The 113,312-nt window shown below is 69.0% G+C and carries 107 protein-coding genes (1 of these 107 running past the window's edge); 52 read left to right on the top strand and 55 right to left on the bottom strand.

All coding sequences use genetic code 11. The features are described 5' to 3' along the window. Positions 1-195: 195 nt before the first annotated feature. From AB8M46_RS19535 to AB8M46_RS19495, 9 genes are all read right to left on the bottom strand, one after another. The gene (locus AB8M46_RS19535) at positions 196-1,737 is read right to left on the bottom strand and encodes an amino acid adenylation domain-containing protein (protein WP_394361058.1); all 1,542 of its coding nucleotides are present in this window, start codon (positions 1,735-1,737) and stop codon (positions 196-198) included. Then, the gene (locus AB8M46_RS19530; protein ID WP_394361057.1) at positions 1,734-3,023 is read right to left on the bottom strand and encodes an MFS transporter; all 1,290 of its coding nucleotides are present in this window, start codon (positions 3,021-3,023) and stop codon (positions 1,734-1,736) included. Before AB8M46_RS19530 ends, AB8M46_RS19535 begins: the two co-directional genes overlap by 4 nt. A gap of 13 nt (positions 3,024-3,036) precedes the next feature. Beyond that, positions 3,037-5,454: a condensation domain-containing protein gene (locus tag AB8M46_RS19525; protein WP_394361056.1), complete on the bottom strand. Its 2,418-nt coding sequence runs from the start codon at positions 5,452-5,454 to the stop codon at positions 3,037-3,039. Between the two features lie 16 nt (positions 5,455-5,470). Then, the gene (locus tag AB8M46_RS19520) at positions 5,471-7,030 is read right to left on the bottom strand and encodes an amino acid adenylation domain-containing protein (protein ID WP_394361055.1); all 1,560 of its coding nucleotides are present in this window, start codon (positions 7,028-7,030) and stop codon (positions 5,471-5,473) included. Further along, positions 7,027-7,275, bottom strand: coding sequence for a phosphopantetheine-binding protein (locus AB8M46_RS19515; protein ID WP_037339943.1), 249 nt, complete (start codon positions 7,273-7,275; stop codon positions 7,027-7,029). Before AB8M46_RS19515 ends, AB8M46_RS19520 begins: the two co-directional genes overlap by 4 nt. Before the next feature lie 78 nt (positions 7,276-7,353). Beyond that, entirely contained in the window at positions 7,354-8,610 is a 1,257-nt protein-coding gene (locus tag AB8M46_RS19510) for an amidohydrolase family protein (RefSeq protein WP_394361054.1), read from the bottom strand. 85 nt (positions 8,611-8,695) lie between these two features. Beyond that, positions 8,696-9,142 (bottom strand): hypothetical protein, encoded by a 447-nt coding sequence (locus tag AB8M46_RS19505; RefSeq protein WP_394361053.1) that lies wholly within the window; start codon positions 9,140-9,142, stop codon positions 8,696-8,698. A 66-nt stretch (positions 9,143-9,208) separates the two neighbouring features. Further along, the gene (locus AB8M46_RS19500) at positions 9,209-10,435 is read right to left on the bottom strand and encodes a cytochrome P450 (RefSeq protein WP_394361052.1); all 1,227 of its coding nucleotides are present in this window, start codon (positions 10,433-10,435) and stop codon (positions 9,209-9,211) included. A 54-nt stretch (positions 10,436-10,489) separates the two neighbouring features. Further along, a complete protein-coding gene (locus AB8M46_RS19495; protein WP_037337791.1) occupies positions 10,490-10,726 on the bottom strand; it encodes a ferredoxin in 237 nt (78 codons plus the stop codon). Between the two features lie 228 nt (positions 10,727-10,954). Here AB8M46_RS19495 and AB8M46_RS19490 point away from each other — a divergent pair, with 228 nt between their 5' ends. Then, complete coding sequence (locus tag AB8M46_RS19490) at positions 10,955-13,285, top strand: immune inhibitor A domain-containing protein (RefSeq protein ID WP_394361051.1); 2,331 nt, start codon at positions 10,955-10,957, stop codon at positions 13,283-13,285. A gap of 573 nt (positions 13,286-13,858) precedes the next feature. Here AB8M46_RS19490 and AB8M46_RS19485 read toward each other — a convergent pair. Then, the gene (locus AB8M46_RS19485; protein ID WP_394361050.1) at positions 13,859-14,107 is read right to left on the bottom strand and encodes a DUF1272 domain-containing protein; all 249 of its coding nucleotides are present in this window, start codon (positions 14,105-14,107) and stop codon (positions 13,859-13,861) included. Positions 14,108-14,212: 105 nt separating this feature from the next. On the opposite strand from AB8M46_RS19485, the gene AB8M46_RS19480 reads away from it, so the two are divergent. The 4 genes from AB8M46_RS19480 to AB8M46_RS19465 are packed head-to-tail and all read left to right on the top strand — an operon-like array spanning position 14,213 to position 18,710. Beyond that, positions 14,213-14,809 carry a (2Fe-2S)-binding protein gene (locus tag AB8M46_RS19480; protein WP_394361049.1) on the top strand — a complete coding sequence of 199 codons (597 nt, stop codon included), beginning with the start codon at positions 14,213-14,215 and terminating at the stop codon, positions 14,807-14,809. After that, on the top strand, positions 14,809-15,786 hold the full coding sequence (locus AB8M46_RS19475; RefSeq protein ID WP_394361048.1) for an FAD binding domain-containing protein: 978 nt from the start codon (positions 14,809-14,811) through the stop codon (positions 15,784-15,786). Before AB8M46_RS19480 ends, AB8M46_RS19475 begins: the two co-directional genes overlap by 1 nt. After that, positions 15,783-17,987 carry a xanthine dehydrogenase family protein molybdopterin-binding subunit gene (locus tag AB8M46_RS19470; RefSeq protein ID WP_394361047.1) on the top strand — a complete coding sequence of 735 codons (2,205 nt, stop codon included), beginning with the start codon at positions 15,783-15,785 and terminating at the stop codon, positions 17,985-17,987. Before AB8M46_RS19475 ends, AB8M46_RS19470 begins: the two co-directional genes overlap by 4 nt. Before the next feature lie 27 nt (positions 17,988-18,014). Beyond that, positions 18,015-18,710, top strand: coding sequence for an NIPSNAP family protein (locus AB8M46_RS19465; RefSeq protein ID WP_394361046.1), 696 nt, complete (start codon positions 18,015-18,017; stop codon positions 18,708-18,710). Here the strand turns inward: AB8M46_RS19465 and AB8M46_RS19460 are convergent. Continuing rightward, positions 18,679-20,631 carry a BTAD domain-containing putative transcriptional regulator gene (locus tag AB8M46_RS19460; RefSeq protein ID WP_394361728.1) on the bottom strand — a complete coding sequence of 651 codons (1,953 nt, stop codon included), beginning with the start codon at positions 20,629-20,631 and terminating at the stop codon, positions 18,679-18,681. The two genes, AB8M46_RS19465 and AB8M46_RS19460, sit on opposite strands and share 32 nt — an antisense overlap. 153 nt (positions 20,632-20,784) lie before the next feature. Between AB8M46_RS19460 and AB8M46_RS19455 the strand changes: the two genes are divergently transcribed. After that, positions 20,785-21,123 (top strand): hypothetical protein, encoded by a 339-nt coding sequence (locus tag AB8M46_RS19455; RefSeq protein WP_394361045.1) that lies wholly within the window; start codon positions 20,785-20,787, stop codon positions 21,121-21,123. Here AB8M46_RS19455 and AB8M46_RS19450 read toward each other — a convergent pair. Continuing rightward, complete coding sequence (locus AB8M46_RS19450) at positions 21,113-22,471, bottom strand: dipeptidase (RefSeq protein WP_394361044.1); 1,359 nt, start codon at positions 22,469-22,471, stop codon at positions 21,113-21,115. The two genes, AB8M46_RS19455 and AB8M46_RS19450, sit on opposite strands and share 11 nt — an antisense overlap. Before the next feature lie 351 nt (positions 22,472-22,822). Here AB8M46_RS19450 and AB8M46_RS19445 point away from each other — a divergent pair, with 351 nt between their 5' ends. Next, positions 22,823-23,350, top strand: coding sequence for a VOC family protein (locus AB8M46_RS19445; protein ID WP_394361043.1), 528 nt, complete (start codon positions 22,823-22,825; stop codon positions 23,348-23,350). Here the strand turns inward: AB8M46_RS19445 and AB8M46_RS19440 are convergent. Both AB8M46_RS19440 and pepN read right to left on the bottom strand, forming a co-directional pair. Then, positions 23,243-24,274, bottom strand: a complete 1,032-nt coding sequence (locus AB8M46_RS19440) for an NAD(P)/FAD-dependent oxidoreductase (RefSeq protein ID WP_394361042.1) — start codon at positions 24,272-24,274, stop codon at positions 23,243-23,245. The genes AB8M46_RS19445 and AB8M46_RS19440 overlap by 108 nt on opposite strands. A 20-nt stretch (positions 24,275-24,294) precedes the next feature. Continuing rightward, positions 24,295-26,775: an aminopeptidase N gene (gene pepN / locus AB8M46_RS19435; protein WP_394361041.1), complete on the bottom strand. Its 2,481-nt coding sequence runs from the start codon at positions 26,773-26,775 to the stop codon at positions 24,295-24,297. A gap of 470 nt (positions 26,776-27,245) precedes the next feature. Here pepN and AB8M46_RS19430 point away from each other — a divergent pair, with 470 nt between their 5' ends. The 14 genes from AB8M46_RS19430 to AB8M46_RS19365 all read left to right on the top strand — a co-directional run bounded on the left by AB8M46_RS19430 (position 27,246) and on the right by AB8M46_RS19365 (position 42,124). After that, positions 27,246-28,289 carry a ParB N-terminal domain-containing protein gene (locus tag AB8M46_RS19430; RefSeq protein WP_081975783.1) on the top strand — a complete coding sequence of 348 codons (1,044 nt, stop codon included), beginning with the start codon at positions 27,246-27,248 and terminating at the stop codon, positions 28,287-28,289. A 287-nt stretch (positions 28,290-28,576) separates the two neighbouring features. Next, positions 28,577-29,605 (top strand): 3-oxoacyl-[acyl-carrier-protein] synthase III C-terminal domain-containing protein, encoded by a 1,029-nt coding sequence (locus AB8M46_RS19425; RefSeq protein ID WP_394361040.1) that lies wholly within the window; start codon positions 28,577-28,579, stop codon positions 29,603-29,605. A gap of 10 nt (positions 29,606-29,615) precedes the next feature. Next, entirely contained in the window at positions 29,616-31,454 is a 1,839-nt protein-coding gene (locus AB8M46_RS19420; protein WP_394361039.1) for an HAD-IIIC family phosphatase, read from the top strand. After that, positions 31,454-31,723, top strand: coding sequence for an acyl carrier protein (locus AB8M46_RS19415; protein WP_394361038.1), 270 nt, complete (start codon positions 31,454-31,456; stop codon positions 31,721-31,723). Before AB8M46_RS19420 ends, AB8M46_RS19415 begins: the two co-directional genes overlap by 1 nt. A gap of 15 nt (positions 31,724-31,738) precedes the next feature. Next, positions 31,739-33,061: a lysine N(6)-hydroxylase/L-ornithine N(5)-oxygenase family protein gene (locus tag AB8M46_RS19410; RefSeq protein WP_394361037.1), complete on the top strand. Its 1,323-nt coding sequence runs from the start codon at positions 31,739-31,741 to the stop codon at positions 33,059-33,061. Positions 33,062-33,063: 2 nt separating this feature from the next. Next, positions 33,064-33,432, top strand: coding sequence for a cupin domain-containing protein (locus tag AB8M46_RS19405; protein WP_394361727.1), 369 nt, complete (start codon positions 33,064-33,066; stop codon positions 33,430-33,432). Beyond that, positions 33,433-35,079 carry a class I tRNA ligase family protein gene (locus AB8M46_RS19400; RefSeq protein WP_394361036.1) on the top strand — a complete coding sequence of 549 codons (1,647 nt, stop codon included), beginning with the start codon at positions 33,433-33,435 and terminating at the stop codon, positions 35,077-35,079. Continuing rightward, positions 34,976-36,226: an ATP-grasp domain-containing protein gene (locus tag AB8M46_RS19395; RefSeq protein ID WP_394361035.1), complete on the top strand. Its 1,251-nt coding sequence runs from the start codon at positions 34,976-34,978 to the stop codon at positions 36,224-36,226. The genes AB8M46_RS19400 and AB8M46_RS19395 overlap by 104 nt, the downstream gene beginning before the upstream one ends. A 26-nt stretch (positions 36,227-36,252) precedes the next feature. Further along, complete coding sequence (gene ddaH / locus AB8M46_RS19390; protein ID WP_394361726.1) at positions 36,253-37,062, top strand: dimethylargininase; 810 nt, start codon at positions 36,253-36,255, stop codon at positions 37,060-37,062. Beyond that, the gene (locus AB8M46_RS19385) at positions 37,059-37,400 is read left to right on the top strand and encodes a hypothetical protein (protein ID WP_037337764.1); all 342 of its coding nucleotides are present in this window, start codon (positions 37,059-37,061) and stop codon (positions 37,398-37,400) included. Before ddaH ends, AB8M46_RS19385 begins: the two co-directional genes overlap by 4 nt. A gap of 5 nt (positions 37,401-37,405) precedes the next feature. Next, on the top strand, positions 37,406-39,199 hold the full coding sequence (locus AB8M46_RS19380) for an ABC transporter substrate-binding protein (protein WP_394361034.1): 1,794 nt from the start codon (positions 37,406-37,408) through the stop codon (positions 39,197-39,199). Then, positions 39,192-40,490 (top strand): cation:proton antiporter, encoded by a 1,299-nt coding sequence (locus tag AB8M46_RS19375; protein ID WP_394361033.1) that lies wholly within the window; start codon positions 39,192-39,194, stop codon positions 40,488-40,490. The genes AB8M46_RS19380 and AB8M46_RS19375 overlap by 8 nt, the downstream gene beginning before the upstream one ends. Further along, complete coding sequence (locus tag AB8M46_RS19370; RefSeq protein WP_394361032.1) at positions 40,480-41,754, top strand: ATP-grasp domain-containing protein; 1,275 nt, start codon at positions 40,480-40,482, stop codon at positions 41,752-41,754. Before AB8M46_RS19375 ends, AB8M46_RS19370 begins: the two co-directional genes overlap by 11 nt. 181 nt (positions 41,755-41,935) lie before the next feature. After that, on the top strand, positions 41,936-42,124 hold the full coding sequence (locus AB8M46_RS19365) for a hypothetical protein (RefSeq protein WP_394361031.1): 189 nt from the start codon (positions 41,936-41,938) through the stop codon (positions 42,122-42,124). 71 nt (positions 42,125-42,195) lie between these two features. Here the strand turns inward: AB8M46_RS19365 and AB8M46_RS19360 are convergent, their stop codons facing one another. Then, positions 42,196-42,597, bottom strand: coding sequence for a peptidase inhibitor family I36 protein (locus tag AB8M46_RS19360; RefSeq protein WP_394361030.1), 402 nt, complete (start codon positions 42,595-42,597; stop codon positions 42,196-42,198). Between the two features lie 58 nt (positions 42,598-42,655). After that, the gene (locus AB8M46_RS19355; protein ID WP_394361029.1) at positions 42,656-43,693 is read right to left on the bottom strand and encodes a hypothetical protein; all 1,038 of its coding nucleotides are present in this window, start codon (positions 43,691-43,693) and stop codon (positions 42,656-42,658) included. A gap of 299 nt (positions 43,694-43,992) precedes the next feature. Here AB8M46_RS19355 and AB8M46_RS19350 point away from each other — a divergent pair, with 299 nt between their 5' ends. Further along, a complete protein-coding gene (locus tag AB8M46_RS19350) occupies positions 43,993-45,399 on the top strand; it encodes a helix-turn-helix domain-containing protein (RefSeq protein ID WP_394361028.1) in 1,407 nt (468 codons plus the stop codon). A 563-nt stretch (positions 45,400-45,962) separates the two neighbouring features. Here the strand turns inward: AB8M46_RS19350 and AB8M46_RS19345 are convergent. Continuing rightward, entirely contained in the window at positions 45,963-46,568 is a 606-nt protein-coding gene (locus AB8M46_RS19345) for a hypothetical protein (RefSeq protein ID WP_394361027.1), read from the bottom strand. 231 nt (positions 46,569-46,799) lie between these two features. On the opposite strand from AB8M46_RS19345, the gene AB8M46_RS19340 reads away from it, so the two are divergent. Continuing rightward, a complete protein-coding gene (locus AB8M46_RS19340) occupies positions 46,800-47,387 on the top strand; it encodes an exonuclease domain-containing protein (protein ID WP_394361026.1) in 588 nt (195 codons plus the stop codon). A gap of 374 nt (positions 47,388-47,761) precedes the next feature. On the opposite strand, the gene AB8M46_RS19335 is transcribed toward AB8M46_RS19340, so the two are convergent. Beyond that, positions 47,762-48,697 (bottom strand): zinc-binding dehydrogenase, encoded by a 936-nt coding sequence (locus AB8M46_RS19335; protein WP_394361025.1) that lies wholly within the window; start codon positions 48,695-48,697, stop codon positions 47,762-47,764. Between the two features lie 92 nt (positions 48,698-48,789). Here AB8M46_RS19335 and AB8M46_RS19330 point away from each other — a divergent pair, with 92 nt between their 5' ends. Next, positions 48,790-49,386 carry a TetR family transcriptional regulator gene (locus tag AB8M46_RS19330; protein WP_394361024.1) on the top strand — a complete coding sequence of 199 codons (597 nt, stop codon included), beginning with the start codon at positions 48,790-48,792 and terminating at the stop codon, positions 49,384-49,386. Between the two features lie 9 nt (positions 49,387-49,395). On the opposite strand, the gene AB8M46_RS19325 is transcribed toward AB8M46_RS19330, so the two are convergent. From AB8M46_RS19325 to AB8M46_RS19305, 5 genes are all read right to left on the bottom strand, one after another. Further along, positions 49,396-50,049, bottom strand: coding sequence for a response regulator transcription factor (locus AB8M46_RS19325; protein WP_037337741.1), 654 nt, complete (start codon positions 50,047-50,049; stop codon positions 49,396-49,398). Further along, a complete protein-coding gene (locus AB8M46_RS19320) occupies positions 50,046-51,239 on the bottom strand; it encodes a sensor histidine kinase (RefSeq protein WP_394361023.1) in 1,194 nt (397 codons plus the stop codon). The genes AB8M46_RS19325 and AB8M46_RS19320 overlap by 4 nt, the downstream gene beginning before the upstream one ends. Positions 51,240-51,326: 87 nt before the next feature. Then, on the bottom strand, positions 51,327-52,790 hold the full coding sequence (locus tag AB8M46_RS19315) for an alpha/beta hydrolase (RefSeq protein ID WP_394361022.1): 1,464 nt from the start codon (positions 52,788-52,790) through the stop codon (positions 51,327-51,329). 510 nt (positions 52,791-53,300) lie between these two features. Then, a complete protein-coding gene (locus AB8M46_RS19310; RefSeq protein ID WP_394361021.1) occupies positions 53,301-53,975 on the bottom strand; it encodes a hypothetical protein in 675 nt (224 codons plus the stop codon). After that, positions 53,972-54,688: a MerR family transcriptional regulator gene (locus AB8M46_RS19305; RefSeq protein WP_394361020.1), complete on the bottom strand. Its 717-nt coding sequence runs from the start codon at positions 54,686-54,688 to the stop codon at positions 53,972-53,974. The genes AB8M46_RS19310 and AB8M46_RS19305 overlap by 4 nt, the downstream gene beginning before the upstream one ends. Positions 54,689-54,836: 148 nt before the next feature. Between AB8M46_RS19305 and AB8M46_RS19300 the strand changes: the two genes are divergently transcribed. The 3 genes from AB8M46_RS19300 (at position 54,837) to AB8M46_RS19290 (ending at position 58,018) form a co-directional block, all read left to right on the top strand. Further along, complete coding sequence (locus AB8M46_RS19300) at positions 54,837-56,360, top strand: alpha/beta hydrolase (RefSeq protein ID WP_394361019.1); 1,524 nt, start codon at positions 54,837-54,839, stop codon at positions 56,358-56,360. Between the two features lie 53 nt (positions 56,361-56,413). After that, a complete protein-coding gene (locus AB8M46_RS19295; protein WP_037337707.1) occupies positions 56,414-57,097 on the top strand; it encodes a GPP34 family phosphoprotein in 684 nt (227 codons plus the stop codon). 150 nt (positions 57,098-57,247) lie between these two features. Further along, complete coding sequence (locus AB8M46_RS19290; RefSeq protein ID WP_394361018.1) at positions 57,248-58,018, top strand: SGNH/GDSL hydrolase family protein; 771 nt, start codon at positions 57,248-57,250, stop codon at positions 58,016-58,018. On the opposite strand, the gene AB8M46_RS19285 is transcribed toward AB8M46_RS19290, so the two are convergent. The 4 genes from AB8M46_RS19285 to AB8M46_RS19270 are packed head-to-tail and all read right to left on the bottom strand — an operon-like array spanning position 58,009 to position 59,749. Then, positions 58,009-58,581 carry a TetR/AcrR family transcriptional regulator gene (locus AB8M46_RS19285; protein WP_350597319.1) on the bottom strand — a complete coding sequence of 191 codons (573 nt, stop codon included), beginning with the start codon at positions 58,579-58,581 and terminating at the stop codon, positions 58,009-58,011. The genes AB8M46_RS19290 and AB8M46_RS19285 overlap by 10 nt on opposite strands. A 30-nt stretch (positions 58,582-58,611) precedes the next feature. Beyond that, the gene (locus tag AB8M46_RS19280) at positions 58,612-59,049 is read right to left on the bottom strand and encodes an SRPBCC domain-containing protein (protein WP_378428945.1); all 438 of its coding nucleotides are present in this window, start codon (positions 59,047-59,049) and stop codon (positions 58,612-58,614) included. Then, entirely contained in the window at positions 59,046-59,363 is a 318-nt protein-coding gene (locus tag AB8M46_RS19275; protein ID WP_378428937.1) for a metalloregulator ArsR/SmtB family transcription factor, read from the bottom strand. The genes AB8M46_RS19280 and AB8M46_RS19275 overlap by 4 nt, the downstream gene beginning before the upstream one ends. Further along, positions 59,363-59,749 (bottom strand): VOC family protein, encoded by a 387-nt coding sequence (locus AB8M46_RS19270; RefSeq protein WP_378428936.1) that lies wholly within the window; start codon positions 59,747-59,749, stop codon positions 59,363-59,365. Before AB8M46_RS19270 ends, AB8M46_RS19275 begins: the two co-directional genes overlap by 1 nt. Positions 59,750-59,889: 140 nt before the next feature. Here AB8M46_RS19270 and AB8M46_RS19265 point away from each other — a divergent pair, with 140 nt between their 5' ends. The 3 genes from AB8M46_RS19265 to AB8M46_RS19255 are packed head-to-tail and all read left to right on the top strand — an operon-like array spanning position 59,890 to position 62,275. Further along, positions 59,890-60,474 carry an NADPH-dependent FMN reductase gene (locus tag AB8M46_RS19265; RefSeq protein ID WP_394361017.1) on the top strand — a complete coding sequence of 195 codons (585 nt, stop codon included), beginning with the start codon at positions 59,890-59,892 and terminating at the stop codon, positions 60,472-60,474. Continuing rightward, complete coding sequence (locus AB8M46_RS19260) at positions 60,471-61,913, top strand: DHA2 family efflux MFS transporter permease subunit (RefSeq protein WP_394361016.1); 1,443 nt, start codon at positions 60,471-60,473, stop codon at positions 61,911-61,913. The genes AB8M46_RS19265 and AB8M46_RS19260 overlap by 4 nt, the downstream gene beginning before the upstream one ends. Beyond that, positions 61,910-62,275: a MerR family transcriptional regulator gene (locus AB8M46_RS19255; protein ID WP_125734100.1), complete on the top strand. Its 366-nt coding sequence runs from the start codon at positions 61,910-61,912 to the stop codon at positions 62,273-62,275. Before AB8M46_RS19260 ends, AB8M46_RS19255 begins: the two co-directional genes overlap by 4 nt. Here the strand turns inward: AB8M46_RS19255 and AB8M46_RS19250 are convergent. From AB8M46_RS19250 to AB8M46_RS19220, 7 genes are all read right to left on the bottom strand, one after another. Beyond that, entirely contained in the window at positions 62,265-62,747 is a 483-nt protein-coding gene (locus AB8M46_RS19250) for a pyridoxamine 5'-phosphate oxidase family protein (RefSeq protein WP_394361015.1), read from the bottom strand. The two genes, AB8M46_RS19255 and AB8M46_RS19250, sit on opposite strands and share 11 nt — an antisense overlap. Before the next feature lie 127 nt (positions 62,748-62,874). Continuing rightward, entirely contained in the window at positions 62,875-64,221 is a 1,347-nt protein-coding gene (locus AB8M46_RS19245; RefSeq protein WP_016334240.1) for an SPFH domain-containing protein, read from the bottom strand. Between the two features lie 58 nt (positions 64,222-64,279). After that, positions 64,280-64,711: an NfeD family protein gene (locus AB8M46_RS19240; RefSeq protein ID WP_037337679.1), complete on the bottom strand. Its 432-nt coding sequence runs from the start codon at positions 64,709-64,711 to the stop codon at positions 64,280-64,282. Positions 64,712-64,806: 95 nt separating this feature from the next. Then, entirely contained in the window at positions 64,807-65,622 is an 816-nt protein-coding gene (locus AB8M46_RS19235) for a DUF3097 domain-containing protein (RefSeq protein ID WP_037337677.1), read from the bottom strand. A gap of 50 nt (positions 65,623-65,672) precedes the next feature. Beyond that, entirely contained in the window at positions 65,673-66,566 is an 894-nt protein-coding gene (locus tag AB8M46_RS19230) for an aminoglycoside phosphotransferase family protein (protein WP_394361014.1), read from the bottom strand. After that, positions 66,551-67,333, bottom strand: a complete 783-nt coding sequence (locus AB8M46_RS19225; protein ID WP_037337671.1) for an SCO1664 family protein — start codon at positions 67,331-67,333, stop codon at positions 66,551-66,553. Before AB8M46_RS19225 ends, AB8M46_RS19230 begins: the two co-directional genes overlap by 16 nt. A 4-nt stretch (positions 67,334-67,337) precedes the next feature. Beyond that, entirely contained in the window at positions 67,338-67,913 is a 576-nt protein-coding gene (locus AB8M46_RS19220) for a DUF3090 domain-containing protein (RefSeq protein ID WP_037312366.1), read from the bottom strand. A gap of 121 nt (positions 67,914-68,034) precedes the next feature. Here AB8M46_RS19220 and AB8M46_RS19215 point away from each other — a divergent pair, with 121 nt between their 5' ends. The 4 genes from AB8M46_RS19215 to AB8M46_RS19200 are packed head-to-tail and all read left to right on the top strand — an operon-like array spanning position 68,035 to position 71,964. Then, positions 68,035-69,975, top strand: a complete 1,941-nt coding sequence (locus AB8M46_RS19215; RefSeq protein ID WP_394361013.1) for a S9 family peptidase — start codon at positions 68,035-68,037, stop codon at positions 69,973-69,975. Next, positions 69,972-70,859, top strand: a complete 888-nt coding sequence (locus tag AB8M46_RS19210) for an LD-carboxypeptidase (protein ID WP_394361012.1) — start codon at positions 69,972-69,974, stop codon at positions 70,857-70,859. Before AB8M46_RS19215 ends, AB8M46_RS19210 begins: the two co-directional genes overlap by 4 nt. Positions 70,860-70,907: 48 nt before the next feature. Further along, positions 70,908-71,534, top strand: a complete 627-nt coding sequence (locus AB8M46_RS19205; RefSeq protein WP_394361011.1) for a class I SAM-dependent methyltransferase — start codon at positions 70,908-70,910, stop codon at positions 71,532-71,534. A gap of 13 nt (positions 71,535-71,547) precedes the next feature. Further along, on the top strand, positions 71,548-71,964 hold the full coding sequence (locus AB8M46_RS19200) for a TIGR03668 family PPOX class F420-dependent oxidoreductase (RefSeq protein WP_394361010.1): 417 nt from the start codon (positions 71,548-71,550) through the stop codon (positions 71,962-71,964). Positions 71,965-72,141: 177 nt separating this feature from the next. Here AB8M46_RS19200 and mptB read toward each other — a convergent pair whose 3' ends face one another. The 6 genes from mptB to AB8M46_RS19170 form a co-directional block, all read right to left on the bottom strand. Further along, entirely contained in the window at positions 72,142-73,704 is a 1,563-nt protein-coding gene (mptB, locus tag AB8M46_RS19195) for a polyprenol phosphomannose-dependent alpha 1,6 mannosyltransferase MptB (RefSeq protein ID WP_394361009.1), read from the bottom strand. A 14-nt stretch (positions 73,705-73,718) separates the two neighbouring features. Continuing rightward, a complete protein-coding gene (gene nikE / locus AB8M46_RS19190) occupies positions 73,719-75,389 on the bottom strand; it encodes a nickel ABC transporter ATP-binding protein NikE (protein WP_394361008.1) in 1,671 nt (556 codons plus the stop codon). After that, positions 75,386-76,291 (bottom strand): ABC transporter permease, encoded by a 906-nt coding sequence (locus AB8M46_RS19185; RefSeq protein ID WP_037337650.1) that lies wholly within the window; start codon positions 76,289-76,291, stop codon positions 75,386-75,388. Before AB8M46_RS19185 ends, nikE begins: the two co-directional genes overlap by 4 nt. Continuing rightward, positions 76,288-77,319, bottom strand: a complete 1,032-nt coding sequence (locus tag AB8M46_RS19180; protein WP_037337648.1) for an ABC transporter permease — start codon at positions 77,317-77,319, stop codon at positions 76,288-76,290. Before AB8M46_RS19180 ends, AB8M46_RS19185 begins: the two co-directional genes overlap by 4 nt. A gap of 8 nt (positions 77,320-77,327) precedes the next feature. Then, positions 77,328-79,112, bottom strand: coding sequence for an ABC transporter substrate-binding protein (locus AB8M46_RS19175; protein ID WP_394361725.1), 1,785 nt, complete (start codon positions 79,110-79,112; stop codon positions 77,328-77,330). Between the two features lie 393 nt (positions 79,113-79,505). Next, a complete protein-coding gene (locus AB8M46_RS19170; protein WP_394361007.1) occupies positions 79,506-81,296 on the bottom strand; it encodes a hypothetical protein in 1,791 nt (596 codons plus the stop codon). Between the two features lie 111 nt (positions 81,297-81,407). Between AB8M46_RS19170 and AB8M46_RS19165 the strand changes: the two genes are divergently transcribed. From AB8M46_RS19165 to AB8M46_RS19155, 3 genes are read left to right on the top strand one after another with little or no spacing between them, the layout of a single operon-like run. Continuing rightward, positions 81,408-81,758 carry a hypothetical protein gene (locus AB8M46_RS19165; RefSeq protein WP_037337640.1) on the top strand — a complete coding sequence of 117 codons (351 nt, stop codon included), beginning with the start codon at positions 81,408-81,410 and terminating at the stop codon, positions 81,756-81,758. Further along, positions 81,755-82,978 (top strand): hypothetical protein, encoded by a 1,224-nt coding sequence (locus AB8M46_RS19160; RefSeq protein ID WP_394361006.1) that lies wholly within the window; start codon positions 81,755-81,757, stop codon positions 82,976-82,978. The genes AB8M46_RS19165 and AB8M46_RS19160 overlap by 4 nt, the downstream gene beginning before the upstream one ends. Next, positions 82,975-83,121, top strand: a complete 147-nt coding sequence (locus tag AB8M46_RS19155; protein ID WP_350597341.1) for a hypothetical protein — start codon at positions 82,975-82,977, stop codon at positions 83,119-83,121. The genes AB8M46_RS19160 and AB8M46_RS19155 overlap by 4 nt, the downstream gene beginning before the upstream one ends. Before the next feature lie 262 nt (positions 83,122-83,383). Here the strand turns inward: AB8M46_RS19155 and AB8M46_RS19150 are convergent, their stop codons facing one another. Both AB8M46_RS19150 and AB8M46_RS19145 read right to left on the bottom strand, forming a co-directional pair. Then, complete coding sequence (locus tag AB8M46_RS19150; RefSeq protein ID WP_394361005.1) at positions 83,384-84,313, bottom strand: TIR domain-containing protein; 930 nt, start codon at positions 84,311-84,313, stop codon at positions 83,384-83,386. Between the two features lie 147 nt (positions 84,314-84,460). Next, positions 84,461-85,027, bottom strand: a complete 567-nt coding sequence (locus AB8M46_RS19145; RefSeq protein ID WP_394361004.1) for a TetR/AcrR family transcriptional regulator — start codon at positions 85,025-85,027, stop codon at positions 84,461-84,463. A 117-nt stretch (positions 85,028-85,144) separates the two neighbouring features. On the opposite strand from AB8M46_RS19145, the gene AB8M46_RS19140 reads away from it, so the two are divergent. Further along, positions 85,145-85,723, top strand: coding sequence for a DUF2867 domain-containing protein (locus AB8M46_RS19140; RefSeq protein WP_394361003.1), 579 nt, complete (start codon positions 85,145-85,147; stop codon positions 85,721-85,723). Positions 85,724-85,845: 122 nt separating this feature from the next. Here the strand turns inward: AB8M46_RS19140 and AB8M46_RS19135 are convergent, their stop codons facing one another. Beyond that, a complete protein-coding gene (locus tag AB8M46_RS19135; protein ID WP_037337628.1) occupies positions 85,846-86,283 on the bottom strand; it encodes a helix-turn-helix domain-containing protein in 438 nt (145 codons plus the stop codon). 89 nt (positions 86,284-86,372) lie between these two features. On the opposite strand from AB8M46_RS19135, the gene AB8M46_RS19130 reads away from it, so the two are divergent. From AB8M46_RS19130 to sigJ, 4 genes are all read left to right on the top strand, one after another. Continuing rightward, positions 86,373-87,554, top strand: a complete 1,182-nt coding sequence (locus tag AB8M46_RS19130; protein ID WP_037337626.1) for a thiolase family protein — start codon at positions 86,373-86,375, stop codon at positions 87,552-87,554. After that, positions 87,551-88,585 carry a 4Fe-4S binding protein gene (locus AB8M46_RS19125; RefSeq protein WP_394361002.1) on the top strand — a complete coding sequence of 345 codons (1,035 nt, stop codon included), beginning with the start codon at positions 87,551-87,553 and terminating at the stop codon, positions 88,583-88,585. The genes AB8M46_RS19130 and AB8M46_RS19125 overlap by 4 nt, the downstream gene beginning before the upstream one ends. A gap of 91 nt (positions 88,586-88,676) precedes the next feature. Further along, positions 88,677-90,023 carry an FtsX-like permease family protein gene (locus AB8M46_RS19120; protein ID WP_394361001.1) on the top strand — a complete coding sequence of 449 codons (1,347 nt, stop codon included), beginning with the start codon at positions 88,677-88,679 and terminating at the stop codon, positions 90,021-90,023. Between the two features lie 65 nt (positions 90,024-90,088). Then, positions 90,089-90,976, top strand: coding sequence for an RNA polymerase sigma factor SigJ (sigJ, locus tag AB8M46_RS19115; protein WP_394361000.1), 888 nt, complete (start codon positions 90,089-90,091; stop codon positions 90,974-90,976). 72 nt (positions 90,977-91,048) lie between these two features. On the opposite strand, the gene AB8M46_RS19110 is transcribed toward sigJ, so the two are convergent. Next, positions 91,049-92,128 carry a glycoside hydrolase family 5 protein gene (locus AB8M46_RS19110; protein WP_037337618.1) on the bottom strand — a complete coding sequence of 360 codons (1,080 nt, stop codon included), beginning with the start codon at positions 92,126-92,128 and terminating at the stop codon, positions 91,049-91,051. A gap of 177 nt (positions 92,129-92,305) precedes the next feature. Here AB8M46_RS19110 and AB8M46_RS19105 point away from each other — a divergent pair, with 177 nt between their 5' ends. Next, positions 92,306-93,058 (top strand): PIG-L deacetylase family protein, encoded by a 753-nt coding sequence (locus tag AB8M46_RS19105; RefSeq protein WP_394360999.1) that lies wholly within the window; start codon positions 92,306-92,308, stop codon positions 93,056-93,058. Here the strand turns inward: AB8M46_RS19105 and AB8M46_RS19100 are convergent. Both AB8M46_RS19100 and AB8M46_RS19095 read right to left on the bottom strand, forming a co-directional pair. Next, positions 93,047-93,613: a CGNR zinc finger domain-containing protein gene (locus AB8M46_RS19100; RefSeq protein WP_394360998.1), complete on the bottom strand. Its 567-nt coding sequence runs from the start codon at positions 93,611-93,613 to the stop codon at positions 93,047-93,049. The genes AB8M46_RS19105 and AB8M46_RS19100 overlap by 12 nt on opposite strands. Before the next feature lie 217 nt (positions 93,614-93,830). Continuing rightward, a complete protein-coding gene (locus tag AB8M46_RS19095; RefSeq protein ID WP_037337610.1) occupies positions 93,831-94,676 on the bottom strand; it encodes an LLM class flavin-dependent oxidoreductase in 846 nt (281 codons plus the stop codon). Positions 94,677-94,857: 181 nt separating this feature from the next. On the opposite strand from AB8M46_RS19095, the gene AB8M46_RS19090 reads away from it, so the two are divergent. After that, positions 94,858-96,123: a family 1 glycosylhydrolase gene (locus AB8M46_RS19090; RefSeq protein WP_394360997.1), complete on the top strand. Its 1,266-nt coding sequence runs from the start codon at positions 94,858-94,860 to the stop codon at positions 96,121-96,123. Here the strand turns inward: AB8M46_RS19090 and abc-f are convergent. Next, complete coding sequence (abc-f, locus tag AB8M46_RS19085) at positions 96,107-97,729, bottom strand: ribosomal protection-like ABC-F family protein (protein ID WP_394360996.1); 1,623 nt, start codon at positions 97,727-97,729, stop codon at positions 96,107-96,109. The two genes, AB8M46_RS19090 and abc-f, sit on opposite strands and share 17 nt — an antisense overlap. A gap of 284 nt (positions 97,730-98,013) precedes the next feature. On the opposite strand from abc-f, the gene AB8M46_RS19080 reads away from it, so the two are divergent. From AB8M46_RS19080 to AB8M46_RS19060, 5 genes are all read left to right on the top strand, one after another. Beyond that, positions 98,014-98,610: a hypothetical protein gene (locus AB8M46_RS19080; protein WP_394360995.1), complete on the top strand. Its 597-nt coding sequence runs from the start codon at positions 98,014-98,016 to the stop codon at positions 98,608-98,610. Between the two features lie 42 nt (positions 98,611-98,652). Next, complete coding sequence (locus tag AB8M46_RS19075; protein ID WP_037337603.1) at positions 98,653-99,480, top strand: M55 family metallopeptidase; 828 nt, start codon at positions 98,653-98,655, stop codon at positions 99,478-99,480. Continuing rightward, positions 99,473-100,768, top strand: coding sequence for a M20/M25/M40 family metallo-hydrolase (locus tag AB8M46_RS19070; RefSeq protein ID WP_125734126.1), 1,296 nt, complete (start codon positions 99,473-99,475; stop codon positions 100,766-100,768). Before AB8M46_RS19075 ends, AB8M46_RS19070 begins: the two co-directional genes overlap by 8 nt. A gap of 249 nt (positions 100,769-101,017) precedes the next feature. Then, positions 101,018-101,536, top strand: coding sequence for a hypothetical protein (locus tag AB8M46_RS19065; RefSeq protein ID WP_394360994.1), 519 nt, complete (start codon positions 101,018-101,020; stop codon positions 101,534-101,536). A 16-nt stretch (positions 101,537-101,552) separates the two neighbouring features. Continuing rightward, positions 101,553-102,179, top strand: coding sequence for a maleylpyruvate isomerase family mycothiol-dependent enzyme (locus AB8M46_RS19060; RefSeq protein WP_394360993.1), 627 nt, complete (start codon positions 101,553-101,555; stop codon positions 102,177-102,179). Positions 102,180-102,186: 7 nt separating this feature from the next. Here the strand turns inward: AB8M46_RS19060 and AB8M46_RS19055 are convergent, their stop codons facing one another. Together AB8M46_RS19055 and AB8M46_RS19050 are read right to left on the bottom strand one after the other, a co-directional pair. Beyond that, complete coding sequence (locus AB8M46_RS19055) at positions 102,187-103,401, bottom strand: MDR family MFS transporter (protein ID WP_394360992.1); 1,215 nt, start codon at positions 103,399-103,401, stop codon at positions 102,187-102,189. Then, the gene (locus AB8M46_RS19050) at positions 103,398-104,684 is read right to left on the bottom strand and encodes an ATP-grasp domain-containing protein (RefSeq protein ID WP_394360991.1); all 1,287 of its coding nucleotides are present in this window, start codon (positions 104,682-104,684) and stop codon (positions 103,398-103,400) included. Before AB8M46_RS19050 ends, AB8M46_RS19055 begins: the two co-directional genes overlap by 4 nt. A 190-nt stretch (positions 104,685-104,874) precedes the next feature. Between AB8M46_RS19050 and ovoA the strand changes: the two genes are divergently transcribed. Further along, positions 104,875-107,145: a 5-histidylcysteine sulfoxide synthase gene (gene ovoA, locus AB8M46_RS19045; RefSeq protein ID WP_394360990.1), complete on the top strand. Its 2,271-nt coding sequence runs from the start codon at positions 104,875-104,877 to the stop codon at positions 107,143-107,145. Position 107,146: 1 nt separating this feature from the next. On the opposite strand, the gene AB8M46_RS19040 is transcribed toward ovoA, so the two are convergent. Continuing rightward, a complete protein-coding gene (locus tag AB8M46_RS19040) occupies positions 107,147-107,986 on the bottom strand; it encodes an oxidoreductase (protein WP_394360989.1) in 840 nt (279 codons plus the stop codon). Between the two features lie 96 nt (positions 107,987-108,082). Between AB8M46_RS19040 and AB8M46_RS19035 the strand changes: the two genes are divergently transcribed. Next, positions 108,083-108,985, top strand: coding sequence for a LysR substrate-binding domain-containing protein (locus AB8M46_RS19035; protein ID WP_394360988.1), 903 nt, complete (start codon positions 108,083-108,085; stop codon positions 108,983-108,985). Between the two features lie 70 nt (positions 108,986-109,055). Beyond that, on the top strand, positions 109,056-110,129 hold the full coding sequence (locus AB8M46_RS19030; protein ID WP_051972825.1) for a GDSL-type esterase/lipase family protein: 1,074 nt from the start codon (positions 109,056-109,058) through the stop codon (positions 110,127-110,129). Here AB8M46_RS19030 and AB8M46_RS19025 read toward each other — a convergent pair. The 5 genes in view from AB8M46_RS19025 to AB8M46_RS19005 are tightly spaced (at most 46 nt apart) and all read right to left on the bottom strand, a layout consistent with a single transcriptional unit that may run on beyond the window. Beyond that, a complete protein-coding gene (locus AB8M46_RS19025) occupies positions 110,126-110,425 on the bottom strand; it encodes a hypothetical protein (protein ID WP_005150941.1) in 300 nt (99 codons plus the stop codon). The genes AB8M46_RS19030 and AB8M46_RS19025 overlap by 4 nt on opposite strands. Then, complete coding sequence (locus AB8M46_RS19020; protein WP_007035425.1) at positions 110,412-110,639, bottom strand: hypothetical protein; 228 nt, start codon at positions 110,637-110,639, stop codon at positions 110,412-110,414. The genes AB8M46_RS19025 and AB8M46_RS19020 overlap by 14 nt, the downstream gene beginning before the upstream one ends. Before the next feature lie 46 nt (positions 110,640-110,685). Continuing rightward, on the bottom strand, positions 110,686-111,138 hold the full coding sequence (locus AB8M46_RS19015; RefSeq protein ID WP_016334198.1) for an Lrp/AsnC family transcriptional regulator: 453 nt from the start codon (positions 111,136-111,138) through the stop codon (positions 110,686-110,688). Next, positions 111,135-112,277, bottom strand: a complete 1,143-nt coding sequence (locus tag AB8M46_RS19010) for a Xaa-Pro peptidase family protein (protein WP_016334197.1) — start codon at positions 112,275-112,277, stop codon at positions 111,135-111,137. The genes AB8M46_RS19015 and AB8M46_RS19010 overlap by 4 nt, the downstream gene beginning before the upstream one ends. Before the next feature lie 10 nt (positions 112,278-112,287). Continuing rightward, positions 112,288-113,312: the 3' portion of an MFS transporter gene (locus tag AB8M46_RS19005; protein WP_394360987.1), read on the bottom strand. The gene runs 226 nt beyond the window's last position; the window shows 1,025 of its 1,251 coding nt (coding positions 227-1,251); the start codon falls outside the window, past its right edge — the gene reads right to left on this strand; its stop codon occupies positions 112,288-112,290.

Here is a 113,312-nt window from a genome sequence, read left to right as displayed (position 1 = left end):
CTCCGCAACCCACTCGTTACCGCGGCACTCGCCCTGCGAATGGCGCGTGAAGGCCTAGCTGGGGACGTTGGACGTCTCAATGGTGGCCTTCAGGACATCAGTGCCCCACAGGATTCGCGCGTGAAGGGCCCCTTCCCTCGACTGAGCCGAGGGAAGGGGCCCTTCACGCGCGATCTGCGACCGCAGCGCTCCCCGTCACCGACCGGCCTCCCCCGCTTCGGCGGCCAACCGCCGCCGGTCGATCTTCCCACTCGCGTTGACGGGAAAAGTGTCCACGTGGTGCACGAAAGCCGGAACCATGTACTCGGGAAGGCGCCGGGCGACGGCAGCGATCAACTCATCGGCATCGACCGGCTCACCGGTGTGCAGGGCGTGCAGCACGGTCGCCCCACCCCGCGACGGCACGGCGAGCACCACCGCGTCGCGTACACCCGGATGTGTCCGCAGCACGGCTTCGATCTCGCCGAGTTCGATGCGGTAGCCGCGGATCTTGACCTGATCGTCCAACCGTCCGATGTGGACGAGTTCGCCGTGTTCCCGCCGGACCCGGTCTCCGGTGCGGTACCAGTCACCCGCCCGCGGCGCGCCGTCGGCCACGGCGAACGACGTTTCGCCGCGGAAGAACCGGCCTCGGTCGTCCGCCGGGTCGAGGTAGCCGTCGAAACGCTGGCCGCCGCGGACGCACAGCTCGCCGTCTTCGCCCGCGCGCCCGTCTTCGGTGACCAGCACCGCGTCGAGCGCGTCGTGCACCTGGCCGATCGGCACGGTGCCGTTGGACGTCTCGGGCCACGACGCGGGATCGGCGGGCAGCCGGTACGCGGTGACCGTGACGGTCAGTTCGGTGGGACCGTACGCGTTCTCCACCACGCTGTTCGGCGCGGCCGCGGCCCAGGCCCTGGCCTGATCCATGGTCAGCTGCTCGCCGGCGAAGACGCTCCAGCGCAGATCGGGCATCGCCCCGGGACGCAGCCCGCGCAGCCGCCCGGCGAGGGACACCACGGACGGGACCGAGTACCAGTGGGTGATCCGCTTCCCCGTGACGAACCGGGCCGGGGTGAGCACCTCCGCTTCGGAGGGCACCACGAGGGTCGCGCCGGTGCTCCACGAGACGAACAGATCGAACACCGACGGGTCGAAGGTCAGGTCGAACGTCTGGGACAGCCGGCAACCGGGCTCGACCTCGTATCGCTCGACGCAGTGCGCCAAGTATCCGGCCACGTTCCGGTGCCGGATCGGCACGCCCTTGGGTGTCCCGGTCGACCCGGAGGTGAACAGCAGATACGCCACCGCGTCAGGATCGCCTTCGTAGGGCGGGCTCCACGATTCGGGCAGCCGCTCGGGCCAGTCGCCGAGCAGGGGCAGCGCGACGGCACCGGTGCCGTCCGCCACTTCCGCCCCGCTGACGTCATCGGCCACCACGACGTCGACTCCGGCCGCCACGCACATGGCCCGGTTGCGCTCAGGCGGGAACTTCGGGTTGAGCGGGACGACGATCGAGCCGAGCCGCAGCGCCGCGAGGTAACCGGCGTACGTGGCCAGGCCGCGCGTGGCGGGCAGGCCGACCGCGTGCGGACGCCCACCCGCCACCCGCACCAGCCCGGCCGCCAGCCTTTCGGCGAGCAGCCGGAGTTCGCGGTAGCTCAGGGCGTGCTCCTGGACTTCGATCGCCGTCGCATCGGGGAATCTCCCTACGGTGTCGAGGAACCAGCCGTACATCGTCCCTTGTGGATCGATCACTTCCCGCTGCCTTCCGCGGCGGGGGCGTCGGCCTCGGCGACCGCGTCCGCGGTGATCACCCGCAGGAACGGGTAGACCATGAGCAGGCAGACCACCGCGAAGACCCCGAACGCGATCTGGAACCCGAACAGTTCGGCCAGACCGCCCGCCACGGCCGCGGACACCGGGAGCATTCCCCAGGAGAGCAGTCTGCTCGCGGCACCGAACCGGCCCAGCAGTTCGTTGGGTACCAGCGATTGGCTGATCACCCGCGAGTTCACCGTCCACATCGTCCCGCCGACGCCGGCGAGGAACGCGGCGACCCCGACCGGCCAGACAGCGGCCGGACCGGCGGGGATCACCGCGGGGACCCCGACCATCAGCACCGTGCCGACGATGTCGACGAACATCGCCCAGCGCCTGCCGATCAGCCGGTTGACCGGGCCGACCAGCACCGTGCCGAGCACACCGCCGGCGCCGAGGCTGGTCAGCAGGAACCCGTACTGCGCCGGGGTGAGACCGAGCGGACCGCCGACCGCGTACGCCGGGATCAGCGCGTACCAGGCGGCCCAACAGCCGGCCATGCCCGTGATCAGCGCCGCCATCGTCCGCAGCAACCGGTGCCGCCACAGGAAGACCAGGCCCTCACGGATCTCCGCCCTGGCCGGACGGCGCTCCTTCTGCTGCTTCACCGCGAAGTCGCCGACCAGCAGCGTCAACAGCAACGCGCCGAACAGGTACACCGCGCCGCTCGTCCCCAGCGCGACGGCGAACCCGGCGGCCACCAGGAATCCGCCGATCGGCGCGCCCAGGAAGCTGAACGTGACGTACTCGGTCGCGGTGAGCCGCGCGTTCAGCGCCTGCCATCGGCTCTTCGGGGTCACCGACGGAATGATCGACATCGCGGACAGCTGCGCGACGACCTCTGCGACGCCCAGCACCAGTGCCACGGCGAGGATCAGCGGCAGGTTCACGACGTCCAGCGCGACCGCGGCCAGCATCACCGCCATCGCGGCCATCCTGGCGAATTCGGCGCCCACCATCAGCGACCGCCGGTTCTTGCGGTCCACCAGCACACCGATATGCAGCGCGGTGATCAGCCACGGCAGGGTCAGCATCATCGCCACGGCGGCGATCGACGCCGGTGAATCAGTCACCGTGGTGGCCAGCAACGGAAGCGCCACCCGCATCACCGCGTCGGCGGTGTTGGTCGTGCCGGTGAACGAGATCAGCAGCCACTCGTTGCGCCGCGGCGACGGCCCAGCCCCGGTCGTGGGGGCGGGCACGGTCGAAGGTCGCTCGGACACAGCTCCTCCAAGATCACGCTGACGGTGTGGTGGTGGTCCGGAGCCCCACGATCGCGCGGGCGATCTCCGCGATCGCCGGGGCTCGGAGCATCCCGTAGTGGTCGGCCTCGACCTGGATCAGCCGTGGTGGCGTGGAGAACTGGCCAGACCACTGATCCACCTGATGGTCGGCCAGCTCCGCCCGGACGAGCAGCGCGGGCGCTTCGAGCGGGCGTTCGCTGACGTACGAACCGACCGCGTCGGTGTGCCGGTTGAACGTCGTCCAGCGCTCGAGGAGCATCGCCACCGAAACCGGCTGACCGCTCGCCGTGGCCAGCCGGGCGGCCAGTACCCGCATCGCCAGTTCGGGATCCCCCGGCGTGGTCTTGGCGGGCGTGCCGTCGAGGGTCGCGCCGAAGGTCACGGCCATGTTCTCGCTGAAGACCTCGTACACCACCGCGTCCCGCACCTCGCGAGGAATGTCGTGCTCGACCGGCGGTGTCGAGTCGAGCAGCACCACCGGTGGCGGGGTCCCGTGGCCGGTGGCCGCCATCTCGAACGCGATCTGCCCGCCCATCGACCAGCCGCCGAGCAGATCGGGGCGCAGGTCCTCGGCGTCGAGATCGGCGCGGAATCTCGCGGCCATGGCCGGGATCGAGTCCAGCGGAGCGCGTTCCTGCGACGCCGTGACCCGCCAGTCCGACGGCAGTTCGGCCACCAGCTCGCGGTAGTCCCGCACGGTGCCGCCCGCGCCGGGCAGCAGGTGCAGATGCGGGCCTTCGCCGTCCTGGAGGACGACCAGCGTGCTCCCGTCGCCGACGCCGGCGCCACCGTCGAGCTGCTCGGCCGCCTTGCGTGGGGTCGGCTCGGTGAGCCATCCGGTGATGTCCAGCGTCACGCCGCTTTCGGCTTCGAGGGCCGACGCGAACTGGACGACCTTCAGCGACCGGCCGCCGGTGGCGAAGAAGTCCTCGTCGGCTCCGGTCGGTGGAGTGCCGAGCACTTCGGTCCAAACGTGGCGGACCTGGTCGAGCGACGCGGATTCCGGCATCTCCGTGGTGTCCAGATCCGCCGTCGTGATGGTGTGCTCCAGATAGGCGGGCGCCGTCCTGGACCCGACCTCGATGGTGCCCACCGGCAGCTCCGGGTCGAGGCCGCCCTCGGCGAGGACCCGGTCGATGTCCTGGAACAGCCGACGCGCGGTCGAATGGTCGAACCGGCCGACGTTGTACTCCGACTCGACGATGTATTCGCCGTCGAAGTCGAACACCCCGAACCCGAGATCGGTGCGGGCGGCCCGGTTCGGCGCGCGTTGCAGCGTCAGTTCGACGTCGCCGAGCCGCAACCCGACCCCGATCGACCCGTACCAGGTGACCAGGATCGGGATCGCGTCCCGCAGCCGCGCCTGCGCCGATTCGGTGAGCGCGCCGTACACCAGGGAGAAGGGCACCGTCTGGTGGGCGAGGCTGTCCCACATACCGTCGCGGACCCGCTCGACCACCGTGCCGAACGAATCGCCGTCCTCGACGACGGTCCTGGTCACCAGGACGTTGGCCAGATATCCGACCAGCGCCTGGTCCTGTGGTGTCATCCGGTTGGCGCTGACCAGGCCCGTGCAGACCTCCGGGCCGGCGCCGCCCCGGGCGAGCACCGTCTGCAGCGCGGCGAACAGCACGCTGAACGGCGTGGTGAAGTACCGCTTCGCCAGGGTTCCGATGCCGTCGACGGCCTCCTTGCTGAAGACGAACCGCACCATCCCGCCCTTGTTGCCGGTGCCGGTGTAAGTGTGCCGGTCCGCGACCAGGGTCGTGGTCACCGCGCCGTCGAGCTTCTCGCGCCAGTACTTCAGGCTCGCGTCCCAGCGGCCGTCGGTGCGGGCGGCGTTCGAGGCCAGGATGTGCTCGCGGAACGACACCTGGGGCTCGCCGCCGAAATCCGGCTCCTCGCCCGCCACCGCGGCCGCGTAGGCCTTGACGAAGTCGTCCATCAGCAACTGCATTCCCCAGCCGTCGACGAGGGCGTGGTGGACGGTGACCAGCAACTCGTGCTGGTCACCGACGGTCACCGCCACCAGCCGCGCCGCCGGGGCCACGTCCAGCGCGAGCGGACGCTCCTGGATCTCCCCCGCGATCGACCGGAGCAGGGGCTCCACCGGCACGGAACCGGGGTCTTCGATCTCGATCCGCTGCGGCTCGACCTCGACATGGTCCACAATGGACACCATGATCGCGCCGTCACGGTGGTGCAGGCTCGCGCGCATCGCCTCGTAGCGGTCCACCACGGCCTGCCAGGCGACCCGCAGGGCGTCGAAGTCCAGCGGCCGGTCGGCCTTCAGCGGCCAGGTCTGGTTGTAGACGGACTTGTTCTTGGCCCTCTGGTGGATCCACCAGAGCATCTCCATGAGGGCACTGGCCGGGAACATGCCGGTGTCCGTCGCGACGGGAGCGTTCAACGGAATTCCTTTCCGGTTATCGGCGGACGATCGGCAGGATCTCTTCGGTCAGGCCCTTGCGGTCGACCTTTCCGTTGGCGGCCAACGGAATGCTGTCGCGCTGGTGGTAGCCCCTCGGGCGCATGTAGACCGGGAGCTCTTCGAGCAGCCGGACGAACTCGCTCTCGTCCACGGGATCGCCCGCGTAGACCGCGTGCAGGTCCACCTCGCCGTCGGCCGCGGTGAGCGCCACCACGACCACTTCGGCGATCGACGGATGCCGCCGCAGCGCCGATTCGATCTCGCCCAGTTCGACCCGGTTGCCCCGGACCTTGATCTGGTCGTCGACGCGGCCGAGGTGGACCAGCTCGCCGCTTTCCCGGCGCACCCGGTCTCCGGTGCGGTACCAGTGGGCCGGGGTCAGCGGCTCGGTGCCGTCGTAGACCGCGCCCCGCTCGCCGTCGAAGGACAGGAAGCGCCCAGCGTTGTCGCCGGAGTCCAGGTAGCCGGGGAAACGCTGCGGGCCGCGCACGCACAGCTCGCCGTCCGAGCATTCCCGCAGGTCTTCGTCGAGCAGGACGTAGTCCAGATGCGGGAAGATCTCGCCGATCGGCATGGACCGGTTCGAGGTGACCGGCCAGTCCGCGCGCTCGGCGGGCACTTCGTAGCCGGTGCAGATGACCGTCAGCTCCGTGGGCCCGTAACAGTTGTGGATCTTCGCGTTGGGGGCGGCCGCGCGCCACACCTCGACCTGTTCGAGGTTCAGCGGCTCGCCGCCGAACATGCCGCGGCGGAGATTCGGCATGCTGCCCGGAGCGAGTGCGCGCAGCCTGCGGGCGAAGGAGATGATCGACGGCACGGAAAGCCAGTGGGTAAGCCGTTTTTCGTTCACGAAACGCACCGGTGTGAACACCTCGCTGTGCTGCGGGACGCACAGGGTCGCGCCGGTCCCCCAGGTGGCGAAGAGCTCGACGATCGAACCGTCGAAGAAGAGCTCGAAGGTCTGCGAAACCCGGCAGTCGTCGGCGAACCCGAACCGCTGGATGTTGTCCTCCAGCAACGAGGAGACGCATTCATGCGTGACCGGCACGCCCTTGGGGCTCCCCGTCGAGCCGGAGGTGTAGATGATGTACGCGACGTCGCCGTCGCCGGAACCGATCTCGGGCAGCGGCTCGCCACCGTCGAGCAGGGCCCGCCACCGGTCACCGGTCAGGTCGACGATCGGGATCCCCGACTGCCGCGGGTACTCCGGCAACTGCTTGGCCGAGGTGTCGTCGACGATCGTCACGTCCAGGCCGGCATCCTTGGTGATCACCAGGTTCCTGGCGACCGGCGCGCCCTGGTTGAGCGGCACCACGGCGGCGCCGAGCCGCTGGATCGCCAGGTAACCGACGTAGCTCGCGAGGCTGCGTGACGTCAGCAGGCCGACGCGGTCCGGCCGCCTGCCCGCCGCCGAAACCAGGCGTACCGCCATCCGCTCGACGGCGGCCCGCAATTCGTCGTAGCTCAAGGTGAGCCCGGCGACCTCGATCGCCGTCGAGGAACCGGAACCCGCCACCGTGTCGCCGAACCAGTCGAAGAGCCTCCGTGTCGTCATCGCGCACCCCCGTCCTGGCCGGCGGTGGCCAGATCGGCCAGCCAGCGTTTCAAGTCGGCGACCGTGTGCAGATCGACCAGCCGGGTGGCGTCGATCTCGGCGTCGTCGTCGCCCGCCACGTCGACCGCGAGACGCAGCAACGCCAGTGATTCCAGCCCCGCGTCGAGCAAGGGCGTCGAGTCGTCGAAGGTGAAGGTCGCGTACCGCGTGATGATCGCGTCGAAATCGACAATCGTGTCACTCATGGGCATTTTCTCCATGGGGCCGGGGCTTCGTCACCGAGACCATCGCCGTCGCGGCTGTTCTCTCGATGTACTCGGGTTCTAAAGCCGTTGTTGTTGCCCGGATTCGCCGCCTTTCACCTGGCGGCCGGCTTTCCAGACGTCGGTCACGTGCGCCGGATCGGCGAGGACACCGATGTCCAGCACCGGATCCGCGTCCAGCAGGAGCACGTCGGCGTCGTAGCCGGCCAGCAGCTGCCCCGAGCGCGGCGCCTGCGGGCCGAGCGTGTCGGGCGCGACGGCCGTGGCCATCTCGATCGCTTCCAGCGGGGTGGCGCCGCCCTTGACCATCAGCGACAACTCGATGCCGCCCTTCCCCCACTGCGTGGGCCGGTCGGGGCCGGTCATCGCGAGGTCGGTGCCCAACGCGATGGTGACGCCCGCCTCGCGGGCCAGCGCGATCGCGTCGAGATGCCGCCCGGCGACCTCTTCCAACTTTCGCTTGGCATACGGCGGAACCAGGTCGCTGGTGAGGAGTAGATGCATGATGGCGCGGGTCGGCACCAGGATCGCGCCGGTCTCGCGCATCGCCGCGGCGGCTTCCTCGTCCAGGTAGGTACCGTGCTCGATGGTGCGTACCCCCGCCTTCAACGCGGCCATGATGCCCGGCTTGCCGTGGCAGTGCGCCGCGACGACCCGCTCGGCCTGGCCGGCCACCTCGACGATCGCCGCCAGTTCGGCGTCGGTGAACTGCTGGTGATGCGGATGGTCCACTTCGGACAGAACCCCGCCGGAGGCGAAGACCTTGATGAGCCTGGCGTTGTTGCGCAACTGCTCGCGAGCGGCCCGCGCGCATTCGGCCGGGCCGTCGGCGAGCCGCAGTTCGCCGCCGAGATGCCCGAAGTCGTTGATCCACGGGACGGGGAAACCGTGCACGTCGCCGTGCCCGCCGGTGGTCGACAACGCCGTGCCCGCGCTGTAGATCGTCGGTCCTTCGATGGTGCCCTCGGCGACCGCGCGGGCCAGGTGGATGCCGAGACCGCCGACCTCGCGAATGGAGGTGAAGCCCGAGTCGAGGCAGGCCCGCAGGTCCGACACGCACCGCGCCGACCGCAACGCGATCGGCTCGTGCATCAGATCGTGCAGGTCCGCGCTGCGCAGGCCCATGAAATGCCCGTGACAGTCCCACATTCCGGGCATCACGGTATGCCCGCGGGTGACGTCGGCGCCGGGAGTGGACGGCGCCTCGTCACGCGGACCGGCGTAGCGGATCCTGTCGCCCTCGACGATCACGACACCGTCGACGATCGGTGCGCCGCGTCCGGGAATCAGTTGAGAGGCTTCGATGCGTTGCTGCATGCGGGCCAGAGAAGCAGACCGCGGCCGCTCCGGTCACGCGGCGACGATTGCACACCGCGAATCGCCGCTCACGGAAATATGATCGTCAGGCCCGCCGGAAATCCATGATCCAGTTGAGTTCCCACGTCTCGCCGTCGTCGGCCGAGAAGGCTTGTTCCCAGCGGGCCGAATCCTCGGTGATGTCCGACCAGACGAACCGGACCCGCACGGGGGTGCCGCCCTCGTTGTCGTCGCCGTGGAAGACCCCGCGGCCGTCGCTGAAACTGCCGACGACAGGCGGGAAGAGCCTCCCGGTGTCGCTGCTCGACCAGTTCAGCGACCACTTCTCGGTCGCGGGGTCGAACAGGCGCAGGGTCAGGCCTCGCACGCCGTCCGGGAAAACGATCTCGTCGACATTCGCCTTTCCTTCGAAAAGGCTCCAACACTTCGCGGGTGCGGTGAATTCGACCCAGTCGTCGCTGCCGGCCAATCGCTTGGCGAGGCGGCGGTTGTGGACATTCCACGAGCCTACGAGGAAATCGAAATCGCCCATGCGGAAACGGTAGCACGCCCCGCGGCGAAGGCCTTGGGCTTTCGCGGCGGGGCGTGCGGACGCGGTCTAGCCGTGGAGCGACACCGGTAGCGAGACGAGGCCGTGCATGATGGTGCTGGTCTTCCAGCGAAGCTGGTCCGGTTCCACGGCCAGCGCCAGGTCCGGAAACCGTTCCAGGAGCCTGCCGATGCCGATCTCCACCTGCAATCGGCCCAGCGGCGCGCCGGCGCAGTAGTGGATGCCGTGTCCGAAGGCGAGATGGCTGCCGAGCCCGCGGGTGATGTCCAGGCTGTCGGCGTTCACGAACTTCTCCGTGTCGCGGTTCGCCGACCCCAGCGCCACCACCACGATCTCCCCGGCGGGAATGGTCACGCCGTCCAGGGCGATGTCGTCGGTGGTGAAGCGGAACGTCGCCAGGCTGACCGAACCCTCGTAGCGCAGCAGTTCCTCGACCGCGGCGGGCAGCAACGACGGATCCGCCCGCAACCGGGCGAGCTGGTCCGGATGGCGGAGCAGGGCGTACACCCCGTTGCCGACCATGCTCAACGTGGTGTCGTGCCCGGCCACCACGAGCAGGAAGACCATCGCCACCAGTTCGTCTTTGCTGAGCCTGTCCCCTGATTCGGTGGCCTGGACCAGCGCGCTGAACATGTCTTCGCCCGGGTCGGCGAGCTTCGCGTCGATCAGGTCTTCGGTGAACTTGGCGACCGCGGCCGAAGCCGTGGCCACTTCCTCCGGCGTGTGGTTGGCGCCGACGAGCGTGTTCGTCCAGGTACGGAACACTTTGCGGTTCTCGGGTGGAACGCCGAGCAGTTCGGCGAGCACGGTGATGGTCAGCGGGGCGGCGAGATCCTCGATCAGTTCCGCCTCCCGTGAACCGGCCATCTTGTCGAGCAGTTCCCCGGTGATCTCCTCGATCCGCGGCCGCAGGAGCTTCACCCGGCGTTCGGTGAAGGCCTTGCCGACCAGTCTCCGCAATCTGACGTGATTCGGCGGATCGCTGTTGAGCATATGCGCGGCGAGTTCGTCGTCGACCGACGCGGGCGCCTTGTCGGGCGACTCGGCGTGCCGGGCGAACAACTCGTTGACCCGCCGCCCGTCCTTGCTGATCCGCGGGTCCGCCAGCAGGGCGCGGGCGTCGTGGTAGCGGGTCACCATCCACACCTTGATGCCGTGCGGCATCATCACTTGCCGGGGCGGGCCCGCTTCCCGCAACCGCGCGTACAACGTGTAGGAATCCTGGACGAAGTCGGCCGAGAGCCTTTCGACGTTCGTCGTTCGACGGCTTTGCATCAACGTCCTCCACGCGTCCGGCGGGCCGGACACGGTGTCTTGTTCGAGGCAGGGTCATTCGAGGGGCGCCAGCACCTCGCCGGTCGCCACGTCCACGACGCGGATCGCCTCCCGTGGGCAGGAATCGGCCGCGGCGAGCACTTCCTCGTCGGCACCGATCTCGGCGTCGACCGGCTGCGAGCGATCGCCGACGATCCGGAACCGATGCGGAAGATCTCCCACGCACACCCCGGAACCCATGCACGAGTCCTGGTCCACGACGATCCGCCAGCGGCGACCGCTCTCGGTCATGTCAGTCTCCTTGGATTCGACCGTTCAACTGCCGCTCCGGGTCCAGTTGAACGAAGGAGCCCGATGGTTCACGGGAACGGCTTGTGGCGCAAGGTGTTCTCTCCCTTGAACGCTGCCGGTCCGCGGTTGGCCGGGTTGGTCGTGAGTGGCGATTCGGGTTAGAACACGAATCGCCACTCACGACCAACCCGGCCGAATCGAGACCGGAACCTCCAGAGGTGATTTTCCTTGCTACGAAGACTTTGTGCCGGCCTGTGCGCCGTCGTCCTCGTCTCCGGCTTGACAGCCGACATCCCGGCCGCCACCGCGGCACCCGCGGCCCCGGTGACCGCCGAGCCCCTCGGCGGGGACGACCTGCCCGGCCCAGGCGACGTCCAGCGCCGGAAACTGCGGCAGCAGGCCCTCGCGGAGGTGTTGAAGGGCAAGGAAGTCGCCGAACGACGCGGCGCGAGCACCGTCGCGAAGACGCGCCGCGGCGATGTCGACGAGTACGTCGAGCTGGCACGGGAATCGACCGACCGGATCTTCGTGGTGCTCGCCGAGTTCGGCGACCGGCGGCATCCGTCCTATCCCGACGTCGACACCGACCCGGCCATTCCCGGCCCGGTGCGCTTCGACGGCCCGCGTCGCGACCAGATCCCCGAGCCCGACCGGCGCGTCGACAACACCACCATCTGGCAACCGTCCTATGACCGCCGCCATTACCAGGACCTGTACTTCTCCACCGCTCCCGGCGCCGACTCGGTCGCCAACTACTACCGGAAGCAGTCATCCGGCCGGTTTTCGGTCGAGGGCATGGTCACCGACTGGACCACGGTGCCGTTCAACGAAGCCCGGTACGGACGGTCGAACGGTTTCCCGTGCGCGGGCGTCGTCTGCTCCAACGCCTTCGACCTGGTGACCGACGCCGCCAACGCCTGGTACGAGGGGCAACGCGCGGCCGGCCGGACACCGGAACAGATCCGAGCCCAACTCGCCACCTTCGACGTCTGGGACCGTGACGACTTCGACCAGGACGGCGACTTCAACGAACCGGACGGGTACCTCGACCACTTCCAGATCGTGCACGCCGGGGCCGACCAGGCCGACGGTGACCGGGTCCACGGCGAGGACGCCATCTACAGCCACAGCGCCTACGTGTTCGCCAACACCACCACCGGCCCGCAAGGCAACCGACGGGGCGGAACCCAGATCGGTGACAGCGGAATCTGGGTCGGCAACTACACCATCCAGCCGGAAAACGGCGGTATCAGCGTGTTCTGCCGCGAATTCGCGCACGACCTCGGATTGCCCGACCTGTACGACACCAACGGCGGCGCCAACAACGTCAGCTGGTGGTCGCCGATGGCACAGCAACGCGTCTCCGGGCCAGGCGAGGTCATCGGCACGCGCATCAACGATCTGGACGCGTGGTCGAAACTCCAGCTCGGCTGGCTCGACTACGAGGTCGTGGTGGCGGGCCGGACCCGCACCCTCGAACTCGGCCCGCACGAATACAACTCGGCCAAGGCCCAAGGGGTCGTGGTCGTACTGCCCGACAAGCAGAAGACGTTCCACTATGGACAGCCGTTCGCCGGGCCGAACCAGTGGTGGAGCACCAAGGGCAACAATCTTTCCAGCACCATGACCCGGCAGATCGACCTGGCGGGCAAGACGACGGCGTCGCTGACCCTGAAGGCTCGTTTCGACATTCAGCCGGATTTCGACTTCCTCTACACGCAGGTGTCGACGGACGGCGGCGTCACGTGGACCTCACTGGACGGAATCGTCGGTGGCGCGCCGTTCCAACGGGACTTCGGTGGCCAGCCGGGGTTGTCCAGCAGTTCGGGTGGGAACTGGGTGGATATGACCGTTCCGCTCGATGTCGTGGCGGGCAAGAAGGTACTCGTCCGCTTCCAGTACCGAACCGACGGCGCTTTGGCGCGTAACGGGTTCTTCGCCGACGAGATCTCGATCGTCGCGGACGGCGCGCCGCTGCTGACCGACGGAGCGGAGAACGGCGCGAACGGCTGGCAGCTCGACGGCTTCCGGACCGCGGGCGCCACCGAGACCCGCTCGTACGACAACTTCTACCTCGCGTCGAACCGTACCTACGAGTCTTATGGGCAGTATCTGCGCACGGGTCCCTACAACTTCGGGTTCCCCGACCGGCCCGCGTTTGTCGAGCACTTCCCGTATCAGATCGGGCTCGTGGTGTCCTATTGGGATACGTCCGAAATGGACAACAACACCAGTGAGCATCTCGGCTCCGGCCTGATCCTCCCGATAGACGCGCATCCGGCGCCGATCTACAACATCGAGGGTGTGCCGTGGCGATCCCGGATCGCCGGCTACGACATGCCGTTCTCGCTCCGCAAGGCAGACTCGTTCACGCTTCACGTCAACGGAAAGCCCAGCTACATCCGGGGGCAGAACGCAGTGCCGCTGTTCGATGACACCGGGACGTTCCTGTTCCCCGAGCAGCCGAACGCGGGTGTGCTCCTGCCGGCCACCGGGACCACGATCCGGGTGCTTTCGCAGCACGGTACTTCGATGCGGATCCGGGTGGACCACAAGTAGCGGGCGGCTCGTGGGGCTGGTCCGTGAAGGCCTCCTTGAGGGACTCTGGGTCCCTCAAGGAGGCCTTCACGGACTGGACGATCGCCACGTGCGTCCCATATGCACCAGGGTCACAGCGGTATCGCATGAAGGACCCCTCCCCTCGGCTCAGCCGAGGAAACGCGACCTTCACACCTTCCCAAGTACAACCTCGTGAGGTGCCAGGACCAGAGCTTGCCGGTCGTGAGTGTTTTTGGTCGTTCTAACGACCCAAAACACTCACGAGGCGGCACCTGGACCGAACCGCCGCTCCTCGTAGCCGACCGCGGGCGAAGGCTCCTTTCGCCGCATCAGACTCGGTGAAGGGAGCCTTCAGCCCACACCACTCCGCTAGTGCCCACTGACGCAGGTTGGATCAGCCGCAGCCGCTCTCCGCGGGAGGCAATTTAGACCCCCTTGGCTCTAACCGCCTTTACCACTCACGAGGCGCGCCCCATGCAGTCCGTGAAGGCCTCCTTGCCTACCTTCAGGGTAGGCAAGGAGGCCTTCACGGACCTGCGGCCAGGCCACCCACATTCAGAACGACCGACGCACTCACGAGGCCTGCGTGCAGGAAGCGTGCGCGTTGACCACTCGCCGCTCCGACGCCGGGTGACGTTCGAGCAGAGCGGCCGGCCGGACGGGACGCCGTACGAGTTCGCCCCCGCAGTTGGGGCACACGCCACCGAAGCGGTCTTCCGCGCAGCCAGGGCAAAAGGTGCACTCGAACGTGCAGATCCGCGCGTCCACCGAGGGCGGCAGATCCCGATCGCAGCACTCGCAGTTCGGCCTGATCTCGAGCATGCCGCGGACTCTACCCGAGGCGCCTGTTCACCTGAGCGATATCGGATCGGGAGGCGATCCACGAGACTCCATCCCCTGACCGCCGAGCAGGTTCTGGAGGGTTCAGTGAGCAGTGACGACTCGAACGAGGGCGGAATCTCCCGCCGCGGCTTCCTCGCGCGGACAGCGACCGCGTCCGCCGCGCTGGCCGTCGCCGGACCGGACGCGGCGGGCGCGGAGCCCGACGGCCGGGGAGACGATCTCGTCGACGTGGAGTTGCGGGTCAACGAACGCGTGGAGCGGCTGCGGCTCGATCCGCGGGTGACGTTGCTCGACACGGTACGCGACAGGCTCGGGTTGACCGGGACGAAGAAGGGCTGCGACCGCGGTCAGTGCGGGGCGTGCACGGTGCACGTCGACGGACGGCGGGTGCTGGCCTGCCTGACGCTGGCGGGCTCGGTCAGCGGTCGAAGGGTCACCACCATCGAGGGGTTGGCGCGCGGCTCCGCGTTGCATCCGGTGCAGCAGGCGTTCCTCGACCACGACGGTTTCCAGTGCGGCTTCTGCACTTCCGGGCAGATCATGTCGGCGGTCGCCGTCCTCCGGGAAGGCCAGGCACGTTCGCCGGAGCAGATCCGGGAGCTCATGTCCGGCAACATCTGCCGTTGCGGCGCGTACGGCTCCATCGTCAACGCGATCCGGGCCGTGGGAGCGGCGGACTGATGCGGCCTTACGACTTCACCGTCACCCGCGGGGTGGCCGAGGCGCTCGACCGCGGTGGCGCGCCGGGCGCCGCCTATCTCGCGGGCGGCACGACGCTGGTGGACCTCATGAAGCTCGAAGTGCTGACACCGAGCCGGGTGGTCGACATCAACCGCCTGCCGCTGACCGGGGTGTGGACGGACCGGCACGGGCTGCACATCGCCGCGCTCGAGCGGATGAGCGACGTGGCCGCGCATCCGCTGGTGGGTGCGCGGTATCCCGTGCTCGCCGAGGCGCTGCTGGCCAGTGCCTCACCTCAGCTGCGCAACATGGCCAGCATCGGCGGGAACCTGTTGCAGCGCAGCAGATGCGGCTACTTCCGGGACACCGCGACGCCGTGCAACAAACGAACCCCCGGCTCCGGCTGCCCGGCGATCACGGGCGCCCACCGCTCGCACGCCATCCTGGGCACCAGTGACGCCTGTGTGTCCACGCATCCAAGTGACCTCGCGGTGGCCCTCGTGGCGTTGGACGCCTCGGTGCGGCTTACCGGCCGGGGAGGATCTCGCGACGTCCGGCTCGACGGGTTCTACCGGCTGCCCGGCACCACGCCGCATCTCGAGAACGACCTCCGGCCGGGCGAGCTGGTGACCGAGGTGACCGTGCCCCGGCTCGCCTGGGCCGATCGGTCGGCCTACGTGAAGGTGCGAGACAGGGCTTCCTACGAGTTCGCGCTCGTGTCGGTCGCCGCCGCGGTGCTGGTCCGTGACGGCGTCGTGCGGGACGTGCGGCTCGCGGCGGGCGGGGTCGGCACCCGGCCGTGGCGGTTGACCGCGGTCGAGGACGCGCTGCGCGGCAAGCCGTTACGGCTCGAAGTCGTCGAAAAGGCCGCCGCGGCCACCGAAGGAGCCCGTCCGTTGGCCCACAACGGTTTCAAGGTGCCTCTGCTGAAACGCACGATCACCCGTGCCCTGATGAAGCTGGCGGACCGGCCATGACCTCGATTTCCCGCGTCGAAGGACGGCTCAAGGTCACCGGGGCCGCCCGCTACTCCGCCGACTACCCGGTCGACGGCCTCACCAACGGCTACCTGGTGCTGAGCACGATCGGACGCGGCACCATCCGCGGCATCGACACGACCGCCGCGCGCCGCTCCCCCGGCGTCCTCGCCGTGTACACGCACGCTAACCCGCTGCCGCTGTTCGGCGGGGCCGAATCCGGCATCGGCCACAACTGGCTTCCCCTGCGGGACGACCAGGTTCGCTACCACGGGCAGATCATCGGCCTGGTGGTCGCCGAAACCTTCGAGCAGGCCCGCGACGCCGCCGCGCTGGTCCGGGTGGACTACGCGAGTGTCCGGCCGCGGACGTCGCTGCGTGACGGCATGCCCGGCGCCACCCTGCCGGAGGACGTCAACGGCGAGCCGCCGCTGCTCGATCTCCTCGCCGACGGGATCGAGTCCATCGACCAGGCGCTCGGCGCGAGCGAAGTGGTCGTCACCGCCACCTACACCCAGCCGATCGAGTACCACAGCGCGATGGAACCCCACGCCGCCATCGCGGTCTGGCGCGACGGCTACCTCACCCTCTACTCCGGGGCACAGGCCCCGCAGCTCGCCGCCGGGACGATCGCGGCGACGGTCGGCGTCGACCCTTCTCGTGTGCACCTGCTCAGCCCGCACGTCGGCGGCGGGTTCGGCAACAAGATCCTCACCTGGGGGCATCCCGTCCTCGCCGCCGCGGCGGCCAAGGCTCTCGGCCGTCCGGTCCGGATCGTGCTCACCAGGGAGCAGACCTTCGGCGTCACCGGTCACCGCTCGGCGATGTCCCAGACGGTCTCCCTCGGCGCCGACCGCGGCGGGCGTCTCGTCGCCGTCAAGCACGACGCCTACGCCGGCCTTTCGAGCGGCGGCGACGGGTACCTCTACGAAGCCGCGCCGCACACCACCTCGCGTTACTTCTACGCCTCCCCCAACACCCACGTCGGGCAACGGCTGGTGACCCTGGACGTCCCGCCCCAGACACCGATGCGGGCGCCCGGTCCGGAGGCCGGTTCGTTCGCGCTGGAAACCGCGATGGACGAACTGGCGGTCCGGCTCGGCGTGGACCCGGTCGAGGTACGCCTGCGCAACTACGCCACCACGTACCCGGGACGCGGCGTGCCGTGGTCCGGCAAACATCTCGACGAGTGCTACCGCGTCGGCGCGGAGGCGTTCGGCTGGTCCCGGCGGGCCCCGGTCCCGAGGGCGGTCGTCGACGGCGAATGGTTGCTCGGCACCGGAATGGCGACCGCCGCCTACCCGGCCGCGCGGTACCGCACCACAGGGAAGGTCCGGCTGCAGGCCGACGGCACGGCGGTGGTGTCCACCGCGACCTCGGATCTGGGCACCGGGATGTGGACGGTGCTGGCGATGATCGGCGCCGACGCGCTCGGCATCCCGGTGAGCCGCGTCCGCTCCGCGCTCGGCGACTCCGCGCTGGCCGACAACCCCGGCGCGTTCGCCTCGGCGGGGACGGCGAGCTCGGCCCCGGCCGTCCACGCCGCCGCGCTGTCCGCGACACGCGCGCTGCTCGATCTCGCCGTGACGCACGAACGATCCCCGTTCCACGGCATGGACCGGAATCAGGTGCGCTACGAACGCGGCGAAGTCGTGGGCCCCCAGCGGCGGATCGCTTTCGGCACCCTGCTCGGCATCACGGATCGCGCCGGGATCGACGCCACCGAAACCTCGGCGCTCGGGCCGGAACGCGAGCGGTTCGCCTTCACCTCGTTCGGTGCGCACTTCTGCGAGGTCGCGGTCAATCGCTGGACCGGGGAACCCCGCGTGCGCCGCGTGACGACGGTCATCGACGCCGGCACCATCGTCAACGAGAAGACCGCGCGGAGCCAGATCGTCGGCGGCGTCATCTTCGGCGTCGGCCAGGCATTCCTCGAGAACACCCACGTCGAACCGGATACCGGCCGCATCGCCAACGCGAACCTCGCCGACTACCTCGTCCCGGTCGGCACCGACGTCCCGCCGATCGACGTTCGCTTCCTCGACCATCCCGACACCGTCTTCAACCCCCTCGGTGTCCGCGGGATCGGCGAGCTGGGCACCGTCGGCATCGCCGCCGCCCTCGGCAACGCCGTTCACCACGCCACCGGCCGCCGCGTCCGCGATCTCCCCATCACCCTCGACAAGATCTTCGACGCCTGACCGTCTGGATGCCTTAGGGTTCTTCGGGTGACGGACGTTATCGAGCTGCGGCAGTACACCCTTCGGCCGGGACAGCGCGAGGTGTTGATCGAGCTGTTCGACCGGGAGTTCGTCGAGACCCAGGAAGCCACCGGGATGCGCGTCCTCGGGCAGTTCCGCGACCTCGACCGCCCGGACCATTTCGTATGGCTGCGGGGCTTCCCCGGCATGCCCGCGAGGTTCCAGGCCCTGACGAGCTTCTACACCGGTCCGACCTGGAAGGCCAACTCAGCGGCGGCCAACGCCACTATGATCGACACGGATGACGTGCTGCTGCTGCGGCCGGTCCGCCAGGGCGTGTTGCCCGGCCTCGACCCGGCAGTCCGGGACACGCCCGCTTCGTCGTTGGTCACGGCCACGATCCACTATCTTCCTTCGCCGCCGGACGAAGGGTTCGTCCGGTTCTTCGACGAGACCGTTCTCCCCCTGCTGACGAAGGCCGGCGCGACACCGCTCGCCTTGCTGCGGACGGAGTACGCGGAGAACGACTTCACCGGTCTGCCGGTCCGCACGGGCGAGCATGTGCTCGTCGTGCTCGCGTCGTTCCCCGGGCAGGACGCCTACGCCGAGCACATCGACCGGCTGGCCACACTCCCCGAGTGGCGGGACGACGTCGAGCCTCGCCTCCCGGACCGGGTCGAGCGGCTGCTGCTCACCCCCACCGACCGGTCGATGCTCCGCTGAGCTCCGAGGAGAGCCTGCTGACCAGGCCGGGCAATTCGGTGCCCGATGCGCGGGCCGCGAGCGCCCGCAGGGTCAGGCATTCCTCGCGATACCAAGCGAGGCCGGCCCCGCGGTTCGCCGCGAGGCGGGAAAGCTGGTCGCGCACCGCGCCTTCGTAGTACCCGAGGACGCGGTGCGTCGCGGCCCGTTCCTCGTCCGCCGTGACGTACTCGCCGAGCGCGAAGAGCCGCACGAGCCCCGGCACCCGGTACCGGTCCATCCGCAGCGTCTCGACGAGTCCGGCGTCGACGAGCCGCTCCGCGGCGGATTCGGCCGAGGCGACGGGAATGTCGAGCGCGGCGGCGAGCACGGCCGTCGAGACCACCGGCAGGTCCAGCACCCCGAGTCTGCCGAGGACGCGCGTCGGCAGCGGATCGGCGGAGTACCGCAGCAAACGGACGCCGGCCCGCAGCGCGGCGTGGACGCTGAGCCCGTCGCAGGTCAGCTGTTCCAACCGGCGCCGGGGATCGCTCAGCCGCGAAACGAACTCACCGACCGTCCACTCCGGACGCCGCGCGAGCCGGGTCGCCGCCGCCCGCAAGGCGAGCGGCAGATGGTCGCAGAGCCCGGCGAGCCGGACGGTGGCGGCGAGATCGGCGTCCACCCGGGCGGCGCCGGCATAACGGCGGATCAGCGCCGTCGCGGCCGTCGCCGGGAGCCTGCCGAGGCGAAGCAGCCCCGCCCCGTCCACCGCGGTGGAGGCCGGGCGGCTCGTCAGGATCACCGCGCAGCCCGGCGCGGTGGGCAGCAGATGCCGGATCTGAGCGGAGTCGGCGACGTCGTCGAGGACGAGGACCACCCGTCGATCGGCCAGCACGGTCCGCAGCAGCGCGCCCGCCCTTTCCTCCTCCGGCGGGATGTCCGCGGCCGGTACACCCAGCGCGGCGAGCAGCCGCCCGACCGCGTCCGCCGGTGACGCCGGACCGTGCGCCGCGGACGCTCCGAGCCCCAGATACACCTGACCGTCCGGAAAGGACCCGGTCATCCGGTGCGCGGCGTGCACCGCCAACGCGGTCTTGCCGGCACCCGCCATACCGTGCACCGCGCAGCGCTGCTCCCCGCTCGCCAGCCGGCTGGTGATCCAGGCCAGCTCCTGCTCCCGGCCGATGAACGCGGGCACGTCCGGAGGAAGGGTGCGCGGTACGGCCGGCCGCAAGATCGCGGTCGCCGGGGTGGCGCGCCGCGGCGTCTCCAGCAGCAACGGATCGTCACGCAGAATCCGGCCCTGCAGCTCTCGCAGCGGTTTGCTCGGCTCGACACCGAGCTCCTCGACCAGCAGGCCGCGCAGATCCCGGTACGCGCCAAGGGCTTCGGCCTGCTGGCCCGAGCGATACAGCGCGACCATCAATTGCGCGTGCAGCCGTTCGCGCAACGGGAACTGCGAAACCATCAGCTTCAGTTCGGGCAGCAGCGTCTCGTGTCCGCCGAGCCCGATCTCGGCCTCGATCCGCGCTTCCACCACGGCCAGGCGTGCTTCCTCCAGCCGCGCGGACTCGGCGAGGACGGACGGCACCATCGCCACGTCCGCCATCGGGGTGCCACGCCACATCCCGAGCCCTTCGGTCAGTGTGCCGACCGCGGCGGGCAGATCACCTTCGGCGAGGCTCTTCCGGCCCGCCGTCACGAGCTTCTCGTACTCGTCGACGTCGGTCGCGCCCGCAGGCAGCACGAGCCGATAACCGGGTGCCCTCGTGCTCAGCATCCGGCCTCCCGGATCGCCGAGGCCGTTGCGCAGCCGCCAGACGTAGCCGGCCAGCAGACCGGCCGCGCTCGGCGGCGGCCGCTCGCCCCACAGCTCCGCCATGAGCTGATCCGCCGAAACCACGCGATTGGCGTTGATCAGCAGGACGGCCAGCAGTGCGCGTTGCTTCGGCGCACCGATCGAGGACCACTGCCCGCCGTCGAAGAATTCGAGCGGGCCGAGGTACCGGAACCTGGCCGGTGACGATGACTCGTTCGCTTCGCCGTTAATTGACGACCACCATTCTCCGGTGCTCTACTCGCCCTTCCAGAAACACCGAGGGTGAGGTGCACGATGGATAACGCTGAATCATGGTTGCTGGAGATCCGGCTGTTCAAGGTGAAGCCCGGAACCCGGGCGGAATTCGACCGGATCAGCCGGGAGGGCACCATTCCGCTGATGCGCAGCCTGGGGATAACGGTCCTCGCGCACGGCCCGTCCTTGAACAACGAAAACGGCTATTTCCTGCTTCGCGCCTTTCCGTCCGAGGAAGAGCGGGTCGAACGATCCCAGTCGCTCTACACCACGGACGAATGGCTGGCGAAATACGACGGCCCGGTCTCGGCGATGATCGACGACTACGACACTTCGGTGTTCGCCGCGGGGCACGACTTGGGCCGGCTCATCCGGTAGGGCGGCCCAGCCCGGCCAGCATGAGCGCCTCGGCGAGGCAGACCCGGGCGAACTCGCCGAGGTGCAGGCTCTCGTTCGGACCGTGTGCCCGGGTCTGCGGATCCTCCACACCGGTCACCACGATCGTGGCGTCCGGGAACTCCGCCTGGAACGTCGAAACGGCCGGAATCGAGCCGCCGACACCGATCTCGACCGGCGAAACCCCGTCCCACGCGGTACGCAAAGCGGACCGGACCGTCTCATACCGTGGCCCGGTGGTGTCGATGACGCACGGCGCTCCGCCACCGTCCAGGGAGACCGAGATGGTGGCGCCCCAAGGACAGTAGGCCTCCAGATGGTCCCGGAGCGCGGCGAACGCCTTGGCCGGGTCGTCGCCGGGGGCCAGCCGGGCGCTGATCTTCGCCCTGGCCACCGGGACCAGCGCGTTGCCCGACTCGAGGACCGACGGCGCGTCGACACCCAGGACCGACAGCGAAGGCCTGGTCCACAACCGATCCGCCAGCGAACCGGTGCCGGTGAACCGGACACCTTCAGCCATCCCCGCCTCGACCCGCACTCGCTCGGCAGGAAGCTCCACAGTGGACTCCGGCCCCACGGCGAGACCCTCCACCGCGACGTCGCCGTCGTCCGTGTGCAGTGTCGACAGCAACCGGACGAGCGTGGTCAGCGCGTCCGGCACGGCGCCGCCGAACATTCCACTGTGGACCGGGTCGCGCAGGGTACGCACCTCGACCACGCAGTTGACGATCCCGCGCAGCGAAGTCGTCAGCGCGGGCACCCCGACGTCCCAGTTGGCCGAGTCGGCGATCACGACGACGTCGGCGAGAAGCCTGTCGTGATGCAGCCGGAGCAGCTCGGAGAGCGACGCCGAGCCGTACTCCTCCTCGCCTTCGACGAACACCACCACCCCGACCGGCAGGGCGTCACCGAGCGCCCGCAGCGCCACGACATGCGCCATGAGCCCGGCTTTGTCGTCCGCGGCGCCCCGGCCGTAGAGCCGGCCGTCGCGCTCCACCGGCTCGAACGGGTCGCTGTCCCACAGCGCCTCGTCTCCCGGCGGCTGGACATCGTGATGGGCGTAGAGCAGCACCGTCGGGGCGCCGGGTGGCGCGGGTTTGCGGCCGATGACGGCCGGTTGCCCACCGGCCCGGACGACGCCGGTCTCCAGTCCGCAGCCGCGCAGCACCGTCGCCACCGCCTCCGCGGAACGGTCCACCTGCGCGTGGTCGAATTCGGGAAAGGCTATTCCGGGAATGCGGACCAAGTTCTCAAGATCGGCGCGCGCCGGGGCCATTTCCCGCTCGACGGCCTTTCTCAATTCGGCCTCCGTCGGAAGATTGTTCTTCATGAATCGGATCGTACGGCGCGGCGGCCGGAAAAAGACCCGGTCAGCTGCACGGTGAATCGAACGCCGGGAGGCGGCACTGGGCGGGGAGCAGCCAAGACGTCAACTGTCCACAAGGGACGCCAGCTCTCGTCAGAGTGTCCGTTTTGGGCGCTTCACCCGGGGGTCGTGAGTGGCAATGATCGTTCTAACAGCATTTTTCACTCACGACCCTCGCACAGATTCACCCACACGGGCATAAATCGGACGGAGAGTCGCTGCAAAGTGTCCCTTGTGGACAGTTTGCCATGCTGCAAACGCCACGTTCGCCTTGCCTATCGATAGAACGCCGGGAGGCAGCGTTAATCTCGGGCCATGTTGCTCGGCATCGACCACATCGGACTCGTCACCGAAGAACCCGCGGGACTCGTACCCGCTATGACCGCACTCGGAATGTCCAAACTGGACAGCGGGATCGCCACCGCCTACCGGGTGGCGTGCGAGTTCTGGCAGCCACCCGGACCCGGCGGCCGCCCCCTGATCGAGCTGGTCTCCCCTGCCGGACCCGGTTCGGCTCTCGACGGCCACCTGGCCAGATCCGGCCCTGGCCTGCACCACATCGCCATCGAGGTCGATCACCTCGAACCGGAGCTCGACCGCCTGCGCGGCGCGGGATTCACCCCGGTCGACCGCGAACCCTGCGCCGGCGCGCGGCCGGGCATGCTGGTCGCCTTCACCTACCTGGCCCGACCCGCCGGTCTGCTGGTGGAACTGGTCCAGTACCGGGATAGCAGCTCATCGAAGCAACGCGGTGGCCGCCACCCGGCTCGCCGCGACCACGGTCTTCGCCGCACCGCCCGATCCGCCGGTGAAGGTGAACACCCCTGGCACGACCTCGCGTAGTTCGAGACCGGGCGGATCGTGGTAGCAGTCGGACGAAACTGTCGTCCGATGTGGACAGTGCTCGGCGAGTGGATGCCCGAGCAGGCGGCGGGCCTCGCTCGCGACCCGGTCGACGAGCGCGACGTCCGGCCGCGGACCGGCCGGGTCGACGTCCCACCGGTCACCAGGCAGACCGAGCAGGAATCCCGCGTCGCCCGCCGGGCGGCCCCACATGCCGGTGCCCTCCCACACGAACGTGCCGAGCCCCGCGGGCCCTCCTTCGTAGACGGTGTACTGGATCTGTTTGACGCGCAGCCCTCCGGCAGGCAGCCCGCTCGACGCCAGCAGGGCGGGCGTCCACGGACCGGCGGCCAGCACGACCGCGTCGTAACCCGCGGTCGCGCCGTCGGCCAGCCGCAGCGCCGGGGCCGGGTCCACGGTCCCCACCGGCATCCGCCGGACCGTGGCGCCGCGGTCGGTGAGCCAGCCCAGCACGGCGTCCCGCAGCCCGGCGGGCGACACGAATCCCGCGTGCCGTTCGACCACCGCGGTCACCCCGGAAGGCAGGCCGCGGAACGGATATCGGGCGGCCAGTTCGGGCGCGGTGAGCAGGGTCGCCGAACCGGGCAGTGCTTCCTCGATCACCCGGACCGGATCGGCGAGCCCGTCCCCGGAGAGCGCCAGGTACACCGATCCGACCTCCCGGTAGTCCGACGCCGCCCGCAACGCCGGGTTGGCGCGCAGTTCGGCGAGACCGGTCGCGGCCAACCTGCCCGCGGGCGCCAGCCGCTCGAAGCCGCGGACCAGCCCGCCGGACGCGCTCGTCGCGTCGCCGTCGGTCGACCGGGCGGTGTACACGTCGATCGTGCTCCGCGGCGCCGCCTGACGGAGCCGCCAGGCGAGCAGCGCGCCCGCGACGCCCCCGCCGACGATTCCCACCCGCACGGTGACCTCCCTCCCCCGGCTCAGCCGGTGACGCCGGTCCGGGCGGCCACGGCCCGGCGCAGGTCGCCGGTGAAATCCGCGACCCGTCTGCGCAACGGCAGTTCGACGTCGGGGCGGGCGAGCAGTTCGTCGGCCAGCCGCAAGGTCTCCGTCGAGACGGCGTAGCGCGGGTAGAGGAACCGCACCAGCACGTCCAGCACGAGGTCGCCGCGCGACCGGGCGGCCGCGGGCATCTCGGCGAAGAACCGCGGGACGTAGCCGGCGGTCAGCTCGGCCTGTTCCGGTTGCCAGAATCCTTCGGCCAGCGCCCAGAGCCCGTAGCTGGACATCTCGGTGTCGCCGACGATCGCCTTCCACGCCGCCGCCTTGGCCGCCGGATCCGGCCTGGCCGCACGGCATTTCGCCGCGAACTGCTCGCCGCGGGTGCCGGGATCCGCGGCGTGGGCGGCGGCGATCTCGTCCTCGGAGAACGCGCCGAGCACGGCGAGCCGGTACCTGGTGCGCCAGGCCAGATCCGCGTCGAGGACGAGCCCCGCCGGCAGGCGGGTGCCGTCGAGCCAGCCACGCAGCTCGTCGACGTCGGTACTGAACTCGACGAGTCCCCGGCACAGGCACAGCCAGATCTCGTCGGACGGCTCGACCTCGGCGATCCGGTCACGAAGAGCATCGGCGACGGCGGCGAGCGCGGCGGGCCGCCGCTCCGGGTGCAGGAAGCGGTCGGCGACGTCGATACGAGCCTGCTCCAGCACCTCGACGACGATGGACGGATCCGTTTCGACGGCGAGCATCCCGGTCACCAGTTCGAGGTGATCCGCGGCCGGGTACACGCCGTCCTGCACCGCCATCAGCAGCGCGCACCACACCATCGCGCGGTTGACCGGGGACAGCTCGGGAAGGAACCCGGGCAGCGCGGCGCGGGAACGATCGTCGAAGCGGATCTTCGCGTAGGTCAGGTCGCCGTCGTTGAGCAGCAGGAAGTCCGGCGCCGGACGGCCCACCAGTTGCGGCAGCGCGGTCCGCGGTCCGTCGATCGTGACCCGGATCGTCGTGGACTCCTCGCCGTAGCAACCGATGTCCAGGGTGTGCGGCCGCGGCACCGGATGCTCCTCCGGGACGTCCTGGCGGACGGCGGCCGCCGTGATCACCCCGCCGGACACCGTGATCTCCGGGGTCAGCGTGCCGACGTCGCAGGTGGAGAACCACACCCGCGCCCATTCCGTCAGGTCTGTGCCGGCGGCCTCGCTCAACGCGGTGAGGAAGTCCGTGAACGTCGCCGTGCCGTACGCGTGACGGGTGAAGTAGGTGCTCAGGCCCGCGCGCAGCGCCGGAGTACCGACCCGGGCCGCCAGCTGACGCAGGACCGACGAGCCCTTGAAGTAGGAGATCCGGTCCAGTTCGAGCAGCACCGTCCGCACGTCCGGTCCGGCCAGGCTCACTGGATGGGTCGACGGCCGTTGATCGGCCACGTAGGCCTGGGCCTTGCGCCGGACCGCGAACGTGGTCAGCGGGCCGGAAAACCTCGTCACGTCGCCGGTCACCCGATGGGCCATGTAGTCGGCGAAGGCCTGCCCGAGCCACAGGTCGTCCCACCAGGTGTTGGTGACCAGACCGGCGAGCCACATCAGGGACAGGCCGTGCGCGATCACCACGGCCCTGGTCTCCCGTTCGCTCCGCGGCACCGCGGACCCGAAGAGGTACAGCTCGCGCAGCAGCACACAACCGGGATGGTCGAGGGAGAGCACGCTGAACTCGGGTACGAAGACCTGGTCGAACTTTTCGAACGGGTAGGGCACGCCGAACAGCCGCTGGTACTCGTCGAGACACTGCCCGGTGATCTCGAAGACCTCCTCGACGTCGGCCTTGAGTCCGTCCGCCAGCGACGCACGGCAATGCAGGCCCAGCGGAACTCCGCCGTGCTCGGCGTGGAACGACTCGTACGGGCCGGCGACCAGCGTCGTCAGATAGGTCGCGAGGGGCGCGGTTTCGGCTAGCCGCCAGTGTCCCGGGCCGAGCCGGGTCGACGGCGCGTTGCCGAGCACCTGCCAGTCGTCGTCGGGGACCGTGACGTCGAAGGTGAAGCGCGCCTTGAGATCGGGCTGGTCGAAGCAGGCGAAGATCCGCGGCGCGTTGTCGATGAACACGTAGGCGTAGAGGTAGACGCGGCCGTCGGCAGGGTCTACGTACCGGTGCAGCCCTTCGCATTCCCGCGAGTAGGCCATGTCCGCGACCACGACGAGCTCGTTCTCCCCGGCGAGGCCGTCGAGCGGGAACCGGCCGTCGTCGAGTGCGGCCGGGTCCAGTCCCCGGCCGTTGAGGATCACCGAGCGCAGCTCGCGGGGACGCACGTCGAGGAACGTGGCACCGGGGCTCGCGTCGAAGAGGATTCTCGTGGTCGATCGAAAGGTCTCGTCGCCGGTCGTCAGATCGAGATCCACCCGATACGACCGGATCCGCAGCAATGCGCCGCGCTCTTTCGCTTCGGCCTGCGTCAGACTGGGCATTTCCTCGGCCCTCCAAATAGCTGCATCGCGGCCGCCGAACAGCTCAGGCGGCCGCCGAATAGACAATCACCCGGCCGCCGGACAGCGCATTCCCCGCGCAACCGTGCCGCCCGATCCAGTTGAACACCACACCGCGCTTGGACGCCGATACAGCGGGGCCGGGGACTCAGTTGAGCACCTAGTTCACCGTCGATCGAAGACATACCCTCTGACCAGGAGCGCGGGGAGGGGAAACAGTGATCACGCAGTTCATGAGTTGAACGACGCCGATCCAATGGGGACATTTCAGAGGGGACGCGGCGGTCGTTGATTCGACATCCTCGCACTGCCGTACAAATCGAACTTTCCGGTCCGAGGCGACCTCGCCCGAAAACAGTGAAGAGTCGATATTCGGTAATCGGTTCAGGCGCCCAGGACTCATTGAAGAGTAAGTCGCAGGTTTGCCGTACACAACCCGACGGGGGTGCCCATTGACCGGGCAAGCTGACCACGCCTCGAGCCAGGAACATTCGGCTGATTCGAATGACCAAGACGAACCGTCGACCGGGTATCCGAAGGCGGATCAGGTCACCTACAGCGTCCCGGTGGCCGCGTTGCGGCCCGCGGACTCGCCGCGGCTGATCGGGGAGGACGCCGAGCACATCCGGGTGCTGGCCGAACCGGACCGGGCGCTGCCGCCGATCCTGGTGCACCGGTCGACCATGCGGATCATCGACGGGATGCACCGGCTCGGCGCGGCCCGCCTGCGCGGCCAGAGCACCATCGACGTGGTCTTCTTCGACGGCAGCGAGGAAGACGCGTTCGTGCTGGCGGTCAAGGCCAACGTCGCGCACGGCCTGCCGCTGTCCTACGCGGACCGCGAGGCCGCGGTCGCCCGCATCGTCATCTCCCATCCGGACTGGTCGGATCGCGCCATCGCCGCGGCCGCGGGCCTCGGTCCCCGGACCGTCGCCGCGGTTCGCGGCCGGATCGACGGGTTGCCGCGGACGACGGCGCGGCTCGGTCGCGACGGCAGGGTCCGCCCGCTGGACAGCACCGATGGCCGTCGCGTCGCGAGCCAGCTGATCGCGGCCTTCCCCGACGCGTCGCTGCGCTCGATCGCGCGGGCGGCGGGGATCGCCCCGGCCACCGTCCGTGACGTGCGGGAGCGGATCCAGCGCGGCGAGGACCCAGTGCCGCCACGCCGTCCCCGCGCCGTCCGGGAGACCGTGGCCGACCGCCGCGACGCCGGCCCGCCCGCGCACGACCACACCGAGCGTCTCTCGACGAAGGAGCGCAACGCGGTCCTTCGGAACCTGGAACGCGATCCGTCGCTGCGGTTCGCCCAGTCCGGCACCCGGACCCTGCGCTGGCTCGTCCACCGGGTGATCGCCGAGGAGGAGTGGCGCGAACTCGTCGACACCGTCCCGCCACACAGCGTGTACGTCCTCGCCGCATTGGCCCGCCGGTGTGCCAACGAGTGGATCGAGTTCGCGCGACAACTGGAACAGCGGGTCGGCACGCAGAAGTCATAACCCGGATACCGCGAGTGAATACGACCGGTGTTCAACCGGGCACCGGGGACGCAGTTGAACATCGAGCAGTTGTCGGCGCGCGAAGCGTGCGGCACTATTCCCGGACACCACGCCTTGTGGCCGAAACACTTTCGGAAACCGCGCCGCGCCAGGCCACGAAAAGTGACCACCATTGCCCGAGAACTCCCGTCGTCCTTGAATGGCGTGCGGCGATTTTCGAATACAGCCGCCCGCGACATCGGCTCATGATTTCTCATCGGATGACCGGCTCGGTATGAGGAGAAGAAATGGCAGCACCGCTCGCCGAATTCGGCATCGCCGGCTTCGGTTACGCGTTCGGCGAAGACCAGGACGTCGAACGCACCGCCGGTTCCTACGTCACCGACCCGGAACGCGTCGTCGGCTGGGGTTACCGGACCTTCCACCGTGCCGCGGACGGCGTGACCTCGACCGCGCTGGCGGCGGAGGCGGCAGCCCACGCGCTGGCCAGGGCGTCGGTGGACCCCGAGGACGTCGATCTGGTGGTGGTGGCCAATTCCGAGCTGGCGGAGTACCCGTACTGGGACTCCTCCGCGGCGCTGGCGAGGGAGCTGAAGATCCGGGAGCGGCAGACGATGCTGCTGACCGAAGGCTGCGCCTGCGGGGTCACCGGACTCGGCGCCGTCGCCGGACAGCTGACACTGCAACCGGAACTCGGCACGGTGCTCTTCACCGCCGTCAACCGGGTCAGCGAATTCCACCGCAACCGGATGAACGTCAACAACGCGGTGCACAGCGACGGCGCGGTCTCGGTGGTGCTGCGCCGGGGCCACGACCGCGTCACCTGGCTGGCCACCGAACAGTTCACGGATTCCGACTTCTGCGACTGGTTCCGCACCGACGTCGGCGGCAGTGTCACGCCGGTACCGCCGCCCGGCTGGTCGAGCGCGACGGCGCCGAGCGGGACCGAACGCGTGCAGGCTCATTTCCGGAAGGATCCCCGGCGGCTCGCGCACTTCAGCGAGCAACTCAACGCGCGGGTCGTCGAGGTGATCGACCGGGCCTGCCGCCGGGCGGGCGTGCGGCGCGCGGATCTCGCGCGGTTCGTCTACATCAACGATCCGGACGGCATCGCCGAACTGGCAGGCCTGATCGATATCCCGCTGGCGAAGACGAACCACGATCTCGCCGCCGAACACGGCCATATGGGAGCGGCCGACCAGTTGATCGCGCTCGGGACCTACCTCGACCGCGGGGAACTGAATTCAGGGGATCTCGTCGCGCTCGCCGGAATCTCCATCGGCATGCGCTGGTATTGCACGATTTTCCGAGTCTAGGCAGGGGTCGATGAACGATTTCACGGAATTGCTCGACGGCCTGCGAGCCGCGGTCGACGGCCGGACGGCACCGGCACCGGGGGTGCGCCGGCTCCTGGCGGAGGTCGAGGACCCCGCGACGATGCGCCGCGCGGGCCACGTCCTGGCCGATCTCCCCTCGCTCGAGCCGGATCTCCGCCCGGTCAAGGTGACCGTGCTGGCCACCTGCACGATCGGCCCGTTCGAACACCTGCTGCGTGCCGCGATGGTCGCCGTCGGCGCGCAGCCGACCCTGCTCCTCGGTGACTACGGCACGTTCGATCTCACGCTGGCCGCGGGTGAGATCGACGGCTCCCCCGACCTCGTCACCTGCCTGATGGACGAGCGGTACTTCCTGCCGCGCGAGTGGAGCGCCGTCGACACCGAAGGCCTGGCCGCGCACGTCGAGGCCCGGTTCGCCGAGTTCCGGGGAGCGATCCTGGCCTGCCTGCGGCGTACGCCGGGCACGTTCGTGCTGCACACCGTGCCGGTCCCGGCCGGGCTGCGTGATTCGCTGATCAGCTGGCGGGCGCGCGCCGCGGCCGCACGGGCCTGGCACCGGCTCAACGCGGACCTCCTCGGTCTCGCGGAGGAGGACGGCCGGATCACGGTCGTGGACCTGGCGGGCGAACTCGCCGACGTCGCGGTCGCGGCCAGGGACGACCGGCTGCACCGGTACGCCGACCTGCCGTACACCGACGGCGCGCTGCTCACGCTGGCGCGGCGGGTCGCCAGGGTGGCCGCGGCCCGATCCGGGTTGTCCCGCAAGGTACTCACCGTCGATCTGGACAACACCCTGTGGGGTGGCGTGCTCGGGGAAGCGGGCGAGGCGGGGCTGCAGCTCGGCGGGTTGTACCCGGGGAACTGCTATCAGGACCTTCAGCGAGCCGTGCGCCGTCTGCGCGAACAAGGCGTCATCCTCGTACTGGCCAGCAAGAACGACGCCGGGCCGGTGGACGAGGTGCTGACCCGCCATCCGGAGATGCTGCTGCGGCCAGAGGATTTCGCGGTCCGCGCGGTGAACTGGTCGGCCAAGGCGGACAACCTGCGGCACGCCGCCGAGACGCTCAACCTGGCCACGAACGCGTTCGTCTTCATGGACGACTCCCCGTTCGAACGCGGGCACGTGGCCGCCGAACTTCCCGAGATGGCCGTGGTGGCGGCCGACGGCGACCCCGCCCATCTGGTCCGCTCGCTGCTGCGTCCCGGCTGGTTCGACGTACCGGAGCTGACGGACACCGACCTGAAACGTCCGGCGCTGTACCGCTCGCGGGCGTTGCGCACCGGCTTCTCCACCGGGTTCGCCTCCTCGGAGGACTACCTGCACGCGCTGGGGACGCGGCTGATCGCGCATCCGGTCACCACGTTCGAGATCGGCCGGGTCGCCCAGCTTTCCGCCCGCACCAACCAGTTCAACCTGACCGGGATCCGGTTCGACGAGGGCGCCACGACCGCGATGTGCGCCGACCCGGACCGGCTGGTCGCCTCGTTCGCGGTGTCGGACCGGTTCGGCGACGAGGGAATCGTCGGCGCCGCGTGGATCGAGAGCCGCGGCCGGGTGTGGTGGGTGCTGAACCTGGTGCTGAGCTGCCGGGTGTTCGGCCGGGGCATCGAATTCGCGATCGCGGACTGGATCGTGCGACGGGCCCGCGACGCCGGAGCCACCGCGGTGGCCGGCCGCTACGTGCCGAGCGAGCGCAACAAGGTGGCCGACGGCTTCTGGGAGAAGGCCGGTTTCACCCCGTCCGACGAGGACGGCACGTACACCGTGGTGCCCGCCACCGCGCCGACCTGCCTGCCCACCTGGATCGCCTACCCCGGAGACGAGTGATGACCGAACTGGATGACACGACGTCCGTCGTACTGAACACGCTGAGCGAAGTGCTGGGCAAGCCGATCGGCGAACTGCGGGCCCGTGAGGCGCTCGCTACGCACGGCTGGGACAGCCTCTCGTCGCTGGAAGCCCTCTCCCGGCTGGAAAGCAGGCTGGCGGTGACGCTCGATCTGCGCGCCTACCACGCCGCGCACACGGTAACGGCCTTGATCGACCTCGTCGCGGCCGCCGCGACGACCAACGCGGGCGCCGGACGGCGCGGATAACCGGGGAGGATTGCGGTGCGATTTCAAGAAGTAGAGCTGCTGGCGATCGGGGCGGGACCGTCCGGCCTCGCCCTCGGCGTCGCCGTCGAAGAGCTCGCGAAGGCGGAGCTCGCGAAGGACACGCTCATCGTCGAGCAGCAGGACGACGTCGTCTGGCAGCGCGGCATGCTGATCCCGTGGACGCAGAGCCAGGTCTCCTTCCTCAAGGACCTGGTCACCCAGCGGAATCCGCGCAGCGCCTTCAGTTTCGTCAACTACCTGCACTCGGTGGGACGGCTGGACCAGTTCATCAACCTGGGCAGCTTCACGCCGTACCGGATGGAGATCTCCGGATATCTGGGCTGGGTGGCCAAATCCCTGCCGAACGTGCGGATCGACTACGGGCGGCGGTGTGTCTCGGTCCGGCCGTTCGGTGTCGCGGACGGGGCCGGCGAGTGGCTGGTCCAGATGGCCGACGGCAGTGCGGTGGTGTGCCGTCATCTGGTGGTCGCGGCCGGACGGGATCCCTATGTCCCGGACACCTTCTCGTCCATCCCCCGTGAGCTGATGATCCACAGCACCGAGTTCGCGGCCAGGATTGGCGAACTCGATCCCGAACGGACGCGCCGAATCGTCGTCGTCGGCGGGGCGCAGAGCGCGGCCGAGATGCTCTGGACGGCACACCAGACGTTCCCCGGGGCGCGGTGCACGATGGTGATGCGCTCGATCGGCCTCAACGCCTACGAGGCGAGCAAGTTCACCAACGAGCTGTACTACCCGTCCTTTGTGGACGAATTCCATTCGGCGCTGCCGGAGGCCAGGGCGCAGCTGCTGCGCGAGATGCACCGGACCAACTACGCCGGGCTCGCCCCGGACATGCTCGACACGCTGTACCGCCAGATGTACATCGAGCGGCTCACCGGCACCGAGCGCATCGAGATGATCCCGATGGTCGACGTGGCGGGCGCCGAGATGGACGGCCGCGAGATCGTGCTCACCCTCGTCGACCGCAAATCCGGCCGCCGGTTCACGCAGCGCTGTGACGTGGTGCTGCTCGGCACCGGTTTCACCAAACGGATGCCGGGGATCGTCAAGGATCTCGCGTCCGCGGTCGGGGTGGACGAGATCACCGTCAACCGCAGCTACCGGATGAGCCTGCCGCCGTCGTTCAGCGGGACCTGCCATCTGCAGGGGGTGAACGAGGCCACCCACGGAATCGCCGATTCGCTGCTCAGCGTGCTGGCCGCGCGGGCGGCGGAGATCGTCGCCGATCTGCTCGCCGACCGCCGGATGCCGCCGCTGTCCGCCGTCACCGAAACCGCCGAACGCCCGCTCGCCGCCACGCAAGGAGCGCAGTGACCATGATGGAGATCCGCAAGTTCGACAGCGCGCGGCTCAAGCCGGACAACGGTCTGGCCGCCACGCGGCTGCTGCCGTGGCCGGAACTGAACGCGCCCTTCGAAGGCTCCTGGTGCGTGGTGCCGCCCGGCGCCGAGTCCGGGGCGCACAGCCACCACGAGTACGAGATCTGGGTCGCCATGGCCGGATCCGCGGAGATCGTCTGCGACGGGCGCCGGACGCCGTTCGCCGCCGGGGACATCGTGCATTTCCCGCCCCGCTCGCACCACCAGGTGGTGAACAGCGGATCCGAGGAGTTCCGGATGTACGCGGTCTGGTGGGACAAGGACATGGCCGGGCGGTTCACCACCCGCGACGAGGCCGGCGTGTAGATGTCCACGACCATCGTGGTCGCCGCGACGCCGACGTCCAACGGCGACCTGCACATCGGACATATGGCCGGGCCGTACCTGGCGGGCGACGTTTACGCCCGGTATCTGCGGGCCACCGGCGCCTCGGTGATCTACACGACCTGCACCGACGACAGTCAGAGTTACGTGGTCACCACCGCGCGCCGGTCGGGCACCACCCCGCGGGAACTGTGCGCCGGGTCGACCGAGGCGATCGCCCGTTCGCTCTCCGCGATGGGCATCTCGACGACCGGTCTCCCGCCGATCGACGACGTGTACCGGCGCGCGGTGCTCGAGTTCGTCACCGCGCTGTACGACGCGGGCCGGTTCCGGAAGCGGACGGTGCGGCTGCCGGTCGCGACACGTTCGGGGACCTACCTGTTCGACGGGCTGGTCAGCGGAACCTGCCCGGTGTGCCTGGCCGGCAGCAGCGGCGGGGTGTGCGAGGCCTGCGGACACCCGAACAACTACGACGAGCTGCTCGACCCGCACTCCACAATGGACCCGGACGACCCGGTCGGCTACCGCGACACGGAGATCCTGGTGCTGCCGATGGAGGAGTACCGGGACCGGTTGACCGCCTACTACACCGCGCAGGCGGGACGGTGGCGGCCGCACGCGATGCAGCTCATCGGGGAGTTGCTGGCCAAGCCGCTGCCCGACGTTCCCGTGACGATCCCGGCGGCGTGGGGAATTCCCGCGCCGTTCCCGGAGACCTCCGGGCAGATGCTGTACCCGTGGATCGAGGCGATGCCCGCGGTCATGTACAGCACCTGGTGGTCGGTCGGCGACACCACGCTGCCGCTCGACGAGCACTGGCGCGCCGAACACGAGGCCGAGGTCGTCTACTTCCACGGTTACGACAACGTCTACCACTGGGGTCTGATGGATCTCGTGTTCCTGCTGGCCCACGGCGACCGGTACGTCACGCCGTCGGCCAACGTCTGCAACGAGTTCTACGATCTGGCCGGCGAGAAGTTCTCCACCAGTCGCGACCATCTGATCTGGACCGGCGACCTGCTCGCCGAGGTCCCGCGCGACCTCGTCCGGTTCCATCTGGCGCATACCGCGCCGGAGTTGTCGCGCACCGGCTTCACCCGCGAAGGCCTGCGCGACAACGGGTACCGGCGGCTCAGCACCCCGTGGAACGCGCTGTCGGAGGCGATCTCGGAAACGGCTCGCGGGCTCTCCGGCGCGGTGCCGGTGACTCCGGACGGGCGACGGCGCGCCGCGGCCATGGTGCAACGGTTCCGCGGCTGCTACGAGTTGCCCGGCTACAGCATGAACCGGGCCGCCGAAACGGTGCTCACCCATCTGAACCGGCTGCGCGACCTGGCCGCCGGCTCGGCGATCGCCGCGGGCGACCTGATGCTCGAGGCGCGCACGTTGCTGGCCGGCGCCGCCCCGATCCTGATCGACGCGGCCGGCGCGGCGGCCGCGGCCGGGGCCGACCTGTCCCTCACGGCCGAAACGCCCACTTCCGTTCCCGTGTTCCGACTCCCGCGGCTGCCCGAGGAGGCTGGCCATGAAGCTGCTGACCATCGAGACCCGTCAGTACCTGACCTACTACCACTCCCGCTATCGGCAGGTGCAGGCGTTCGGCGTCGATCTGTACGTGATGAACGGTGAAGGGACGGCGGACTTCTGGCCCGCGGACCACTACCGGCTCGTCGGCTCGAAGAAGATCGACGAGATGGTCGCCTGTGCCGAGGAATGGCACGCCACCGAGCATTTCGACGGGGTGATCACCTTTTCCGAGGCGGCGGTGATCGCGGTCGCCACGGTGGCGGAGGCGCTCGGGCTGCCGGGTATCGGCGTCGAGGCGGCACGCAACAGCCGCAACAAGCTGCTGATGCGCCAGGCCTACGAACGGGCGGGCGTGCCGATCCCCGCCTTCCGGTACGTCACCGAACTCGACGACGCGCTGGCGGCGGGAGCCGAGTTCGGCTATCCGGTCATCCTCAAGCCCACCCTGGGCGCCGGGAGCCATCTGGTCTACCGGGTGGACGGTCCGCAGGAAATGGCGCGGGACTTCGCGACGGCGAGCGAGGGCCTGCGGAACATGTTCTGGATCAACGCCGAGGCGGACGACGTCGACCTCGGTCCGATCGGGTTGCTCGTCGAGTCCTTTCTGGACGGACCCGAGTACCTGATGGAGGCGCTCGCCTGGGACGACGAGGTCTACCTCGGCTCGGTCGTCGACCGGATCACGGCGGAGGGCAGGAGTTTCGACGACGACGTGCATCACGCGCCGACCTCCCTGCCCGCCGAGGAACTGGCCAGGGTGCACCACGCGGTCAAGGCGGCCGCCCGCGCGCAGGGCCTGCGGCGCAGCGTGATGCACGCCGAAGTGCGCTACCACGAGGGCAAACCGCATCTGCTGGAGATCGCGGCCAGGGTGGGCGGCGGCGGGCTGGACACCATCGCCCGGATCACCGCGGACTACGACCCGATCCGGTCCGTGGTCGACGTCGGCCGGGGCGTCAAACCGCCCGTCCGCCACTACTGGCCGACCGGGACGCATATCACCGCGATGTGCCTGATCTGCGACGGCGGCGTGGTCGAGAGCATCGAGGTTCCGCCCGAGGTGACCGAGTCCGATCGGGTCTTCCTTCAGCAAATCACCGCCCGTCCCGGCGACGTCATCCTCCGGCCGCCCGACGGCAACACCATCTTCGGCTTCCTCGGCACCACTGGAACGTCCAAAGAGGACGCTTACGGGCTGATGACCGAGCTCGCCGGGAAGATCACCGTCACCTTGGAAGGTGACCGGTGAGAACAGCCCGTCCGCGGCGGTTCCTGATGTGCCCGCCGGAACATTTCGAGGTCAGCTACTCCATCAATCCGTGGATGGAGCCGGACAAACCGACCGATGCGCCGCTGGCGCTCGTGCAATGGGACCGGTTGCGGGCCCGGCTGGTCTCGCTCGGCCACCGGGTCGAAGTCGTGCCGCCCCGGCCCGGCCTGCCCGACATGGTGTTCGCCGCCAACGCGGCCACCGTGATCGACGGGCGGGTACTGGCGGCCAGGTACCGCCATCCGCAACGGTCCGGCGAGGAACCCGCGTATCAGGCCTGGTTCGCCGAGCACGGCTATCCGGTCCGGCAGGCCGGGTTCGTCAACGAGGGCGAGGGCGACATGCTGCCCACCGGTGCCCGGATCCTCGCGGGCACCGGCTTTCGCACCGACCATCGCGCGCACGCCGAGGCGGCGGACCATTTCGGGCTGCCGGTGGTCACTTTGCACTTGGTCGATCCGTACTTCTACCACCTGGACACGGCTTTGGCGGTGCTCGACCACGAGGAGATCATGTACTACCCCGGCGCCTTCTCGCCGGACAGCCAGGCAGTGCTCCGGGAGCTGTATCCGGACGCGATCCTGGCCGACGAGGCGGACGCCGCCGTCTTCGGCCTCAACGCCATCTCCGACGGCGAGCACGTGCTGCTCCCCCAGTCCGCCGTCCATCTCACCGAAAGCCTGCGGGCGGCCGGTTTCACCCCGATCGCCGTCGACCTGTCCGAACTCCTGAAGGCCGGTGGAGCGGCCAAATGCTGCGCGTTGGAACTCCGCGAACCCCTCCCCTCCACAGAAAGGCGCCGCGAGCCATCATGATCAACTACGAAGGACGGCGGTTCAGCCCGGTCGCCGTCGACGGCACCGACGACGGCAGCGAGGACCGGGTGGCGGTCTACCGGCAGAACGGCGACCTGATCTGGGGCGAGTTCTCCGGCGGCAAGGCCCGCCACGGTTCGCTGACCGGGACCTGCGGCCCCGACGGGAAACTCGACTTCGCGTACTGCATGGTCCTGGAGAGCGGCGAGGTGATCTCCGGCCATTGCACGAGCATCCCGCGGATCCTCGACGACGGCCGGATCCAGCTCGACGAGGTGTGGCAGCGCTACGGCCCGCATCAGTCCGTCGGGGTCTCCCGCCTGCAAGAGATCCGGTGACGGCGATGACCCGCACCAGCGCGATGCCGTCGGTCCGCGAAGGCGAGCCCCGCCGCGGCGGCACGGTCACCTGGGCCTGCGCGCCCGGCTTCCCGCCGGCGGTGATCTTCCCGTTCACCCCGGCGGAACGCATGGGCATGCGCAACGTCCTGGAGTTCCAGGCCCTCATGTACCGCACCCTGTACTTCTTCGGCAGCGACGGCACACCCGAGGTCGACTACGCCTCCAGCATCGGCGAGCCTCCTGTGTGGAGCGAGGACGGGCTGACCGTCACGGTCAAGATCAAACCGTGGAAATGGTCGAACGGCGAGACGTTGTGCGCCGACAACGTGTTGTTCTGGGTGAACCTGCTCAAGGTCAAGGGCGAGCGGTACGGCGAATACACCCCCGGCTATTTCCCCGACAACTGCACGGACTACGGCAAGCTGTCCGAGGACACCTGCTACTTCACCTTCGACAAGGTCTACTCCCGGCGCTGGGTCCTGATGAACCAGCTCAGCCTGATCATCCCGCTGCCGAAGGCGTGGGATCGCACCGCGGCGGGCCCGGCGAACGCCTCCGGCGACCTCGCCGACGTCGAGGCGGTCTACGACTACCTGATGGCCGAGCAGGGCGACATCATCGACGAGGGCAACGAGCACCGCACCCGCTGGGCCGACAGTCCTGTGTGGAGTGTCGTGAGCGGGCCGTGGCGGTTGAAGAGCTACACCCTGGACGGGGTCGTGACGTTCGTGCCCAACGAGCACTACTCCGGTCCGAACAAACCGTATCTCGACGAATTCCGGCAGATCCCGTTCTCCTCCGACGAAGAGGAGTACCGCAGGCTCGAAGACGGGCCGGAAGGCGAGGACGCGGTCCAGGTGGGCTACCTGCCGCTGAGCTTCGCCACCGGGCACACCGACGATCCCACCAAGGGCGGCGTCAACCCGTTGGCGGAGCACTACACGATGGTGCCGCAGGTGGCGTACTGCATCCGGTACACCAGCCTGAACTTCAACAATCCCACCGTGGTCGGGAAGATGTTCGCCCAGACCTACCTCCGCCAGGCACTGCAGTGCACGCTCGACCAGGACGCCGCGGTCCGGGACATCTACCAGGGTTACGCCTACCGCCAGAACGGGCCGATGCCGATGCTCCCGGTGACCGACCTGGTGTCGCCGCCGCAGCGCGGCGGAGCGTGGCCGCTGCCCTTCGATCCCGGGCGGGCCAAGAAACTGCTGACCGAAAACGGCTGGGACACCAGCGTCACGCCCGCGGTGTGCGTCGACCCGGAGCTCGCGGGCGAAGGGATCCCGCTCGGCACCGAGCTGAGCTTCCGGTTGCGTTACGTGGAAGGACGGCCGGCGCTCACCCGGCTGATGACCCAGTACAAACGTGACGCCGCAGCCGCGGGTATCGAGTTACGGCTCGAAGAGGTCTACGGCTCGATCCTGGTCGCGGAGGACGCGCCCTGCTACCCCACCGACGAAACCCCGTGCACCTGGGAGATGTGCTGCTGGAACGGCGGCTGGGTCTACCACCACCCGACCGGCGAGATCCTGTTCAGGACCGACGCGGGCGGCAACTTCGGTCACTACCACGATCCGGTGGCCGACGAGTTGATCGAGCGCACGGTCACCACCGACGATCCGGAAGTCCTCTACGAGTACCAGGACTACATCGCCGAGCAGGTTCCGGTCGTCTTCAACCCCAACTTCCCGATCCGGTTGTTCGAGGTCGCCCGCTCCCTGCGCGGCTTCGAACCGGTCAATCCGTTCGGCATGATCAGCCCGGAGAACTGGTATTACGTCGATGGCTGACCCCGTCGCCCCCATCAGCGCGCACGCCATGCTGCTGTTCCTGCTCCAGCTGGGACTGCTGCTCTGGCTCGCGTTCGCCCTCGGACGGCTCGCCATCCGGCTGAAGATGCCGGCGGTGGTCGGCGAGCTGACCGCCGGTGTCCTCATCGGACCGTCGGTGCTCGCGCATCTGGCGCCAGGTCTGTCGGCCTGGTTGCTACCGCGTGACGCCACCCAGCTCAATCTGCTCGACGCCGTCGGGCAGCTCGGTGTCCTGCTGCTGGTCGGGATCACCGGCATGCACATGGACCTGAAACTGGTACGCCGCAAGGGCGGACCAGCCGCCTGGACCAGCGCGGGCGGTTTGCTGGTGCCGCTGGGACTCGGCATCGGGCTCGGCTTCGTGCTGCCCGCCTCGCTGATCCCGGCGGGGACCGACCGGGCCGTGTTCGCGCTGTTCCTCGGCGTGGCAATGGGCGTGAGCGCGATCCCGGTGATCGCGAAGACCCTGCTGGAGATGCGGCTGCTGCATCGCGACATCGGCCAGCTGATCGTCAGCGCCGCGGCCGTGGACGACATCGTCGGCTGGCTGCTGCTGTCGGTGGTGTCCGCGCTGGCCGTCACCGGGCTGGTCGCCGGTCAGGTGGCGTTCTCGATCGCCGGCCTGCTGGTGGTCTTGGTCCTCACCGTCGTCGCCGGACGGCCGCTGGTCAACGCGTCGCTGCGCCTGGCGAGCCGTTCGTCCGAGCAGGGGCCGGGTATCGCCACCGTCGTGGTCCTGCTCCTGCTGGCCGCCGCGGGCACCCACGCGATCGGCATGGAACCGGTGCTGGGGACGTTGCTGTGCGGCATCCTGATCGGTTCGTCCAAACACGCCGACCTCGCGCGGCTGGCCCCGTTGCGCACGATCGTGCTTGCCGTGCTCACCCCGATCTACTTCGCCACCGCCGGGCTGCGGATGGATCTCACGGCACTGCGCGACCCCGCCGTGCTCGGCTCGGCCGTACTGGTGCTGGCGGTCGCCGTCATCGGCAAGTTCGCCGGCGCCTACCTCGGGGCCAGGGTGGGCAGGCTCAGCCACTGGGAGGGGCTCGCGCTCGGCAGCGGTCTCAACGCGCGCGGCGTCATCCAGGTGATCGTCGCGATCGTCGGCCTGCGGCTCGGCGTACTGACCACCGCCACCTACACGATCATCGTGCTGGTGGCGATCGTGACCTCGCTGATGGCGCCGCCGACCCTGCGCCGCGCGGTGGGCCGGATCGCCGTCACGGAGGAGGAACGCGTACGGGAGAAGGGGTTCCATGTCCAGTGAGCGACCACGACTGCTGCTGATCGCGACCGGCTGGCAGGTGTTCCGGGAGTACCTGCTGCGGTCGATCGGTACCCGGTTCCGGGTGCACTTGTTCCACACCGCGGAGCCGACCTGGGAACGGGAGTACATCACCGGCTGGACCGTGCTGCCCAGCACGATCGACGGTCCCGCGATGGCCCGCGAGGCGGTCCGGCTGCACGAGGCCGAGCCGTTCGAGGGAGTGTTGTGCTGGGACGAGGGGCGCATCCACGCCACCGCCCACGTCGCCGAAGCGCTCGGGCTGCGGTGCGGCGACCCGGCGATGATCTGGCGGCTCCGGGACAAGGCGCAGACGCGCGCCGCGCTGGCCGAAGCCGGTGTTCCCCAGCCGCGGTCGGTCAAGGTCAGCACCCTCGCGCAGGCGCTGGCCGCGGCGGAAGAGGTGGGCTACCCAGCGATCCTGAAACCGCGCGGCCTCGGTGCGAGCCTCGGTGTGGTCCGGGTCGACAGCCCGGAGCGGCTCCGCGAGATGTTCGCCTTCACCCGCGACACCAAGGCACCCGACCCGGTGGTCTACGCCAGTGACCATCCGGTCCTGGTCGAGCAGTGCGTGACCGGCGAGGAGGTCAGCGTCGATTCGGTCGTCGCGGACGGCAAGGTCACGCCGCTCTTCGTCGCCCGCAAAGTGGTCGGGTTCCCGCCCTACGCCGAAGAGATCGGTCACTACGTGGACGCGGAGGATCCCCTGCTCACCGACTCCGCGTTCACCTCGATCCTGCAAGCCACGCACACCGCGCTGGGTTTCCGCGACGGCTGGACGCATACCGAGTACATGCTGACCGGGACGGGTCCGAAACTCATCGAGGTCAACGGCAGGCTCGGCGGCGACCTGATCCCCTACCTCGGCGAGCTGGCGACCGGCATCGATCCCGGCGTCCTCGCCGCCGCCGCGGCCTGCGGTCACGAGCTGGACATCCGGCCAACCCGGCGGCGAGTGGCCGGGATCCGGTTCTGTTACGTCGACCGGGACGACACCACCATCGCGGCGATCCGCTTCGATCCGACGACCCTGCCGTCGAACGTGGATCAAGCGGTCACCATCGCCAAGCCCGGCGCCGTGATGTCCCCTCCGCCGAAAGGGACGGTCTGGGGGCGGGTCGCCTACGTCACCGCGGTCGCCGATTCGATCGCCGAATGCGCGCGGACCCTCGCCGCCGCCCAGGCGTCGCTGCGCATCACCACTCCGCCGGTAGGTGTCGGTCGGCACGTGGCGCCGCGCCGGTAACGTCCTGGCGTGACCTACCGCTGAGCCAACATTTCCGGGGACATCTCCCCACCCACCACTTGGTCCTGACAGCCCAGCGAGTTCAGCGCTTGGTAGATGCCAGACAGGTTGTAGAGCGTCGAGGCGTCATTGCGGGGCTCGAGAATCGACGCTCAGTGCGACGCAGCATGACCACAAGGTGGTGAGGATCGAAGTCGCGGTCCTGCTGGAAGCGATCGATATCGCCAACCCGGCCAGGCACGCCAACTCGCGGCGCGTGGTGCGGGCCGATCTCGGGCGCGTCGGCGACGACGACGTCGACCTTCACGATGCTGCGCCGGGGCAGGCGCTGCTGGCTTCAAGTCCAGGCACTCGAAGCCAGCAGTGCTGACGCGTGTCCGATTAGCAGCCTTTAAGCAGGGAGCTGATCGTCTTGTCCATGTGTGGCATCGACTCAACTGCTCAGCAGCCGCGCAGCGAGCTGATGCGGTCGTTCATGTGGGCGGGCACGTTTCCTCGCCAGTCGACGGAAACACGCCACAGGGTGCCGCGATAGTCGGCGTCGGTGTAGGTGCACCAGATTCTGTTGGTGCGGTTGTAGACGGAGGAGATCTGGTCGTTGAAGTTCTGCCCCTGGAGATTGGCGGAGCCGGTCTGGAAGCGAACCATTCGGCCCTGAGCGTTGGCGTGCTCCCACGCGCAGAACCAGCCGGACGGGCAATCCGAGTAGGCAGCGATCGACACGCCACCTTCTTGCGACGCTGGGGCGGCGCCTGCCGTCGTTTCGGCACTTGCCGTTCCGACGAATGTCACGCCGGCGGACAAGGCCGCACCAGCGGCGATCGTGGCGAAGAGTTTCTTCATTTCATCTCCTATTTGTTGTTGGTGCGCCGTCGTCTGTGGCGGCGCGGATTTCCGGTCCTCAGCTCTTGGCCGGGACGACGAACACGTGGCTCATGCCGGCGTTGTGGGTCGTGGTCGACCCGCGTGAGTCGGTCAGGCCTACCGCGGTGCCCTGCACTCCGCCGTCCGTGCCGTCTTTCCACTTCACCAGGACGTAGGCGTTGAACCGCTGTTCGCAGTCGGGCCGGACGGTGAAGTCGGGCAGGTGCAGTGGCACGTAATGGTGGTGCACCGAATAGGACATCTGGCGGGTCGTCGTGGTGGCGTTGCCGGTCTGGCAGAGTTTGTCGCCGTTCCACTGGTTGACGAAGAGGGTGAAGGTGGCCGTCGAGGCCGGCGGTTTGGTGCAGTCCTTGTCCTTCACCGGGTAGCACGTCTTGTACTCGGTGTCGGCGAAGACACTCAGTTTCGCGAAGCCCGGCGCGAGTGTGAAGTACGGCAACGCGGGCTCGCGCGCCACGACCTCGGGATCCGGCCCGACACGGACAAGGCCACGGGGCGTGGCCCGCTGGGCGGGCAGACCGTTCGCGGTGTTGGCCACGGACGTGTCGGCGAACTCGAGGAATCCGTCGTGCAACTGGAACCGGGCGTCGAGTTCCGTGCGCATCGTGGCGGCACGGACGTACGCGGTGCAGGTGACCTTCGTGTCGACACCGGGGTGCACCAGGAAGCGGGTGGTGAGCTGGACGTCCTCCTTTTCCGGCTCCAGGGACGCGCCCTTCTGCAGGATGTTCTGTCCCGTCACGAAGCTCTGTTCACCGCCTGGCCAGGTGCACCGCACCTCGTTGTCGAACAGCGAGCGGTAGGTGGCGGAGTTCGCGCGCATCACCGATCTGACGTAGGCGGTCTGCGTCGCCGACATCTGCAGGTATACGCTGCCCAGCTCCTTGACCTCCTGGTCGAACTTCACCGGCTCACCCGGCTTTGTCTCGGGCACCTTCGGCGCGAGCACCTGTTGCGGCGTGAACTTGACATAGGTGGCGTCGCTCGCGGTCGCCGCCGGCGCGAGCACGACCAGCACCACGGCACCGAGAATGAAGGACAGGATTCGCCTCACCGAGGTCTCCTTTCACCAGTGAGAATTTAGCGTGACGAACTATTTCGGCGATAACACATGGCCGCTTCGTTAAGAGGCGAGGTGGAGTTTCGGTGGGTACGGATGCTCCTGAAGTGAAACTGATTCACGGCCCACCAGGGGTGCGGAACAACCATGTCGCGTAACAGGCAGCGGCGGCAAGGGATACCGGAATATGTGTCGTCCCGGCATGCGTGAAGCGGCCCTGAACAGGGGTTTCCCGAAGGGCGTGGGACGGTGCCATACTGGGGCTTGCGGCACCGGAGACTTGGGGAGGGTCGATGGATGTGTCGAGCGCGCGCAGCGAGCTTGCACGACTTCTCGCCGCACTCAAGGAGCGCAGGGGCCTGAGCTATTCAGAGCTAGGCCGAGAGTCGCATATCAGCAGTTCAACCCTGCATCGATACTGCTCCGGAGTAACAGTTCCACCCGATTACCGGACGATTGCCGCAATCGCCACCGCCTGTGAGGCGACTGACCAAGACCTCACCGATCTGCTACGGCACTGGCAGGTGGCCAACGGCAAAATAACCGCGGAGACACCGGTTTCCGCAGCCGAAACTCCGGACCTGTCCTCCGGCTCTCGTCGGCGGCGCCCACGATCACTCGCGGCCGCCGCTGCGATCCTCGTGGCGATCGTGATCCCGTCGAGCACGGCATTCAACGATGCAGACCCCTCAACCCCCGCGCCCGCCGCCGCCCCCGCCGACGCCGTCATCCGATACGACTTCACGCCACGTCGCATACTCGCACCGCGGATGCCCAAGGCAATGCCGGGCGAATCCCGGAAGCCCGATCATGAGGTGGTGGCGCTGGGCAGCGTCGAGCTCGAGATGGCGACGACCCAGACCGCGTACGTGGTATCGGTGATGCGCGCGAGCTCGGCGACCCACCTCTCGCTGTTCGACAACGAGGTCCGGTGCAGGTGGCCCGGCGGGGAGCAGAACTTCGTGACCGGGCAGAACATCCTGACGGAAGGCGCGTCATCGGAGCGGGAGAAGGAAGAGGTCCAGCTCACCACCCGCTTCCTGCTGCATCCCGGTGTGGCCACCAAAGTCGCCTGCACCGCCTACCTCCGCGCCGCCACCCTCAGGGAAGACCTCGACGCGCAGTTCCGGCTGGACAGCGGGCGGATCGAGGTCGCCGACACGTCCGTGGGCAACACGACCACAGGCGCGCCGGCCCAGGGCGCGGTGCCGCAGGGCCTTCTGCACGTGGGACCGGACCCACGCATGATCGCCCGGGAGCCGGTACTCAGGTCCGTCACCTTCGCACCGGGATTCACCCACCTCAGCGTCGTCGCCGACACCCAATACCAGACCTGTTACCCGCAGAAGGGCAAGCACTGCGACACGCTTGACCCGACCGCGTCGAGGGCCACCTTCACGCTGTACGTCACCCAGTGGAAGGGCAACGAGGTCTGCCACAAGAACCGGGCGACCGGGGAACTCCGCGAGATGTCTCACACGGTGCATCGCCACCACGTACCACTGCACCTGCCCGACTTCACCATCCGCGCCGACTGTGACCCCCGGTTCAGCGCCTACGTCATGGTGAAGTGGGTGGACGGGATGGACGGCGCGGTACAGGGCGCCGTGGAAGACCTGACCGACTCACGCGGATCCACCACAATGCACAACGCCGACATGAGCCACATTTTCATGATCCCCCAGAAGGGTTTGCGCTGAGTCTCCGCGGACCCGCTTCACCAGCGCCGGCAAAACGGAGGGATTCGCACACCCGACGCGGTGAAGCCACGCCTTCCGCACAGGCCGCAGGGGCCTCCTTCCCGGGATTCGTCCCATCGTGTCCTGAGTGGACAGTGTCGTCGGCGCGGCGGACGCTGGAGGGCGTGGACAACGGCATCTGGCCAGCGTCCCCGGTCACGCGCGGCAGCGACCTCGGCGCCGAGGTCTGGCTCGGCCCGTCCCAACTCGGGCACGATGCGATCGACGTGAACAACGTCACCGTCACGGTGCGGATGAGCATGGTGGACTGCCTGAACGACTTGAGCCTCCGGACGGCCTGTTGGGGACCGCGGGAACGGCGACAGCGTCGACTACCGCCTCGCTCTGCCCTGACCTCCGGGCCCCTTCCCGGGGGACACGGGGCACTAGCCGTCCGGGTTCTCCCGCTGGCGACCGATCTGCGCCTCGAACATCGGTGCGTTACCCCCGGCGCCGCACCCGAAGCAGTGGAACGTGCCGTAATCCGACGTGGCTGGCCGGTAAGAGTCGGCCTGAGCGGCAACTTACCCGACCTCGATCACCTTGACGTTGGTGATTGCGGCCTGACACGAGGTGCTGGTGTTGCCTTTGAATTTGAGGAAAAGGGTGTCGGTGTACGCCTTGAAGGTACGGAGCACTGCCTTTCGCCAGTGCGCCTTCCCGTCCGCGTCATGTGGCTTGATGTCGGCTGACAGCACGGTTGTTCCGTCTTCGTCGGCGAATTCGACGGTGAAGTCGACGTTCTGGCCGACGCAGTTGCCCCAAGCGTCGGGGCTGTGCTGGAAGCTGAGCCGGTACCAGGCGCCCGGGTCGGGCGTGAGGCGCTGTTGGATACCGCCGCCGGTGAACTCGGGGCCGAGATCCACCGCCTGGTAGCCATTGGGGTGCTGGGCAAAGTCTGCGCTGAGCAGGTCATAGCCGGCGCCGGCCTTCTGCCACGGGGCGGCAGGACCGTTGTTGCGCCACGTGACCCCGGACAACATGGGATCGGTCACGAAGGTCCCGTTCTCCACCAGGTTTTCTCCTGGTGCGGCGGAAGCGGGTGCCGTTTGCACGGTCAACGGGACGGCCAGAAGCATTGCCGTGGCCGCGACGACGATACGACTGCGTATTTTCCTGTGTTCGGTCATGATCGAGTGGTAGGTTCCCGCGCCATCACTTAAACGGTTTTCGGTTGCTCTTCCCCTCTGTGTGTGAACGGCTTCGCCCAAAAGTGGTTCGGGAACCCGAATGTCGGCGAGTAAGTCCTCGGCGTCTGAAGCGGCCAGGAACCCGGCGCTCCGAGCGCGCGGATTGTGCTCAACGTGGACACGCGGAAATTGAGGTGCCAAGACAGGCCGAGCATCCCTACCGTCGTCCCCATGCACCAAGAGTCCGCGCTGCTGAACGTCATTGATGTGGAAGCCACCTGCTGGGACGGGCAGCCGCCGGCCGGCTCGGTGAACGAGATCATCGAGATTGGTCTCACCGTCGTGGATGTGTCGGCGGGGCGCCGTGTGTCCCGGCATCGTGTCTTGATCCGGCCTGTCCGGTCGACGGTGAGCGACTTCTGCACCGAACTGACCGGACTGACGCAAGCCGAGGTGGAGCGGGGCGTCTCGTTCGGCGAGGCATGCCGGATCCTCGTCGAGGAGTACGGGGCTGGGGAGCGACCCTGGACGAGTTGGGGCGAGTACGACCGTCGGCAATTCGCGCGGCAGAGTCACGCTGACGGGGTGGCCTACCCGTTCGGCTATCCGACTGAGCGCACCCACACCAACGCCAAGGCCGTGTTCGCCGCGGCCTATGGGCTGCGCAAGAAACCCGGCATGGATCGCGCTCTGCAGATCGCCGGACTGCCGTTGGAGGGACGCCATCACCGCGGCGAGGACGACGCGTGGAACATCGCCGCACTCGTCCTTGATCTTGTGGGCCGTGGGGCATGGCCGGTCACGGCCACAATCACCTGAGCAGGCTGTGAGCCTGCCCCGCTGTGACGGAGAGGCTGATATTGCCCCGGTTCTCCGGACATCCCTTGGAAAGCCGCAACTTTCGTGACCGACGTTGCATGGCGCGCTTCGCGTCCGGGTGTTCAGGTGGTTGTCCAGGGTAGCCGTATCGCTTCGATCTCGGAGTCGCTCACCAACGCGTCGACCAGCACCTGCGAGCCGACGACCTTGGTGGCCCACAGGTCATACCTCTGCACGAACTCGCGTGATCGCGTGGACGACACGCGTGACTGGACGGACGACACGCGCATTCCAGGGGGCGCCGTCGTCCACGCTCCCGACGGCAACCTCGTCGGCCTGATCCACAACTCCCACTTCAAAGCCGAGTAGCCCACTCAGCCGATGTCCAGCACCGCTTTGCCGTGGAGGCGCCGTTCGAGCAGGGCCGTGACCGCCTCGCCGTAGGAGGTCCACGGCGCCCGCATGCTGATCCCGGGGTCGAGGCGGCCCGCGGCGATCTCGGCGGCGAGCCAGGTCAGGTCCGCGGAGAAGTCTTCGGCCGGGTCGGCGAGCAGGAAGTAGGTGCGGATCGACCGGTCGTGCCGTCCCTCGGTCGGTGTCAACGCTGCGGCGGGGAAGACCGAATCCGCTCCGGACGACCGGCCGACGCTCACCACCGTCCCGCCCGCCTCGACGGCGGCGAACGCGTCCACGAGCTGCTGTCCTCCGAGGTTCTCCAACACCGCGGCCACCGGGCGCTCCACGTGGGCGGGGTCGGCGTGGACCTCGTGCGCTCCCAGCGCCCGCAGGCCGTCCTCCAGCGCGGGATTCCCGCTGATCGCGACGACCTCGGCGCCCGCGCGAGCCGCGAGCTGGATCGCGTAACGGCCGACACCGCCGGAGGCGCCGGTGATCATCACCCGGCGGCCGAGCAGCTGTCCCATGCGGCGCAACACCTGCAACGCGGTCAGCCCGGCGACCGGGATGGTGCTCACCGCGCCGAGGTCGGCGCCGTCCGGCACGACGCCGAGCCGCTTGGCCGGGACCGCCCGCAGCTCCGCCCATCCGGCGGTCTCGCCGAGCGTGACCACCCTGGTCCCGGCCGCGGGACCGGAACCGTCGGCCGCCGGCTCGATCACGACGCCTGCCGCGTCCCAGCCGATCAGGGATCCGTCCGGAGTGGACGGATCGATCGCGCCCTTGACCTCGCCGTAGTTGAGGGAAACCGCCTCCACCCGGACCAGCGCCTCGCCGGGCGCGGGTTCCGGATCGGCCACGTCGGCCTGGGACAGATGGGCTTTCGCGGTGTGGTCCACGACTAGTGCGCGCACGGTCCGATCTCCTCCGGTCAAAGTGCCACAGTGTGGCGTTTGCTCCATTGAAGCATATGCTCGCTCGGGGCGGGTCGGCTAGACTTCGGTCCATGACGACCTCCGGGGAGCCCGCGACGCTGCGCGAGCGCAAGAAGCTGCGTACTCGCCAAGCCCTGGCGGAGACGGCGATCGTCCTGTTCGGCGAATACGGTTTCGACGCCACCCCGCTCGACGCGCTACTCGAAGCGGTGGAGGTGTCGAGGCGGACCTTCTTCCGCAACTACCGCTCGAAGGAGGACGTCGCCCTCACCGCCGTCAAGCAGCTCTGGAGCGATTTCCTGATCACACTGGACGAAACCGGGAAGTCCGGGTCCCTTGTGGACGTTTTCCGGGACGCGCTGCTGACCACGTTGGCCCGTATGGACGACGACTGGTACGAGCGCTTCCCCGCCACGCTCAGGTTGATCGACCAGTCTGCCTCGCTGAACGGCCATTCGCTGCGGCACTGCGCGGAGATCCAGACCGAGGTCGCGCACCGGCTCGGCGATCCGCGCGACCTCGAACTGCGCATGCTCATCGAATTCTGTGTGGCCACCTGGCGGTGCGCGCTGGACGAATGGCTGCCCGACTGCGCTCCCGGCGAGCTGCCGGGCCACGTGCGGCGCGCGTTCTCCGCCATGAACGACAGCTTGCTGCTGCGAGCCTGAGGCCCCCGCTCAGCGCACGAGGCCGGATTCCCAGGCCCACACGGCGATTTCCGTCCGGTTGCGCGCGGCGATCTTGCGCTGGATCGAGGCGAGGTGGGTCTTCACCGTCGACAGGGAGATCGTCAGCTCGTCGGTGATCTCGGCGTTCGTCCGGCCGCGCGCGATGGCCTTGGCCACGTCGAGTTCGCGCTGGGTCAGCGCGGGCTCGGCACGGCGGGCGCGGCGCCGGGCCGAGGTGGCGGTGAAATGGGCCAGCAGCCGCGTGGTGATCGACGGTGAGACCAGCGCTTCACCGTTCGCGGCCGCGTGCACCGCCTCCACCAGCAGTCCGGGACCGGCGTCCTTCAGGAGAAATCCGCAGGCGCCGGCGCACAACGCCTCGTGGACCAGCTCGTCGAGGTCGAAAGTCGTGACGACCAGGACGCGCAACGGGTCTTCGACATCGGGGCCCGCCAGCCGCCGCGTGGCGGCGAGACCGTCGACGAGCGGCATACGGATGTCCATCAGCGTGACGTCCGGCCGCAACCGCTGGGCCAGCCGGACCGCCTGCTCGCCGTTCTCCGCCTCGCCGACCACTTCCAGCCCGGGCACTCGTTCCAGGATCAACCGGAAACCCGTGCGTACCAAGGCCTGGTCGTCGGCCAGCAGGACTCGCACCGTCACCGCGCGGCTCCTCCTTCCGGCGCCGCGGCGGCCGAAACGCCACCCGGCAAAGGCAATTCGGCGAGCACTCGCCAGCCGCGCTCGCCAGCCGCCCCGGCGGTCAGCGTGCCGTCGAGCGCCCCGATCCGCTCGGCCATCCCGATCAGGCCGTAGCCGCCGGGCGACCGGCGCACCCGGCCTGGCCGGAGACCGTCGTTGGCGACCTCGACCCGGAGGTACCGGCGGCCGTCCACCGGCTCGACCAGCACGGTGACGCTGCGGGCGTCGGGCGCGTGCCTGCGCGCGTTGTTCAGCGACTCGAGGACGACGCGGTGGACGGTGGACACCGTTTCCGGCGCGACCGCGAGTTCGGCGAGTCCGTCCGCCAGCCGCACCGTGACGCCCTCGTCGTCGCCGACCGCCGCTTCGATGGTCTCCACCAACCCGCCGGCGGTGACCTGCGACGCGAGTTCGGGGCTGCGCAGCATCATGACGAGCCGCCGCACCGCGCCGAGGGCTTCCGCGCCCGCTTGCTCGATCTCCTTGATCAGCTCCTGTTCCGGCCCGTCCGCGAGGATGACGCCGGCGGCTTGCGTACGGACCACGACCCCGGTGATGTGGTGCGCCACCAGATCGTGCAGTTCCCTGGCGAGGGCGAGCCGCTCCCGGTCGCGGGCCGCGGCCAGCGCCGCCTCACGACGGGCTTCGCCGTCCCGCAGCATCAGCCCGACGATGACACTGCACCCCCACAGCAGCGCCCAGACCACCGCGATGGACAGCGTCGTGAACGTGTCGGTGAAGCGCAGGACCGGAGCCGCGGCCATGGTCAGCCCCCCGAGCACCGCGAGCACGGCGGCGTGACCGCGCGGCAGCCGGTGGCACGCCGCCCCGACCAGGACAGCCAGCGCCAGCGCCTCGGCGTCACCGCTCGGCGCCGCGGCAGGTTCGAACAGGAAACCGACCGCGCTGCAAGCCAGCGAAAGGACGATCCCCGACGCGGTCAGCGTCGCCGTCCGCGCCGGGAAACGGCGCCGCAGCAACGCCAACGCCCCGAGCACCAGACCGGCCGCGAAGTAGAGGATCTCACCTGCCGGAGCCGGGCCGTCCAGGATCAGGCGGCGCACCAGCTGTTCGATGTTGAGCCCGGCCAGCACCACGATCTCGGCGATCACCAGACCGCGGACCGGAGGCGGAGTGGCGGTCGGAAGCACGCTGCCGTCCTTCCTCGTTCGCTGGTCCGGTGATCATCATGCCTCAGCGATGACGGGGACGCCGGATGCGCCGGCGTCCCCGGTGTTTCATCGTGGTTCGGCCGCGCACGCCAGGTCGTGCTTCGGGCGCTGACCCGTCAGCAGGAACGTGGTCGCCGCCGTGTCGGCGCATTTGTTGCCGACGTAGGGATAGACGCCGTGCCCGCCCGCGTCGACGGTGACCATGCTGGCCCGGTCGCCGAACGCGCGCCGCAGTTTCTCGGCACCGGCCAGCGGGGTCGCCGGGTCACGCTGGTTCTGCAGCATCAGCACGGTGGACGGGCCCCGGTCACCGACGCGCACGGGCGGATCGGCGGGCGCGGACCAGAACGCGCACGGCTGGACGTTGGCTCCGGCGGCGCCGAACATCGGATGCCGGAGCCGGTCGATCGCGACGGTGCGCTGATAGGTGCCCACCGAGCCGGGCCAGCGGGAGTCGTTGCAGATCATGTAGTAGCGGCCGGAAACCAGGTTCTCCACGCCGGGCACTTCGCCGGGGCCCAGCGGAGGGAGCGGCTGGTCCTTGTCGAGCGCCTGCCAGATCTTGGCCACGAGCGGCATTCCCGCGTCACTGAAAAGGAAGCCGTACGTCAGCATCCGGAACGTCGGGCCGTCGATGTCCCGCACGGGCGCCTTGTCCAGCCGCGCGGCGAGGTCGAAGAACTTCGCGGTGACCTGCTCGGGCGTGCTGCCCAGACCGTAGGTCGCCGAGCCGGCCGCGGCGAACTTGGCGAAGTCCGGGAAACGGTCGTCGAAGCCCTGGGCGTACAGCCGGTCGTTCGCGTAGTCCCAGCCGTCCGGGCCCACGTTGCTGTCGAGCATGATCCGGTCGCCGCGCTGCGGGTACAGCGTCGTGTACACGGCGCCGAGGTGGGTGCCCCACGAGTACCCGGCGAAGGAGATCTTCTTCTCTCCCAGCGCGGCCCGGATGCTGTCCATGTCCCGCGCGGTGTTCGCCGTGCTGACGTGCGGCAGCATCCACGCCGACTTCGAGGTGGCGCACTGCCGGGCGATGGCCTTCGACTGCTCGGCCCGCTTCGCCACGTCGGCGGCGTCGCGCGCATACGGCGGGACGTTGCCCACCGCGCTCTGCTCGGGCGTCAGGTCACAGGTCACCGGCGTGCTGTGCGCCATCCCGCGCGGGTCGAACCCGATCAGGTCGTAGCTGTCGAGGACGGCCTGCGGCAGCTTCGCCGTCCTCAGGTCGGCGGGGAACTTCAGCCCGGCCGACGGACCACCTGGATTGGTGAGCAGCACGCCGCGACGCTGTCCCGGGTTCTTGCTGGCCAGCCGGGAGATCGCGATGTCGATCCGCTTGCCGCCAGGGTCGTCGTAGTCGAGTGGGACCTTGATCGTCGAACATTCCAGGCCGGGTGCCGCGGCGTCGGCCGGACACGGCCCCCACTTCACTGTCTGCGGCGACACCTCCGGTGCCGCCCCGGCCGGTGCCGCCGCTGCGGCGGCCGCCGCCAGGATGGCGATCGCGAGCGCGATGGACCACGTCTTTCTCATCCGAGACCCCTCTTCCGATCTGTTGGCGAATCCCCATCCTGTTCACCGGGCGGTGAACGCACATCGAGCGCGCGAATGGTTCCTTCATCGCCTTTGGTCGGCCAAAAGGACTAGCCCGAAGGAGCATGGGGCGAGCGAGGAGGCGGGGCGCCGGTACCGAGTGGGTCGAGCGGGTCGTGAGTGGTAAGTGACGTTAGAACGCCACTTACCACTCACGACCCGCTCGCGCTCAGAGCATCGCGTTCACGCCTGTGAGATCCCGGCCGATGAGCAGTTTCTGCACCTGGCTGGTGCCGCGGCCTCACTCGCGTGGTACTTCGCGATGGACGCGTCGGTCGCGTAATCCTTGGGAGACACCGGAATCGGCGATCCGCGCGACGTGATGGGTGAGCGTGCAGATGGTGCGTGCCTTCACTTTCGAGCTCGAAGGTTCGCCCAAACCGGCCTGTGCGGCGGAATCGGTGACGCGCTACTACTTGTGACACCCGTCGTGTGTGGCGGCCCGCCAGGTCAGGAAGAGACGGTGTCGAGCAGCCGGTTGAACCGCAGTCTCGTGGCGCGTTCGACGGCGGAAAGCACCCCGGCGACGGTCAGGACGATGTTCCCCCACGTCGGCAGATCGACCGGCGAGACGAACCTGCCGACGTGCTCGGCGACGGCCGGGACCCGGGTGACAGCCTCGGCACCGTGCATGAGGCTGATGACGAGCGCCGTCAGGAGAACAAGGAGGCTCACCACACCGACAAGGGCGCTCGTACGCGGAAACCGCCGGCCGAATCGCGCCCGCAGTCCTTCCTGCGAACGATCGTGCGGCCGCAGCGCGCGTTCGGTGCCGTCGTCGGCGACGAAGTGGATCCGTTTCATCCCGAACGCGCTGGTGGCGACCTCGATGACGCCGCCGGGCACCGGAAACGACGTCGGCAGATTGGACCGATGGACCTGGGCATCGTCCCGGTACAGCGCGGCGGGACTCTTCCCGGACGCGTCTTCGTGCTGCTTCCGGGTTTTCGCCTCGGCCAGGTGCCGGACATCGACCGCGTACACCTGCGTTTCCCCGGACGGCGTCACGAGATCGAGGAAGAGCACCGAGCGGGAAAACAGTTGCCAGAGCCGGTATTCGGGGAGCGCGCTCCCGTCGCCGGGCCTGACTTTCCCGAGCTGCCATTGTCGTTTGAGGTTCTTCATGGTCCTTTCTCTTCCTGTTGGAGCAGGGCGTTCAGCCGCCGCAGGACGTCCAGTTGGGCCGGGTTGTAGAGCTCCGCCAAGCCCCTGACGACCATCGGCGCGGCCAGCGCCGCCTGCGTCGTCGCGTCCACCAGTGACGGCTGCGCCTCGATCTGACCGCGCGCGACCGGCAGGAGTTCCTCGGCGACTCGCCGCCTCGTGACTTCGTCGGCGTCGGCCGGTAGCGCGTCCAACTCCGCTTGTGCCGGAGAGCGCGGCACCGCGTGCAGCTCCCGCACCGCCTCCATGGCCTTGGCGTCCAGCACGCGCGAGAAGACCATCAGCATCGAACGCTCCACTTCGGACAGATCGGCGACGTCCCCGTCGAAGCCCGGCGGGAGGTCGACGAGGCTGCGGCGCTCCAGGATCAACGCCAGTTCCTTCCGCATCCGCTGCTGCCGTTCGATGCTCGCCTTCAGTTCGGCGTCCAGCGCGCGTAGCGTCCGCTCCGCGTTCCCCTCCGACTCCTCCATCGCCTCGATGTCGGACAGCGGCACCCCCAGATCGACGAGCCGCCGGATCCGCAGCAGCCGGATCAGATGCATGACGCGGTACCGCTTGTACCCGTTCGCCCCGCGTTCGGGCTCGTCGAGCAGGCCGATCCGGTGGTAGTAGCGGACGGTCTTCAGGGTCGTGCCGGCCAGGTCCGCCAGCTCACGTGTGCTCCAAGCCATCTCCCGAAGTGGACACCATGCCCCTGGGGCACAGTCAAGGAAGATCAGCGGATGGCGCCCGCGGCGAACGTCTTTCTTGACCATGCCCCGAGGACACGGTCTCTACTCGAAACGGACAGACGCCCGACGCGCCACCCGAGGGGGAACCATGCGGAGAGCCTTGACCATCGTTGTCGCCGCGGCCACGGCCGCGGTGATGTTCGCACCACCAGGACTCGCTCAGACCGGCCTGGAGTGGGGCGATTGTCCCGCCGACGTCGCCAAGCACGGCCTGCGATGCACCACCATCGAAGTCCCGCTCGATTACCGGGACCCGGACGGGCAGCGGATCCGGCTCGCGGTCTCCCGCCTGGCGAGCAAGAACCCCGACAAGCGCCGGGGCGTGCTCCTGACCAATCCCGGCGGTCCCGGCGGCAGTGGCCTCGACTTCCCGGGCGGGCTCGTCGACCTCAAACTGCCGCAAAGTGTCCTGGACAGCTACGACATCATCGGCTTCGACCCGCGTGGGGTCGGCCGAAGCACCCCGGTCACCTGCGACCTGACCACCGAACAGCAGTACAGGGGCAACATCCCGCCCTACGCGCGCAACGCGGCCGACGTGCTGACGCAGGCCCGGAACGCGAAGACCGTCGCCGGGCAGTGCGCCGAGTCCAAGACGGCGAACCTGCTCCCCCACGTGTCGACCGCGGCCACCGCCCGCGACATGGACCGGATCCGCGAGGCGCTGCACGAGGACAAGCTCTCCTTCCTCGGCTACTCCTACGGCACCCATCTCGGCGCGGTCTACACCACGTTGTTCCCCGACCGCGGCGACCGGATCGTGCTCGACAGCAACCTGGCCCCGGGTGGCCTGGACCGGACGGGCAGCAGGCTGTTCGGTCCGGGCATGGAGAAGCGATTCCCGGACTTCGCCAAGTTCGCCGCGGCGCGTCCCGAGTACGACCTGGGCACCACCCCGGAAGCGGTGACCGCGAAGTACTTCGATCTCGCCGCCCGCCTGGACAAGACGCCGGTGCAAGGCTACGACGGCAATCTGTTCCGGCTGGCGACCTTCGGCTCCCTGTACCGCGACAGCCGGATGCCCGCGCTGGCCGAGATCTGGAAGGCGCTCGACACGAACCAGCCGCCACCCCCGGCGGCCGAGGCGCAGCCGAATCTGGAGAACGCGGTGGCCGGCCACCTCTACGTCATCTGCAACGACTCCCGCTGGCCGAAGTCGGTGGGCAGCTACCTGCACGACGTCGCCGTCGACCGGAAGCACTACCCGATGTTCGGCGCGTCCGGGGCCAACATCCGCCCGTGTGCCTTCTGGCGCTCCGAGCCCGCCGAACCGCCCGTGCGGGTCGGCGACCAAGGCCCGTCGAACGTGCTGCTGGCACAGAACACCCGCGACCCGGCGACGCCGCAGGCGGGCGCCGCGCAGATGCGGCGCGCCCTCGGTGACCGGGCGCGGATGGTCACCGCCGACCAGGGTGGCCACGGTGCCTACCTGATCGGCGCGAACAAGTGCGCCAACGACACGGTCACCGCGTTCCTCACCACGGGCGAGCGTCCCCAGGACGATCGCGTCTGCGCGGCGGAACCGGCCCGGCACCCTCCTGTGGGGGCCAGCCATTCGAGCGAACCGGTGACGTATGACGCGGTGTCACTGGTCCCGTCGCCCCTCCCGTAAGACCATCGGAAGGCGCCCACTTCCCGTGGGCGGTGTCCAGAACGGGGAGAACAGTGCGGAACGACCTGCTGATCGTCGAGGATCTGCTCTTGCTGCTGCTCGACGACGAGACCGGGACGCCCGCGGCGGCGGGCACGCTGCCGTACACCCTCGGCGGTGCCGTGCTCGCCGAACTCGCGCTGCTCGGCAGGGTCGAGACGGGGAAGCCGTCCGCGTTGAACGGTCCCGAAATCATCGCGGTGGGTGACGGGCCTCTGCCCGATCCGGTGCTCCAGGCCGCGTACGACCGGATCGCCGGAAAATCCCAGCGCGTACAGCCGCTGCTGCTCGCGATCGGCGGAGACCTCTGGAAGACACTGACTGACAGGCTGATCGAACGCGGCCTCATCCGGCGCGAGAAGAAGCGGGTGCTCGGCCTGTTCCCCGTGACACGCCTGCCCGCGGCCGACACGCGGCACGAAGCGGAACTCCGGGACGAGATCCGTGCCGTGCTGGTGGAGGACAAGACTCCCGACGCGCGCACCGCCGCGGTGACCGCTCTGCTGTCCGCGAGCGGTGCGTTGCCCACGCTCCGGCCGCCCCTCGCGTGGTCGGCGAAGGTCTACAAGCGCGCGAAGGACATCGAGAACGGCAACTGGGGTGCCGAGGCCGTCAACGCCGCCGTGGTGCGGACGGCCGCGGCGATCGCCGTGTCCACGGCCGTCGTGGCGGTCACCGCCACCACCGCCGCGACGTAGCCGGGAGCCGGGTCAGCGCACCAGACGGCCGCCCGGATCGCGGCGTGGAGAATCTCCAGTGCGCGGCGCACAGGAGGCCCTGAACTCTCCTGGCCTCTACGGATCAGTAACATCTGGAGGTACTTCGTCACCGATTTGGGGATCTATCCCGTGCTTTATACTACTGGCAACCGCTTAGTTTGTCTCGGTGATTCGTTCACCGAGGGTGTCGGCGACGAGGACCCGTCGTCCCCCAACGGCGTCCGCGGCTGGGCCGACCGCGTCGCGGGCACGCTCGCGGCGAACCACGAGGACTTCCGCTACGCCAACCTCGCGATCCGCGGCAAGCTCCTCGGTCAGGTCCTCACGGAGCAGCTGGACCCGGCGCTCGCGCTGAACCCGGATCTCGTGACGCTCTACGCCGGCGGCAACGACCTGATGCGGCCGAAGGTCGACATCGACGCCCTCATCGAGGACTACGACGACGCGGTCGGCAAGGTGGTCGCCACCGGGGCGCGGGTCATCCTGTTCACCGGTGTCGACGGGGTCGAAGACGCGTTGTTCCGCAGGATCCGGGGCCGCGTCGCGATCTACAACGAGCACGTCCGCGGGATCGCCGCGCGCCATGGAGCGCTGCTGGTGGACATGTGGGCGATGCGTCAGTTGCGGGACAGGCGGCTGTGGGCGCCGGATCGTCTGCACCTGAACTCGTTGGGGCACAACGAGATCGCCATCGCCGTCCTCGACGCGCTCGGCGAGCCGCACAAGCTGACGCCCGCCACGCTCGGGCCGCGGCCGTCGCTGAGCCCGCAGGCGCGTCGAACCGAAAACCTCCAGTGGGGCAAGGAACACGCCGTCCCGTGGATCAAACGCAGGCTGCGCGGCGAGTCCTCGGGCGACGCGCTCATGCCGAAGCGGCCGACGATGGACCCCTACACCTGACGCGGCCGAAGCCCGTCGAAGAGGATGCAGATCGTCCGGGCCCGGAACTCGGGTCCGGCATGCTCCGCCGCCTTCGCGGTTCCGATGATGACCGCGATCAGTTCTTCGACGCCGAGGTCCTTGCGGACGTCGCCGGTGTCCTGTGCCCGGCGGAGCAGCACTCCAAGCGCGTCCTTCAGCCGGACACCGATGACCGACCCCGCCGACGGCACGCTGACGCCGGCCGCCGACAGGGCTTCGAAGTAGGCGTTCTTGGCGCCGGACATCTCGATCCAGCCGGTCAGGAAGCCGAAGAATGCGGCGCCCGGGTCGGACGAGTCGGCGGCCACCGTGGCCTCCGCTTCGTCGACGAAGCGGTGCAGGCGCGCGAAGAGCACCGCTTCCAGCAGGGCTTCTTTCGTCGGAAAGTGCCGAAACACCGTACCGACGCCGACGCCTGCTTCGCGGGCGACCTCTTCGGTGGGCGCACTGGTGCCTTTGGCCGTGAAGACGCGCTCCGCGGCCTCCAACACCCGTGTGCGGTTACGGCGGGCATCGGCTCGGAGCGGTTTCTCGTCCGTCACAGCGGGGATCCTAGACCCGTTGTCGAGCGCCTAGTCGGGCATCTCGTCCAACACGCGCGCCAGGGCCTTCGGGACGCCGGTGCGCCAGCCGCCGCCCATGATCCGGCGCGACATCCGTTGGAAGTCGTCGTCCGGATCGAAGCCCTCGTGACTGAGGAACAACCGGGTCCCATCGCCCTCCGGCACGAGCCGCCAGGTGACCGTCCACTCCGGACCCCAGCTGATGCTGAGCAGCCGCTCCGGCTCCACGGCCAGCACCTCGCAGGCGACCGGGCCGCCCGCGAAACCCGCGGCGGGAACGGGATCCGCCAGTAGCTCGAACCGATGTCCCACAACGGGTTTGATGTCGTTCGGCATCCGAAGCCAGCGTTCCAGCAGATGGGGTTCGGTCAGCGCGCGCCACACCTTGCGCGGGGGATGCGCCAGGAACTGGTCGACGTGAACGGCCGTCGGATCGTCGTCGTTCAGAAGTCCTCCTCGTCCAGCAGGTCGCGCAGGTTCCCCAGCTTGCCGCGCCAGTACCGCTCGTAGGGCGAAAGCCAGTCGGAGACCTCTCGCAGCGGCACGGCGTCCAGAGAGTAGACGCGATTGCGGCCCTTCCTCTCTTCCCGGACGAGCCCGGCCTCACGGAGCACCCGAAGGTGTTCCGACAGGCTCGGCCGCCGCATGTCGAACCGTTCGGCGATCTCCCCCGCCGCCCGCGGACCGTCGAGGAGGATTCCCAGCACTTCGCGCCGGGCCGGATTGGCGAGCGCGGCGAAGACGTCGTCGTTGACCGGCACTAGCGCGGCCAGTTCCCGTAGCCCGAAGCTTCGAGCAGCCCCATCGCGTTGCCGTCAGGATCTTTCAGTGACGTCACTCGCCCCCACGGCATCTCCTCCGCGTCGCCGACTTCGACGCCTTGGGCGCGGAGCTCCGCGATGTCGGCGTCGACGTCCGTGGTGGTCAGCTGGAAATGCACCCGCGTGTCGTGATCCAGCCCGCCGACCGCGCGATCGACGAGGACGAGCCCGGTGTCCGCCCCTTTGGGGCCGACCATGACGAACGGACCGTGCGGGCCGCTGACGTCGACGATCAAGTCGAAGCCGAGCTTGCCGAGGTAGAAGTCCCGCGCCTCGGTCAGATCGGAGACCGGCACGGTGAGGAACTGGATGCGGTCGATGTTCATGGGCCGACCATACGTAGGAGATTTCCTACATGTCAACTTCCGACGGCCGTACTACCTCGACATAGATCGAGGTCCAGGGTTCGTGACCAGCGCCGCAACGGCTTGAGTTCGCCTATGGACGAACTTTTAGCGTCGTCGTCATGAGCACAGAAACCACCACGCAGGCCCCCATCCGCCTCGCCGTCATCATCGGCAGCGTCCGGCACGAACGCTTCGCCGACGCCATCACCGGCTGGCTGCTGACCGAACTCGCCACGATCGACGGCGTGGAGGTCGATCCGATCGACCTCGCCGACATCGACCTCCCGTTGCAGGGAACGCGGCCCGGCGGCACCGAGACGGTGATCAGCGACAGGCTGCGCGACGCGGACGCCTTCCTCGTCGTCACCCCCGAGTACAACCACAGCTTCCCCGCGGCGCTGAAGAACGCGATCGACTGGCACTTCACCGAATGGGCGTACAAGCCCGTCGCGTTCGTCGGCTACGGCGCGGGATCGGGCGGCATCCGGGCGATCGAGCAACTGCGGTTGATCTTCCCCGAACTGCGCGCCACCACCATCCGCGACGCGGTCCTGCTGAACGCTCCGTGGACCCGCCTCGGCCCGAACGGTTACGAAGGAACCGAAGGCGAACGCGGCGCGCTGGCCGCCACGATGACCGAGTTGGGCTGGTGGGCCCGCACCCTGCACGCCGGACGCGTCGCGGCTCAGGTGAGTGCGTCATGAACCGCCTGACCGGACGGGAGCTGCGCATCGCGGCGGTGATCGCGCTCGGCGGGCTGATGGCCGTTCTCGACACCACGATCGTCGCCGTCGCGCTGCCGCGGTTCATGTCCACCTTCTCCGCGTCGCTCACCACGATCCAGTGGATCGCGACCGGCTACGCGCTCGGCATGGTCGCGGCGATGCCGCTCGCGGCGACTTTCGCACAACGGTGGGGAGCGCGCCGGGTGTACCTGGCCGCGCTGCTCGTGTTCGCGGTGGCGTCCGTGGCCGCCGGAGCGGCCGGTGATCTGGGCTGGCTGATCGCCGCACGGGTCGCGCAAGGTCTCGCGGGCGGACTGATCAACCCCTTGGGGATGACCATCGGCTTCGGCGCGGTGGCCCCGGAACGCCGGAGCCGGATGACCACGATCACCGGACTTCCCTTGCTGATCGGGCCGATCCTCGGCCCGATGCTCGGCGGGATCCTGCTCGACGGGCTGTCTTGGCGGGCGCTGTTCTTCATCACCGTTCCGCCCGCCCTGCTCGCCGTCGCGGGGGTGCTCCGCTGGGTGCCCGCCGACGTCCCGTCGGCCGAACGCACTCCGATCGACGTCGCCGGCGGTCTGCTGCTCGTCCCCGGTGTCGTCGCGGTGGCGTACGGATTCAGCGAAGAAACGGCCGGTTTCGAGTTCCGGGTGGCGATCGTCGCCGTCGGGCTGGCGCTCATGGCGGTGTTCACGCGCCGTTCGTGGCGTCATCGCGCACCGCTGCTGAACGTCCGGCTCCTGCGCGACCGGACGTTCGGGCGCAACGCCGCCATCCTCGTCCTGTACGCCGGACCGTACTTCGGTTCGATGCTGCTGATGCCCGCCTACATCCAGGTGATCCGCGGCGACTCGGCCCTGATCAGCGCGGCGATGATGGTTCCGGGCACGATCGGGATGGGCATCGCCATCCAGTTCGCCGCCCGCCTTCTGGAACGCTTCGGCCCGCGGATCGTCGTCGGGACCGGGCTGAGCCTGGCGGTCGCCTCGACCGCGCTGACCGTCCTCGTCCTCGCGCCGGACACGTCGTACACGGTGCTGGCGATCTTGGGCGTGGTCCAAGGCGCGGGCACCGGAGCGATCATGATGCCCACCATCGTGAGCGCGGGCCGCGACCTGCGGGGGCCGGATCTCGCGTCCGGTTCCGCGATCCTCCCGCTGGCCAGCACCATCGCGAGCGCGGTCGGCACCGCGGCGGTGAGCGCGGTGTTCACCGGGCTGATCGCGGGTGCCACCGGAGGACGGGGGCTCGCCGCGGTGGACGGTTCGCCGGCGCTCACCGGGGAGATCGTCGACGCGTATCGTCTGACCCTCGTCGGCGTGCTCGCGGTCATGGTGCTCGCCCTGGTGGTCAGGCTGCGGACCCGGCCGACCATCCCGACAGCGGAACCCACGACGGTACGGAGCGCGGCATGACGACAACGACACTCGGTGCACACCTGACCATCGGCGAGGTCGCGAGCAAGGCCGGGGTCTCGGCCAACGCCGTCCGGTACTACGAGCGCTATCGCGTCATCACCGCCGAGCGCACCGCGGGCAACGCACGCCGCTTCACGGTCGACGCCATCTGCCGGATCCGGCTCGCGGTCGCCGCCCAGCGGGTCGGGCTCAGCCTCGCCGAAAGCGCGGAGATCCTGGCCGAGATCCCGCCGATGTCCCCCGATCTCGAGCAGTGGTCGCGCGCCGGGCAACGGCTCATCGACGCCGGACAGGCCCGCATCGCCGAACTCGCCTCGGTGGTCGACGAGTACCGGACGCTCGAGTTCCTCAGGAGCTGAACGGTGCGTCCGCGGGATTCGTCCAGCGGAACACCGGGCGGTTCTCCAGACCGGGGTAGGCGACGGCCATACCCCGGTCCGGGGACATCGACCACAGCCGCGCGTCCGGCGACGCGGCATGCTTCGCCCAGTCCGGCGACCAGCCGGGGACGTAGCGCTCGTAGATACGACGGATCCGGGCGAGGTCCTTGACTTCCAGCCTCGCGGGGCCGCTCGTCCGCACTTGCCGGACGTCGTCGGGCGGATCGAAGGTCGCGACCATGACGGCGACTTCGCGATGGTCGCGAGCCGCGGCCAGGAACGGTGACGGCAGGCCGTCCGACACCGGGGTGTGGAACCAGAACCTGCCCTCCTCGGCCACGAACCACATCATCGCCAGCGCCGGATTCCCCCGGTCGGTGGTGGTGGCGACACTGGCAGGCAGGCGCGGCTCGTCTAGAAGCTCTCGTACCGCGAGAATCGGTCGGTCCATGAAGCCAGCCTGCAACCTCGACCGCGATCGAGGTCCAGCGCCCGAACACCGGGTTGCGCGTGAAGGCCTCCTTCCCTCGGCTGAGCCGAGGGAAGGAGGCCTTCACGCGCAATCGAGTAGGTGACGCTCAGCGCTGCGGCGGCGGACCACCCTGCGGACCGCCGAACGGACCCTGCTGCGGGAACGGCCCGCTGCCCGGCCCCTGCGACGGCGGTCCCTGGTACGGACCGCCCTGCGGACCAGCGGGCGGCTGCGGCTGCGGCAGCCGCGAAGGCGGCGGGGCCTGCGGAGGCTCCGGAGCGGCCTCCGGTTCGGGAGCCGGAGCGGCCTTCGGGACCTGACGCGGAGCGGGCGGCTCCTGCCGCGGCGTGGCGACACCCAGCGCCGGAACTTCCTTGCGCGCCACGGCTTCCGCGGCCGCGACGGCCTCGGCGACCTTCGGGTCGCTGGAGGTGTCGAACCAGCCCTGGACCTCTTCGTCCTCCAGGTCCGGCTTCTCGACGGGGTCTTCCTTCGGCGGCTCGTAGCGGAACACGCCGTCGTCGCCGGGGGCGCCGAGCGCGCGGGCGAAGCCTTCCAGGGCCTTGCCGTAGTCGCTCGGGATCATCCAGACCTTGTTCGCGTCGCCCTGCGCCATCTGCGGCAGGGTCTGCAGGTACTGGTACGCCAGGACCTCGGGCGTCGGGCGCCCGGCCTTGATCGCCGCGAAGACCTTCTCGATGGCCTTCGCCTGGCCCTGCGCCTGCAGGTACCGGGCGGCACGTTCACCCTGCGCCCGCAGGATCCGCGACTGCCGCTCGGCCTCCGCGCTCAGGATCGCGGCCTGCTTGGCACCTTCGGCCGCGAGGATCTGGCTCTGCTTCTGACCTTCCGCGGTCTTGATCGCCGATTCCCGCTGACCTTCGGCGGTCAGGATCATCGCGCGCTTCTCACGGTCGGCGCGCATCTGCTTCTCCATCGAATCCTGGATGGAGGGCGGCGGATCGATCGCCTTCAGTTCGACACGGGCGACACGGATGCCCCAGCGGCCGGTGGCTTCGTCGAGCACGCCGCGCAGCTGGCTGTTGATCGAGTCACGCGAGGTCAGCGTCTGCTCGAGGCTCATGCCACCGACGACGTTACGCAGTGTCGTGGTGGTCAGCTGCTCGACACCGACGATGTAGTTCGAGATCTCGTAGACCGCGGCCCGCGAGTCGGTGACCTGGAAGTACACGACCGTGTCGATGGACACGGTCAGGTTGTCCTCGGTGATCACGGGCTGGGGCGGGAAGGAGACGACCTGCTCGCGGAGGTCGATCCGCGCCCGCACCTTGTCCAGGAAGGGCACCAGAAACGTCAGGCCGGGAGAAGCCACCGTCCGGAACCGGCCCAGCCGTTCGATCACGGCTGACTGCGCCTGTGGCACCACCATGATCGCCTTGACCACGACGACGACCACGAACAACGCGAGCAGTCCGACGACGATGAACACCACTGTCTCTGACAACTACCTTCCCCTTACGTAGAAACCTGTTGCGGTGCGGCCGTCCGGCTCACAACTCGGCCGAGACGACCGCCGTGGCGCCCGAGATCTCGACGACCGTCACCGATGTCCCCGGGGCGATCGGTTCCCCTTCGGCCATGCATCGTGCCGACCAGACGTCGCCCGCCAGCTTCACCTGGCCCGCTTCGACGTCCACTGTGGACACTACTACCGCTCGCGCGCCGATCAGCGCGTCGGTGTTGGTCTTGATGTCCGGCCCCGAGAGGAACCGGCGCTTGAGGGTCGGCCGGACGAGCGCGAGCATCCCGACCGAGACGACGGCGAACACCGCGACGTCGATGAACGGGTTGCCGGTCAAGGCGGCCGAGCCCGCCCCGAACAGCGCCCCGACACCGACCATGAGCAGGAACAGATCACCCGAGAGCAGCTCGGCGATGATCAAGAGGATGCCGGCGATCAGCCAGATGAGAGCGCCTGTCATGCGTTCATGCTCCCAGATCGCGTCGATTCATACCGAGGAAGCGAAACCGACGTGACCGACGCGTGACCTTGAGTGACCTCGCGCAAATCGGTCATTCAGGACTCTTCGCCGGGGTCGGAGACGAAGTCGATGAGCCGTTCCACCGCTCCGATCAGCGGTGTTTCCAAATCCCGGTAGCTGCCGACGGCCGCCAGGATCCGCTGCCAGCCCTCCCACGGCTCGCCCCAGCCCAGCGCGTCGCACACGCCCTCTTTCCACTCCGTGCCGCGCGGGATCTTCGGCCAGGCTCGGATACCGACCACCGACGGCTTCACGGCCTCCCAGATGTCGATGTACGGATGCCCGGTGATCAGCACGTTCTCGTCGCGGATCGCGTCGACGATCCGGGACTCCTTGCTGCCCGCGACCAGGTGGTCGACCAGCACGCCGAGCCGCCGTCCTGGGCCGGTGCCGAACTCGTCGATACGGTCGGACAGCACGTCCACACCATCGAGTGGTTCCACGACCACGCCTTCGACGCGCAGATCGTGTCCCCAGACCCGCTCCACGAGTTCGGCGTCGTGCTTGCCCTCCACCCAGATCCGCGAATCGCGCGCGACCCGGGCCTTGAGTCCCTGGACCTGCACCGACCCGGACGCGGAGATCCGGCGGACCGGGGTCTTCGGAGCGGCCTTCGCCGGCACCAGCGTGACCGGTTTGCCTTCGAGCAGGAAACCCGCGGGGTTGAGCGGGAACACGCGGTGCTTGCCGTGGCGGTCTTCGAGGACGACGTTGCCGTACTCGATCTTCACCACGGCACCGCAGTAGCCGCTGGCGGGGTCTTCGACCACGAGCCCCGGTTCCGCGGGCACCTCGGGGATCTTCCGCTTGCGCGGACCGGACAGCACGTCGTCGTACGAATGGGAGCGCACGGCGCCCGACGCTAGCGGCGCCCGGGGGCGGCGTCTCCCCGCCACGCCGGTCAGTCGGCCATCCGCAGCATCGTTTCGACGAACGGGGTCCGCTCGCCCCGCTCCAGCGGGCGCATCACGAACAGCGGCGCGAGCGCGACGCACCACGCGCGTACCCGTTCGGCGTCGAAACCCGGCAGATACGGCGCGATCGCGTCGAAACCGTCTTCGAGCGTTCCGCCGTCGCGCATCGGCAACGTGACCCAGTCGGCCAGATCGAACCACGGATCACCGACACTCGGCCGCGGATCGATCGCGACCGCACCCTTCCCGGACCCGCCGTCGAGGACGTTGCCCGGATGCAGATCGCCGTGCACGATCGCGTGCCCTCCCCCGCCGGTCGCCAGCGCGAGCGCCCGCCGCCTCGCCCGATCGAGGGTCTTCAGCGAAAGCGTGGCTTCCGCCACCGAACCGCGCAGCCCACGCTCGGCCAGGTCGTACATGAAGACGACACGGTCTTCCAGCGTCGAGAACTCCGGCGGCGGGGTCACCGCGTGGATCTGGACCAGCAGATCGCCGACCTCGGCCCACGGGACGTTCGCCCCCGCCTCCAGCAGCTGCGTGCCCGGGTCGATGCCTTCCAGCAGGATCGCCCCGTCGGCGAGTGCGGTGTCCAGCACCTGCACGACGCGCGAGCAGCCGTCCCACGCCCGCAGCGCGGCGGCCTCCGACGCGGCGATCGCGTGATCCGGCGTCAGCTTGAGGACCTTCTTGGCTCCGTCGTTCCCGGCACAGATCAGGGTCCGCCCGGTGTTACCCGGTTTCGCGTCGACGACGGTGAGCCCCCACCGTGCCGCCAGCCGCGCCACGAGAGCGGGCACTTCGTCGCACCACGCCGCGACCTCCGCCCCGAACCGCGTGACCAGACGCGCACGCGCCTCGTCGTCGATCAGAACAACGGCCACGGGATGGCACGCCAGTCGTCGCCCGGCTCCGGGAAGACAGCCTCGGCCAGCAGCAGTTCGGTGCGCTCGGCCAGCGCGCGGATCTCGAACCCGGTGAGATGCTCACCGAGCGCGTCACCGAGTTCGCCGTCCAGCTTCTCGCGCAGGCCACGCAGCTTGCCGATCTCGTCGTCGGTCAGCCGCTCGCCGATCCAGCCCCAGAGCACCGTCCGCAGCTTCGGGTCGGTGTGCAGGCAGATCCCGTGGTCCACGCCGTAGACGCGGCCGTCGGCGCCGGCGAGCACGTGCCCGCCCTTGCGGTCGGTGTTGTTGACCACGATGTCGAGTACGGCCAGTTCCCGCATCCCCTGCCGGTTCGCGTGCGCGAGCACCGCGGGTTCGCCGTCGCGATCGTGCGCGTGCAGCACGACGCGCCAATCGTCCGGCACGCTGTCCGGGGACCGGACGTCGACCAGTTCCTCGTCGGTGGTCTCGATCCACAGCTGCACCATGCCGGGCCCGAACGGACCGTCGCGCAGCACCGTCGGCGGGATCGCGCCGAGCCCGGAGGCGTCGGCGATCATCGCCGTCGCGACCTCACGGCCGGCGAGCGTCCCGTCCGGGAAGTCCCACAGCGGCCGCTCACCGGAAACCGGCTTGTACACGACGTTGCCGGTGACGCCGTCGAGCTCGATCGTGCAGAACAGCGTGACGTTGGAGGCGTCGACGAGCCTGCCTTCGACGTCGATCTTGCCGCGCGTCACCAGGTCCCGCGAAGTCTCCGTCACCTCGTCAGTCCTCGAGAACGTCGACGTCGCGCCGGTACCCGTTCTGCCGCGGGCAGATGTGGCCCGCCGGATCGAGCGGTTCCGCGCACAGCGGGCACGGTTTGCGGCCGGCGTTGACCACCCGGTCCGCCCGTTCCGCGAAGGCGCGCGCCGCACCGGGGCTCAGGAAGACGCGGACGGCGTCCGGCCCCTCTTCGGTGTCGTCCAGAACGACCGTTTCGTCCACCTCGCCTTCCGTCATGGCGAGCAGTTCGATGACGACGGCGCTGCTGTCGGCGTCCCAGCCGAGCCCCATCGTGCCGACGCGGAACTCCTCCTCGACCGGGACGGTCAGGGGGTCGACGTCGAGGAGCTCGTCGGGCGCGTCGTCCGGTACGTCCGCGCCGAACCGGCTGGCGACCTCTTCCAGCAGCGAGCTGAGCCTCTCGGCCAAGACCACGACCTGCTGCTTTTCGATCGTCACACTGATCGTGCGGACGTCCTCGGACGCCTGGAGGTAGAACGTGCGGTCGCCGGGCTCACCGACGGTTCCTGCGACGAACCGGTCGGGCTGGCGGAAGACGTGGATTACGCGAGACATGGCACCTTTGACCCTAGGCCACGGCCCCATGATCGGCATCCGCCGCCCCACGGTTCAGCCCAGGGCGAAACCGCTGCGCCCCGAGCCGTCATAGGCAAAGAGCCGAACCTAGGCTTCCCCTGTGGTTGAGATCGCCCCTTACGGCACCTGGACGTCTCCCCTGTCGGCCGCCGACGTCGCGGCCTCGGGAGTCAGCGCGCAATGGCTCGGAACGGCGGGAAACGAGGTCTGGTGGGCCGAAGCGAGAACAGGTGAAGGCGGCCGCGTGACCCTCGTGCGGTCCCGCGCCGACGGCACGGTCGAAGACGTCCTTCCCGCTCCCTGGAACGTCCGGAACCGGGTCCACGAGTACGGCGGCCGTCCCTGGCTCGTCCTCGACGACGTCCTGGTCTTCACCCACTGGACGGATCAGCGCGTCTACCGTCGCGACCTCACCACCGGCGAAACGACGCCGCTGACCCCGGAACCGGCGACGCGGCACCAGATCCGCTACAGCGACCTCCGGCCCGGCCTGCCCGGCGAAGTGTGGATGGTCCGCGAGCGCAGCACCGGCCCTCGCCGCGTCGACATCGCCCGCGACCTCATCGCGGTCCCCCTCGACGGCGGTCCGGAACGCGTGCTGACCGCCAGCCATCACTTCCTCACCGCACCGCAGCTCTCGCCCGGCGGGAAACGTGCGGCGTGGCTCGGCTGGAACCACCCCGCGATGCCTTGGGACGGCACCGAACTGTGCGTCGCCGAACTCCGCGAAGACGGGACCTTCGGGCCGCACCGCGTACTCGCCGGCGCGGCCGATGTCTCCGTCTGCCAGGTCGACTGGGAGTCGGCGGACAGCCTGCTGGCCCTGCTCGACCCGCACGGCTGGTGGAACCTGCACCGGGTCGGGCTCGACGGCGGCATCACCAACCTGGCCCCGGCCGAACAGGAGATCGGCGGTGCGCAGTGGAAACTCGGCGCCCGCTGGTTCACGCCACTCGGAGGCGGCCGCTTCGCCGTCATCGCCTCGGGCAAGCTCGCCGTCCTCGACGAGGCGACGCGGGAACTGACCCCGGTGGCGGCCGCCGCCGACCTGACCGCGTGGTCCACCAACGGGCTGGCAGTCCACGAAGGCTGCGTCGTCGGCGTCGCGGCGGGCCCGAAACGCGAAGCCGCCGTCGTCCAGGTCGATCTCGCCGGTGGGACGGTGACCGAACTGGCTTCGGCACCCGAACCGCCTTCGCCCGACTACCTGTCGACGCCCGTCGAGCGGATCTTCAAGACCGACGACGGCGACCGGATCCCCGCCTTCCTCTACCTCCCCGCGAACCCCGACTTCGCCGCGCCGGACGGAGAACTGCCACCGCTGTTCGTGTACCCGCACGGCGGGCCCACCGGCCGCGACAGCGCGGTGCTCGACCACGAGATCGCCTACTTCACCAGCCGCGGGATCGCCGTCGTCACGGTGAACTACGGCGGCTCGACCGGCTACGGCCGCGCCTACCGCGAACGGCTGCGCGAGCAGTGGGGCGTCGTCGACGTCGCCGACTGCGTCACCGTCGCCGAAACCCTTGCCGCCGAAGGCACCGTCGACGGTGACAGGCTCGCGATCCGCGGCGGCAGCGCGGGCGGCTACACCTCCGCCGCGTCCCTGACCACGACGACGACCTATCGCGCGGGCACCGTCATGTATCCGATCCTCGACCTCACCCAGTGGACCGGTGACGGCGGCGAAACACACGACTTCGAGTCCCGCTACCTCGACGGGTTGATCGGACCGCTGCCGGAGACCGAGCAGCGCTACCGCGACCGGTCACCGATCAACAACGCGGGCGCTCTCGCCGGTCCCCTGCTGTTCCTGCAGGGTCTGGAGGACGAGATCTGCCCACCCGAGCAGGCGGACCGCTTCGTCGCCGGACTGGCCGGACGCGGCATCGAGCACGCGTACCTGCGGTTCGAGGGCGAACAGCACGGGTTCCGGAAGGCGGAGACGATCGTGGCCGCGCTCGAAGCGGAGTTGTCGTTCTACGGTCAGGTCTTCGGCTTCGAGACACCCGGCGTGCCGAAGCTCCGGCTGAGCCGGTGAGGCCACCGAAGACGCGACCGGGCGACACGATCGCCTTGGTCGCCCCGGCGGGCCCGGTTCCGCCGGACCTCGTCGAGAAGGCGCTGCCGGTGCTCCGCGGCTGGGGCGTCGAGGTCCACGTCGGCGAATGCGTCCGTGCGACCTCCGCCGGTTACCTGTCGGCTTCCGACGAGGACCGGGCCGCCGAGTTCACCCGGGCCTGGCTGGACCCGGGAGTGACCTGCGTCCTCGCCGCCCGCGGCGGCTACGGCTCGCAGCGCATGCTCGACCTGATCGACTGGGCGGCGCTGAAGGTGGCCGGGCCCAAGATGTTCGCCGGGTCGAGCGACGTCACCGCGCTGCACCGCGCGGTGAACGTCCACTTGGGACTGGAGACGCTGTTCTCGCCGATGCCCGCGACCACCCTGTTCGACGCGGTGGCCGCCGAACACCTGCGGCTTTCGCTGTTCGAACCGGAAGGCGTCCGGCTGATCACCTCGCCGACGTCGTCGCCGCTGGTGCCGGGCACCGCGACCGGGACGCTCATCGGCGGCAACCTCGCCCTGCTGACGGCCGGTCTCGGCACGCCGGAACAGGGCTCGGCGCGCGAGTCGATCGTGCTGCTGGAGGACGTCACCGAGAGCCTCTACCGGATCGACCGGATGCTCACCCAGCTGCTGCGTTCCGGCTGGCTCGACGGTGTCCGTGGCATCGTGCTCGGTTCATGGAAGTCCTGCGGTGACCCCGAGGAGATCCGCGCCCTGATGCTCGACCGGCTCGGACCGCTCGGCGTGCCCATCTCGTGGGACTTCGGCGTCGGACACGTCCCGGCGTCGCCGACCATCCCCCTCGGAGCACGGGCCACCCTCGACGCCGACGCGGGAACGCTCCAACTTTTGCCATAACGGCAACGGAACTTGCGGAGACGGCCGGACCGAGGGCATCTTGCGGTCATGGATTCGACACAGCAGTTCTGGGAAGACTTCTACCGGGACAAAGACCAGGTCTGGAGCGGGAAGGCGAACCCGATCCTGGTGAACGAGGTCGCCGCCCTCACGCCGGGCACCGCGCTCGACCTCGGCTGCGGCGAGGGCGGTGACGCCATCTGGCTCACCCAGCAGGGCTGGCGCGTCACCGCCGTCGACATCTCGGACGTCGCGCTCCAGCGCGCCGCCGCCCACGCGGCCGAGGCCGGCGCCGAGGGCATCACCTGGGAGCGCCACGACCTGGCGAAATCGTTCCCGGAGGGCCATTTCGACCTCGTCTCCGCCCAGTTCTTCCACTCCCCTGTCGCGGTCGACGGCGAGCGGGACAAGGCGCTTCGCCGCGCCACCGAGGCGGTCGCACCTGACGGCACCCTGGTGGTCGCCGGTCACGCGGGCTGGCCGACCTGGATGGACGAGCCGCCGCACAAGGACGTCCGCTTCCCGACGACCGACGAGGTCCTCGAAGCGCTGGCGTTGGCCGACGGTGAATGGACGGTCGAGCGGCAGGAAACGATCACGCACGACTTCCCCGGTCCGGAGGGGCAGCACGGAACGCGGGCGGACAACGTGCTCCGCGTGCGCCGCTCGGGCTAGGTACCGTCATGGCATGCGGATGTCGCCTGCCGAAGCCCTGTCACGGTTCGAAGGCGAGCGGATCGCGCGGCTCGCGACGGCCGGCGCGGACGGCGTCCCCCATCTCGTGCCGGTGACGTTCGTCGTCGAAGGCGACTCGGTCGCCTTCGCGATCGATCACAAGCCGAAGAGCACGACGGCGTTGCGGCGACTGAAGAACATCGCGGAGAACCCGGTGGTCAGTTTTTTGACCGACCACTACGACGAGGACTGGGCCGGGCTGTGGTGGGCCCGGGCGGACGGCGTCGCCCGGGTTCTGACGGATCCCGACGAGCAGGCCCTGCCGGTGAGGCTGCTGCGCGAGAAGTACCCGCAGTACGAAGCGCAGCCTCCTCCGCACGCCGTGGTCACCACGCTCGTCCATTCTTGGAGCGGATGGCGCTCTTCTTGAGCTTTTTGGTCGTGTTGCCGTTTTGCTGCAACACGACCTTCGCCACGCCGTATAGGTCGTTATACACTTTTGGTAGGCAAAGTCCGGCCAAACCGCAGCGAAAATCCCTTGCCTCAGTACATGAAGGCCCCCTTCCTTGCGCTAGACGCAAGGAAGGGGGCCTTCATGTACCAAAAGTCAGGACGAGCGAGGAGCTTCAGCCGGCAGGAACTGCTCCACCGGCTTCCCCCGCCAAGCAGCGATGATCCCCAGCGGATCCGGCCGAAGCAGCGAAGCGGCCGCGTACACGCTCGCCGCGACGACACCGGCCATGAACCACCAGTCGTACAGCGCCTGCTCCCCCGTCGGGTAATAGACCAGCGTCACGAACACCGACACCGCGACGACGACCGCGAGGTTCCGGCGACGCCATTCGAAGGCCGACAAGACCACGAAACCCCAGGTCAGGTACCACGGCAGCGAGGGCGGCGGGACGATCGCGCCGGCCAGCAGGACGATCGCCATCCGGTGGATCGCCGGGTAACCGCCTTCGCGCGCCAGCCACCATTGCCAGCCGGCGAAGACGAACAGGCCGACCATCGCGATGGCCCGGAACACCGTGACGAACGGCGAGACCTCGACGTCGATCACCAGGTTCACCAGCGAGTAGAAGATCTCGCCGATCCCGGTCGGGAAGTTCATCCAGTTCGCGATCAGCGTCGGCGCCTTGAGGCCGGTCAGCCAGCCCAGGTTGACCGACCCGAGCGAGAGCCAGGTGCCCGCGACGAACACCGGCAGGAAGATCCCGACCGACGCGGCGCCCGCGCGGAAGAAGTTGACCACCTTCCGGTCGCCGGGCAGGTGGTTCGCCCACACCCAGACCAGGAACGGCAGCGCCCACGCCGCGGTCGGCTTGATCAGCATGCCGATGGTGACCAGGACGATCGCGACGACGTGCTTGCGCTCCAACGCCGCCAGCACGCCCACGGTGAGGAAGCCGAGCATCAGCAGGTCGTTGTGCGGACCGCCGACGAGGTGGATCACCGTCATCGGGCTGGCGATGGCGAGCCACAGGGTGATCGGCAGCTTGCCGCCGAGGTGCTTGACCAGCCGCGGCAGCGACCACAGCATCCCGACCAGGCCGATCATCAGCACCAGCCGGGTCGCGATGACACCGGCGATCATGTCGTTGCCGGTGACCGAGACGATCCCCTTGGCGACCAGCAGGAACAGCGGGCCGTAGGGCGCGGGCGTGGTCTGCCACAGCGGGTGGACGTTCTGCACGACGTCCGGCAGCACGACCAGCTCGGCTGGGCCGTTGGCGTACGGGTCGAGGCCGTTGAGCAACTGCGCGCCCTGCGCGAGGTAGGAAAAGACGTCGCGGGTGAACAGCGGCGGCGACACCAGCAGCGGCGCCATCCAGCAGGCGGCGGCGATGACGATCGGGCGGCTGCCGATCCGGCCGGCGAGCGCGTAGCGGCCCAGCCGGACCCACGCCCAGATGATCAGCGCGAAACCCGTGTACAGCATCGCGTTGGCGAGGATGCGGCCGTGGCCGTAGCGGATCCACGACAGTGGCCCGTGCCCCAGGATCGGGTCACGGATGAGGATGCCACCGGCGCCGAGCGCCGCCAGCATCAGCAGCGTGCTGCCGATGGTTCCCATCGCGATGGTGCGGTACGGGAACCGGGAAGGCACCCGTAGCCGCTCGCCGAGGGAACCGGCCGAGGGCGTCTGCTGAGGGTCTGTCGTGGTCGCCATTTCGAGATTGGAGGTTACACACCGCGCCTGTGCGAGTGCGCGGCAATGGGGGTTTCCCGCGCGGTTCCACCGGGCAACGCGGCGAGCAGCGACTTCGTGTAGTCGTGCTTCGGATCCAGCAGAACCTCCTCCACCGTGCCGACCTCCACCAGCTCCCCTCGGTACATCACGGCGGCCCGGTCGGCGATGTTCCAGGCCAGCCCGAGGTCGTGGGTGATCACGAGCCCGGCGAGGCCGAGTTCACGCCGCAGGCGCAGCAACAGCGCGAGGATCTCCCCTCGCACCGACGCGTCGAGCGACGCCACCGGCTCGTCAGCCACGATCACGCCGGGGTCCAGCGCGAGCGCGCCCGCGATGACGACCCGCTGCCGCTGCCCGCCGGACAGCTCGTGCGGAAGCCGGTCGAGGAACTTCTCCGCGGGCCGCAGTTCGGCCGCTTCCAGCGCCTTGACGACGATCTCGTGCTCGTTCGCGCCCATTCCGTGGATACGCGGGCCTTCCGCGACGGCCTCGTACACCGTGTGGTTCGGGTTCAGCGCGCTCGTCGGGTCCTGCAACACGAGCTGGACCTGCCGCCGGTACGCCTTGAGCCCGGCGCCACCGAGCGGGACCGGCTTGCCGTCGTAGCGCACCGTTCCGGAATCGGGTTTCTGCAGCCCGAGCAGCGTCCGGGCCAGCGTCGTCTTGCCGGAGCCGGACTGGCCGACGAGCGCGACGATCTCGTCCTTCCGCACCTGCAGGCTCACCCCGGCGACGGCGTCGATGCGCTTGCCGCTGCGGTCACGGAAGCTGACGCGCAGGTCTTCGGCTTCCAGCAAGGCGGGCTGGTCGGCGCTGCGTTCCGGTTCCGGTGGCAGCGGTGTGCTGGTCGCGGGCGCGAACCGGGACACCGGATCGCCGACGGTCGGGAACGCGGCCGCCAGCGCCTTGCTGTGGTCGTGGTGCGGCGCGCTCATCAACTCGGCGCTCGGCCGCTCCTCGACGATCTCGCCGTCGTACATCACCGCGATCCGGCGGCAGGTCGCGGCGAGCACCGACAGGTCGTGACTGATCATGATCAGCCCGATCCCCTGTTCGGCGACGAGCCTGCCCAGCAGGTCGAGCACCTGGGCCTGGACGACGACGTCGAGCGCGGTCGTCGGCTCGTCCGCGATGATCAGCCGCGGCGAGCAGGCCAGCGCCATCGCGATCATGACGCGCTGCTTCTGGCCACCCGACAGTTCGTGCGGGTACGCCCCGGCCCGGCCGGGCGGCAGGTCGACCTGTTCGAGCAGTTCCTTGACCTTGGCCTGGATCTCACCGTCCGACAGCGCCTTGCCGCCGGGCGGGTGCAGCCGGATCGGCTCCGCGATCTGCTCACCGATCTTCCGCACCGGGTTGAGCGCGTGCATCGCGCCCTGGAACACGACCGAGGCCTCGGCCCAGCGCACCGCGCGCAGCCTGCCCCACTTCATGGCCGTGACGTCTTCGCCGTCCAGCAGGATCTCCCCGCTGACCTTCGCCGAACGCGGGAGCAGCCGCAGCACGCTCATCGCGACCGTCGACTTCCCCGACCCCGACTCCCCCGCGACGCCCAGGGTGTCACCGGGTTCGAGCACGAGGTCGACACCCCGGACGGCGGCGACCTCGCCGCTACCGGTGGCGTACGTGACGCCGAGGTTCTTCAGTTCCAGCAAGGGGCTCATGAGTGCTGTCCCTTCAGGCGTGGGTTCAGCACGGTCTCCAGCGCGCGTCCGACGAGGGTGAAAGCGAGGACGACCACGACGATCGCGAGACCCGGCGGCAGCAGGTTCCACCAGGCGCCCTTGCTGATCGCGCCGTTGTTCAGCGCGGTCTGCAGCATGGCTCCCCACGAGACGGTGTTCGGATTGCCGACACCGAGGAACGCCAGCGTCGCGTCCGCGATGACCGCGTTGCCCACGACCAGCGTGGTGTTGGCCAGCACGAGCGGCATGACGCCGGGCAGCACGTGCTTGCCGACGATGTGCAGGTGACCGCCGCCGAGCGCCTTCGCGCGCTCGATGTACGGACGGCCTTCGATCGTCAGCGTTTGCGCGCGGACCAGCCGCGCGGTGCTCGGCCAGGCGGTGACACCGATGGCGACGATCACCGTCATCGCGCCCTGCTCCAGCACCGACGCCAGCGCCACGGCGAGGACGAGCGACGGCAGTACCAGGAAGAAGTCCGTGAACCGCAGCAGCAGCCCGGACAGCCAGCCACCGAAATGCGCGGCGGCGATCCCGATGATCGTGCCGATCAGGACCGAGAGGAAGGCCGCCGAGAACCCGACGAGCAGCGAGATCCGCGCGCCCCAGAACGTCATCAGCAGGACCGAACGGCCGTCGATGTCGGTGCCGAGCCAGAATTCCCCGCTGGGCGGGTTCAGCGAACCGCCGTGGGCCTTGGTGACGTCGAGGCCGGACTCGTCCGAGATCACCGGCGCGAGGATGGCCAGCACGGTGAGGATGCCGAGGAAGGCGAGCCCGAAGACACCGGCCTTGTTCGTCGTGAACTCGTGCCAGCGCTTCGCCACGGCCTCACGGCGGCGCCGCCAGACGATCGAACCGGGTTTTTCCGCTGTGGTCATGCCGTCCGCACCCTGGGGTCGAGCACGCGGTAGAGCAACTCCGCGAGCAGGTTCATCAGCACCACCGCACCGGCGAGGGTGACGAAGACTCCTTGCAGGACAGGCAGATCAGGTCCGCGGAGCGCTTCGTAGAGCAATTGCCCGAGCCCCGGCCAGCTGAAGACGGCCTCGACCGAGACCGCGCCCGAGACCACCATGCCGAACTGCATGAAGACCAGCGTCACCGTCGGCAGCAGGGCGTTGGGCACGGCGTGCCGTTTGCGCACCAGGTCGTCGCGCAGGCCCTTGGCCCGCGCGGTGGTGAGGTAGTCCGAGTTCATCTCGCCGATCAGCGACGACCGCATGACCAGCATGTACTGCGCGTAGAACACCACCAGCAGGGTCACGCACGGCAGCACCAGATGGTGGAGGACGTCGAGCCCCTCGCTGAAGAAGCCGGGCGCGACGTCCGGGGAATGCATGCCCCGGCTGGGAAAGAGCCCGTCGGTCGCCACGAGCAGCATGAGCCCGAGCCAGAACTGCGGAACCGACCACAAGGTCAGCGCGATCCCGGTCTGCGCCTTGTCGAACCCGCTCCCCCGGCGCCAGCCCGCGCGGATGCCGAGCCACAGACCGAGCGCGACCGCGAGCACCGTCGCGCTGCCGACGAGCAGGATCGTCGGCCACAACCGCTCGCCGATCATGTCGAAGACGGGACGCCGCTGCAGGTACGAGACGCCCATGTCGCCCTGGAGCAGGCCGACGACGTAATCCCAGAACTGTTGCAGCAGAGGTTTGTCCACGCCCATCTGGGCGCGCAGCTCCGCCATCATCTTCGGATCGGTCGGCCGGTCGCGGACCATGAACCGCACGGGATCACCGGGCAGCGTCCGGAACAGGAAGAACCCCAGCACGACGACGAGCGCGAGACTCGCCAGCGCGCCGCCGATCTTGGAGAGCACGAACCGGGCGGTGCCGGTCCCGCCCCGGCGCTCGTCGGGATCGACGAGCGCCGAGGACTGGTCGAGGGAACTGAGTGCTTCGGTCAACGCTGCTCTTACTCCCGGTCGTCAGCCGACTTGCCGCGCCGCCCGAGCAGCACACCGCCGCCGACGAGCACCACGAGCACGACCGCGCCGATGCCGATCCACAATCCGGTGTTGCTGCTCTCCTCAGTGCCGGCCGCCGCCGCATCGGCCGGGGTGGCGCCGTAGACGCCCCAGTAGCCGGACTGCTCGAGGATCGCGCCGTCGGGCTGCGGCTGCTTGGTGAACGAGGAGAACTTGTCCGAGCGATAGGCCTCGAGCACGTTGTCGTAGTCCAGGACGACGTCGACGTACTCGCCCGCCAGCACGGCCTGCGCCTGCTTGACGAGCTCGGCGCGCTTGGCCGGGTCGAACTCGGTCAGCTGCTTCTTGTACAGGTCTTCGTAGCGCGGGTCGCAGAAGAACGTCGCAGAGCTGCCGCCGTTGCCCTCCGCGTTCGGGCGGCCGGCGCAGGTGTTCAGGCTCAGCGCGTAATCCGGGTCGGGCGAGGTGCCGTAGCCGGAGATCGCGAGGTCGTAGTTACCCGCGGTGGTGCGGTCGTCCAGTTCGTCGTCGGAGACGAGTTCCTGCTTGACGCCGATGCCGGCGTCCTTGAGCCAGCCGGTGACGAACTGCGCGACACGCTGGTCGAACGGCCGGTTCGCGTGCCCGGCGAGGCGGAACTCCAGCTTCGCGCCGCCGGGGGCGACGCGGATGCCGTCCGCTCCCTTGGCGTAGCCGGCCTGGTCCAGCGTGGCGTTCGCGGCCGCGATGTCGAACTTGGTCTTCTCGGCGTCGGAGGGGGTCCAGGTGTAGGCCTTGTAGATCGCCGGCACGACGCCGGTCCCAGCCTGGCCGTAGCCGTTCATCACCTTTTCGACGATGGTGTTGGTGTCGATCGCCTGCGCGATCGCCTTGCGGACGCGGAGATCCTTGAGGATCGGGTTCCCGTCACCGATCGGCTGGTCGAGCACGTTCTTGACGCCGAAGTTGATGATGAGCTCGTTGTACCGGCGGCCCGGCGCCTTGTTCGTGGTGATGTTCTTCTCGCCCTTGAGCGCGTCGAACTGCGTCGGCGTGAGGCGGTTGATGACGTCGACCTCGCCCTGCTTCAGCGCGTTGACCGCGGCCTCGGCGTCCTTGAACTGCAGCAGCTGCAGTTCGTCGACCTTGGGCGCGCCGCGCCAGTAGTCCTTGTTCGCCTTGAACTTCACGAACTCGTTCTTCTTGTACTCGGTCAGCAGGTACGGCCCGCTGCCGACGCCGACCACGGCCATGTCGTCGGTCGAAGGCGCGTTGAGGTCTTTGATCGGCTCCCAGATGTGCTTGGGCACGATCGGGACGTCGAGCGAGGTCATGCTCGACTGCGGGGCCTTGGTCTTGATGACGAGCGTCTTGTCGTCCGGCGCCGACACCGAGGCGAAGTTGGTGACGTAGCTGCCGTTCGCGGTGCGGGCGTTCTCGTCGTCGAGCATCCGCTGGAAGGTGTACGCGGGGTCCTGCGCGGTGATCGGCTTGCCGTCGGACCACTTCATCCCCTGACGGATGGTGAAGGTCCAGGTGAGCTTGTCGTCCGACGTCTTCCACGACTCCGCGATCCCGCCCGTGGGCTGGGTGTCCTCGGCCGAAGGCAGCGTCAGGAACTCGTAGTTGAACCGGCCGACCTGGGTCGACGCCGCCAGCTGGGCGGTGAAGGGGTTCAGGTGGTCGATGCCGGTCGTGAGCGCCACCCGGAGGACCTTGCCCTGCTGCTGTGCCGCCGCGGCGGGCACGAAAGGCACCGTCGCGACCGCCGAAGCGGCGAGGACGGCGACCACGCGAAGACCGCGCCGTCGCCTCGGAAAACGCTCTGTGCGCACGAAGACCACCCCATCGAAACTCGCTGTAACCCAACCCCCGAGGCGGAAAAGTAACCACATGTCGCGGTAACCGCGCAATGACTCGCCAATACCGATCGTGCACGGCGAATGTCGTCGCGTGGTCGACAGCTACTTTACGTCTCGCCGACGTTGCAGTGCGTCACCGTTTCGGCGCGCGAACCGGCGACACGTGCGGTGTCCTGGGTATTCAAGGGAAGCGGGCTTGCAAAAGTCTTGCGCGCGATGATGCCCAATCGATACGTGCGACGAAGTGCGAGCAAAGCGTTTCGTCCTCTGGATGCGGTCGTTGCACGCGCAAGTACCGCATCCAGAGGACGAAACGCGGGGGCGTCAGCCGACGGAGACCTCACGCCGCCGCGCGGTGGCCGCGGCCGCGTAGAGCCACGCGAACAGCGCCCACATCCCGGCGAAGATGAGCCCGACGGTCACGTACGCGACCGTCCACAGCACCGCGGGCGTCTCCGACTTCCGCTCCCGTTGCAGGAACTCGATCTCGGACATGAACGGGCGCGTGCCGGACGTCGCGTCGATCGACGGCGCGTTCGCGGCCGGGTCGGCGGGCGCGTAGATCGGGGCGAGCCCCATCACCCGGTTCGGGACGTGCACGCGGATCCCGGTCTTCCACTGGCCGAACACCGGCAGCGGCTGGGCCGTGCGGTACACCCCGTCGCCGATCTTCTCCAGCGGCGCGGTGAAGAAGTCGCCGCCCTGCCAAGCGAAACCGTTCAGCCATACGGCGTCGTCGGCCAGATCGGGCCGCGAGATCGTGACGGTCGCGTCGACCCAGCGAGGCGTGCCGCCGCCGTGCGGGTTCGAGATCGGCAACCCGGTCGCGGCCTCGGTCAGCCGGACGTCCGCGGTGAACCCCGGTTCCGGGTCGGCCGGGACGGCGACCGCAGACATCAGCGCGACCGCGCCCAGCGCGCCGACGAGCCCGACGGCGTGCCGGGGACCGGCCGCGGGCACCCGCGTCGCCGTCTCCTCCACTCGCTGGTACTGCCAGACCCCGATGAACGCGCCCGCGAGCGCCGCGCCGGTCCCGAACAGGACGAACAGCGGCAGATGCGCCGTGGGCCAGGGATTCGGCATCAGCCAATGGGTGAACGCCGCCTCGGCGAGCATCCCGGCCGTCCCCACGAGCAGACCGGCGACAGCGGCGAACGTGTAGCCCTGACGGTTCCGCATCGCGAAGGCGACGACCTCGATGATCACCGCTTCGGCGACGTACGGCAGCAGCGACGCAACGTGCAGGTCGGCGAACAGCGGGATGACGGCGAACGAAGCACGAGAGGCGAGGAAGACCGCGAGGACGATCAGCGCCCCGCCGGGACCCCAGGAAAGCCGGCCGTAGGTCAGCGTCCAGGCGCCGATCAGGCCGACGAGCACGACCTGCGACAACATCGGGAACTGCGGGACGCCGAGATCGAACTCCATGAGGAACGCCGAAGCGCCCATCATCCAGGCACCGGCGAGGACGGGGCCGAGCAGGCGCACGACCGGTCCGGTCGCACCGACCTGGCGCGCCTCGCCGAGCAGCAGTTGCAGACCCAGCACGACGCAGACACCGCCGCCGATCATCAGGACATGCGTCGGCCCCCATTCGGTGACGTCCTGGCCGAACAGGCGGTGCCAGACGTCGTCGAGCGGGAAGCCCGCGATGCCGACCAGCCCGGTCGCCATCATCTGGATGGACCCCATCGGCGCCCGCCAGTGCGGGCCGATCTTGAACGTGCGCTTGGGCAGATCCTTCGTGGCCAGGGTCGCGCTGAGCACGCCGCTGGCGAAGATGCCCATCAGTCCGAAGTAGATCGGGTAGTGCGACGGGTTCGCGAGCGGGCCTTCGTCGCGGCCGAGTTCCATGTGGATCGGCACGTCCCAGTAGACGCCGATCAGTGCCGACATCCCGGACAGGAAGGCGACGAACATCGGCAGTGCCGCCCAGCGCGGCAGACCGGTGAGCCCGGCCATCCAGTCCGCGACGCGACCGAAGACCGTCCGCTTCCCCGCGCGCTCGCGAAGCACGAAAAGGGCCAAGGGCAGGAAGACCGCCGTGAACATCAGGCCCGCGATGACGATCTGCCCGAATTGCGCTCCGCCGGCAGGCGGGCTCTCCTGAGCCATGAACACCGTTCTCGCCTTCCTGCTAACCTGAGTAACTGTTACCTTGGGGTAACACGATAGGCGCAAGGTCTCGGCCGGGCAAGCCGGGGCGTACGACTTGGAGGGACCTCGATGCGGAGGATCGGCGGGATCACCGTGGCCGCGCTGTTGGCCGTGACCGGCTGCTCGGGAACGACCGGCCCCGAACCGGCCACCGGCACCCGGACCGTCAAGTTCTCGATCACCGAGGGCAAGCGCACGGCGGGCCCCGAGGAGGTCGCGGTGCGCACCGGCGAGAACGTCGCGCTCGAAGTCACCTCCGACCAGCCGGACGAACTCCACGTCCACGGCTACGACAAGGCAGCCCAGCTCTCCCCCGGCGTTCCGGGGACGGTCGCCTTCACCGCGAACATCGACGGGATCTTCGAGGTGGAACTGCACAAGAGCGGCGCGGCGGTGACCAAGCTCCGGGTGAGCGGATGATCCTGGCGCACGGACTCGGCGGGCGGTCCGACCTGCCGGTCCCGCTGTGGCTCGCGCTCTACGCGGGAGCCGCGGCCGTCGTGGTCTCGTTCTTCGCGCTCACCGCGTTCTGGAAGAAGCCCAAACTGCGCGGCGCGGCCGCCGGACGGCCTCTTCCCCTTGGCCTGCAACGGTTCATCGACAGCGCGTTCTCGCGGGTCGCGTCGGGCGTGCTCGGGGTGGTGTTGTTCGCAGGGTTCCTGGCGATGGCGTGGGCCGGTCCCGACAGTTCGGCCGACAATCCGGCTCCCGCCTGGTTCTATGTCTGGTTCTGGGTCGGACTCGTTCCGCTTTCGCTCCTGTTCGGCCCGGTCTGGCGGCGATTGAATCCACTGAGGACGGTTGCGTCGCTCATCCCGTCCCGGCACCGCGAACTCCCGGACCGGCTCGGCTATCTGCCCGCGATCGTCGGCCTCCTGGCGTTTTTGTGGCTGGAACTGGTGTTCCCGCACTCGGATTCGCCTCGTGCGATCGCCCTCTTCGGCACCGTGTATGCCGTTATACACATTGCGCTCGGCGTGGTCTTCGGTCCGCGCTGGTTCGACCGCGGTGACGCTTTCGAGGTTTACGCGCGCCTGATCGCGGCCCTCTCCCCGTTCGGCAGGCGGGCCGACGGACGTCTGGTGGTCCGGAATCCGCTGGACGGCCTGCTCACCATCTCCCCCGCGCCGTGGCTGACCGCACTGGTGCTGGTGGTGCTCGGCTCGACCGCGTTCGACGGTCTGACCCGGCTCCCGTTCTGGACGTCGCTGGATGCTGGAGTCCTCGGCGGCACCGCCGGACTCGCGGTCTGTATCGCGCTCACCTACGCCGCCTACGCGGGCGCGATCAGCCTGACCAGGCCGTACCTGCGCCGCGGATTCGATCCGTATCCCGCGTTCGCCCCGTCGTTGATCCCGATCATGGTCGGCTACACGGTCGCGCACTACTTCTCGTTCGCCGTGTTCTCGGGGCAGCAGGGCTTCGGCCGCGCGATCGACTACACGGTCGTGTCGACCGGCGTGATCGCGCTGGTGCAGATCGCCGGAATCGTCGCCGGGCACGTGCTGGCCGTAACCTCGGCACATGATCGTTCCGTCGGCGTGCTGCGCGCGAACTACGTCAAGGTGGGCCAGTACCCGATGCTGGCGCTGATGATCGGCTACACCGCGCTCGGGATCGCGCTGGTCTCCGGCTCATGAGCATCGCGGCGCGGGTGGTGATGATGCACCAGGGCGGCTGGGACGAGATCCTGATCTTCGTCGGCCCCGTGGTGATCATCGGGCTGCTCATCTATGTGGCGCGCAAGCAGGTCCCGACTACTCCTGAGGACGACGACGAGTAGCCAGCACCCTGCACGAGCCGATCTTCGCAATGGGCAAGCAGGGTCAGTTCGAACGACGAGGTCGAGACACGGCAGTTCGTCTCAACCTAGGCGGACGAGAGCGATGTCCAGCGAGCTCTTCACTAGGCCTATGCTATTGACCTAGCAGTAGTCACGTGGAGCTTGCTTGCAATCTCATGGCATCCAGGACTACAGCGCATGAATAGTCGCTAGTCGCATGAGACTCGGCGAGAGTTCGCCCACCCGAAATTAGCAGCTCGCTTCAACGAGCAGTCTGTTCCAGAAATTTTACAATCTTGTTCCATAGCGCATCGAAGAGTTCCTCTGCGGTAAGCAACGGGTCTACTCCGCCCATTGACATATCTTGAAATCGCAGCTTTGCCAGCCTGGCCTCGGAATCCCATTCAGGACGCACAAACCCATTGACACCACCCCTGACTCGCGGCCACTGAAAGGCAACTGTCAGCGCCCCCGACCAGACACTTTCACCCCGAGTCACCTTGAGTTCACATACCGGACGCCCTTTTGACTCCACCAAGACAGACACTTCTCCCGCAAACGCTCGGACATGCGATCGGAAGCCATATTCTTCCAGCGCGGAAATCTCTGCCGTGAAACGCATTCCGATATGCCGTAGCGCTTCATCCATGGTGTTTTCGGCACTGAACCTAGTGGGTGCAAGCTTTGGCAGCCGCAGTGAGCCTGCTCTCGACACCAGGCCGACGTCCGAATTCTCCACCGAGAGCGCTGACACCACTTGCCGACCCCCTGCGGTGATACGTTCCAGAATCGCGCTAGCGAGCCGGCCAGGTGAATAGTCTGCAGAACGGAGGTAGATCGTAGCCGGGCTGAGATATTCGACCGGCACCTCGACGTCATCCATAAGAACAGGCAGGATGAAATCCTCCTGATCGATCGCTCGAATCAACGCAGCGCGAAACTCGTCCATCGGATACGCTCCTGCCAAGTATTCGCGCGACAGGAACGGCACAACATACCTTGTATTCACACTGCTATAGATCTTGCGGAGCTCGGTAATCACATTTCGCCCCCACAGCTTGACCTGTTCATCCAGATCGTAGAAGACCTTCAAGTCAAGTTTCCTGCATTCGCGCACTACCTCCTCAACATACGCCCGCTGCGCACCGGAAAACGAAACTGCGATATCATAATTGTCGTTCAGAGTGGTCATTCAGATTTCCCGGATTGCCGTGAAGTCGGATCGAACCTGCGGACAGTGCTGATACTACTTCCCAGACCGGCGCGGATCGCAGCACCAACGCCCACTCACCAGGAGCGTGGCTCACCGCCAGCACAGAGCAGCCGCCGGTCGGCCACTTCAACTGTCGTGACCGGGTCCGCCGCCGAGAAGCAGCGCGCCGGCCAGCTCGGTGACCTCGTCCCGCGACCGGCCGCCGTGGTCCGCGGCCATGAAGTGCTTGCCGATCAGGAGCGAGAACGCGAGCAGGCAGCGGGCTTCGACCTCGTCCTCGTCGGTGAAGATCTCGCACATGAGGGAACGCAGGTAGTCCATCCGCTGGTTGTCGACCCGCCGGAGCCGGTCGGCCACCGCCTCGTCGCGCCGGGCCCAATCACGGACCGCGAGGTCGATCGGCAGCAGACGCTCGCCGGCGAGCAACCCCGCGCGCCGGATCTTCGCCCTGGCGTCGCCGCCTTCGCTCTCGACGCTTTCGAACAGCAGCTCGGTGCTCATCCGTTCCCAGGTGGCGAGCATTTCCTGCAGGAGCGTGCCTCGATCGGCGAAATGGCCGTAGAAGCCGCCCTTGGTGACGCCCAAGGCTTTCGCGAGCACCTCGACGCGGACCGCGTCGGGACCTCCGGCGGCGAGGGCGGTCAGCCCCGCGTCGATCCAGGCGCTCGGCGGGGTCCGGGTTTCGGCGGCCATGGGATCACCGTATCTCCCGTCACTCCAGCACCACGAGGACGATATATACGCTACCGTACAGATGGCGGAAGTACTGGGAGGAACTACGACGATGACTGTCGGATTCGTGGTGGCGGCATGAAACTCGCGGAAACGGCCCACACCACCCGCGCGTGGCGGATCCACGAGATCGCCGGGGACTTCGACCTCGAAGACGTCTGGGCGCTCGAAACACCCGGCGGACCGGACGACTTCGGCAAGCTGGTGAAGCAGTTCTCGTCGGGGAACTTCCCGGACGGGTCACCACTCCCCGTCCGGGCGTTGTGGGCGCTGCGATGGAAGCTCGGCGGACTGCTCGGCCTGGACAAGCGGAGTTCGGGCCTCGACACCCGGGTGGGATCGCTCCGCAGCAAGCTGCCGCGAGAACTCCGCGACACACCCACCGGCCCGGATGAGGACTGGTTGCCGTTCACCCCGCTCTACCGGCTCGAAGACGAGTTCGCCGCCGAAATGGCGAACCGGACCATGCACGGCGTCATGCACATCGCGTGGGTCGAGGACGGGCAGGCCGGATACCGCGGTCAGATGGCGGTACTGGTCAAACCCAACGGCCTGTTCGGCCGGATGTACATGGGATTCATCAAGCCGTTCCGGTACCTGATCATCTATCCGGCGCTCATGCGGATGATCGCGCGGGAATGGAAGGGCAACTCTTAGCTCCGCACTCGCGTGATTGAAGCCGCAACTCGCGTGATCAGAGACGGAACACCCGAGTGCGGCCTCCAATCACGCGAGTTACGCCCCCGATCACGCGAGTCACGTCTTCGTTCACGGACGGCTCAAGAGCGGCGCGTGCTCCGCACCAGCGTCATGTCCTTGTCCCGCACCGGTTCATGGCAGTGCGCGCACACGGTCTCCGGCGCGAGCACCTCACCGCACGAATGCCGCCACACCGTCGGCGGCGGCCCCTCGGTGACATACGCGTCGCCCCACGCCATCAGGTTCAGCAGCACGTGGTTGAGCGCGCGCCCCGCCTCGGTGAGCACGTACTCGTAGCGCGGCGGATGCTCCTCGTAGAGCCGTTTTTCGAGGATCCCCGTCTCGACGAGCTTCCGCAGCCGCGCGGTCAGGATGTCCCGGCTCGCCCCGGTGTTGCGGACGATCTGGTCGAACCGCCGCGCCCCGAAGAACACCTCACGCAGCGCGAGCAGGCTCCAGCGCTCGCCGATCACCTCCATCGCGTTGGCGATCGAGCAGTCCCTCGGTCCTTCGGTCATGCGACCAGCGTAAACCCAGTGAGTCTTGATTTCCAACCCACTCGGTGCCACAGTGAGTTGGAGATCCCAACTCACTACTGGAGGCAGCCGTGCACGACGCGGTCATCGTCGACGCCGTCCGTACCCCGATCGGCAAGGGCAAGCCCGGGGGCGCCCTGCACGAGATCCACCCGGTCCAGTTGCTCGCCCACACGTTGCGGGCTCTCGTCGAGCGCAACGGACTCGACCCCGAGCTGATCGACGACGTCATCGGCGGCGCGGTCGACCAGGTCGGCGAACAGGCCCAGAACGTCACGCGGTGGGCGGCGCTCGCCGCCGGACTGCCGGAATCGGTGCCTGCCACCACCGTCGACCGGCAATGCGGGAGCAGCCAGCAGGCGGTGCACTTCGCGGCGCAAGGGGTGATGGCCGGCGCGTACGACGTCGTCATCGCCTGCGGCGTCGAGTCCATGAGCCGGGTCCCGATGTGGTCCAACGTGCTGCCGGGCACCGATCCGCTCGGCCCGGGCGTCGCGGAGCGCTATCCGGAGGGTCTGGTGCCCCAGGGGATCAGCGCCGAACTCATCGCCGCGAAGTGGTCGCTCAGCCGGGAAGCGATGGACGAGTTCGCGCTGTCCTCGCACCGGAAGGCGGCGCGGGCACACGAACTCGGGCGCTTCGCGAGCCAGATCGTGCCGATCGAGACGCCGTCGGGCCGGGTGTCCACCGACGAGTCGGTCCGGCCGGGCACCGACCTCGAAACCCTCGCCAGACTGCGCCCGGCGTTCCAGGACGCGGACGTGGCCGCACGTTTCCCGCAGATCGACTGGTCGGTGACCGCGGGCAACAGCAGCCCGATCAACGACGGCGCCTCGGCCGTACTCATCACCTCCAGCGAGACCGCCGCCCGGCTGGGCCTCCGCCCGCGCGCCCGCCTGCACAGTTTCGCCGTCACCGGTTCCGACCCGCTGCTCATGCTCACCGGCGTCATCCCCGCGACGGAGAAGGTGCTGCGGCGCGCCGGGCTGAGCCTGGCGGACATCGACCTGTTCGAGATCAACGAGGCCTTCGCCAGCGTCGTGCTGGCGTGGCAGCAGGAAACCGGGGCCGACCCGGCCAAGGTGAACGTCCACGGCGGCGCGATCGCGCTCGGCCATCCGCTCGGCGCGAGCGGGACCCGGCTGATGGGCACGCTGGTCAACGCGCTGCACCACCACGGCGCCCGGTACGGCCTGCAGGCCATGTGCGAAGGCGGCGGCCAGGCCAACGCGACCATCCTGGAGGCGTTGTGACCGACCGGCTCCCCAGGAAACTGAAGGAGCACCCTTCGGTACAGGCGGTGCTCGCGAAACCGCGGGACAAACCGTCGCCGGTCATCGACGCCGCCTGGCTCAAGGAGATCTGCCTCGCCGCCGGAGCCGACGACGCGGCCGCTGTCTCCCTCGACCACCCGGATCTCGCAGGAGAGCGCGAGCACGTCGAGCGCGCGCTTCCCGGTACCAAGACTCTCGTCTCGCTCGTGGTGCGGATGAACCGCGACGACGTCCGCTCCCCCGCCCGCAGCGTCGCCAACCAGGAGTTCCATCGCACCGGCGAGATCATCAACGAGGCCGGGCACACGATCGTCCGGACCCTGCAGGACGCCGGATACCGCGCGATCAACCCGTCGGCGACGTTCCCGATGGAGATGGAGCACTACCCCGGCCGGATCTGGGTCGTCGCGCACAAGACGGTCGCCGTCGCGGCCGGGCTCGGCGCCATGGGGCTGCACCGCAACGTCATCCACCCGAAATTCGGCAACTTCGTGCTGCTGGCGACCCTGCTCGTCGACGCCGAAGTGTCCACCTACGGCGAGGCGATCGACTACAACCCCTGCCTGGAATGCAAGCTGTGCGTCGCCGCCTGCCCGATCGGTGCGATCTCGAAGACCGGCGAGTTCGACTTCGTCGCCTGTTCGACGCACAACTACCGCGAGTTCATGAGCGGCTTCACCGACTGGGCGCAGACCGTGGCCGACAGCGAGGACGCCGCCGACTTCCGGTCCAGGGTGAGCGATTCGGAGAACGTGTCGATGTGGCAGAGCCTCGCGTTCAAACCGAACTACAAGGCCGCGTACTGCATGGCGGTCTGCCCTGCGGGCGAGGATGTGCTCGGGCCTTACCTCGAAGACCGGCGCGGCTTCCTCGGAACCGTGGTGAAACCCTTGCAGGACAAGGTGGAAACGCTGTACGTACGGGAAGGCTCCCCGGCGAAGGCCTACGCCGAACGCCGCTTCCCCCACAAGCCGGTGAAGGAGGTCGACGGCGGCTACCCGCGGCGGTAGGGCCATCCCTACCCCGTGCCCGGGGGCCTGTCCCCTGTCCGGCGCCGTCCGTGTTCCCTAACCTGACGGCAAAGCCTGGGGAGGACCTTCCATGATCGCGACCAAGCTGGCGTTCTCGTCACTCCGCCGCCGTCCCACCGGAATTATCGCGAGCTTCGTCGCGATGTTCTTCGGCGCCACGGTCCTGATGACGTTCGCGTCCCTTTTGGACACTCGGGCGAACGCCGATCCGGAGACCGCGAAGACCTTGCTGATCATGGCGGGTGTCGTCGGCGGCTGGGGTTTGGTGATCGTGCTGTTCGCGACGCTTTCGACGCTCTCCCTGCTGATCCGGCAGCGCGCTCCGGAGATGGCGTTGCTGAAGAGCGCCGGCGCGACCCCGTCACAGATCGGACGGATGATCGTCGGCGAGGCGGCGGTCGTCGCCGTCCTCGCCGCGGCCACGGCCGTCGTGCCATCGGTCTTCGCCGGGCGGTGGCTGGTCACGCTGCTCGGTGACACGGGCCGCGTACCGGCCGGGCTCGAAGCACGGTTCGGCCCGATCGCGGTGTCCATGGGCACCGGCATCACCCTGCTCGCCGCACTTGCCGCCGCGACGGTCGCCGCACGGCAAGCAGCCCGACACGGAGCCATCGAGGCTGTTCGCGAGGCGGGGATCGACACCCGGCCGACCAGCCGGCTCCGGATGATCGGCGCCACGATCGCCCTGGCCGCCGGCCTCGGGTGCGGAGTGCTGACGATGACCGTGTTCACCGGAACGGAACCCGCGTTGATGGCGGTCTCCGGACAGGGCGCGATCCTCGCCGCGATCGGTTTCGCGCTCCTCTCCCCCGCGTTGCTCGGCCCGATCGCCGCAGTGCTGGCCGCTCCGCTGCGGCGCGCGGGCGTCAGCGGTCATCTCACGGCGGCGCACCTGCGGGTCCGGGGCCGTCAGCTGGCCGGGGTGCTGGTGCCGATCATCCTGTTCACCGGCATCGCGACCGGGACGCTGTACATGCAGGCCATCGAGAACTCCGTGGGCACCGCGCCCGCGACGATCGCGGACAGCATCGAGACCCTGAACTACGTCGTGGTCGGCATGATCGCGTTGTTCACCGCCGTGATGCTGGTGAACACCGTGGTCGCCGCGCTCATCGGACGCCGCCGCGAGTTCGGGCAACAACGGCTCATCGGTTCGACACCATCGCAGGTCCTGCGGCTCGTCGGCACCGAAGGCACCGTCCTGGTGGCGGTCGGCGTCCTGTTCGGCTCGCTCTCCGCCGTCGTCACCGTCGTCCCGTACAGCGTCGCCAGGACCGGGAGCCCGATGCCGGACGAGACGATCGGGGTCTACCTCGCCGTCGTCGCCCTAGCCGTGGTCTTGACGCTCGGTTCGCATGTGGGCGCGGCGGCCAAGGCGATGCGGACCCCGGCGATCCAGGCGGGCACCCGCGGCTGAAGGCCTGTCACATCTGCGTTCCCCCACGCGTCAGGGTTACGACTGAGCGATGAAGGATGGGGACCGTGGACGAACACGACTGGCTGGCGCGGCGTTTCGAAGGGCACCGAACGCATCTGCGGGCGGTGGCGTACCGGATGCTCGGTTCGCTGAGCGAGGCGGACGACGCCGTGCAGGAGGCTTGGCTGCGCCTGAGCCGGTCGGATTCCGGCGAGGTGGACAATCTCGGCGGCTGGCTGACCACCGTCGTCGGCCGGATCTGTCTCGACATGCTGCGCTCGCGCAAGGCCCGGCCGGAAGAGCCGGTGGGCGCCCAGCTGCCCGACCCGATCATCGGCCGTGCGGGCGGGATCGACCCGGAACACCAGGCGCTGCTGGCGGACTCGGTCGGGCTGGCGCTGCTGGTCGTGCTCGACACGCTGGACCCCGCCGAGCGGCTGGCGTTCGTCCTGCACGACATGTTCGCCCTGCCGTTCGACGAGATCGCGCCGATCGTGGGCCGGTCTTCCGCGGCGACGCGGCAGCTCGCCAGCCGCGCACGCCGTCGTCTGCAGGGTTCGCCGACGGTCCCGGACGCGGATCTGGGCCGTCAGCGGGAAGTCGTCGACGCGTTCTTCGCCGCCGCGCGAGGCGGCGATTTCGACGCCCTCGTTTCTGTGCTCGACCCGGACGTCATTCTGCGCGCCGAGGGCGGCGCGGCTCCGGCGGGGACTTCGCGGTTCGTGCGCGGGGCCGCCAAGATCGCGAGCCAGGCGCTCATGTTCCGGGCCGCGGGCGAGGGCGGGGAGCTGCGGCCCGCGCTGGTCAACGGTGCGGCCGGGATGGTCGTCACCAAGGACGGCGTACCGACGACAGTCTTCGCGTTCACCGTCGTGGGCGGGAAGATCGCGGCCATCGACATCCTCGCCGACCCGGACCGCCTCGCCACACTGGACTTCGAACCGCTCGGCTGAAGTGTCAGGAAAGGGTCGTTCAAGACGTTTTCCGTCCTGAACGACCCTTTCCTGACGTGCGTGCTGCCGGGATCAGGAGGTCGGGAAGTTGTCCGCGGTACGGATGCGGTCCCGGATCCAGACACCGGCGGGCTTCAGCGGAGCCGTGCCGGTGAACGAGCTGCCCGAGCAGGTGCCCGGCTTGAACACCGCGCCCGAACGGCTGTCGTCGGAGAAGTTCCAGTTGGTCCAGCTGATCTTCTTCGACGCCAGGAAGTCCAGGTACTTCTGGGAGTTGGTGAAGTCGTTGCCGCCGTCACCGCTGGCGGTCTGGGTGCCGAATTCGGTCACGAACAGCGGGATCTTGCTCGCGGCGCGGCTCAGCGCGTTGAAGTACTCCGTCTTGTGCGACGCCGCGTAGAAGTGGAACGTGTACATGAAGTTGCTGGCGCGCACCGGGTTGTTGATGATGTCGGTCTCGTTGCGCCCGTCGGAGATGCCGAGCGAGCCCCAGCCGTGGGTGCCCACTAGCACGACGCCGTCGGAATCCTGGGCGCGGATGACCGGGATCATCTGCTCCGCGTAGCTGCGGACGCGGTCCCAGCTGACGTTGTTGGGCTCGTTGGCGATGTCGTAGATGATGTTGGTCTTGTCCTTGTGCCGCTGGGCGATCTCGGTGAAGAACGTCTTGGCGCGGCTGAGGTTCGCGTTCGGGTCGCCCGGCGTGAGCTGGTGCCAGTCGACCAGGGCGTACATTCCGCGTTTGGTGGCCTCTTCGATGTACCCGTGCACCATGTCGGTGAACTTGCGCGGGTTGGTCTCGTAGCCGCCTTCCTGGATGTACATGGAGATCCGGAGGACGTCGGCCTTCCAGTCGTTGGCCAGCGCGTCGAGCGAAGCGGTCTTCACGCACTGGCTGAACCACTGGATCCCGTGGGTGCTCATGCCCCGGAGCTGGATCGGCTTGCCTGCGGAATTGCAGAGCTGGAGGCCGCAGACCTTCAGCTGTCCGTTGATCGCCGCCGGACTGCCCGGCGGCAGCGCGGCGGCGGCCTGCGTCGCGGGTTCGGCCGCGGTCTCGGTCGCCATCGAGGTGCTCGCGGCGGCGACCGGGGCCAGCAGCCCGGCGGCCAGTGCGGCCGTCACCCGGAGTCGGATCTTGTCCCAGCGCATTCGGCTTCTCCTCTCGCGTCGACGGCACCGACGTTGGCGCGCCGACGGTCAGGGCGGCGGAGTTAAATAGGAAACTTTCCTTACTATTGGAAAGTAAAGGGAAGATTACCCACAGGGTCGACGGACGGTCAAGAGTCGACCACCCACGGTTCCGGCGACCTCGGGCATGCTCGGAGCGTGACGACGATCGTGGCCTTCCACGCCCACCCCGACGACGAAGCCCTGCTGACCGGCGGCACCCTCGCCCGCGCCGCCGCGGACGGCCACCGGGTGGTCCTCGTGGTCGCCACCATCGACATGCGGGGCACCGACGCGGCCCGCCGGGCCGAGCTCGAAGCGAGCGCGAAGGTGCTGGGCGTCGAGCGGGTGATCCATCTCGGCTACGCGGGCAGTGGCCACGGCGCGATCCTCTACCCGGATCCGCCGGGCTGGGTCCGGTTCGTCCGCGCGAGCACCGAGGAAGCGGCGGCGCGGCTCGTGGCGATCCTGCGCGAGGAGAAGGCGTCCGTTCTGCTGAGCTACGACCGCAACGGCGGCTACGGCCACCGCGACCACGTCAAGGTGCACGAGGTCGGCAAACGCGCGGCGGAACTCGCCGGCGACGTCCGGCTGCTGGAGGCGACGATCCCCCGCGACGTCGTCGCACGCCTGGTGAGGATCGTGCGCCTGGCGCGGATCCCATTCCGCTACGACGCCGACGCGCTTCTCCGCGCGTACAGCGCCCGCTCGGAGATCACGCACACCTTCGACGTCCGGCGTTTCGCGCGCCAGAAGCAGGCCGCGATCGCCGCCCATTCCTCTCAGGTGAAAGGAAACGGCAGGCTGGCGCCGCTGATGCGGGTCGTGACCCGGCTCCCGGCGCCGCTCTTCGGCCTCGTGTTCAACCGCGAGTGGTACGTCGACGCGACACCGCGCGGCTCACGATCCTGACCGGCGGGCCCGATACGCGGCCGCCTTCACCCGGTTCTGGCAGGCGAGCCCGCAGAACCGCTTGATCTGCGCCTGGCTCGCGTCGATGTACACCTGATCGCAGCGCGGCGCCGCGCACAACCCGACGCGATGCGGGATGTGCTCGCCGAACGCCGCGGCCACCGACACCGCGAGCCCGGCCGCCCACTGCTGGACGAGGTCGGCTTCGGGACCGTGGAAATGCAGATGCCAGGACTGTTCGCCGTGGCGTTGCAGGGATGGACGGGCCTTGCTGTCGACGAGCATCCGGTTGAGCAGGCCTGCCGCCTGGTCGTGCTCCCGCCGGGACAGCGACTCGATGATCTCCCGCAGCCGCGCCGCGAGATTTCGCAACCGCTCCGCGGTGAGCAGGTCGATCTGCCCGTTGCCGAGCGTCTCGGTGGCGACGCGGACGAGATCATGGCCGCCGAGCGCGGGTTTCGGCCTGCCGTGGACGTGCTCCCCGGTCAACGCGTTGATCAGCGCGACCCCGGTTTCCAGCCGCATCGCGTGATGCCCGTCGGGCTCGTCCACCATTCGACCCCTCCCCCGCGCGTCACTGGTTCGCAGGACGCCCGCGGTGACGCTACCAAAGGCGAGCGGCCCCGCAAGGGCGATGAAGTCGTTCGGAGCAACGGAACACTACGGACGGCGCAGCGCCGGTCCACTATGGACAGACCCGCGTCTCGGCCAGTCCGTGAAGGCCCCCATCCTTGCGCCTGGGTACAGGAAGGGGGCCTTCATGTACGGCCACTCACCACCGAGGCGGACCGGCGTCCACGATCTTCTGCGAAAGCTCCAGCGGGTCGAGATGCATCAGCGACTCCATCCACCAGGTCATCCCGGCCTGCCCCAGCGCGGGCAGATCGACCTTGATCGGCTCCTCCCACGCCGGGCTCGCGTTGCCTGCCACGGCGACGTCGAAGGGACGGCCCGGTTCCAGCCCGGCGAGCCCGAGCGCGCGGTGGGTCTCGGCGATCTCTTCGGCGGTCGGCGTGTGGTCCTCCGGGTTCGGGAAGATCCCGTCGCACAGCGCCGCCCGCCGGACGACACGCGGGTTGTCCGTGGAGCTCGCCACCCAGATGGGGATCGGGAACGGCTCGGGCGGCGCCTCGGCGAGCGCGACCTGGTAGTGCGCGCCGTCGTGGTCGAACCGCTTGCCGGACCAGATCGCGCGGATGACGTCGAGGCCTTCGTCGAACATCGCCGACCGGGTCAGCAGATCGGTCTGTTCACCGAATCGGCTGAAGTCACCGGATTCGTCCGAACCCAGCCCGGTGCCGAGGATCAGCCGGCCACCGGAAAGGCGGCTGACGGTCGACGCGTGCCGCGCGACCACCCACGGGCGCCGCCGGGCGGGCGGCGTGATCATCGGGCCGAACAACAGCCTGCTGGTCGCGTGCGCGATGGCGCCGAGCGTCGTCCAGGGATCCGCGATGGGCATGGTGTCCGCGACCACGTGGTCCCACAGGAAGAACCCGTCCCAGCCCGCCGCCTCGGCACGCACGGCGAGGTCGACGAGCACTCCCGGCTCACCGAACGGGCCGAAAGGCGGCAGATAGACGGCATGGCGGACCGTGCTGCCGGTCAAGTCGATCATCTCCCCAACGTCATCGTCGAAGTCCCCGGACGGCCGCTTGTTTACACCGTTCACCCACGTTAACGTCCGGAAGATGGCGGACGACGGTGAACGATCGACGAAGTGGCCGGAGCATCGGAGAAGGTTACGCCGGGTGTTGTCGTCGGTGGTCGCCGTCTCACTATGCGCGACACTTTCTGCCGTGAACGCGTCCGCATCGCAGGATGACGACTGGTCCCGGGACTTCTACTGGGGTGTCGCGTCGTCGGGTTACCAATCCGAGGGCCACGCCCCGGACAGCAACTGGAAGCGGTTCGTGGACCGCTCCGCCGGCAAGGACGGCGTCGACGAGTACCGCGACTCCGTGGACTTCCGGCACCGCTATGCCGACGACATCCGCCTCGCCGCCGGTCTCGGCGTCAACACCTACCGCTTCGGTGTCGAGTGGGCTCGCGTCGAACCCTCACCCGGCCGATGGGACGAGACCGAACTGGCCTTCTACGACGATGTGTTCCGGCAGGTCCGCGCCGCGGGCATGACGCCGATGATCACGCTCAACCATTGGGTCTACCCGGGCTGGGCGCTCGACCAGGGCGGGTGGGCCGAGACGCGGACGGCCGACGCGTGGCTGGAGTTCAGCCGGAAGATCGTCCAGCGCTACGCCGGGCAGGACGTCCTCTGGGTGACGTTCAACGAGCCGCTCATCTTCCTCCGGAACGAGCAGAAGGTCGGCGCCCTGGACGCCACGCGGTACTTCGCGGCGCAGTCCAACGTCGTCCAGGCGCACCGCCGGGCCTACGACCTCATCCACGAACTCGACCCGACCTCGAAGGTCACCAGCAACCAGGCCTACATCACCGGGGTCAACGGGATGGCCGACTGGTTCTTCCTCGACCAGGTCAAGGACAAGCTCGACTTCATCGGCATCGACTACTACTACGGCCTCAGCATCGACAACTGGACGGTGTTCGCCGCCGCCAGTGACAAGTTCTGGGACGTGAAGCTCCAGCCCGAAGGCATCTACTACGCGCTGCGCAGCTACCACAATCGCTTCCCGCGCATGCCGCTCTACATCGTCGAGAACGGCATGGCGACCGACAACGGAAAGCTCCGCGACGCGGACTACACGCGCGGCGATCACGTACGCGACACCGTGTACTGGCTCCAGCGGGCGAAGGCCGACGGGATGAACCTCATCGGCTACAACTACTGGAGCCTCACCGACAACTACGAATGGGGCAGCTACCGCGCCCGGTTCGGACTGTACACAGTGGACGCCCTCGCCGATCCCGCGCTGACCCGGCGCCCCACGGACGCCGTTCCCGCGTACCAGGATCTGGTGACCGCGGGCGGCGTACCGCAGGGCTTCCGGCTCAAGCGCGGGCCCGGACTCTGCTCGCTCGTGGACGGGCTGAACAGTTGCCTCAACCCGGCCAAGGTGGACGGACCGCTCACGCCGCTGAAGTGACCAGTTCCAGCCGCCTGCCCTCGAACGTCCGCCGCATCCGCCGGTCGTGGGTGACGACCACGAGCGCGCCGGAGTAGGCGGCGAGCGCCTGCTCCATCTCCTCCACGAGATCCGGGGAGAGATGGTTGGTCGGCTCGTCGAGCAGCAGCAGGTCGGTCCTGGCCGTCACCAATCCGGCCAGTTCCAGCCTGCGCCGCTGCCCGATGGACAGCTCCCGCACCGGTTTGCGCAGATCCGGAGCCCGGAACAGCCCCAGCGACAGCAACCGCTCGGCCGCCTCGCCCTCGTCGCCGTTTCCGGCGAAGACCGTCAGGACGGTCCGCGCGTCGGCGGCCAGCCCGCCGTTCTGGTGCAGGAACCCGACCCGGCCCGCCCGCTCCGCCGATCCCGTCGACGGCGCGAGCTCACCGGCTAGCACCCGCATCAAGGTCGTCTTGCCCGCCCCGTTGGGACCGGTCACGAGGATCCGTTCGCCGGGCAGCACGCTGAGCGACGTCCGCGGCAGACGGCCGTCGACCGACACGTCGTCCGCCTTCACCACGTACTGACCGGCCTCCGACTCCCCCGCGGCGATCCGCGCGGTGAACCGGAGCGGCTCCGGCGGACGCGGGACCGGGTTCGTCTCCAGCCGCTGGATCCGCTCGCGGGCCGACCGGATCCGGCTCATCGCCCCGTGCGCCCGGGAGCGGGCCCGGAACGCGCCCGCCCCGCTGAAGGCGGCCGGGGCCTTGCGCGGGATCGCCGAGAACCGGTCGATGTTGACGTCCGCCATCCGTTCGTAGCGGGACTTCTCCAGCCGCCACTCCTCGTATTCGCGGACCCATCGGGCCCGAGCGGCCTCCTTCGCCGCGAGGTAACCCGAGTACCCGTCGCCGTGCCGCTGCACGGAACGACGGTCGGCGTCGACCTCGAGGATCGTCGTGGTGACCCGGCTGAGGAACGTCCGGTCGTGCGTGATCGCGACGATCCGGCCGCGATGCCCGCGGAGATAATTCTCCAGCCAGGCGACGGCGTCGTCGTCGAGATCGTTGGTCGGCTCGTCCAGCAACAGCAGTTCGGGCGACGCGGCCAGGGTGGCCGCGAGCGCCAGCCGGGAGCGCTGGCCGCCGGACAGGCTCCCCAGCGTGCGGCCGCGATCGAGGCCGGGCTGTCCGAGCCCGTGCAGGGCGACCTCCACCCTGGCGTCGGCCTCGTAACCGCCGCGGGCTTCGTACGCGGTCATGAGGTCGCCGTACGCGGCCAGGTCTTCGGCGGTTTCGAGCGACTTTTCCGCCGTACGCAGCCGGGATTCGAGCTCCCGGATGTCGGCCAGCGCGAGGTCGATCGCGTCGCCGACCGTGGCGGTGCCGGGCAGGTCCAGCGTCTGCGGGAGATAGCCGACGCCTCCGGGCGCGGTGACGGTCACGGTGCCGTTGTCCGCCCGGTCGCGGCCGGCGATCAGCCTGAGCAGGGTGGACTTGCCCGAGCCGTTGTCGCCGATGACGCCCGCCTTCTCCCCCGGTTTGACGGTGAAGGAGATCTGGTCGAGCACGACGTGGTCGTCGAAGCGTTTGGTGACACCGGAGAGCACGAGTTGTGTTCCGGGATTTCGATGCGGGGTACGCACAGGGGCGTCCTCCTGATTCTCGCGGGGAAGAAGTGCAGACGAGGAAGGACGCGACCCGGCGGAGCGAAGGCTCTACGCCAGGGCCGCGTCGAAGGCGAGAATCACAGAGTGAAGAAAATCCCCATGCCGAAGACGATAGCGGGAGAACCCGGACGGGCAAAACGAATAAAAGGTTGTGTACGGGTTCACAGAGTGGTCTGTGTCCCCATACCGCGACAGCGGCGCCCCGGTGAACGAGAATCGACGATGGAGGTATTTCGCGGTCTGAGGGAATGGGGTTCCTCGTGCACGGGTCCAGTGGTCCGATCGCCCGCTTCCGGCGACGGCTCTTCCCTGGTCACAATTCGCTGGCTCGTGGCTCCGACCGGTTCGAAGCCCTTCTTCTCAAGCTCGTGATCCTCGCGGCGCTGCTCGCCATCCCGGTCGCGGCCGCCGTCGGCTCGGCCAACCACGGCAGGCAGGTCGCCGCGGCCGCCGCCGACTCGACCGGACGCACACCCGCCACCGCGTACCTGCTGGAGGCGGCGCCCGTACGCATCGTCGACAGCGAGAGCGTCGGAACCGACACCTCCTCCACCGAGGCGACCTGGACCGACTCGCGCGGCGCCCGGCACACCGGTGGCGTCCTCGCGGCGCCGGGCAGCCCCGCCGGATCGGCCATGCCGATCTGGATCGACGCCCGCGGTGAACTCACCACCGCCCCGAGGAATGCGTCGACGGCCGTGTTCGATTCCGTGCTCGTCGGCCTGTGGCTCTGGTTCGCGGTGGTCGCCGGGCTGGTCCTGGTGCAGCGGGTCGTCCGGCTGGTGCTCGACCGGCAGCGGGCCGCGGCCTGGGAGCGCGCTTGGGCGGTCTACCCGCGTTCCGGTTCCTGGCCCTGATCCCGGCGGCGGGGGCAAAGAGCCTCGGCTAGGGTGCCCCGCATGCGCATCATGATCTCGGCGGACATGGAGGGCGCCACCGGCGTCACCTGGACCGACGACGTCATCCCCGGCACCGAGCAGTGGCAACGATTCCGCCGCCTGTTCACCGGCGACGTCAACGCCACCATCGCGGGCCTGTTCGACTCCGGCGCCACCGACGTGCTGGTCAACGAGGCGCATTCCTCGCAACGGAACCTGCTGCTCGAAGACCTCGACGGCCGGGCGCGCATGCTCACCGGCAGGCACAAGCCGCTCTCGATGATGCAGGGGATCGACAGCGGCGTGGACGGCGTCGTCTTCCTCGGTTACCACGCCGGCGCGGGTTTCGACGGCGTCCTGTCCCACACGTACCTGGAGAACCAGATCACCGGCGTGTGGCTCGACGACGTCCCCGCCAGCGAAGGCAGGCTCAACGCGGCGATGGCCGCCGAGTACGGCGTCCCGGTGCTGGTCGTCTCCGGTGACGACAAGGCCTGCGACGACGCGCAGGACTACGCGCCCGAAGCCGAACTGGTCACGGTGAAGGAGTGCGTCAGCCGCTACGCCGCGATCTGCCTGCCGCCCGCCAGGACGGCCGAACTGCTGTCGTCGGCGGCGGCGGACTCGATGAACCGGGCGGGCCGGGTCGAGCGGTACACCACTCCGCACCGGATCGAGGTCGAATTCGACGCGAGCCATCTCGCGCAGGCGGCGGCGGTGATCCCGACGGTGGAACAGATCGGCGTGCGGCGGGTCGGCTTCGACGCGCCGGACATGACCGAAGCGATGAAGGCGTTCAAGATCGTCACGGCGATCGCGGCCGGGGCGGTGCAGGGTATCTATGGCTGAGTTGGATGTAGTCGAGGTCTGTTCGCGGTTGATCCGGTTCGACACCACGAACCGGGGCAACGGAGACTCCGAGGGCGAGCGCGAGGCCGCCGAGTACGTGGCATCGCTGCTGTCGGGTCTCGGGATCGACTCGAAGATCATCGAGTCCGCGCCCCGCCGCGCGAACGTTATCGCCCGGGTCCCTGGCACCGATCCGAGCTTGCCCGCTCTGCTCGTGCAGGGGCATCTCGACGTCGTCCCGGCGGACGCCGCCGACTGGTCGGTGGACCCGTTCTCCGGCGAGATCCGCGACGGGTTCCTCTGGGGCCGCGGTGCCGTCGACATGAAGGACTTCTGCGCGATGGTGCTCGCCGCCCTCGCCACCGGAGTCCGGCCGCGGCGGGACATCGTCCTGGCGTTCGTGGCCGACGAGGAGGACAAGGGCGAGTACGGCGCGCACTGGCTCGCCGCGGCGCACCGGGACCTGTTCGACGGCTGCGCGGCCGCGATCAGCGAATCGGGCGCGTACACCTACCACGTCCCCGCCGCCGACGGCCGGATCGTGCGCCTCTATCCGGTCGCGACGGCCGAGCGCGGCACCGCGCACCTGCGCCTGACCGCCAAGGGCCGCGCGGGACACGGCTCGCGGCCCAACGACGAGAACGCGGTCACCCGGCTGGTCACCGCGCTCGGCAAGATCGCCGCGCACCGCTGGCCGGTCCAGCTGACCCCGACCGTCCAGGCCTTCCTCGAACGCACCGGGGAAGCGCTCGGCGTCCCGGTCGATCTGTCCGATGTGGACGGAACGATCGCGCGGCTCGGGCCCGCCGGGGCACTCGTGGTGCCGACGGTCCGCAACAGCACGACGCCGACCATGCTCGACGCCGGCTACAAGGTGAACGTGATCCCGACTTCGGCCGAGGCACAGGTGGACGTCCGCGTCCTTCCCGGCGCCGAACCGGAGCTGCTCGCCGAGATCGACGCGATGCTGGGCGAAGGCGTCACCCGCGAGTTCGTCGCGCACCAGCCGCCGGTCCAGGCGCCGGTCGATTCGCCGTGGTTCGACGCGATGGCCGACGCTCTGCGTTCGGAGGACCCCGAAGCCGTCGTCGTCCCGTACTGCATGGGCGGCGGAACGGACGCGAAGGCGTTCAGTCCCCTCGGGATCGACTGCTACGGCTTCGCGCCTCTGCTGCTGCCGGAAGGCTTCCCGTACCGGGCGATGGCGCATGGCGTGGACGAGCGGGTCCCGGTGGAGGGACTGCGGTTCGGCACGCGGGTGCTGCGGCACTTCCTGGAGAACTGCTGAGCCGCAGCTCGGTACCTGGCCGACTTGGTCGCCAGGCCGTGAAGGCCTCCTTGAGGGACTCTGGGTCTCTCAAGGAGGCCTTCACGGACTAGCGCTCACCACACGCGCCCCACCCGCACCAGCAGTCACAGCGGCCGCGCGTGAAGGCCCCCTTCCCTCGGCTGAGCCGAGGGAAGGGGGCCTTCACGCGCGGCCCGACCCACAGAGCCTTTCATCCGAATTTCATGAACGCCGCTTAGCGTCGCCACCGTGAGACCTTCGACTTCGCGCGCCCGCGCGTGCGTGCTTCTGATCGGCGTCGGCATCGCGCTCTCCGCGTGCCGCGGCGGCTTCCCGCTCTCCCGTTCCGACCTCCCACCCGAAACGTCTCCCCCGCCAGAGCCGCACACCGTGACCGTGACGACGTCGGCACCGACAACGTCGTCCACGTCCTCCGCTCCGGGCCTCGAACCCGCCGCGATCGACCGCGTCTTCCAGGTGTACATGAACGGGCTGGCCAATCACGACATGACCGCCCTGCGCAGCGGAACCTGCCCGCGCCTGCGATCGACGCTGCTCGGCTTCGAACTCCACGGGCATTACGTCGAGCGCTGGGAGATGCTGCCGTACTCCGTCCCGTCGGGACAGGAGTTCGTGACGGTCCAGGCCAAGGTCACCCAGCGGAACGCGCGCACCGGCAGACTCGCGGGTGACGTCGTCTATTCCTGGTACGTCGAGCGGAACGAGGACACGAACTACTACGTTTGCGGGTGGCTCGACTACGAATGACCACAGGAGGCCGCCGATGAAAACGGTCGCGCGACTCGTCAGGGACGAGCGGGCGGACTTCGCCGCCTTCCTCCGAACGCTGTCCCCTCGCCACTGGGACGCGCCGACCCTGTGTTCGGAGTGGACGGTTCGCGAGGTGGTCGCCCACGTCGTCGACTACGACGCCCAGCGTTTCCGCGATCTCGCCGGCCAGGCCGTCCGCGGCGGGCTGCGGCTGAACCGGATGAACGCGCTCGGCGTCGCGCGAAAGCCGGACAGGACACCGGAGGAGCTCATCGCGAGGATCGAGCGACACCTCGAACCGCGCGGCCTGACGTCGGCGTTCGGCGGACGGGTGGCGCTGCTCGACGGGCTGCTCCATCACCAGGACATCCGGCGGCCGCTGGGGTTTCCGCGGGAGGTACCGCCGGAAAGGCTGCGTCACGCGCTGGCTTTCGCCCGCTACGCGCCGCCGGTCAAGGCGGGCAAGCGCGCACGCGGACTCCGGCTCGTCGCCACGGACCTGGACTGGTCGGCCGGATCCGGGCCGGAGGTGCGCGGCCCCGGCGAGGCGGTCCTGCTGTCGATCGCCGGCCGGGACGTGGCACTGGACGAACTTTCCGGTCCCGGCGCGGCGATCCTCGCGTCCAGAATGGACGGTTGAGGCGCGGTCAGCCGACGGCCGCGACGGGAACCGCCGTGGTGGCCATCCGGCGCCGGACCGCGTTGCCGAGCAGCAGCTGGCCGACGGCCGCGGCCAAGCACAAGCCCAGGCAGACGGTCCACAACACGGGCGCGCCCAGTACCAGCAGCTGGGTGCCGCCGAGCGGGGCGACGAACGCGGCGAGGCCCGCCGCCGTGCCGTACGCGCCGTTGTATCGGCCACGCAGATGCGGAGGGGCGAGCTCGGCCACGATGGCCACACCCACCGACTGGATGACGATCTCGCCGAGGGTCCAGAACACCGCGCACGCCGCGTACGCCGGTGTCGTCGACGCGAAGGCGGTGGCCCCGAAACCCAGGCCCGTCAACAGGATCCCGAACGTGAGCACCCGCGACGGATCCCACCGGCCCAGCCGATGCCCCACCAGCGGCTGCACGACCACGATGACGATCCCGTTCACCGCCATCACCAGCCCGTACCCCGCCGGGGAAAGACCGTCCTCGCGCATCGCCAGCGGCAACGTGGCCAGGCTCTGCAGGAACACGAACGCGACCACCAGCGAGACCAGCATCAGCCCGGCCATGACCCGGTCGCGCAGCACGACGGTGAAGCCGCCGCGCTCCCTGGGTCCGCCGCCACCGCGGGTCTCCGGCACCGCCCGCCAGACCAGCAGCCCGAACAGCACGCACGTCGCCGCGTCGACCCAGAACAGCGTCGTGAATCCCGCGCGGGCCAACGTGCCGCCCAGCACCATCGCGATCGAGAAGCCGAGGTTGATCGCCCACAGGAGCAGCCCGAAAGCCCGGGTGCGGTCGGCGCCGGGTACCAGATCCGCCACGATCGACTGGGTGGCCGGACGGAACACGTCGAGCGCCAGCCCGAGCAGCAGCGCGGCCACCGCGATCAGTTCGAGCCGTTCGACGTACCCCAGCACCAGCATGATCGCGCCGGTGGCGAGCATGCCGCCGGTCAGCGTCGCCCGCCTGCCGATGCGGTCGGCCAGCATGCCGCCGATCAGCTGCGAGAACACCTGGCCGATGCCGAGCAGCGCCAGCACGGTTCCCGCCGTGGCCACCGAAAGGCCGCGTTCACTGGTCAGGTACAGCGCCAGGAACGGCAGGACCATCGTGCCGAGCCGGTTGACGAGCGTGCCCGTCCACAGCACCCAGAACGATTTCGGCAGCCCGCCGAGCCGGGTCCGCAGGAACCCCGGCGTCGTCATGGTTCGAGCTCGTAGCAGCCCACGCCGTCGAGATACCGCAGCGTGCCGAGATCGCGCTGGACGTACTCCTCGATCTCGTGCATGAACGTGACCACCACCGGGAACGTCGTGTCGTCGACGGTGCGGCGCAACGGTTTCCCCGGCCGGGTCAGCACGAACATCTCGTGGAAACTCTCCAGCCGCTCGATGTCGTCGAGCACCGTGTACCGGCGGAGCGTGCCTTCGACCGGCGAGAGCAGCGCGGACCAGGCGTAATGCCGCCGGATCCGGTAGTCCTCGCCCCACCGTTCGCGGAACCGCTCCGGCCGCAGCACCGCGTCCGCCATCCAGTCCAGCTGCGACTCGCCGATCGCGAGCCGCGCCAGATGCGGCAGGTCGCCGCCCGAGAGGCGGGCCCCCACCTCGATCAGGCGCGGGCCCTGTGGGGTCCGCTTGACCTCGACGTGCGCGGCGCCGTGCCGGATACCGAGCGCGTCGAGCACCGCGAACGCGTAGTTCACCAGTTCGTCGTGGCCCGGCCCGCGCCTCGGCACGATCTGGCAGGCACCGAGCAGGTCGGAGACGCCGTTGATGGCGAAACGCGAGGTCTTCCAGATGTCGCACACCTGGTGCAGGCCGTCCATGCTGACCGTGTTGATCATGTACTCGGTGCCCGCGAGGTATTCCTGCGCGATGACGAGGTCGTTGTCCTCGGAGAACACGTTCTGGCGGCCGGTGATCGTGCGCAGCGCCTCGACGGAGCGCTCCGGAGTGTCGCAAAAGGACACACCGTCGCCGCCGGCGCTGCGGTTCGGTTTGACGACGATCCGCCCGCCCACCTTCCGGTGCCATGCGGCGAGTTCGGCCTCGTCGGAGGTCGAGAGCTGCCGCGCGACGGGTAGGTCCGCCGCGGCGACGGCCTCGCCCATGGCGGCCTTGTCGCGCCTGGCGAGGGAAAGCGCGGTTCCGTTCGACGGCACTCCCAGCGCCTCGCTGAGCTCGTCGGTGAACGCGACGGCGTACTCGCCGCCTGCCACGACCGCGACCGGCCGGTGCGCCGCCAGCGCGTCCACGGTCTTCGCGAGGTCGCCGTCGTGGACGATGTTCTCGCGATAGTTGCTCATGGTGGGTGCGGAATTGCGGTACTGCCCGGGTGCGTCGGGCGCGCTCTGCACGCGCACGCACTCCGCGCCCAGCGCCAAGAACGTCGGCGCGATGTGCCGGGCGGTCTGCGGCAACCCGTGGTCGGCCGTTTCGTAGGTGTCCACGAGCACGACACAGGGCTTCGTCGACAAGAGGTTCACCTCTCAACCGGTGGATCGGAACACCGACGGTCCCAGCATCGCGATCACCGGGCATCTCCACGCTTGCGCTCCCGTGCCGGGCTTCTTCCGGCGGGCGATTCAGCGCACGAATGGAGAGGAAATGACCTTTTCGAAGATGCGACGGTTTTCGGCACCCGCCCCCAGTGCCCCAGAACCGAAGTGAGGTCACATGACGTCGACGTCCACCTTGGAACCTTGGGAGAGAAACGCGGTAAAGCACTCCGACGAGCGGCTGAACGGAGCCCGCGATCCACAGTGGTGGTACACCGGGGTCCGTCCCGAACCCGGCCGCTGCCCTGGCGTGGCCGAATCCGGCGAGATCAGAGCGCTGCCGCTGCCCGACCTCTCCGTCTGCAGCCGCGAAGAGGTGCTGGACTACTTCGACAACGCGTGGACGCTGCACGAGGTCCTCTTCGCCGGGTTGAAGGGCGCGGAAGCGTTCTACCGCCCGCCGGACCACAACCTGCGGCACCCGATGATCTTCTATTACGGGCATACGACCGCGCTGTACGTCAACAAGCTGCGGGTCTCCGGACTGCTGGACGCGCCGATCGACGCCTATCTCGAGCACGTCCTGGAAATGGGCGTCGACGAGAACTCGTGGGACGACATGTCGAAGAACGACATGGTGTGGCCGTCGGTTTCGGAAGTGAAGGACTACCGCGCCGAGGTGTACCGGACGGTCGTCGGCATCATCGAGAGCACCCCGTTCGCCCCGGATCTCGGGCGTCCGGTGACGATGGACGACCAGGCCTGGGCCCTGCTGCTGGCGATCGAGCACGACCGCATCCATCTGGAGACCAGTTCGGTGCTGGTCCGCGAGATGCGGTCGAGCCTGGTGGAACGTCCCGCCGAGTGGCCCGCGCCGTCGCCGCTGCGCCGCACCACCGAGACCGGTAAGCCCGAACCTGGTTCCGTGCCCGCCAACGGCACCGTCACCGTGCCCGGCCGCACGGCCCGGCTGGGCAAACCGCAGTCCTTCCCGTCCTACGGCTGGGACAGTGCCTACGGTTCACGCCGTCAAGAGCTGCCGGACTTCGAGGCGGCCCGCTGTCTGGTGAGCAACGGCGAGTTCCACGGTTTCGTCGCCGACGGCGGCTACCGGCGGCCGGAGTTGTGGTCGGCGGAAGGCGAGGCGTGGCGTCGTTTCCGCAACACCAAGTGGCCGCGGTTCTGGGTTCCCACCGGACCGACCGGGCTGCACGCGTTCCGGTTGCGGACGCTGTTCGACGAGATCGACATGCCGTGGGATTGGCCGGTGGTGGTGAACTACCACGAGGCCAAGGCCTTCGCCGCCTGGCGGTCCGAAAAGGACGGACGGGAATACCGGCTGCCGACCGAAGCGGAGTACTTCCTGCTGCGCGACCTTCCGGAACGTCCTGGCGTCGCGGACGACGTCGTCATGCGGCTCGACGGCGCACAGCTGCGGGAGACCGGCATCAACCTGGGCCTGGCCTGGGGTTCGGAAGGCCCCGTCGACCACTCGCCGACGACGTCGCAGGGCCTGCACGACGCCGGCGGCAACCTGTGGGCGTGGAGCGAGGACACCTTCAACCCGCTCGAAGGTTTCACCCCGCATCCTTACTACGAGGACTTCTCGGTACCCAGTTACGGCGGTCAGCATCAGCTGATTCTGGGCGGCGCCTACATCAGCACCGGCGAGCTGGGCAGTATCTGGGCGCGGCACTTCTACCGGCCGCATTTCCTGCAGCAGGCGGGAATCCGGCTGGTCGTCGCACCGGAGTCCACTCTGGACGGTGAGGCCCGGACGGAGCTCGACCAGGCCCTGCTCAGCCAGTACGGTACCGCCGAACAGGTCTTCGGCCGGGCCGGTCATCCGCTGGCCGCGACCGTCGGCCATCCGGACCGGCTGGCCAGGACGCTCTTCGAAGCCGCCGACGAAGCCGGGGTCGAACTGCGGCGGGTCGCCGATCTCGCCACCGCGGCGGGCGGGTTGGCGTTCTCGCTGGCCGGGCGGCCGATCGACGTCGTCGGCCTCGACGACCGGCCGACGTTCGTCGCGACGGCGAAACGGCTGGCCGAGGGCTGGGACGTCGGATACCGGGTGCCGGGGCGCGGGGAGCCGCACGCGCGGCGGCCGTCGATCGCGCCGGACGGCGACGTGTCCTTCACCCTCGCCGAGGCCGGGCGCCCGCCCGCCGCGCTCGGCACGTTCGACGGCGTGGTCGTGGCGGACGCCTTCGACCGGCTCGGCGGCGCGGCGGGCTACCTGCGCCCGCTCGCCGGCTCGGAGACCTTCCTGCGCACCGGAGGGCTGCTGCTCGTGGCGCTCCCCCGGGCGTCGGCCGTCGAGCTCGCGAACGTCCTCGGTGAGGCGTTCGAGCTGCTGTCGGAAAGCACGGAGCCGAGCCTGACCAAGGCCGACGGCCACCGGTACGAGATCACCGACCTGGAGGTCTCCGTCTGGCGCAAACGCTGATTCAGAGGGCGGTGGAGCGGCTCAGCTCTTCCCAGGCGGCCAGTTCCGCCGCCCTCGCCTCGTGCGTGGCACGCAGCCCGTCGACAGCGTCGTCGCCGAGCGCGAGCCGGAGCGGAGCGTCGTCGCTGTCCAGCACCTTCAGGATCGCGGCGGCGGCCTTCGCCGGGTCGCCGGGCTGCGAACCGTCCATCCCTTCGACGAAATCCCGGATTTCCCCCGTGGATTCGCGATAGGCGTCGATCACCCGAGAGCGGTGCAACCGGCTGCCGCCGAACTCGGTCCGGAACGCGCCGGGCTCCACGATCAGCACCTTCACGCCGAACGGTGCGACTTCGGCCGCCAAAGACTCCGACATCGCTTCCAGCGCGAACTTCGCCGAGCAGTAAGCCCCGAAACCGGGCGGGCTCTGCTGACCGCCCATCGAGCTCATCTGCACGATCGCGCCGCTTTCCTGCGCCCGAAGATGCGGCAAGACGGCTTTCGTCACCTCGACGGCGCCGAAGAACATCACGTCCATCAGCGACCGCAGCTCGGCCATGGTCAGTTCCTCGACCGCGCCGACCGAACCGTGGCCGGCGTTGTTGACCAGGATGTCGATCCGGCCGAACCCGGCGAGTGTCGCCCGCACGGCGGCCTCGATCTGTGCCGGGTCGGTGACGTCGAGCGCCGCGGTGCGCACCCGGCCCTGGCCCAGCTCTTCCAGTTCCGCCAGCGTCTCCGGACGGCGCGCCGTCGCCATCACGCGATCACCGGCGTCGAGCGCCGCCAGCACGAGATGCCTGCCGAACCCGGACGAGCAGCCGGTGATCAGCCAGACGCGGCCGTCGGTTTCCTTCGTCATTCCTGTTTCCTCCAGTGAAGTTCCTGCGACCCATCCTGCGAAGGCCGCGCCCGTCCCGCCAACACCGGTTCCCTGGTGCGGCTACAGTCAGAGCCTGTGACCCCCGAGTTGCGGCAGTTGCGCTATTTCGTCGCCGTCGCCGAGGACGCGAGCTTCACGAAGGCCGCGCGGCGCCTGCACATCGCCCAGCAGTCCCTTTCGCAGCAGATCACCGTGCTGGAACGGGTTCTCGGCGCGAGACTGCTGCGGCGCGACAGCCGCGGAACCCGGCTCACCGAGATCGGCTCGCTGTTCCTGCCCGAGGCCCGAGCGGTCCTGGCTCGCAACGACGAAGCGCTGGCGGTACTGGACCGCGCGGTACGCGGCGAACTCGGCACGCTGCATCTCGGCTTCCTCACCACCACGGCCAACTATCTCCTCCCGCCGGTGGTGCGCGCGATCCGCGAGCGCCTCCCCGATCTCACCCTCACCACCGACGACACCCAGATCGCGCCACTCGTCGACGGCCTCGGCAGCGGCCGTTACGACCTGATCTTCACCCGGCCTCCACTGATCGAGGGCTTCGAGACCCGCACGCTGATCACCGAGGAGGTCTGCGCCGTTCTCCCGGAGGGACACCGGCTCGCGTCCGCCACCGAGCTGAAACTCTCCGACCTGGCGGACGAGCCGTGGGTGCTCACGCCACGAAGTTCCTGGGAGCCCTGGCATCGCCGCTACGACCACGAATTCGAGGCCGCGGGCTTCACGCCGCGCGTCGTCCAGCGGGCCGCGACCGTACAAGGACTGCTCGGTCTCGTCGCCGCGGGGATCGGCGTGACCAGGCTGGCCCGGTCTTCGCGCAGCCTGCGCCGGAGCGGCGTGGTGTTCGTCCCGCTGACGGGCGACACCGCGCGGACGGTGGTGGCATGGTCGCCGGAAAACGACAAACCCGCGCTGCCCGGTGTGCTCGACATCGTGACGGAGCTGGCGGCCGGAACGGATCTGACGGAGGCCGGCTGACCGGGCATCGCGACCGTCACACCGCCATGATCACCCTCTCGGGCCACGGGGTCCGTAGAATCCGGTGACGATGCGACGTTTCCGGTGGTGGTGGGGTGCTCTCGCGCTCACGTTCGTGGTGGTTCTCGTCGGGTTCATTGCCTTTACCGGGTCGGAAAGCCGCCCAGGGCAGCCGTCCCCGCGCCAAGGGCCGCCGGGGACGGGGCCGCTGACGGTCGTCTCCATCGGCGACAGCACCGTTTCCGGTGAGGGCGCGGGCGACTACACGCCCACCACCAACGGGCAGGGCGGCAACTGGTGTCACCGCTCCCCCAACGCCTTCGTCGAGCAGATCAAGATCCCGGACGTCACCGCGCGCGTGAATCTCGCGTGTTCGGGAGCGCCCTCGGAGCAGATCGCCTTGGGCGAGGCCAAGCAGTGGACGGAGCCGTCGCAGGCGCAACAGCTCGCGAACCTGATCAAGGATCACCGGGTCGCCGCGGTGGTGATCGCGGTCGGCGCGAACGACGAGCCGAAGTTCTCCGCTCAGGTCAACGAGTGTTTCAAGGCGTGGTTCTCGCCGCAGAACCCGCCGTGCAGCGCGGCGCTTCGCACCACCTGGAAGTCCAAAGTGGACGCCATGGTGCCGAAGGTGACCAACGCGGTCGCCGACGTCAAGAAGGTGCTGGCGCAGGCGGGTTACGTCCCGGCGGACTATCAGCTCGTGCTGATGTCGTACGCCTCGCCTGTCGGCCCGCAGATCCCGGAGGCGCTGCGCAGCCTGAACGGCTGCCCGTTCCGCACCGAGGATCTGGAGTGGATGCGCCGTGACGGCGTCTCCGTCCTGTCGGACGGGCTCAAACAGGCATCGAGGGCGACCAGCGCACGATTCCTCGACCTCTCGCGAGCCGGAGCCGGGCACGAGGCGTGCAGCAGCGAACCGGCGAACGAGTGGTTCAGCAGGCTGACGCTGCAGTTGCGCGACCTCGGCCAGGTCGACCGCGCGAGCCACGCGCTGCAGGAGTCCTTCCACCCCAACGCCAACGGCCACGCGCAGATCGCGAACTGCCTCAACGAGTTCCTCGCCGCGCGCGCGGGTAACGCGTCGTGCCTCTCGGGCCCCGATGGCAAACTGCACGCGGCACCCGAGGTGGTCGCTCGCTAGAGATCGAGAGCGGCGCGCAACGCGATGTCGATGCGCTCCTGGACCTCCTGGTCGATCTCCGCGATCTTCTCGTCGAACCACGGCCGGTACAGGCGCGTGAGGTTCAGCGTGGAGACCCAGTACCGCGCGTCGACGGCGACACCGAGGATGTCCTGCGGATCACGGTCCAGCAGTTCGGTGCCGAGCAGCCACGGCCGCTCGGATTCGTTCACCCCGTCCGAGGACAGCAGGACGACGGTGCGCTGCCGTGCCGGTTCGGTCGGGGGGTGGTACGTCCAGACTTCACCCCTGTGCACGCAGATCCTTCTCCGCGGCGGTCAGCTCGGCCTCGTCCGATTCGGCGGACGGTTCGACCGGGGCGCGCTGCGGGGTGTATCCGGTGCGCACGGCCTCCCTGCGGGCCGCTTTGGACAACCACGACGAGACCGAGATCCCGTGTGCCTTCGCGGCCCGCTCGGCGAACTCGAGCGCACCACTGTCGAGTGAGAGAGTGACCTTACGTGTTGCCATACCTTTTATCGTACCAGCGCCGCGCAAGCCCACCCCTCCTCTCGTCTCACAGGGTGGGCGAGCGCCCCTCGAACGGCGTCGACAGCACCACCGTGGTCCGGGTCGAGACCTTGGCGGACTCGCGGATCCGGCGGAGCAGATCCTCCAGGCCGAGCGGCGACGCCACCCGGACCAGGAGGATGTACGACTCGTCGCCGGCGACCGAGTAACAGGACTCGATCTCCTTGATGTGCTCCAGACGCTGCGGATAGTCGTCCGGCGCGGCCGGATCGTTCGGCGTCAGCGAAATCAGCGCCGTGAGCGGCAGGCCGATCTGCTCGCCGTCGAGCCGCGCCGTGTAGCCGAGGATCACCCCGCGCTGCTCCAGACGGCGCACCCGCTGGTGCACCGCCGACACCGAAAGCCCGACCCGTTCGGCCAGATCGGTGAAACTGCGCCGCCCGTCGGCGGCCAGTTCCTGCACGATGGCCTGGTCCAGCGGCTCCAGGGAACCGGTCATGCGTCGAGCACGATCAGGTCGTGCGGGCGCTGGTTGACCGATTCGACGCCGTCCTCGGTGACCACGACGATGTCCTCGATACGGGCGCCCCAGCGGCCGGGCTGGTAGATACCGGGCTCGACGCTGAAGGCCATGCCCGGCTCGAGCGGCAGCGCGTTGCCCTTGATGATGTAGGGCTCCTCGTGCACGTCGAGGCCGATGCCGTGACCGGTCCGGTGGATGAAGTACTCGCCGTACCCCGCTTCGGCGATGATGTCGCGCGCGGCGGCGTCGATCGACTCGGCGGTGACACCGGGACGGACGGCGTCGACGGCGGCCTTCTGCGCGCGCTGCAGCACGGCGTACGTCTCGGCGACGTCGGCGTCACGCGGCTCGCCGACCGCGTATGTGCGGGTGGAGTCGGAGTTGTAGCCCTCGGCGATCGGGCCGCCGATGTCGACCACGACGACGTCGCCGCGCTCGATCACCCGCTCGGAGACGTCGTGGTGCGGGCTGGCGCCGTTGGGGCCGGAGCCCACGATCACGAAGTCGGCGTGGGTGTGGCCCTCTTCGACGATGGCGGCGGTGATGTCCGCGCCGACCTCGGCCTCGGTGCGGCCGGGGCGCAGCCATTCGTGCACGCGGGCGTGCACGCGGTCGATCGCCGCTCCCGCGTCGCGCAGCGCCTGGATCTCGGCCGCGTCCTTGCGCATCCGCAGTTCGCGCACGATCGGCCCGGCCAGCGTCTGGTCGGCGTCGCCGAGCGCGCCGCGGAAGGCGAGCACGTGCAGCGCCGGGGTGAAGTCGCTGACCGCCACGCGGCCGGGCTTGCCCAGCCGGTCGGCGACCAGTTCGTAGGCGTTGTCGCCGTCGACCCAGGTGACGATCTCGATGCCGAGTTCGTCGGCGGGGACGTCGGCGTAGCCGGGGGCTTCCAGCTTCGGCAGGACCAGCGCCGGAACGCCGTCGGCCGGGATCACCAGCGTGGTCAGCCGTTCGAAGGAGCCCCCGGCCTGGCCGATGAGGTAGCGCAGGTCCGAGCCGGGTGCGATCAGCAGGGCGTCGGTGTCGGCGGCGGCCGCCGCGGCGCGGGCCCGGTCGAGGCGGGCGCGGAGGCTGGCGGCGTCGGGGGCTGGGTTGTGAAGGGAACGGCGCGACATGATGGCGAGCCTAGTCGGTCCGCGCCCCTTGGCTCACCGGCCGGTCACCCCCGATCGGGGCGGGATCGTCGAGTCCGCGCCAAACCCGGAAGATCGCCGGGAACGTACCGGCGATCAGGTACAGACCACCGAACACGGCGAGCGCGCCGACGAGCCCGATCCCATCCAGCAGCAACCCGGCCGCCATCGAACCGAGCGGCATCGCGGCGAGCACCCCGCCCACGAGAAGGCTGAGCACGCGGCCGCGGACGGCTTCGGGAACCCGTTCGTACACCACGGGGAGCAGGATCGGATTGAGCGCGCCCGCCCCGGTCCCGGCGACCACCAGACCGACGAGCAAGACGGCCGGTGCCGGTTCCAGCGCGAGCAAGGCGAATCTCGGCGCGCCTTCGATACCGACGGCGACGATGATCGCCGTCCGCCGCGAAAGGCGGTGGCCCGCCCAGCCGTAGAGCGCCGAGCCGATGAGCGCGCCGACCGCGACGGCGGTGATCATGGCCCCGATCAGCGCGGTGCTGTGCAGGACTTGGTCGCCGTAAGCCGGATACAGGACGCCGAGCAGCCCGAAGTCGAGGCTGTTGGTGAGCATCAGCATGCCGACGATCGCCCGCAGCACCGCGTCGCGTTTGACGTATCCCAGTCCTTCGCGCAGTTGCTTGAGATAGCCGCCCGATGGCGGCCTCGGCGGACCGGCCGCGACCGGGATGAGCGCGAACACCAGCGCCGAGGACAGCACGAGCGTGCCCGCGTCCACGAACAGGACCGGAATGGGCCCGATCAGCGCGATCAAGGCGCCGGCGGCGGGTCCGCCCACCATCCTGCCGGTCCTCATCGCCGCCTCGACGGCACTCGCCGCCCGGCTCACGCGGACATCGCCGAGTTCGGCGACGCCGGGAAGCAGCACCTGCTTGGCCGTGTCGGCGGGGCCGCGGGAAACACCCATCACGAACGACAACGCGATGAGTCCGGGCAGGCTGAGTCCGGTGGTGGCCATCGCGAGGGGGATCAGGAGCACCGTCACCGTGGTCAGCAGAT

The organism is Amycolatopsis sp. SB7-3 (assembly GCF_041021335.1).
Classification (GTDB): domain Bacteria; phylum Actinomycetota; class Actinomycetes; order Mycobacteriales; family Pseudonocardiaceae; genus Amycolatopsis; species Amycolatopsis japonica.
Note: the sequence above shows the minus strand (reverse complement) of the source record. Positions and strands in the feature narration are given on the sequence as shown.

What these genes read in the sequence shown, in the direction of transcription:
- AB8M46_RS19520 (WP_394361055.1), bottom strand. Translation starts at nt 7,030, where the DNA reads ATGACGACACGGAGGCTCTTCGACTGGTTCGGCGACACGGTGGCGGGT.
- AB8M46_RS19515 (WP_037339943.1), bottom strand. Translation starts at nt 7,275, where the DNA reads ATGAGTGACACGATTGTCGATTTCGACGCGATCATCACGCGGTACGCG.
- AB8M46_RS19510 (WP_394361054.1), bottom strand. Translation starts at nt 8,610, where the DNA reads ATGCAGCAACGCATCGAAGCCTCTCAACTGATTCCCGGACGCGGCGCA.
- AB8M46_RS19505 (WP_394361053.1), bottom strand. Translation starts at nt 9,142, where the DNA reads ATGGGCGATTTCGATTTCCTCGTAGGCTCGTGGAATGTCCACAACCGC.
- AB8M46_RS19500 (WP_394361052.1), bottom strand. Translation starts at nt 10,435, where the DNA reads ATGCAAAGCCGTCGAACGACGAACGTCGAAAGGCTCTCGGCCGACTTC.
- AB8M46_RS19495 (WP_037337791.1), bottom strand. Translation starts at nt 10,726, where the DNA reads ATGACCGAGAGCGGTCGCCGCTGGCGGATCGTCGTGGACCAGGACTCG.
- AB8M46_RS19485 (WP_394361050.1), bottom strand. Translation starts at nt 14,107, where the DNA reads ATGCTCGAGATCAGGCCGAACTGCGAGTGCTGCGATCGGGATCTGCCG.
- AB8M46_RS19475 (WP_394361048.1), top strand. Translation starts at nt 14,809, where the DNA reads ATGCGGCCTTACGACTTCACCGTCACCCGCGGGGTGGCCGAGGCGCTC.
- AB8M46_RS19470 (WP_394361047.1), top strand. Translation starts at nt 15,783, where the DNA reads ATGACCTCGATTTCCCGCGTCGAAGGACGGCTCAAGGTCACCGGGGCC.
- AB8M46_RS19455 (WP_394361045.1), top strand. Translation starts at nt 20,785, where the DNA reads ATGGATAACGCTGAATCATGGTTGCTGGAGATCCGGCTGTTCAAGGTG.
- AB8M46_RS19450 (WP_394361044.1), bottom strand. Translation starts at nt 22,471, where the DNA reads ATGAAGAACAATCTTCCGACGGAGGCCGAATTGAGAAAGGCCGTCGAG.
- AB8M46_RS19445 (WP_394361043.1), top strand. Translation starts at nt 22,823, where the DNA reads ATGTTGCTCGGCATCGACCACATCGGACTCGTCACCGAAGAACCCGCG.
- pepN (WP_394361041.1), bottom strand. Translation starts at nt 26,775, where the DNA reads ATGCCCAGTCTGACGCAGGCCGAAGCGAAAGAGCGCGGCGCATTGCTG.
- AB8M46_RS19425 (WP_394361040.1), top strand. Translation starts at nt 28,577, where the DNA reads ATGGCAGCACCGCTCGCCGAATTCGGCATCGCCGGCTTCGGTTACGCG.
- AB8M46_RS19420 (WP_394361039.1), top strand. Translation starts at nt 29,616, where the DNA reads ATGAACGATTTCACGGAATTGCTCGACGGCCTGCGAGCCGCGGTCGAC.
- AB8M46_RS19415 (WP_394361038.1), top strand. Translation starts at nt 31,454, where the DNA reads ATGACCGAACTGGATGACACGACGTCCGTCGTACTGAACACGCTGAGC.
- AB8M46_RS19405 (WP_394361727.1), top strand. Translation starts at nt 33,064, where the DNA reads ATGATGGAGATCCGCAAGTTCGACAGCGCGCGGCTCAAGCCGGACAAC.
- AB8M46_RS19400 (WP_394361036.1), top strand. Translation starts at nt 33,433, where the DNA reads ATGTCCACGACCATCGTGGTCGCCGCGACGCCGACGTCCAACGGCGAC.
- AB8M46_RS19395 (WP_394361035.1), top strand. Translation starts at nt 34,976, where the DNA reads ATGAAGCTGCTGACCATCGAGACCCGTCAGTACCTGACCTACTACCAC.
- ddaH (WP_394361726.1), top strand. Translation starts at nt 36,253, where the DNA reads ATGTGCCCGCCGGAACATTTCGAGGTCAGCTACTCCATCAATCCGTGG.
- AB8M46_RS19385 (WP_037337764.1), top strand. Translation starts at nt 37,059, where the DNA reads ATGATCAACTACGAAGGACGGCGGTTCAGCCCGGTCGCCGTCGACGGC.
- AB8M46_RS19380 (WP_394361034.1), top strand. Translation starts at nt 37,406, where the DNA reads ATGACCCGCACCAGCGCGATGCCGTCGGTCCGCGAAGGCGAGCCCCGC.
- AB8M46_RS19375 (WP_394361033.1), top strand. Translation starts at nt 39,192, where the DNA reads ATGGCTGACCCCGTCGCCCCCATCAGCGCGCACGCCATGCTGCTGTTC.
- AB8M46_RS19370 (WP_394361032.1), top strand. Translation starts at nt 40,480, where the DNA reads ATGTCCAGTGAGCGACCACGACTGCTGCTGATCGCGACCGGCTGGCAG.
- AB8M46_RS19360 (WP_394361030.1), bottom strand. Translation starts at nt 42,597, where the DNA reads ATGAAGAAACTCTTCGCCACGATCGCCGCTGGTGCGGCCTTGTCCGCC.
- AB8M46_RS19350 (WP_394361028.1), top strand. Translation starts at nt 43,993, where the DNA reads ATGGATGTGTCGAGCGCGCGCAGCGAGCTTGCACGACTTCTCGCCGCA.
- AB8M46_RS19345 (WP_394361027.1), bottom strand. Translation starts at nt 46,568, where the DNA reads ATGACCGAACACAGGAAAATACGCAGTCGTATCGTCGTCGCGGCCACG.
- AB8M46_RS19340 (WP_394361026.1), top strand. Translation starts at nt 46,800, where the DNA reads ATGCACCAAGAGTCCGCGCTGCTGAACGTCATTGATGTGGAAGCCACC.
- AB8M46_RS19330 (WP_394361024.1), top strand. Translation starts at nt 48,790, where the DNA reads ATGACGACCTCCGGGGAGCCCGCGACGCTGCGCGAGCGCAAGAAGCTG.
- AB8M46_RS19315 (WP_394361022.1), bottom strand. Translation starts at nt 52,790, where the DNA reads ATGAGAAAGACGTGGTCCATCGCGCTCGCGATCGCCATCCTGGCGGCG.
- AB8M46_RS19310 (WP_394361021.1), bottom strand. Translation starts at nt 53,975, where the DNA reads ATGAAGAACCTCAAACGACAATGGCAGCTCGGGAAAGTCAGGCCCGGC.
- AB8M46_RS19305 (WP_394361020.1), bottom strand. Translation starts at nt 54,688, where the DNA reads ATGGCTTGGAGCACACGTGAGCTGGCGGACCTGGCCGGCACGACCCTG.
- AB8M46_RS19300 (WP_394361019.1), top strand. Translation starts at nt 54,837, where the DNA reads ATGCGGAGAGCCTTGACCATCGTTGTCGCCGCGGCCACGGCCGCGGTG.
- AB8M46_RS19270 (WP_378428936.1), bottom strand. Translation starts at nt 59,749, where the DNA reads ATGAACATCGACCGCATCCAGTTCCTCACCGTGCCGGTCTCCGATCTG.
- AB8M46_RS19265 (WP_394361017.1), top strand. Translation starts at nt 59,890, where the DNA reads ATGAGCACAGAAACCACCACGCAGGCCCCCATCCGCCTCGCCGTCATC.
- AB8M46_RS19260 (WP_394361016.1), top strand. Translation starts at nt 60,471, where the DNA reads ATGAACCGCCTGACCGGACGGGAGCTGCGCATCGCGGCGGTGATCGCG.
- AB8M46_RS19255 (WP_125734100.1), top strand. Translation starts at nt 61,910, where the DNA reads ATGACGACAACGACACTCGGTGCACACCTGACCATCGGCGAGGTCGCG.
- AB8M46_RS19250 (WP_394361015.1), bottom strand. Translation starts at nt 62,747, where the DNA reads ATGGACCGACCGATTCTCGCGGTACGAGAGCTTCTAGACGAGCCGCGC.
- AB8M46_RS19240 (WP_037337679.1), bottom strand. Translation starts at nt 64,711, where the DNA reads ATGACAGGCGCTCTCATCTGGCTGATCGCCGGCATCCTCTTGATCATC.
- AB8M46_RS19220 (WP_037312366.1), bottom strand. Translation starts at nt 67,913, where the DNA reads ATGTCTCGCGTAATCCACGTCTTCCGCCAGCCCGACCGGTTCGTCGCA.
- AB8M46_RS19205 (WP_394361011.1), top strand. Translation starts at nt 70,908, where the DNA reads ATGGATTCGACACAGCAGTTCTGGGAAGACTTCTACCGGGACAAAGAC.
- AB8M46_RS19200 (WP_394361010.1), top strand. Translation starts at nt 71,548, where the DNA reads ATGCGGATGTCGCCTGCCGAAGCCCTGTCACGGTTCGAAGGCGAGCGG.
- mptB (WP_394361009.1), bottom strand. Translation starts at nt 73,704, where the DNA reads ATGGCGACCACGACAGACCCTCAGCAGACGCCCTCGGCCGGTTCCCTC.
- nikE (WP_394361008.1), bottom strand. Translation starts at nt 75,389, where the DNA reads ATGAGCCCCTTGCTGGAACTGAAGAACCTCGGCGTCACGTACGCCACC.
- AB8M46_RS19185 (WP_037337650.1), bottom strand. Translation starts at nt 76,291, where the DNA reads ATGACCACAGCGGAAAAACCCGGTTCGATCGTCTGGCGGCGCCGCCGT.
- AB8M46_RS19170 (WP_394361007.1), bottom strand. Translation starts at nt 81,296, where the DNA reads ATGGCTCAGGAGAGCCCGCCTGCCGGCGGAGCGCAATTCGGGCAGATC.
- AB8M46_RS19165 (WP_037337640.1), top strand. Translation starts at nt 81,408, where the DNA reads ATGCGGAGGATCGGCGGGATCACCGTGGCCGCGCTGTTGGCCGTGACC.
- AB8M46_RS19160 (WP_394361006.1), top strand. Translation starts at nt 81,755, where the DNA reads ATGATCCTGGCGCACGGACTCGGCGGGCGGTCCGACCTGCCGGTCCCG.
- AB8M46_RS19155 (WP_350597341.1), top strand. Translation starts at nt 82,975, where the DNA reads ATGAGCATCGCGGCGCGGGTGGTGATGATGCACCAGGGCGGCTGGGAC.
- AB8M46_RS19150 (WP_394361005.1), bottom strand. Translation starts at nt 84,313, where the DNA reads ATGACCACTCTGAACGACAATTATGATATCGCAGTTTCGTTTTCCGGT.
- AB8M46_RS19145 (WP_394361004.1), bottom strand. Translation starts at nt 85,027, where the DNA reads ATGGCCGCCGAAACCCGGACCCCGCCGAGCGCCTGGATCGACGCGGGG.
- AB8M46_RS19140 (WP_394361003.1), top strand. Translation starts at nt 85,145, where the DNA reads ATGAAACTCGCGGAAACGGCCCACACCACCCGCGCGTGGCGGATCCAC.
- AB8M46_RS19135 (WP_037337628.1), bottom strand. Translation starts at nt 86,283, where the DNA reads ATGACCGAAGGACCGAGGGACTGCTCGATCGCCAACGCGATGGAGGTG.
- AB8M46_RS19120 (WP_394361001.1), top strand. Translation starts at nt 88,677, where the DNA reads ATGATCGCGACCAAGCTGGCGTTCTCGTCACTCCGCCGCCGTCCCACC.
- AB8M46_RS19110 (WP_037337618.1), bottom strand. Translation starts at nt 92,128, where the DNA reads ATGCGCTGGGACAAGATCCGACTCCGGGTGACGGCCGCACTGGCCGCC.
- AB8M46_RS19100 (WP_394360998.1), bottom strand. Translation starts at nt 93,613, where the DNA reads ATGGTGGACGAGCCCGACGGGCATCACGCGATGCGGCTGGAAACCGGG.
- AB8M46_RS19095 (WP_037337610.1), bottom strand. Translation starts at nt 94,676, where the DNA reads ATGATCGACTTGACCGGCAGCACGGTCCGCCATGCCGTCTATCTGCCG.
- AB8M46_RS19075 (WP_037337603.1), top strand. Translation starts at nt 98,653, where the DNA reads ATGCGCATCATGATCTCGGCGGACATGGAGGGCGCCACCGGCGTCACC.
- AB8M46_RS19070 (WP_125734126.1), top strand. Translation starts at nt 99,473, where the DNA reads ATGGCTGAGTTGGATGTAGTCGAGGTCTGTTCGCGGTTGATCCGGTTC.
- AB8M46_RS19060 (WP_394360993.1), top strand. Translation starts at nt 101,553, where the DNA reads ATGAAAACGGTCGCGCGACTCGTCAGGGACGAGCGGGCGGACTTCGCC.
- AB8M46_RS19055 (WP_394360992.1), bottom strand. Translation starts at nt 103,401, where the DNA reads ATGACGACGCCGGGGTTCCTGCGGACCCGGCTCGGCGGGCTGCCGAAA.
- ovoA (WP_394360990.1), top strand. Translation starts at nt 104,875, where the DNA reads ATGACGTCGACGTCCACCTTGGAACCTTGGGAGAGAAACGCGGTAAAG.
- AB8M46_RS19040 (WP_394360989.1), bottom strand. Translation starts at nt 107,986, where the DNA reads ATGACGAAGGAAACCGACGGCCGCGTCTGGCTGATCACCGGCTGCTCG.
- AB8M46_RS19030 (WP_051972825.1), top strand. Translation starts at nt 109,056, where the DNA reads ATGCGACGTTTCCGGTGGTGGTGGGGTGCTCTCGCGCTCACGTTCGTG.
- AB8M46_RS19020 (WP_007035425.1), bottom strand. Translation starts at nt 110,639, where the DNA reads ATGGCAACACGTAAGGTCACTCTCTCACTCGACAGTGGTGCGCTCGAG.
- AB8M46_RS19015 (WP_016334198.1), bottom strand. Translation starts at nt 111,138, where the DNA reads ATGACCGGTTCCCTGGAGCCGCTGGACCAGGCCATCGTGCAGGAACTG.
- AB8M46_RS19010 (WP_016334197.1), bottom strand. Translation starts at nt 112,277, where the DNA reads ATGTCGCGCCGTTCCCTTCACAACCCAGCCCCCGACGCCGCCAGCCTC.